This is a genomic window from Brevibacterium daeguense (assembly GCF_021729135.1).
Classification (GTDB): domain Bacteria; phylum Actinomycetota; class Actinomycetes; order Actinomycetales; family Brevibacteriaceae; genus Brevibacterium; species Brevibacterium daeguense.
Map to the genome: position 1 here is coordinate 1 of NZ_JAJTWW010000008.1, position 115,343 is coordinate 115,343.

Annotated in this window: 101 protein-coding genes, 2 tRNA genes and 1 pseudogene (1 of these 104 running past the window's edge); 40 read left to right on the forward strand and 64 right to left on the reverse strand. The window is 68.0% G+C overall.

Annotated features, from left to right (window positions below):
- Positions 1-122: 122 nt before the first annotated feature.
- Positions 123-428, reverse strand: coding sequence for an Rv1322 family protein (locus LXN01_RS07995; RefSeq protein ID WP_236864137.1), 306 nt, complete (start codon positions 426-428; stop codon positions 123-125).
- A 30-nt stretch (positions 429-458) separates the two neighbouring features.
- Here LXN01_RS07995 and nucS point away from each other — a divergent pair, with 30 nt between their 5' ends.
- The 4 genes from nucS to LXN01_RS08015 are packed head-to-tail and all read left to right on the forward strand — an operon-like array spanning position 459 to position 3,128.
- Complete coding sequence (gene nucS / locus LXN01_RS08000; RefSeq protein ID WP_236864300.1) at positions 459-1,154, forward strand: endonuclease NucS; 696 nt, start codon at positions 459-461, stop codon at positions 1,152-1,154.
- 56 nt (positions 1,155-1,210) lie between these two features.
- Positions 1,211-1,684: a carboxymuconolactone decarboxylase family protein gene (locus LXN01_RS08005; protein WP_236864138.1), complete on the forward strand. Its 474-nt coding sequence runs from the start codon at positions 1,211-1,213 to the stop codon at positions 1,682-1,684.
- The gene (locus tag LXN01_RS08010; RefSeq protein ID WP_236864139.1) at positions 1,681-2,802 is read left to right on the forward strand and encodes a pirin family protein; all 1,122 of its coding nucleotides are present in this window, start codon (positions 1,681-1,683) and stop codon (positions 2,800-2,802) included. The genes LXN01_RS08005 and LXN01_RS08010 overlap by 4 nt, the downstream gene beginning before the upstream one ends.
- Positions 2,799-3,128 (forward strand): GNAT family N-acetyltransferase, encoded by a 330-nt coding sequence (locus tag LXN01_RS08015; RefSeq protein ID WP_236864142.1) that lies wholly within the window; start codon positions 2,799-2,801, stop codon positions 3,126-3,128. The genes LXN01_RS08010 and LXN01_RS08015 overlap by 4 nt, the downstream gene beginning before the upstream one ends.
- A 105-nt stretch (positions 3,129-3,233) precedes the next feature.
- On the opposite strand, the gene murA is transcribed toward LXN01_RS08015, so the two are convergent.
- The 22 genes from murA to LXN01_RS08125 form a co-directional block, all read right to left on the reverse strand.
- Positions 3,234-4,592: a UDP-N-acetylglucosamine 1-carboxyvinyltransferase gene (gene murA / locus LXN01_RS08020; protein WP_236864143.1), complete on the reverse strand. Its 1,359-nt coding sequence runs from the start codon at positions 4,590-4,592 to the stop codon at positions 3,234-3,236.
- A complete protein-coding gene (locus tag LXN01_RS08025) occupies positions 4,592-5,056 on the reverse strand; it encodes a DUF2550 domain-containing protein (RefSeq protein WP_236864144.1) in 465 nt (154 codons plus the stop codon). The genes murA and LXN01_RS08025 overlap by 1 nt, the downstream gene beginning before the upstream one ends.
- Before the next feature lie 14 nt (positions 5,057-5,070).
- Positions 5,071-5,334 carry a F0F1 ATP synthase subunit epsilon gene (locus LXN01_RS08030; protein WP_236864145.1) on the reverse strand — a complete coding sequence of 88 codons (264 nt, stop codon included), beginning with the start codon at positions 5,332-5,334 and terminating at the stop codon, positions 5,071-5,073.
- Between the two features lie 5 nt (positions 5,335-5,339).
- Positions 5,340-6,794, reverse strand: coding sequence for a F0F1 ATP synthase subunit beta (gene atpD, locus LXN01_RS08035; protein ID WP_236864147.1), 1,455 nt, complete (start codon positions 6,792-6,794; stop codon positions 5,340-5,342).
- 37 nt (positions 6,795-6,831) lie between these two features.
- Positions 6,832-7,782, reverse strand: a complete 951-nt coding sequence (locus LXN01_RS08040) for a F0F1 ATP synthase subunit gamma (protein WP_236864148.1) — start codon at positions 7,780-7,782, stop codon at positions 6,832-6,834.
- A 36-nt stretch (positions 7,783-7,818) separates the two neighbouring features.
- Positions 7,819-9,474: a F0F1 ATP synthase subunit alpha gene (gene atpA / locus LXN01_RS08045; protein ID WP_236864149.1), complete on the reverse strand. Its 1,656-nt coding sequence runs from the start codon at positions 9,472-9,474 to the stop codon at positions 7,819-7,821.
- A 99-nt stretch (positions 9,475-9,573) separates the two neighbouring features.
- Entirely contained in the window at positions 9,574-10,380 is an 807-nt protein-coding gene (locus LXN01_RS08050; protein ID WP_236864150.1) for a F0F1 ATP synthase subunit delta, read from the reverse strand.
- Entirely contained in the window at positions 10,380-10,934 is a 555-nt protein-coding gene (locus LXN01_RS08055; RefSeq protein ID WP_236864151.1) for a F0F1 ATP synthase subunit B, read from the reverse strand. The genes LXN01_RS08050 and LXN01_RS08055 overlap by 1 nt, the downstream gene beginning before the upstream one ends.
- Before the next feature lie 18 nt (positions 10,935-10,952).
- The gene (atpE, locus tag LXN01_RS08060) at positions 10,953-11,183 is read right to left on the reverse strand and encodes an ATP synthase F0 subunit C (RefSeq protein ID WP_236864152.1); all 231 of its coding nucleotides are present in this window, start codon (positions 11,181-11,183) and stop codon (positions 10,953-10,955) included.
- A gap of 93 nt (positions 11,184-11,276) precedes the next feature.
- The gene (atpB, locus tag LXN01_RS08065) at positions 11,277-12,062 is read right to left on the reverse strand and encodes a F0F1 ATP synthase subunit A (protein WP_236864153.1); all 786 of its coding nucleotides are present in this window, start codon (positions 12,060-12,062) and stop codon (positions 11,277-11,279) included.
- Positions 12,063-12,338: 276 nt separating this feature from the next.
- Positions 12,339-12,752 carry a Cg1360 family ATP-synthase-associated protein gene (locus tag LXN01_RS08070; protein WP_236864154.1) on the reverse strand — a complete coding sequence of 138 codons (414 nt, stop codon included), beginning with the start codon at positions 12,750-12,752 and terminating at the stop codon, positions 12,339-12,341.
- On the reverse strand, positions 12,749-13,855 hold the full coding sequence (locus LXN01_RS08075) for an MraY family glycosyltransferase (RefSeq protein ID WP_236864155.1): 1,107 nt from the start codon (positions 13,853-13,855) through the stop codon (positions 12,749-12,751). The genes LXN01_RS08070 and LXN01_RS08075 overlap by 4 nt, the downstream gene beginning before the upstream one ends.
- The gene (locus tag LXN01_RS08080; RefSeq protein WP_236864156.1) at positions 13,856-14,506 is read right to left on the reverse strand and encodes an L-threonylcarbamoyladenylate synthase; all 651 of its coding nucleotides are present in this window, start codon (positions 14,504-14,506) and stop codon (positions 13,856-13,858) included. It lies immediately after the preceding gene.
- Positions 14,506-15,399: a peptide chain release factor N(5)-glutamine methyltransferase gene (gene prmC, locus LXN01_RS08085; protein ID WP_236864157.1), complete on the reverse strand. Its 894-nt coding sequence runs from the start codon at positions 15,397-15,399 to the stop codon at positions 14,506-14,508. The genes LXN01_RS08080 and prmC overlap by 1 nt, the downstream gene beginning before the upstream one ends.
- Before the next feature lie 3 nt (positions 15,400-15,402).
- Positions 15,403-16,497 carry a peptide chain release factor 1 gene (gene prfA, locus LXN01_RS08090; protein WP_236864158.1) on the reverse strand — a complete coding sequence of 365 codons (1,095 nt, stop codon included), beginning with the start codon at positions 16,495-16,497 and terminating at the stop codon, positions 15,403-15,405.
- A 19-nt stretch (positions 16,498-16,516) separates the two neighbouring features.
- Positions 16,517-18,577 (reverse strand): transcription termination factor Rho, encoded by a 2,061-nt coding sequence (gene rho / locus LXN01_RS08095; protein ID WP_336885253.1) that lies wholly within the window; start codon positions 18,575-18,577, stop codon positions 16,517-16,519.
- A gap of 297 nt (positions 18,578-18,874) precedes the next feature.
- Positions 18,875-19,810: a homoserine kinase gene (gene thrB / locus LXN01_RS08100; protein ID WP_236864159.1), complete on the reverse strand. Its 936-nt coding sequence runs from the start codon at positions 19,808-19,810 to the stop codon at positions 18,875-18,877.
- On the reverse strand, positions 19,810-20,898 hold the full coding sequence (gene thrC, locus LXN01_RS08105; RefSeq protein WP_236864160.1) for a threonine synthase: 1,089 nt from the start codon (positions 20,896-20,898) through the stop codon (positions 19,810-19,812). Before thrC ends, thrB begins: the two co-directional genes overlap by 1 nt.
- Before the next feature lie 14 nt (positions 20,899-20,912).
- Positions 20,913-22,223 carry a homoserine dehydrogenase gene (locus tag LXN01_RS08110; RefSeq protein ID WP_236864161.1) on the reverse strand — a complete coding sequence of 437 codons (1,311 nt, stop codon included), beginning with the start codon at positions 22,221-22,223 and terminating at the stop codon, positions 20,913-20,915.
- A 7-nt stretch (positions 22,224-22,230) separates the two neighbouring features.
- Positions 22,231-23,667: a diaminopimelate decarboxylase gene (gene lysA / locus LXN01_RS08115; RefSeq protein ID WP_236864162.1), complete on the reverse strand. Its 1,437-nt coding sequence runs from the start codon at positions 23,665-23,667 to the stop codon at positions 22,231-22,233.
- A gap of 2 nt (positions 23,668-23,669) precedes the next feature.
- Positions 23,670-25,307 (reverse strand): arginine--tRNA ligase, encoded by a 1,638-nt coding sequence (argS, locus tag LXN01_RS08120; RefSeq protein ID WP_236864163.1) that lies wholly within the window; start codon positions 25,305-25,307, stop codon positions 23,670-23,672.
- Positions 25,308-25,436: 129 nt separating this feature from the next.
- A complete protein-coding gene (locus LXN01_RS08125) occupies positions 25,437-26,207 on the reverse strand; it encodes a DUF4352 domain-containing protein (protein ID WP_236864164.1) in 771 nt (256 codons plus the stop codon).
- A gap of 164 nt (positions 26,208-26,371) precedes the next feature.
- Here LXN01_RS08125 and LXN01_RS08130 point away from each other — a divergent pair, with 164 nt between their 5' ends.
- Together LXN01_RS08130 and LXN01_RS08135 are read left to right on the forward strand one after the other, a co-directional pair.
- Complete coding sequence (locus tag LXN01_RS08130; RefSeq protein WP_236864165.1) at positions 26,372-27,700, forward strand: sensor histidine kinase; 1,329 nt, start codon at positions 26,372-26,374, stop codon at positions 27,698-27,700.
- The gene (locus LXN01_RS08135) at positions 27,697-28,383 is read left to right on the forward strand and encodes a response regulator (protein WP_236864166.1); all 687 of its coding nucleotides are present in this window, start codon (positions 27,697-27,699) and stop codon (positions 28,381-28,383) included. The genes LXN01_RS08130 and LXN01_RS08135 overlap by 4 nt, the downstream gene beginning before the upstream one ends.
- A 147-nt stretch (positions 28,384-28,530) precedes the next feature.
- On the opposite strand, the gene LXN01_RS08140 is transcribed toward LXN01_RS08135, so the two are convergent.
- From LXN01_RS08140 to guaB1, 5 genes are all read right to left on the reverse strand, one after another.
- A tRNA-Arg gene (locus LXN01_RS08140) sits at positions 28,531-28,603 on the reverse strand.
- Positions 28,604-28,671: 68 nt separating this feature from the next.
- On the reverse strand, positions 28,672-29,628 hold the full coding sequence (locus LXN01_RS08145; protein WP_236864167.1) for a M15 family metallopeptidase: 957 nt from the start codon (positions 29,626-29,628) through the stop codon (positions 28,672-28,674).
- A 194-nt stretch (positions 29,629-29,822) separates the two neighbouring features.
- Positions 29,823-30,896, reverse strand: coding sequence for a hemolysin family protein (locus tag LXN01_RS08150; RefSeq protein ID WP_236864168.1), 1,074 nt, complete (start codon positions 30,894-30,896; stop codon positions 29,823-29,825).
- The gene (locus LXN01_RS08155) at positions 30,893-32,212 is read right to left on the reverse strand and encodes a hemolysin family protein (RefSeq protein WP_236864169.1); all 1,320 of its coding nucleotides are present in this window, start codon (positions 32,210-32,212) and stop codon (positions 30,893-30,895) included. The genes LXN01_RS08150 and LXN01_RS08155 overlap by 4 nt, the downstream gene beginning before the upstream one ends.
- Positions 32,213-32,407: 195 nt before the next feature.
- Positions 32,408-33,862, reverse strand: coding sequence for a GMP reductase (gene guaB1 / locus LXN01_RS08160; protein ID WP_236864170.1), 1,455 nt, complete (start codon positions 33,860-33,862; stop codon positions 32,408-32,410).
- 139 nt (positions 33,863-34,001) lie between these two features.
- On the opposite strand from guaB1, the gene LXN01_RS08165 reads away from it, so the two are divergent.
- From LXN01_RS08165 to LXN01_RS16500, 3 genes are all read left to right on the forward strand, one after another.
- Complete coding sequence (locus tag LXN01_RS08165; RefSeq protein WP_236864171.1) at positions 34,002-37,784, forward strand: multifunctional oxoglutarate decarboxylase/oxoglutarate dehydrogenase thiamine pyrophosphate-binding subunit/dihydrolipoyllysine-residue succinyltransferase subunit; 3,783 nt, start codon at positions 34,002-34,004, stop codon at positions 37,782-37,784.
- Positions 37,781-38,401, forward strand: coding sequence for a GDSL-type esterase/lipase family protein (locus LXN01_RS08170; protein WP_236864172.1), 621 nt, complete (start codon positions 37,781-37,783; stop codon positions 38,399-38,401). Before LXN01_RS08165 ends, LXN01_RS08170 begins: the two co-directional genes overlap by 4 nt.
- Positions 38,402-38,516: 115 nt before the next feature.
- Positions 38,517-38,591: a 50S ribosomal protein bL37 gene (locus LXN01_RS16500; RefSeq protein WP_425547666.1), complete on the forward strand. Its 75-nt coding sequence runs from the start codon at positions 38,517-38,519 to the stop codon at positions 38,589-38,591.
- 91 nt (positions 38,592-38,682) lie between these two features.
- Here LXN01_RS16500 and rsrA read toward each other — a convergent pair whose 3' ends face one another.
- Both rsrA and LXN01_RS08180 read right to left on the reverse strand, forming a co-directional pair.
- Positions 38,683-38,997 (reverse strand): mycothiol system anti-sigma-R factor, encoded by a 315-nt coding sequence (gene rsrA / locus LXN01_RS08175; protein WP_236864173.1) that lies wholly within the window; start codon positions 38,995-38,997, stop codon positions 38,683-38,685.
- On the reverse strand, positions 38,994-39,605 hold the full coding sequence (locus LXN01_RS08180; protein WP_236864174.1) for a sigma-70 family RNA polymerase sigma factor: 612 nt from the start codon (positions 39,603-39,605) through the stop codon (positions 38,994-38,996). Before LXN01_RS08180 ends, rsrA begins: the two co-directional genes overlap by 4 nt.
- 183 nt (positions 39,606-39,788) lie before the next feature.
- On the opposite strand from LXN01_RS08180, the gene LXN01_RS08185 reads away from it, so the two are divergent.
- The 5 genes from LXN01_RS08185 to LXN01_RS08205 are packed head-to-tail and all read left to right on the forward strand — an operon-like array spanning position 39,789 to position 44,663.
- The gene (locus LXN01_RS08185; RefSeq protein WP_236864175.1) at positions 39,789-40,271 is read left to right on the forward strand and encodes a DoxX family protein; all 483 of its coding nucleotides are present in this window, start codon (positions 39,789-39,791) and stop codon (positions 40,269-40,271) included.
- 59 nt (positions 40,272-40,330) lie between these two features.
- On the forward strand, positions 40,331-41,572 hold the full coding sequence (gene aroA / locus LXN01_RS08190; RefSeq protein WP_236864176.1) for a 3-phosphoshikimate 1-carboxyvinyltransferase: 1,242 nt from the start codon (positions 40,331-40,333) through the stop codon (positions 41,570-41,572).
- 3 nt (positions 41,573-41,575) lie between these two features.
- Complete coding sequence (gene rsgA / locus LXN01_RS08195; RefSeq protein ID WP_236864177.1) at positions 41,576-42,607, forward strand: ribosome small subunit-dependent GTPase A; 1,032 nt, start codon at positions 41,576-41,578, stop codon at positions 42,605-42,607.
- A gap of 26 nt (positions 42,608-42,633) precedes the next feature.
- Complete coding sequence (gene hisN / locus LXN01_RS08200; RefSeq protein WP_236864178.1) at positions 42,634-43,395, forward strand: histidinol-phosphatase; 762 nt, start codon at positions 42,634-42,636, stop codon at positions 43,393-43,395.
- Positions 43,396-43,430: 35 nt separating this feature from the next.
- Positions 43,431-44,663 (forward strand): aminotransferase class I/II-fold pyridoxal phosphate-dependent enzyme, encoded by a 1,233-nt coding sequence (locus LXN01_RS08205; RefSeq protein WP_236864179.1) that lies wholly within the window; start codon positions 43,431-43,433, stop codon positions 44,661-44,663.
- A gap of 161 nt (positions 44,664-44,824) precedes the next feature.
- Here the strand turns inward: LXN01_RS08205 and LXN01_RS08210 are convergent.
- The 3 genes and pseudogenes from LXN01_RS08210 to LXN01_RS16330 form a co-directional block, all read right to left on the reverse strand.
- Positions 44,825-44,898 (reverse strand) — tRNA-Met (locus tag LXN01_RS08210).
- Between the two features lie 247 nt (positions 44,899-45,145).
- Positions 45,146-48,165: pseudogene (locus LXN01_RS08215) on the reverse strand (UPF0182 family membrane protein).
- Positions 48,166-48,190: 25 nt separating this feature from the next.
- Positions 48,191-49,300, reverse strand: a complete 1,110-nt coding sequence (locus tag LXN01_RS16330) for a YlbL family protein (RefSeq protein WP_236864180.1) — start codon at positions 49,298-49,300, stop codon at positions 48,191-48,193.
- Positions 49,301-49,516: 216 nt separating this feature from the next.
- Between LXN01_RS16330 and LXN01_RS08225 the strand changes: the two genes are divergently transcribed.
- Together LXN01_RS08225 and LXN01_RS08230 are read left to right on the forward strand one after the other, a co-directional pair.
- Complete coding sequence (locus LXN01_RS08225) at positions 49,517-50,983, forward strand: zinc-dependent metalloprotease (RefSeq protein ID WP_236864181.1); 1,467 nt, start codon at positions 49,517-49,519, stop codon at positions 50,981-50,983.
- Positions 50,980-51,567 (forward strand): NUDIX hydrolase, encoded by a 588-nt coding sequence (locus tag LXN01_RS08230; protein WP_236864182.1) that lies wholly within the window; start codon positions 50,980-50,982, stop codon positions 51,565-51,567. Before LXN01_RS08225 ends, LXN01_RS08230 begins: the two co-directional genes overlap by 4 nt.
- On the opposite strand, the gene LXN01_RS08235 is transcribed toward LXN01_RS08230, so the two are convergent.
- On the reverse strand, positions 51,476-52,063 hold the full coding sequence (locus LXN01_RS08235) for a M48 metallopeptidase family protein (RefSeq protein ID WP_236864183.1): 588 nt from the start codon (positions 52,061-52,063) through the stop codon (positions 51,476-51,478). The two genes, LXN01_RS08230 and LXN01_RS08235, sit on opposite strands and share 92 nt — an antisense overlap.
- Positions 52,064-52,554: 491 nt before the next feature.
- On the opposite strand from LXN01_RS08235, the gene LXN01_RS08240 reads away from it, so the two are divergent.
- Positions 52,555-53,448 carry a hypothetical protein gene (locus LXN01_RS08240; RefSeq protein WP_236864184.1) on the forward strand — a complete coding sequence of 298 codons (894 nt, stop codon included), beginning with the start codon at positions 52,555-52,557 and terminating at the stop codon, positions 53,446-53,448.
- On the opposite strand, the gene LXN01_RS08245 is transcribed toward LXN01_RS08240, so the two are convergent.
- Positions 53,440-55,584 (reverse strand): ATP-dependent DNA helicase UvrD2, encoded by a 2,145-nt coding sequence (locus tag LXN01_RS08245; RefSeq protein ID WP_236864185.1) that lies wholly within the window; start codon positions 55,582-55,584, stop codon positions 53,440-53,442. The two genes, LXN01_RS08240 and LXN01_RS08245, sit on opposite strands and share 9 nt — an antisense overlap.
- A complete protein-coding gene (gene nudC, locus LXN01_RS08250; RefSeq protein ID WP_236864186.1) occupies positions 55,581-56,561 on the reverse strand; it encodes an NAD(+) diphosphatase in 981 nt (326 codons plus the stop codon). Before nudC ends, LXN01_RS08245 begins: the two co-directional genes overlap by 4 nt.
- Positions 56,562-56,667: 106 nt before the next feature.
- On the opposite strand from nudC, the gene LXN01_RS08255 reads away from it, so the two are divergent.
- Positions 56,668-57,945: a protein kinase family protein gene (locus LXN01_RS08255; RefSeq protein WP_236864187.1), complete on the forward strand. Its 1,278-nt coding sequence runs from the start codon at positions 56,668-56,670 to the stop codon at positions 57,943-57,945.
- Here LXN01_RS08255 and LXN01_RS08260 read toward each other — a convergent pair whose 3' ends face one another.
- Together LXN01_RS08260 and LXN01_RS08265 are read right to left on the reverse strand one after the other, a co-directional pair.
- The gene (locus LXN01_RS08260) at positions 57,946-61,434 is read right to left on the reverse strand and encodes an ATP-dependent helicase (protein ID WP_236864188.1); all 3,489 of its coding nucleotides are present in this window, start codon (positions 61,432-61,434) and stop codon (positions 57,946-57,948) included.
- A complete protein-coding gene (locus tag LXN01_RS08265) occupies positions 61,431-64,652 on the reverse strand; it encodes a UrvD/REP family ATP-dependent DNA helicase (protein ID WP_236864189.1) in 3,222 nt (1,073 codons plus the stop codon). The genes LXN01_RS08260 and LXN01_RS08265 overlap by 4 nt, the downstream gene beginning before the upstream one ends.
- A 145-nt stretch (positions 64,653-64,797) precedes the next feature.
- Here LXN01_RS08265 and LXN01_RS08270 point away from each other — a divergent pair, with 145 nt between their 5' ends.
- A complete protein-coding gene (locus LXN01_RS08270) occupies positions 64,798-65,439 on the forward strand; it encodes a TetR/AcrR family transcriptional regulator (RefSeq protein ID WP_236864190.1) in 642 nt (213 codons plus the stop codon).
- A 53-nt stretch (positions 65,440-65,492) separates the two neighbouring features.
- The gene (locus LXN01_RS08275) at positions 65,493-65,717 is read left to right on the forward strand and encodes a DUF3107 domain-containing protein (protein ID WP_236864191.1); all 225 of its coding nucleotides are present in this window, start codon (positions 65,493-65,495) and stop codon (positions 65,715-65,717) included.
- Between the two features lie 66 nt (positions 65,718-65,783).
- On the opposite strand, the gene LXN01_RS08280 is transcribed toward LXN01_RS08275, so the two are convergent.
- Positions 65,784-66,416 carry a ferritin-like fold-containing protein gene (locus tag LXN01_RS08280; protein WP_236864192.1) on the reverse strand — a complete coding sequence of 211 codons (633 nt, stop codon included), beginning with the start codon at positions 66,414-66,416 and terminating at the stop codon, positions 65,784-65,786.
- A 66-nt stretch (positions 66,417-66,482) separates the two neighbouring features.
- Here LXN01_RS08280 and LXN01_RS08285 point away from each other — a divergent pair, with 66 nt between their 5' ends.
- Positions 66,483-67,937 carry a DEAD/DEAH box helicase gene (locus LXN01_RS08285; protein WP_236864193.1) on the forward strand — a complete coding sequence of 485 codons (1,455 nt, stop codon included), beginning with the start codon at positions 66,483-66,485 and terminating at the stop codon, positions 67,935-67,937.
- A 127-nt stretch (positions 67,938-68,064) separates the two neighbouring features.
- Here LXN01_RS08285 and LXN01_RS08290 read toward each other — a convergent pair whose 3' ends face one another.
- A complete protein-coding gene (locus tag LXN01_RS08290) occupies positions 68,065-68,925 on the reverse strand; it encodes a PHP domain-containing protein (RefSeq protein ID WP_236864194.1) in 861 nt (286 codons plus the stop codon).
- A 68-nt stretch (positions 68,926-68,993) separates the two neighbouring features.
- On the opposite strand from LXN01_RS08290, the gene LXN01_RS08295 reads away from it, so the two are divergent.
- From LXN01_RS08295 to LXN01_RS08315, 5 genes are all read left to right on the forward strand, one after another.
- Positions 68,994-70,520: an aminopeptidase P family protein gene (locus LXN01_RS08295; RefSeq protein ID WP_236864195.1), complete on the forward strand. Its 1,527-nt coding sequence runs from the start codon at positions 68,994-68,996 to the stop codon at positions 70,518-70,520.
- On the forward strand, positions 70,517-71,722 hold the full coding sequence (locus tag LXN01_RS08300) for a P1 family peptidase (RefSeq protein WP_236864196.1): 1,206 nt from the start codon (positions 70,517-70,519) through the stop codon (positions 71,720-71,722). The genes LXN01_RS08295 and LXN01_RS08300 overlap by 4 nt, the downstream gene beginning before the upstream one ends.
- Positions 71,723-71,820: 98 nt before the next feature.
- The gene (locus LXN01_RS08305) at positions 71,821-73,125 is read left to right on the forward strand and encodes a magnesium transporter MgtE N-terminal domain-containing protein (protein ID WP_236864197.1); all 1,305 of its coding nucleotides are present in this window, start codon (positions 71,821-71,823) and stop codon (positions 73,123-73,125) included.
- Entirely contained in the window at positions 73,118-73,765 is a 648-nt protein-coding gene (locus LXN01_RS08310; RefSeq protein ID WP_425547662.1) for a DUF1003 domain-containing protein, read from the forward strand. Before LXN01_RS08305 ends, LXN01_RS08310 begins: the two co-directional genes overlap by 8 nt.
- 6 nt (positions 73,766-73,771) lie before the next feature.
- Positions 73,772-74,899, forward strand: coding sequence for an Mrp/NBP35 family ATP-binding protein (locus LXN01_RS08315; RefSeq protein WP_236864198.1), 1,128 nt, complete (start codon positions 73,772-73,774; stop codon positions 74,897-74,899).
- A 98-nt stretch (positions 74,900-74,997) separates the two neighbouring features.
- On the opposite strand, the gene LXN01_RS08320 is transcribed toward LXN01_RS08315, so the two are convergent.
- The gene (locus tag LXN01_RS08320) at positions 74,998-75,486 is read right to left on the reverse strand and encodes a twin-arginine translocase TatA/TatE family subunit (protein ID WP_236864199.1); all 489 of its coding nucleotides are present in this window, start codon (positions 75,484-75,486) and stop codon (positions 74,998-75,000) included.
- A gap of 40 nt (positions 75,487-75,526) precedes the next feature.
- On the opposite strand from LXN01_RS08320, the gene LXN01_RS08325 reads away from it, so the two are divergent.
- Both LXN01_RS08325 and LXN01_RS08330 read left to right on the forward strand, forming a co-directional pair.
- Entirely contained in the window at positions 75,527-75,874 is a 348-nt protein-coding gene (locus LXN01_RS08325; RefSeq protein ID WP_236864200.1) for an MGMT family protein, read from the forward strand.
- A gap of 64 nt (positions 75,875-75,938) precedes the next feature.
- Entirely contained in the window at positions 75,939-76,571 is a 633-nt protein-coding gene (locus LXN01_RS08330; protein ID WP_236864201.1) for an O-methyltransferase, read from the forward strand.
- A gap of 81 nt (positions 76,572-76,652) precedes the next feature.
- On the opposite strand, the gene LXN01_RS08335 is transcribed toward LXN01_RS08330, so the two are convergent.
- The 4 genes from LXN01_RS08335 to dapE all read right to left on the reverse strand — a co-directional run bounded on the left by LXN01_RS08335 (position 76,653) and on the right by dapE (position 79,864).
- Positions 76,653-76,823: a DUF3117 domain-containing protein gene (locus LXN01_RS08335; RefSeq protein WP_236864202.1), complete on the reverse strand. Its 171-nt coding sequence runs from the start codon at positions 76,821-76,823 to the stop codon at positions 76,653-76,655.
- 233 nt (positions 76,824-77,056) lie between these two features.
- Positions 77,057-78,331 (reverse strand): putative hexosyltransferase, encoded by a 1,275-nt coding sequence (locus tag LXN01_RS08340; protein ID WP_236864203.1) that lies wholly within the window; start codon positions 78,329-78,331, stop codon positions 77,057-77,059.
- A complete protein-coding gene (locus tag LXN01_RS08345) occupies positions 78,321-78,656 on the reverse strand; it encodes a hypothetical protein (protein ID WP_236864204.1) in 336 nt (111 codons plus the stop codon). The genes LXN01_RS08340 and LXN01_RS08345 overlap by 11 nt, the downstream gene beginning before the upstream one ends.
- A 74-nt stretch (positions 78,657-78,730) precedes the next feature.
- Positions 78,731-79,864, reverse strand: coding sequence for a succinyl-diaminopimelate desuccinylase (gene dapE, locus LXN01_RS08350; protein ID WP_236864205.1), 1,134 nt, complete (start codon positions 79,862-79,864; stop codon positions 78,731-78,733).
- A 40-nt stretch (positions 79,865-79,904) separates the two neighbouring features.
- Here dapE and dapD point away from each other — a divergent pair, with 40 nt between their 5' ends.
- On the forward strand, positions 79,905-80,849 hold the full coding sequence (gene dapD / locus LXN01_RS08355; protein ID WP_236864206.1) for a 2,3,4,5-tetrahydropyridine-2,6-dicarboxylate N-succinyltransferase: 945 nt from the start codon (positions 79,905-79,907) through the stop codon (positions 80,847-80,849).
- Positions 80,850-81,047: 198 nt separating this feature from the next.
- Here dapD and LXN01_RS08360 read toward each other — a convergent pair whose 3' ends face one another.
- From LXN01_RS08360 to fdxA, 3 genes are all read right to left on the reverse strand, one after another.
- Complete coding sequence (locus LXN01_RS08360) at positions 81,048-82,334, reverse strand: citrate synthase (RefSeq protein WP_236864207.1); 1,287 nt, start codon at positions 82,332-82,334, stop codon at positions 81,048-81,050.
- Between the two features lie 150 nt (positions 82,335-82,484).
- Positions 82,485-83,600: a succinyldiaminopimelate transaminase gene (gene dapC / locus LXN01_RS08365; RefSeq protein ID WP_236864208.1), complete on the reverse strand. Its 1,116-nt coding sequence runs from the start codon at positions 83,598-83,600 to the stop codon at positions 82,485-82,487.
- Positions 83,600-83,917: a ferredoxin gene (gene fdxA / locus LXN01_RS08370; protein ID WP_236864209.1), complete on the reverse strand. Its 318-nt coding sequence runs from the start codon at positions 83,915-83,917 to the stop codon at positions 83,600-83,602. The genes dapC and fdxA overlap by 1 nt, the downstream gene beginning before the upstream one ends.
- A 98-nt stretch (positions 83,918-84,015) precedes the next feature.
- Between fdxA and LXN01_RS08375 the strand changes: the two genes are divergently transcribed.
- On the forward strand, positions 84,016-85,068 hold the full coding sequence (locus LXN01_RS08375; protein WP_236864210.1) for a GNAT family N-acetyltransferase: 1,053 nt from the start codon (positions 84,016-84,018) through the stop codon (positions 85,066-85,068).
- Here the strand turns inward: LXN01_RS08375 and LXN01_RS08380 are convergent.
- From LXN01_RS08380 to typA, 3 genes are all read right to left on the reverse strand, one after another.
- Positions 85,065-86,786, reverse strand: a complete 1,722-nt coding sequence (locus LXN01_RS08380; protein ID WP_236864211.1) for a VanW family protein — start codon at positions 86,784-86,786, stop codon at positions 85,065-85,067. The two genes, LXN01_RS08375 and LXN01_RS08380, sit on opposite strands and share 4 nt — an antisense overlap.
- A 107-nt stretch (positions 86,787-86,893) precedes the next feature.
- Complete coding sequence (locus tag LXN01_RS08385; RefSeq protein ID WP_236864212.1) at positions 86,894-88,390, reverse strand: PIG-L family deacetylase; 1,497 nt, start codon at positions 88,388-88,390, stop codon at positions 86,894-86,896.
- Positions 88,387-90,300 (reverse strand): translational GTPase TypA, encoded by a 1,914-nt coding sequence (gene typA, locus LXN01_RS08390; RefSeq protein ID WP_236864213.1) that lies wholly within the window; start codon positions 90,298-90,300, stop codon positions 88,387-88,389. The genes LXN01_RS08385 and typA overlap by 4 nt, the downstream gene beginning before the upstream one ends.
- Positions 90,301-90,543: 243 nt before the next feature.
- Here typA and LXN01_RS08395 point away from each other — a divergent pair, with 243 nt between their 5' ends.
- Positions 90,544-91,332 (forward strand): hypothetical protein, encoded by a 789-nt coding sequence (locus LXN01_RS08395; protein ID WP_236864214.1) that lies wholly within the window; start codon positions 90,544-90,546, stop codon positions 91,330-91,332.
- Between the two features lie 116 nt (positions 91,333-91,448).
- On the opposite strand, the gene LXN01_RS08400 is transcribed toward LXN01_RS08395, so the two are convergent.
- The 5 genes from LXN01_RS08400 to LXN01_RS08420 all read right to left on the reverse strand — a co-directional run bounded on the left by LXN01_RS08400 (position 91,449) and on the right by LXN01_RS08420 (position 96,805).
- Positions 91,449-92,105, reverse strand: coding sequence for an MBL fold metallo-hydrolase (locus LXN01_RS08400; RefSeq protein WP_236864215.1), 657 nt, complete (start codon positions 92,103-92,105; stop codon positions 91,449-91,451).
- Positions 92,106-92,226: 121 nt separating this feature from the next.
- On the reverse strand, positions 92,227-93,303 hold the full coding sequence (locus tag LXN01_RS08405; protein WP_236864216.1) for an NADH:flavin oxidoreductase/NADH oxidase: 1,077 nt from the start codon (positions 93,301-93,303) through the stop codon (positions 92,227-92,229).
- A gap of 143 nt (positions 93,304-93,446) precedes the next feature.
- On the reverse strand, positions 93,447-95,153 hold the full coding sequence (locus LXN01_RS08410; protein WP_236864217.1) for an SLC13 family permease: 1,707 nt from the start codon (positions 95,151-95,153) through the stop codon (positions 93,447-93,449).
- 65 nt (positions 95,154-95,218) lie between these two features.
- Positions 95,219-96,010 carry an alpha/beta fold hydrolase gene (locus LXN01_RS08415; protein WP_236864218.1) on the reverse strand — a complete coding sequence of 264 codons (792 nt, stop codon included), beginning with the start codon at positions 96,008-96,010 and terminating at the stop codon, positions 95,219-95,221.
- 153 nt (positions 96,011-96,163) lie between these two features.
- Positions 96,164-96,805, reverse strand: coding sequence for a thymidine kinase (locus LXN01_RS08420; protein ID WP_236864219.1), 642 nt, complete (start codon positions 96,803-96,805; stop codon positions 96,164-96,166).
- A 143-nt stretch (positions 96,806-96,948) separates the two neighbouring features.
- Between LXN01_RS08420 and LXN01_RS08425 the strand changes: the two genes are divergently transcribed.
- Together LXN01_RS08425 and LXN01_RS08430 are read left to right on the forward strand one after the other, a co-directional pair.
- Positions 96,949-99,174, forward strand: coding sequence for an NADP-dependent isocitrate dehydrogenase (locus LXN01_RS08425; RefSeq protein WP_236864220.1), 2,226 nt, complete (start codon positions 96,949-96,951; stop codon positions 99,172-99,174).
- Positions 99,175-99,366: 192 nt separating this feature from the next.
- The gene (locus LXN01_RS08430) at positions 99,367-99,690 is read left to right on the forward strand and encodes a putative quinol monooxygenase (protein ID WP_236864221.1); all 324 of its coding nucleotides are present in this window, start codon (positions 99,367-99,369) and stop codon (positions 99,688-99,690) included.
- Here the strand turns inward: LXN01_RS08430 and LXN01_RS08435 are convergent.
- Both LXN01_RS08435 and pdxR read right to left on the reverse strand, forming a co-directional pair.
- Entirely contained in the window at positions 99,677-100,171 is a 495-nt protein-coding gene (locus LXN01_RS08435; protein ID WP_236864222.1) for an OsmC family protein, read from the reverse strand. The genes LXN01_RS08430 and LXN01_RS08435 overlap by 14 nt on opposite strands.
- 72 nt (positions 100,172-100,243) lie before the next feature.
- Positions 100,244-101,647: a MocR-like pyridoxine biosynthesis transcription factor PdxR gene (gene pdxR / locus LXN01_RS08440; protein WP_236864223.1), complete on the reverse strand. Its 1,404-nt coding sequence runs from the start codon at positions 101,645-101,647 to the stop codon at positions 100,244-100,246.
- A 119-nt stretch (positions 101,648-101,766) separates the two neighbouring features.
- Between pdxR and pdxS the strand changes: the two genes are divergently transcribed.
- Entirely contained in the window at positions 101,767-102,648 is an 882-nt protein-coding gene (gene pdxS, locus LXN01_RS08445; RefSeq protein ID WP_425547663.1) for a pyridoxal 5'-phosphate synthase lyase subunit PdxS, read from the forward strand.
- Positions 102,649-102,655: 7 nt separating this feature from the next.
- Positions 102,656-103,345 (forward strand): pyridoxal 5'-phosphate synthase glutaminase subunit PdxT, encoded by a 690-nt coding sequence (pdxT, locus tag LXN01_RS08450; RefSeq protein WP_272902322.1) that lies wholly within the window; start codon positions 102,656-102,658, stop codon positions 103,343-103,345.
- A 46-nt stretch (positions 103,346-103,391) separates the two neighbouring features.
- On the opposite strand, the gene LXN01_RS08455 is transcribed toward pdxT, so the two are convergent.
- On the reverse strand, positions 103,392-104,342 hold the full coding sequence (locus LXN01_RS08455; RefSeq protein WP_236864224.1) for a slipin family protein: 951 nt from the start codon (positions 104,340-104,342) through the stop codon (positions 103,392-103,394).
- A gap of 565 nt (positions 104,343-104,907) precedes the next feature.
- On the opposite strand from LXN01_RS08455, the gene LXN01_RS08460 reads away from it, so the two are divergent.
- Positions 104,908-106,791 carry an HNH endonuclease signature motif containing protein gene (locus LXN01_RS08460; RefSeq protein WP_236864225.1) on the forward strand — a complete coding sequence of 628 codons (1,884 nt, stop codon included), beginning with the start codon at positions 104,908-104,910 and terminating at the stop codon, positions 106,789-106,791.
- Positions 106,792-106,951: 160 nt separating this feature from the next.
- On the opposite strand, the gene LXN01_RS08465 is transcribed toward LXN01_RS08460, so the two are convergent.
- Together LXN01_RS08465 and LXN01_RS16115 are read right to left on the reverse strand one after the other, a co-directional pair.
- Positions 106,952-108,142 carry a YeiH family protein gene (locus LXN01_RS08465; protein WP_236864226.1) on the reverse strand — a complete coding sequence of 397 codons (1,191 nt, stop codon included), beginning with the start codon at positions 108,140-108,142 and terminating at the stop codon, positions 106,952-106,954.
- A complete protein-coding gene (locus LXN01_RS16115) occupies positions 108,139-108,273 on the reverse strand; it encodes a hypothetical protein (RefSeq protein WP_272902323.1) in 135 nt (44 codons plus the stop codon). The genes LXN01_RS08465 and LXN01_RS16115 overlap by 4 nt, the downstream gene beginning before the upstream one ends.
- Positions 108,274-108,629: 356 nt before the next feature.
- On the opposite strand from LXN01_RS16115, the gene zupT reads away from it, so the two are divergent.
- Both zupT and LXN01_RS08475 read left to right on the forward strand, forming a co-directional pair.
- Positions 108,630-109,421 (forward strand): zinc transporter ZupT, encoded by a 792-nt coding sequence (gene zupT / locus LXN01_RS08470; protein WP_236864227.1) that lies wholly within the window; start codon positions 108,630-108,632, stop codon positions 109,419-109,421.
- 31 nt (positions 109,422-109,452) lie between these two features.
- The gene (locus tag LXN01_RS08475; RefSeq protein WP_236864228.1) at positions 109,453-111,099 is read left to right on the forward strand and encodes an FAD-binding dehydrogenase; all 1,647 of its coding nucleotides are present in this window, start codon (positions 109,453-109,455) and stop codon (positions 111,097-111,099) included.
- A 30-nt stretch (positions 111,100-111,129) separates the two neighbouring features.
- On the opposite strand, the gene LXN01_RS08480 is transcribed toward LXN01_RS08475, so the two are convergent.
- Together LXN01_RS08480 and LXN01_RS08485 are read right to left on the reverse strand one after the other, a co-directional pair.
- Positions 111,130-112,092, reverse strand: coding sequence for a diacylglycerol/lipid kinase family protein (locus LXN01_RS08480; protein ID WP_236864229.1), 963 nt, complete (start codon positions 112,090-112,092; stop codon positions 111,130-111,132).
- A gap of 13 nt (positions 112,093-112,105) precedes the next feature.
- Positions 112,106-113,191 (reverse strand): C40 family peptidase, encoded by a 1,086-nt coding sequence (locus LXN01_RS08485; RefSeq protein ID WP_236864230.1) that lies wholly within the window; start codon positions 113,189-113,191, stop codon positions 112,106-112,108.
- Positions 113,192-113,352: 161 nt separating this feature from the next.
- Between LXN01_RS08485 and LXN01_RS08490 the strand changes: the two genes are divergently transcribed.
- A complete protein-coding gene (locus LXN01_RS08490; RefSeq protein WP_236864231.1) occupies positions 113,353-114,261 on the forward strand; it encodes a patatin-like phospholipase family protein in 909 nt (302 codons plus the stop codon).
- A gap of 7 nt (positions 114,262-114,268) precedes the next feature.
- Here the strand turns inward: LXN01_RS08490 and LXN01_RS08495 are convergent, their stop codons facing one another.
- Positions 114,269-114,670 carry a YchJ family protein gene (locus LXN01_RS08495; RefSeq protein ID WP_236864232.1) on the reverse strand — a complete coding sequence of 134 codons (402 nt, stop codon included), beginning with the start codon at positions 114,668-114,670 and terminating at the stop codon, positions 114,269-114,271.
- A gap of 102 nt (positions 114,671-114,772) precedes the next feature.
- Between LXN01_RS08495 and LXN01_RS08500 the strand changes: the two genes are divergently transcribed.
- A protein-coding gene (locus LXN01_RS08500) for a DUF808 domain-containing protein (RefSeq protein ID WP_236864233.1) crosses the window boundary here: on the forward strand, positions 114,773-115,343 show its 5' portion. 476 nt of this gene lie beyond the right edge of the window; the window shows 571 of its 1,047 coding nt (coding positions 1-571); its start codon is at positions 114,773-114,775; the stop codon falls past the right edge of the window.

A 115,343-nucleotide genomic window follows, 5' to 3' on the forward strand; every position in this document is an offset into this window, starting at 1 on the left:
CCGTGGCGCCGCCATGCGCCGGTCTCGCATGAGCAGGTGCGCACCGCGGCGTGCGGAAGGGCCACGAGCACGAAGCTCGTGGCCCTTCCGCCGCCGCTGCTCAGCGGCTCTGCCGTCGGTGCTCAGCGACGCCGATGTCGGGCGTTGAAGCACGAGGTGTGCCAGTGGCGGCGGTGCTCCACCCCGGCTCCGATTGCGAACTCCTGATCGGAGCGCCATGCCACCGTGTGGGCAGTGGTCGCGGGGAGTTCCCGGTGACACCCGGGGCAGATGTAGACCTTGCCCGATCGGCTGCCCCGCACCTGCTGAACGACCCACGTGCCGTCGGGCTCCTCCTGGACACGCCGCAGATCAGCGATCGACGGGCTCAGCTCGCGCCGCTCACGAGCCCATTTGTTGGATCGACGAGACGATGAGGAACGTGGCATGGCCCCATGGTCTCACGTACAGTTGCTCAGGTGCGTGTGGTGATAGCGAAGTGCAGTGTCGACTATGCGGGACGGCTGACGGCTCATCTGCCGCTGGCAGCCCGCCTGCTCATGATCAAGGCCGACGGCAGCGTCCTGGTCCATTCGGACGGGGGCTCGTACAAGCCGCTGAACTGGATGTCTCCCCCATGCACGCTGCAGGTGCTCGATCCCGACGAGGACCAGTGCGCCGCCGGATTCACCGAGATCTGGACCGTCACCCAGGCGAAGACCGGTGACCGGCTCGTCATCTCGATCGCCGAGGTGATCTCCGATTCCAGCCACGACCTCGGCGTCGATCCCGGCCTGGTCAAGGACGGTGTCGAGGCGCATCTCCAGGAGCTGCTGGCCGAGCACATCGAGACACTCGGGGACGGATACTCGACCGTGCGCCGCGAGTTCATGACTGCAGTGGGGCCGGTCGACATTCTCGCCAAGGACTCCGAAGGAGTCTCCGTCGCCGTTGAGATCAAGCGTCGAGGCGGCATCGACGGCGTCGAACAGCTCACCCGCTACCTCGAGCTCATGAACCGGGACCCGCTTCTGGCACCCGTGAACGGTGTGTTCGCCGCGCAGGAGATCAAGCCCCAGGCCCGCGCGCTCGCGCAGGATCGCGGGATCCGCTGCGTGGTGCTCGATTACGATGCCCTGCGCGGGATGGATGACCCGGCCTCGCGCCTGTTCTGAGATCCGCGATCGCGCTCCCATGCCCGCTTCCGAGGAAGAGCAACTAGGCTGGGTGCATGGTTGCCGACGCTGACACCCCATTCCTCGACAAGTCCGATCCGTCCTCCTGGAAGGCTCTCAACGGGCTTTCGCTTGCGGTGGGGCGCGCCGCAGAATCCGCGGGCATCGAGCGCGAGACGCTCGAGCTCATGTACGTGCTCATCTCCCAGCTGAACAGGTGCGCCTACTGCCTGGACATGCACACGCGCAGAGCCCTGGAGTCCGGTGCCGACCCGCTCAAGCTCGCGCAGCTGCCCGCCTGGCACGAGTCAGCGGTCTTCACTGAGGTCGAGTGCGCAGCCCTTGCCATCGGAGAGGTCACCACGACCCTGCCCGCCGTCGAGGACCGGCAGGCAGCCCTGGCGATCGCCCGCGCCACCCTCGGGGATCAGGCCTTCACCGCGCTCGAATGGGCGGCTCTGACGATGAACGCCTACAATCGGGTGTCAATCCTCTCCGAGCATCCGGTCCGCCTTCGGAAGCAGCCATGACCAACCCCGAGATCGACCCAGCAGAGTACGAGTGCTCGCAAGTCACCTGCGCGCACGCAGTCGACATCATCACCGCCCGCGACGTGCCGCTGGGAGGTCCACGTGCGATGACCGTGCGGCGAACCCTTCCACAGCGCAAGCGCTCGCTGATCGGACCCTGGTGCTTCCTCGACCACTACGGCCCGGACGACGTGACCGCGACCGGAGGGATGCAGGTGCCGCGGCATCCGCACACCGGACTGGCGACGGTGACGCTGCTGTTCGAGGGGCGGGTCGAGCACATCGACTCCACGGGCTTCGCGAACATCGTGCGACCTTCGGAAGTCAATCTCATGATCGCCGGCTCGGGAATCTCCCATTCCGAGTTCTCGACCGCAGACACCGATAGCCTTCATGGCGTCCAGCTGTGGTACGTGCTTCCGGAGGATCGGCGCAATGGGGCGCCGGGATCGCAGCACCATGTCGCGCGGCCCACTGCCGTACCGGGTGGCACCGTGCTGACATACCTCGGTCAGCTGGCCGGCACCGCCTCACCGGTGGACACGCGGGTGGAGGCGATGGCGGGGCAGCTGATCGTCGACCCCGGACAGACGATGCTCCTCGATGTCGACCCGCGGTTCGAGCACGGCGCGCTCCTCGACAGCGGAACGCTCACGGTGCACGTCGACGGCCATGAGCAGTCAGTGGGCAAGGACGAACTCGCCTACCTCCCGCCCGGCCCCTCGCGCATCGGGTTCCAGGCCGGCAACGCGCCCACCCGGGTCGTCTTCTTCGGAGGAGCCCCGTTCGAGGAGCGGGTGGTGATGTGGTGGAACTTCGTCGGCCGCTCGCACGACGAGATCGTCGCCTATCGCGCCGCCTGGCAGGCGGAGATCGGCGCCGAGGCGCCCGCCGGCCCCGCTGATCAGCTCGCCGGCCCAGCCGGTGCCTCCCCAGCTGGGACTTCCGGAGCAGGAGAACCTGCCGGTGCGCCGTCGGCTGCCCGCGCCGCCGATGCCGGCGTGTACTTCGACGGTGTGCGGGCACCACGCTTCGGGGACTTCCCGGTCAACCAGCCCGCGCCGCTGCCGGCGCCCCGTCTGCCCAATGTCCGCATCAAACCGAGGATGAACCCATGAGTGATGAGATCACAGTGTCCGACAATCCCGACGAGAGCCGTTACGACATCTTCGTCGATGGGACGCACGCAGGCTTCTCCGCCTATCGGGACACCGATGTCGCGGACGCGCCGCAGCGGATCCTCCACCATACGGAGATCGACGATGAGTTCGGGGGGCGCGGGCTCGCCTCGACCCTTACCAGGAAGGCGATCTCCTCTGCTGTCGCAGACGGTCGCCGCGTGGTGCCCGTGTGTCCCTACGTCAAGAGCTGGGTCGAGAAGCACGACGACTTCGCCGACGACATCGACCCGGTGACGTCCGGACACCTCGCGCTGTTCAGCTGATCGCGCGCAGAGCGGCCGTCAGGACTCGTCACCGCCGTCAGGACTTCGCACCGCCGCGCGGCCTCGTCGCCCAGCACTCGTCACCGCCGCGATGCCTCGTCGACGTCAGGACTCGTCGAAGGTGAGCGTCTCGGGTTTCTCGCGTCGCTCGATCTCCGCGCCCAGCGCCCGGAGCTTGTCCTCGAAGTTCTCGTAGCCGCGATCGATGTGGTCCACGCCGTACACCTCGGTGGTGCCGTGCGCGACGAGTCCGGCGATCACCAGACCGGCTCCGGCGCGGATATCGGAGGCCTCGACCTCCGCTCCCGACAGCCGCTCGACTCCGGTGACGAGCGCGTGATTGCCGTCGATGGAGACCTCTGCGCCGAGCCGAACCAGCTCATTGACGAAGCGCCACCGAGCCTCGAACAGATTCTCAGTCAGCAGGCCCACTCCGTCAGCGACGGCGTTGAGCGCGATCACGAAAGGCTGCAGATCGGTGGGGAAGCCGGGGAACGGCAGAGTCGACACTCGAATGCTGCGGGGACGCTTGGGGCCGATCACCCGGAAGCCTCCCCCGTTCGATTCTGCGCCTCCCCCGGCGGACGTTCCCACTGTGCCTGCGGCGTCCGTTCGGGATCGCGGGTCCAGCTCTTCGACCTGGGCGCCCGCTGCCGTGAGCTTGTCGACCACGTTGGGCAGCAGATCCAGTGACACCCCGCGGACGGTGACGTCACCTCCGGTGATCACAGCTGCGAAGGCCCAGGTCCCGGCCACGATCCTGTCCCCCACGCAGCGGTGCTCGACAGCCCGGAGCGCACCCACGCCATCGATCGTGAGCGTGGTGGTGCCGATGCCGGAGATCCGGGCTCCCATCGCGACGAGCATCGTGCAGATGTCGACGATCTCCGGCTCACGCGCGGCGTTCTCGATCACAGTCCTGCCCGAGGCCAGCACCGCGGCCATGACGAGGTTCTCCGTGGCGCCGACCGAGGGGAACGCGAGGTGGATGTCGGCGCCCGTCAGCCCGTTCGGCGCCTCGGCGATGAAATACCCGTGATCGAGGTGAACGGTGGCCCCGAGTTCCTCGAGGCCGGCCTTGTGCAGGTCGAGACCGCGCGAGCCGATCGCGTCGCCGCCGGGCATCGCCACGTGTGCCGCGCGCATCCGGCCGGTCAGCGGTCCGAGGACGGAGATCGACGCCCGCATCGCCCGAACCAGCTCGTAGTCGGCTTGGATGCCCGGCTCCTCCGGAACGTCGATGCTGACTCTCCCCGCATCCGCGTCGTAGTCGATTCCGCATCCGAGGCGGCGCAGGAGCTCGCACATGATGGTGACGTCGAGGATGGCGGGGACATTGGTGATCACCGAACGCCCCGGAGCCAGCAGCGTCGCCGCCATCAGCTTGAGGACGCTGTTCTTCGCACCGCGGACCTCCACCTCCCCGCGGAGCACCGTGGGTCCCAGTACGGACAGAACCTCCATCAGGTGAACCGTCCCATCGTCAGGTTGTAGCCGGGCGGCGCGGATTCGAGCCACGACGAGAAGGCGGCCAGCGCCTCGGCGTCGAGCGCAAGCAGGATCGTCTTCCCCTCCGCCCGGTGGAAGTCGTAGCGGCAGGTGATGATCTGCGCCTGCGGCAGCACGGCATACTGCTCGGAGTCGTCCGGGTCGTGCCGGGCCGCGATCTCCACGTCCGAGCGCGGCAGCGCATAGGCCGGACGCCGCCCCAGACTGAATAGCGGATACCACTCGAGTGCGGTCACGGTGAAGACCGCGACCCCCAGACGCCAGCGTGGGCGACGGGATTCGTCGCCCACGCGGGTGGAACAGTCGAACGCGCCCGACAGCCTGGAGATCGACCGTCGCCGCACAGTGAACAGCACGACGATGATGACCGCCAGCCCTACCAACGAGAGCAGAATGATCAGCAGGGTCGAAGGGTTCACGTCAGACAGTGTAGCTAAGCGTCGACAAGCTCGGCCTGATCTGCAACGACCATCACGCGGTCGTTCTCCACAGACAGGAACCCGCCGTCGGCGCGTGCGGTGAGGTGCTCGCCGTCCGCCGTCACGATCCGAACCTCGCCGCCGGCCACGATGGCCAGCACCGGCTCGTGCCCCGGCAGGATTCCCATCTCGCCCTCGGTGGTCCTGGCGATCACGCGCCTGGCCTCGCCGGACCAGACCCCGCGATCAGCTGCCACCACGGTCACGTTGAGCGCCATTGCGGTCAGCTGCCCTTCTGGAGCTTGTCGTAGTTGCGCAGCACGTCCTCGATCGGTCCCACGTTGAAGAAGGCCTGCTCGGGGATGTGGTCGAACTCGCCGTCGCAGATGCCGCGGAAGCCCTCGATGGTGTCCTGGATGGACACGGTCGAACCCTCGACACCGGTGAACTGCAGAGCGGTGTAGGTGTTCTGCGACAGGAACTGCTCGAGGCGGCGGGCACGGTGCACGGTGAGCTTGTCCTCCTCGCCGAGCTCGTCGACGCCCAGGATCGCGATGATGTCCTGCAGCTCCTTGTTCTTCTGCAGGATCTGCTTCACCCGCGTGGCGACGTCGTAGTGATCCTGGCCCACGTAGAGCGGATCGAGGATGCGCGAGGACGACGCCAGCGGATCCACAGCCGGGTACAGACCGCGCGAAGCGATGTCACGGCTGAGCTCGGTGGTCGCGTCGAGGTGGGCGAAGGTCGTAGCCGGAGCCGGGTCGGTGTAGTCGTCGGCCGGAACGTAGATCGCCTGCATCGAGGTGATCGAGTTGCCGCGGGTCGAGGTGATCCGCTCCTGCAGCACGCCCATCTCGTCGGCCAGGGTCGGCTGGTAGCCCACCGCGGAGGGCATCCGGCCCAGCAGGGTCGACACCTCGGAGCCGGCCTGGGTGAAGCGGAAGATGTTGTCGATGAACAGCAGCACGTCCTGGTTCTGGACATCGCGGAAGTACTCCGCCATGGTCAGTCCGGTCAGCGCGACGCGCAGCCGGGTGCCCGGCGGCTCGTCCATCTGGCCGAAGACCAGCGCGGTCTTGTCGAGCACGCCGGACTCGTCCATCTCCATGATGAGGTCGTTGCCCTCACGGGTGCGCTCGCCGACCCCGGCGAACACCGACACACCGCCGTGGTCCTGGGCGACACGGGTGATCATCTCCTGGATGAGCACGGTCTTGCCCACGCCGGCGCCGCCGAACAGGCCGATCTTGCCGCCGAGCACGTACGGCGTCAGCAGGTCGATGACCTTGATGCCGGTCTCGAACATCTGGGTCTTCGACTCAAGCTGATCGAAGTTCGGCGCGGGCCGGTGGATGGGCCAGCGCTCAGTGATCTCGTAGGGCTCGTCGATCATCGCGTCGTTGAGCACATCACCGGTGACGTTGAAGACCTTGCCCTTGGTGACATCGCCGACCGGAACCGTGATCGGCGACCCGGAGTCGATGACTTCCTGGCCGCGGACGAGTCCGTCGGTGGGCTGCAGCGAGATGGCGCGGACGATGCCGTTGCCGAGCTGCAGCTCGACCTCCAGGGTCACCTTGCGGGTGCCTTCGGACAGCGTCACCTCGGTGGTGAGGGCGTTGTAAATGGCGGGCACGGAGTCGAGCGGGAACTCGACGTCCACGACGGGGCCGATGACGCGGGAGATCCGGCCAACGGTCCCCTGTGCCTGCGGGGTTTCCGTAACTGTGGCAGTCATGGTCTACTTTCTTCTCTGCTCTCGTTGGTGGCCGCGGTCAGTCACCGGCGCCGCTCGCCGCAAGGGCGTCAGCACCGCCGACGATCTCAGTGATCTCCTGAGTGATCTCGGCCTGGCGAGCCGTGTTGGCCAGCCGGGTGTAGGTCTTGATGAGCTCGTCGGCATTGTCCACCGCAGTATTCATCGCCTGCTGACGCGCGGACTGCTCGGCTGCCGATGCGTTGAGCAGCGCGGCGAGGATCCGCGAGTCGATGTAGCGGGGCAGGAGCGCGTCGAGCACTTCCGCCGCACCCGGCTCGAACTCGTACAGCGGAAACACCTGGTCCACATCGAAGCTCGGCTGCCGCAGCTCGGTCCGGGGCTGGGGGATGCTGGACCCGTCCTCGGCCTCGACGACCTCGAGCGGGATCAGACGCCGGTACTCGGGCTCACGGGACACCGCGGACTTGTAGCGGGTGTAGGCGAGGTAGATCTCGTCGACGCCGCCGTCCTCGTAGTCCCGGGAGAACGCCTCGAGCAGGGTCTCCCCGATCTCGCGGGCGTTCTCGATCGACGGCGCCTCCGAGAACCCGGTCCACGACCTCTCGATCTTGCGATCGCGGAAGGTGTAGTAGCTCTCCGCCTTGCCGCCGACGGTGTACAGCGCGACGTCCTTGCCGCTGTCGCGCAGCAGGCCCACCAGCTCTTCGGCCTCACGGATCACGTTGGCTGCATATGCTCCGGCGAACCCACGGTCCGGACCGAGCACGACCACGGCCGATCGGCGGATCTGCTCCGGCTCGGTGGTCAGCGTGTGCTCGACGTTGGACTGCGTCGCCACTGCGGAGACCGCTCGGGTCAGCGCAGTGGCGTACGGGCTCGCAGCCTTCACCCGGCTGACAGCCTTCTGGATCCGGGATGCCGCGATGAGCTCCATGGCCTTGAAGATCTTCCGCAAGGACTTCGTGGAGTTGATCTTCGCCTTGAAGACCCTCTGCTGGGCTCCCATCAGTACTTCCTTTCGCTAGCGGGCGTCATCGGGCAATCAGGCGTTCGCGGTCGAACCGCGTGACTGCTTGACGATCCGCTCCTGCTGCACCTCGTCCTCCGATGCCGAGTCGAACTCCTCGGTTCCGGGGTGGACGCCGTGTCCTTCGGACGTCTGGAAGCCTGCCTTGAAGTCGGTGACCGCAGCTTCGAGCTCGCTGATCATCTCCTTCGACAGCTTGTCGGTGTGGCCTGCGATCCGAGCGAGCAGATCGGACTTCCGCTCCAGGTGGTCGTGGAACTCGGCCTCGAACCTGAGCACGTCCTCGACCGGAACATCGTCCAGGTAGCCTTCCGAGCCGGCCCAGATCGAGACCGTCTGCTTCTCCGATGACATCGGCGAGAACTGACCCTGCTTGAGCAGCTCGGTCAGGCGGGCGCCGCGGTCGAGCTGCTGGCGGGTGGCCGGGTCGAGGTCCGAGGCGAACATCGCGAAGGCCTCGAGCGAGCGGTACTGCGCGAGCGAGATCTTCAGCGTGCCGGACACACCGCGCAGCGGCTTGGGCTGAGCCGAACCGCCGACGCGGGACACCGAGATGCCGACGTCCACCGCGGGCCGCTGGTTGGCGTTGAAGAGATCCGACTGCAGGAAGATCTGACCGTCGGTGATCGAGATCACGTTGGTCGGAATGAACGCACCCACGTCGTTGGCCTTGGTCTCGATGATCGGCAGGCCGGTCATCGAGCCGCCGCCCAGCTCGTCGGAGAGCTTGGCGCAGCGCTCGAGCAGGCGGGAGTGCAGGTAGAACACATCGCCCGGGTAGGCCTCGCGGCCCGGCGGGCGACGCAGCAGCAGGGAGATGGCGCGGTAGGCGTCGGCCTGCTTGGTCAGGTCGTCGAACACGATCAGGACGTGCTTGCCCTCGTACATCCAGTGCTGCCCGATGGCCGAACCGGAGAACGGCGCGAGGTACTTGAAGCCCGCGGGGTCCGAGGCCGGTGCGGCGACGATGGTGGTGTACTCGAGAGCGCCGAACTCTTCGAGGCTGCGGCGCACCGCGGCGATCGTCGAGCCCTTCTGGCCGCAGGCGACGTAGATGCAGCGGACCTGCTTCTTGGGGTCGCCGGACTCCCAGTTGGCCTTCTGGTTGATGATCGCGTCGAGCGCGATCGCGGTCTTGCCCGTCTTGCGGTCGCCGATGATGAGCTGCCGCTGGCCGCGGCCGATCGGGATCATCGCGTCGATCGCCTTGAGCCCGGTCTGCAGCGGCTCCTTGACCTCCTTGCGGTCCATCACGCTGGCCGCCTGGAGCTCGAGCTCGCGCCGGCCGACCGTTGCGATGTCGCCGAGGCCGTCGACGGGGTTGCCGAGCGGATCCACAACCCGCCCGAGGTAACCGTCGCCGACCGGGATCGAGAGCACCTCGCCGGTCCGGTAGACGTTCTGCTCCTCGGCGATGCCCTGGAAGTCTCCGAGCACCACGGCGCCGATCTCGCGCTCGTCGAGGTTCTGCGCGAGGCCGAGCGTGCCGTCCTCGAACCGGAGAAGCTCGTTCGCCATCACGTTGGGCAGACCCGAGACTGATGCAATTCCGTCACCTGCGGTGACGACCTTGCCGACCTCGGTCTTCTCTCCACCCTGCGGGTTGTACGATTCAACGAACTTCCCCAGGGCGTCCCGAATCTCATCCGGGCGAATTGTCAGTTCCGCCATCTGGTTTCCCTGCTTCCTTCAATCATTCTGGAGAGCGGACCCGAGGTCCTCGGGTGGACCGCTCAATAACGTGTAGTGTGCCGTGGTGCGCGGGCGCTGTCAGCCCGCCAGCTGTCGGCGGGCGTCAGCCAGCCGCTCCGCGATCGTCGAGTTGATGACCTCGTCGCCGACCTGCACGCGCACACCGCCGATCACGTCGGGGTCCACCTGCACGTTGAGTACGAGCTCCCTGCCGTACGAAGCCGAGAGCGCCCGAGCAAGACGCTCCTGCTGCTGCGGAGTCAGCGGCTGGGCGACCACCACATCGGCGACCGAACGCTGCTGACGCGCTGCGAGCACGGAGGAGTAGTTGTCGAGGGTCTCGGTGACCCGCAGTCCGCGGGGGTGTGCGGCTGCCTGCTGTGCCAGCTTCATGGTGAAGGCAGTGACCCTGCCGCCGAGCAGATCCGACACCAGCGAGCGCCTCGACTCGGGCCCGGCCACGGACCCGAAGGCCCACCCGAGCTCGTGGTCGGCCTCGATGAGGCGGGTGAACCGGAAAAGCTCCTCCTCGACCTGTCCGAGCTGACCGGCCGACTGCGCGTCAGCGGCCACAGCCGTCACGCCGGCCACCTCGATGGCGGTGACGAAGTCCTGGGCACGGGCCCAATGACGACCGGCGGCGCCGATGGTGATCTCCAGCGCGGCCGCGTCGACCCGACCCGACAGCAGAGCGGTCAGCAGACCCCTCTTCTGCTCATGGCTGGTCGCCGCGTCGGCTGCCACGCGGCGCAGCTGCGCGTTGTCGGCCAGCACTGAGACGATCCCCAGCAGGCTGTCGCCGATGGTCGACGCCTGGCCGGCGTCGATCGCCTCATTGACGTCCCGCAGGGTCTGCCCCAGCGAATTCCTGCTCGACTGAAGCATCAGGACTCCTTGATCGCGGGAGCCGGCGTCTGGGCCTCAAGGTCGGCGATGAACCGGTCGACGACGCCAGCCGCTCGGTGCTCGTCCCGCAGGCTCTCGCCGACGATCCGAGAAGCCAGGTCGGTGGCCAGGCCGCCGACCTCGCCGCGCAGCTCCAGCATCGCGCTCTGGCGCTCGGCCTCGATCTGCGCCTTGGCCTGGCTGATGATGCGCTCGGCCTCCTCATTGGCGCGCTGCTTCATGTCCGCGACGATCTGCGCGCCCTCTTCCTGAGCCTCGGCACGCAGTCGCGCGGCCTCGGCACGGCCGTCGGCCAGCTGCTTCTGGTACTCGGCAAGAGCCTTGTCGGCTTCGGCCTGGACCTTCTCAGCCTTCTCGATACCGCCTTCGATGGCCTGTGCACGCTCGTCGAGGATCTCCCTGAACTTGGGCAGCACGAGCTTCCAGAAGGCGAAGAAGATGATGACGAAGCAGACCGCCGACCAGACGATGTCATAGGTTGCCGGCAGCAGAGGGTTGGGTGTCTCTGCCGCAAGCACTGTAATCGGGGTCATGAGTTTGCTCGTTTCCTATCAGACGAAGATGAAGTGGGCAGCCACTCCGAGGAATGCCAGGAGCTCGACGAACGCGATGCCGAGGAACATGGTGGTGCGCAGCTGGCCGGAGACCTCCGGCTGACGGGCCATGCCCTCGACGGTCTTGCCGACGAGAATGCCGATGCCGATGCCCGGGCCGATTGCCGAGAGGCCGTAGCCGACAGTCGAGATGTTTCCGGAGACTTCGGCGAGAATGGTGGTGTCCACGTGGATATTCCTTCCGGTTGCTGGTCCGACCTGGTGATCGGTCCGTTCCTAGCCTTGAGTTGACAGGTCAGTGGTGGTGCGAGGCGCAGCCTCTCAGTGGTCCTGAGCGACGCTGAGCTGAATGTAGGCGGCGGTGAGCAGGGCGAAGACATACGCCTGAAGCACTGCCACCAGGATCTCGAAGAGAGTGAAGGCGAATCCGCCGACGAGGGTGAGTCCGCCGAAGACCGCGAGCGCGCCGCCGGCCTCGAAGAAGAAGAATTGGGTCGCAGCGAAGCACAGCACGAGCAGCAGGTGGCCGACGAGCATGTTGAACGTGAGACGAAGTGCGAGGCTGAGCGGCCGGGCGATGAAGGTGGAGATGAACTCGATCGGCGTGACGAGGATGTACATCGCGCCCGGGACTCCGGAGGGGAAGAGCTGGCTCTTGACGTACTGCCAGCCCCCCTGCGCCTGGATGCCGGCGCCGATCATCACGACGTAGGAGACCACCGCCATGAACAGCGGCATGCCGATGTTCGCGTTCGGGGAGATGTTGAGGAAGGGGATGATGCCGGTGATGTTCATCGCGAACACAGTCAGGAAGATGACGGCGATGAGCGGGAAGAACCGGTCCCCGTCCTTCTTGCCCAGCATGTCGTGCGCGATGCCCTTGCGGATGAACTCCAGGATCATCTCACCGACGGACTGCGCGCGGCTCGGCACGAGCTTGGGATTGCGCATCAGGAACATGAAGACGGCCACGAGCACGACCGCTACGAGGATCCGGATGAGCATGATCCGGTTGAGCTCGAAAGGTGTGCCCTCGAACAGAACTGCCGGTGGGTAGAACTCCTCGAGGCCAGGGGCGTGGAAGCCTCCCTCGGCTGCAAGAAGCATTGTCGGTGACAAGGCAGCTGGAGTGAACAGGGCTGTCTCCTGACGGCTCGGCGGGGCTGGCCGGAACTCGGCCCACCACCGTTGGCGAATACTGACGGGTGCGCGCACACCCCGGGCAGGGCCCGGAAAGTGGTCGGATTGCGCTTGAGAAACCACATCGCCGTGTGCTCACACACTACTCAGCGATTCCCCAGATACTCTACCAACCGTAGAGAGTCCCACCAAACCGGAGCGTGCGCATCCCCGCCCTGGCACTGTGATGTGCGGCTCATTCCGTCACTTCTCGTCGATGATCGGCAGCCGGGCCCGCTGCACGGTGAAGACGTCGACGATGAGCGACGCGAATGCAGCAACGGCGAGGGTGACGAACAGCACCCACGGATTGTAGAAGTCGAGGTTGCGCAGCCCGGCGGTGAGGGCGATGAGTCCGGCGACCTTGACGAGGAAGCCGCCGAGCACCGCTCCCGCCATGACGGTCGGCGAGGAGTCGGCCGTGAAGTACATCAGCACCGCGGTGATGGCGAAGAACACGAATGCGGTGGCAGCGCCGATGAGCGCTCCCCAGACACCGGCCATTCCGGCGGCGAAGACGCCGATGATCGACGCGACCACGGCGATCGCGGCCGTGATGAGCAGACCGCGCAGCACGATGCCCCGCATGATCGAGCGCACTGAGTCGTTGGCAGTCACATTTCCTCCTTGGCCCGGAGCCGGGCCCGCAGCGGGTAGAACGTCAGGACAAGAGTCAACGCCACGGCGATCGCGACGATGGTCAGCACCGGCCCCGGCCGGAAGATCAGCAGGCAGACAGTGCCGAACGCGAAGATCGCCGTCCACAAGTACATGATGAGCACGGCGCGGGCATGCGAGTGGCCGAGGCGCAGCATCCGGTGGTGCAGGTGCTTCGCGTCGGCCGAGAACGGCGACTTGCCGGCGAGCATTCGCCGGATCACGGCCAGCAGGAGGTCGAGCAGCGGCAGGAACATCACTGCGACCGGCAGAATGATCGGGAGGTAGGCGGCCAGCGCACGCTCGTTGCTCACCAGCGCCGGGTCGACCTGGCCTGTGACCCTGATCGTGGATGCCGCCAGCAGCAGCCCGATGAGCATCGAACCGGAATCGCCCATGAAGATCCGCGCGGGATTGAAGTTGTGAGGCAGGAAGCCGATGCAGGCACCCACCAGGACCGAGATGATCAGCGACGCGAGATTGGCGTAGCTGTCAGGGCTGGTGTCGACCGCAAGCTGATACGAGTAGACGAAGAACGCGACGCCTCCGATGGCGACCACACCGGCCGCCAGACCGTCGAGGCCGTCGACGAAGTTCACGGCGTTGATCGTCACGAGCACGACCAGGACGGTGAGCACCACCGACATGCGCGGAGACCCGACGATCACACCGTTGAAGGGGATGGTCAGCAGGGACACGCCGCTGAGCGCCATGAACCCGGCTGCGAAGGTCTGACCGGCGAGCTTCGACATCCAGTGGAGGTCCCAGATGTCGTCGATCACTCCCAGCAGGCACAGCATCGCCGCTGCTCCCGCAATCCCGATCACCGAACCCGGCTGGTAGAACAGCTCCTCCAGGAACGGCGTCTGGGAGGCGAAGACCAGCCCTATCATGACGCCGGCGAAGATCGCGACGCCGCCGAGCCGGGGAGTCGGCACGGAGTGGACGTCCCGCTCCCGCAGCGGCGAGAAGATCAGTCCCCGCTCAGCGATGCGGCGCACCATCGGCGTGACCAGGTAGGCGGTCAGCGCGGAGATGACGAGGATGAAGAGATAGGCGCGCACTCAGCCGACCGCATCCACCAGATCATCGACGACGGCGACGAGCTCGGCGTACCCGATCGGGCCCGAGCGCACGATCCGCGGGGGCACAGCCGTCATGTCGACGATCGTCGAGGCGCTGCCCCCGAGCGCCGGACCGCCGTCGAGGTAGATCTCGACCGCCTCGCCGAGCATCTCGCGGGCCTCGCCGACGGTCTGCGCCGCTGGTGCTCCGGAGGTATTGGCACTGGAGACCGCGAGCGGCCCCGTTCGCTCCAGCAGGGCGAGCGCATGTTCGTCGGCGGGCATCCGCACTGCAACGGTGCCGTGGGTGTCCCCGAGGTCCCAGTCGAGGAAGGGCTGGGCGCTGCAGATGATCGTCAGCGGTCCCGGCCAGAAGCGCTTCGTCAGGGTCAGAATCTGCTCGCTGACGGCATCGGCGATGCCGAGCAGTGTCTCCGGCCTGCCGACGAGCACCGGTGGCGGCATGTCACGCCCCCGCCCCTTCGCTGCGAGCAGCTTCTGCACACCCTGCTTCGAGAAGGCGTCGGCGGCGATCCCGTAGACGGTGTCGGTGGGGATCACGAGCAGACCTCCGCCACCGATGACGCGAGCGCATTCATCGAGGACCAGGTCACGGACTTCCTCATTGCGGACATCGAAGGTGCGTGGCATCAGGTGTCTTCAGCTTCCAGTTCGGCGGAGGTGAAACGATCCCTGCCAGTGTAATCGGCGTGTGTCACCGCACCGCCGAAGCCGCTTGCGGCCATGACCTGCCGGACCGGCTCCCCCTGCGACTCGGCATGCTCGATCACGACGAAGCCGCCATGGCGCAGCAGCCGTGCGGCCTGCCCGATCACGACGGAGGGCATCTCCATGCCGTCCTCTCCCCCGCCGTAGAGCGCGTCCGCGGGGTCGTACCCGGTGACCTCGGGGATGTCGGGCTGGGATGCGACCGGAACGTAGGGCGGGTTCGACACGACGATGTCGAAGACGCCGAGGTCGGGGAGGTCGCGCACGTCGGCGCTGACGAATTCGCAGGTGCTGCGCTCGGCCGCGATCGAGGGCTGCAGCGTCGCGAGATTGCGCTCGGCGTAGTCCAGAGCCGCCCGGGAGCGCTCGACGCCCACCACCGAACTGTGCTCGACCTCGGTGGCCAGGGACAGGGCAAGCGCCCCGGTGCCGGTGCACAGGTCGAGGATCCGAGGGCTGGGCACGCGCGTCCGGCGGAGCCACTCGAGCACGCAGCCGACGAGGAGTTCGGTCTCCGGCCGGGGGATGAACACGCCCGGGCCGACGGCGAGTTCGAGATAGCGGAACGGCGCGTGCCCGGTGATGTGCTGCAGCGGCTCCCGCCTCACGCGGCGAGCGACGAGCCGAGAGAACCGCTCGGACACCCCAGACGGCACCCTGGTCCCCCGCAGCGCGTGCAGCGCAACGTCGCTGAGCTGGCAGTCCCAGACGTGGGCCAGCAGCAGCCGCGCGTCGGTATTGGGCGCGGGCACCCCGGCCGCGCGGAGCCTGTCTGCGGCCGCGCGCAGCAGGACGTCGGTCTCCTCGGCGCTCACGGGCTACTGGATCTCGGCCAGCCGCTGTGCTCGATCGGCCGCTCGACAGGATTCGATGACGTCGTCGAGCGCACCGTCCAGGACCTGGTCGAGATTGTGCGACTTGAATCCGGTGCGGTGGTCGGCGATCCGGTTCTCCGGGTAGTTGTAGGTCCGGATGCGCTCCGAGCGGTCGACAGTGCGCACCTGAGACCGCCGGAGGTCGTTCGCCTCGGCGGCGGCCTGCTCGGCCTGGGCCGCGAGCAGGCGTGCCCGCAGCATCCTCATCGCCGCCTCGCGGTTCTGCAGCTGGGACTTCTCGTTCTGGCAGCTGGCCACGATGCCGGTCGGCAGGTGGGTGATGCGGACGGCCGAGTCGGTGGTGTTGACCGACTGGCCACCCGGACCGGATGAGCGGTACACGTCGATCCGGATGTCGGAGTCCGGGATCTCGAGTTCGCCGGGTTCGTCGACCTCGGGAAACACCAGGACACCGGCGGCCGAGGTGTGGATGCGGCCCTGCGACTCAGTGACCGGGACGCGCTGGACGCGGTGCACACCGCCCTCGAACTTGAGCCAGCCGTAGACGCCGCCGCTGCCGGCCTTGACGGCCATCGTGACGTTCTTGAAGCCGCCGAGGTCCGAGGCGGTCGAGTCCAGGATCTCAGTGGACCAGCCGCGGTTGTCGGCCCAGCGCTGATACATCCGGAGCAGATCACCGGCGAACAGAGCGGATTCCTCGCCGCCTTCGCCGGCCTTGATCTCGATGATCGCGTCGCGCGCGTCATCGGGATCCTTGGGGACGAGCAGGTCACGCAACCGCGCTGCCAGCAGCGAGCGGCGCTCGGCCAGCTCGACAGCCTCAGCTGCGAACGCCTCGTCCTCTTCACCCAGCTCCGAGGCGGTGGCGAGGTCCTCGTCCACCGCCCCGAGCTCGTTCCAGCACTGGACGATCAGGTCGAGCTCGGAATAGCGCCGAGTCAGCTTCCTGGCCTGCCCAGGATTCCCGTGCACCGCAGGATCCGCCAGCTCCTGCTCCAGCCGCGCGTGCTCATCGAGCAGCATGTGGACGGTCTGGCGGATCGACTCGATATCGGCTGCTGAGTTCCCTGTGCTCATGACGCGCGCCGTGCCCCGCTCACTCGTCGGAGGCGGATTTCGGCAGCGGGGTCGTCTTCTGCACCTGCATGAGGAACTCCGCGTTCGAGCCGGTCTCCTTGAGCTTCGACAGGAGGAGCTCCAGCGCCTGCTGCTGCTCGAGTCCGGACAGCACGCGGCGCAGCTTCCACATCACCTTCCGCTCCTCGGGGTGCATGAGGTTCTCCTCACGACGGGTTCCCGAGGCGTTGACATCGACGGCCGGGTAGATGCGCTTGTCCGCGAGGTGGCGGCTCAGGCGCAGCTCCATGTTGCCGGTGCCCTTGAACTCCTCGAAGATCACTTCGTCCATCTTGGACCCGGTCTCCACGAGCGCGGTGGCGAGGATGGTCAGCGAGCCGCCGCCCTCGATGTTGCGCGCCGCGCCGAAGAACCTCTTGGGCGGGTAGAGCGCATTGGCGTCGACGCCGCCGGACAGGATCCGTCCGGAGGCCGGCTGGGCGAGGTTGTAGGCCCGTCCCAGACGGGTGATGCTGTCGAGCAGCAGGACCACGTCCGTACCCAGTTCGACCAGACGCTTGGCACGCTCGATGGCGAGCTCGGCGATCGTGGTGTGGTCTTCGGCCGGCCGGTCGAAGGTCGAATGGATGACCTCGCCCTGGACAGCGCGCTGCATCTCGGTGACTTCCTCGGGGCGCTCGTCGACCAGCACCACCATGAGGTGGACCTCGGGATTGTTGGCCGTGATCGCATTCGAGATCTGCTGCATGATCGAGGTCTTGCCGGCCTTGGCCGGGGACACGATCAGGCCGCGCTGGCCCTTGCCGATCGGTGCCACGAGGTCGATGATGCGGGTCGAGATCTGCTTCGAGGTGGTCTCCATCCGCAGGCGCTCCTGCGGGTACAGCGGAGTGAGCTTGGAGAACTCGACACGGCGCTTGGCGTCTTCCACGGACAGGCCGCTGACGGAGTCGAGGCGCACCAGGGCATCGAACTTCTCCCGCTTGCTCGTGCGCTGCTCGCCGTCGCGGGACTGCCGGATGGCGCCGACGATCGCGTCGCCCTTGCGCAGTCCGTGCTTCTTGACCATGTTTGCCGAGACGTAGACATCGTCCGGGCCGGGCAGATAGCCGGAGGTGCGGAGGAACGCGTAGTTGTCGTGCACGTCGAGGATTCCGCCGACGGGAATCAGCACGTCATCCGGACGCAGCTCCGGCTCGTCGAACTCGCCCCGGCCGCGGCGCTTGCGGTCGCGACCGCGATTACGGCTGCGACGGTCGTTGTCCCGGCCACCGGCGCGGTTGTCGAATTGCCGGTTGTCGCCCTGCCGATTGTCGGCCTGCCGATTGTCGCCCTGGCGGTTGTCGGCCTGGCGGTTGTCGCCACCCCGATTCTGTCGGGTGTCACCCTGACGGCTGTCACCGCCGCGATCCTGACGATTGTCACCCTGACGGCTGTCACCGCCGCGTCCCTGTCGGTCGTCACGGCCGTTGCTGCTGTCTCGCGTGTCGCCTCCTCGGCCTTCGGCGCCGCGGGAGTCGCCACCGCGGGCTTCACCCTGCTGGCGCGCTGGCTGCCCGTCGGCCTGTGCCGGCGGGGTGGCAGCACCCGATGCGTCGTCGGACTGGGCGTCGTTGCCGCCGCGACGACGTGTCACCTGGCGCTGGCCGTCCGCCGAGGTGCGGGCGGCTGCCTGTGCGCCGGAATCGGCACCCTGGCCCTGGTCAGGGGCAGGAGCGGCGGTGCTGGGCGCAGAATCTGAGCCTGCCGGAGCGGAGGCAGCAGGAGCAGAGGCAGAGGCAACGCCTGCGGATCCGGCGGATGCCGAAGCACCGTCGGTCTGCGACGACCGGGCTTCCTCGGTGGGCTGGCCCGAGGCTGTGCGGCGGCTTCTGGTGCGAGGCTGCGCCGGAGCATCAGCGGTCGGGGCAATGCCGCCGCCCGTCCGGGCGGTCTGAATGGCGTCGATGAGCTCGCTCTTGCGAAGACGGCGGTATCCCTTGATACCCAGACCCGCTGCCATTTCCTGAAGCTGGGGCAGCCGCAGGGCGCTGAGGCTTCCCGAGCGGGCAGCGGAGTCATGTGTCGTGGTCTCGGTCACGAAGGTTCCTTCTCCCTCGTTTGGCTGCAGCGAAGAGAACGTGGATTCTGCAGCGATGGACTGCACGCCTGAAAATCACGTGCTTTCTCAAATGAAGTACCTGAACAGCCCACGATGTGGGGTGCGGTACGAAGAATGCTCCCGGCGAATCCGCGTCGAGCAGAGGGATCGAACCCGAGGATTCGAATACACCCGACTTCTCGGAGGGAACGCCTCAAGCCTACATCCCTCGCGGCTCAGACGCTAATCGAATGACCCGGAGTGTTCGAACGGACTCAGTTCGAACCGATCGGGCTCTCAGGCCATTTCGGTGACGGTGGTGGTGACTCCGGCGTCCGCGATCACGGTGTCGATGATCCGGACGTCATCGTCTCCGAGCACGGTCCTCACCCGCCGGACCAGGTCCGCTCCGGTCCCCAGCACCGCTATGGTCGGGCCGGCCCCGGAGACGACCGCGGCGAGGCCTGCCGCCCGAAGAGCGTCGACGCGCTCCAGCGAGTCGACCATCGCCGGTCGCCGGTAGTTCTGATGCAGGCGGTCCACGGTCGCCTCGAGCAGCAGACTGGGATCATGCGAGATCGCGTGGACGAAGAGGCCGGCGACCGCGGAGTTGGCTGCCGCCTCGGCGTGCGGGATAGTGTCCGGCAGCAGAGCCCGGGCAACTGCGGTGTCGAGGCGCGTTTCGGGCACGGCGAGGACCACTCGCAGCTCTGGGGCGACGGGCACGGACACGGACTGTGCCGCTCCCCCGATGTTGGTGAAGCTGATCGTCACGCCGCCGAACAGGGCCGGCGCGGCATTGTCCGGATGGCCCTCGTAGCGCGTAGCCCAGGCGAGCTTCGTGCCGGCACTGGCCTCGGGCATTCCGGCAGCGCAGCTGAGGGCGTCCGCGATCGCGATGCCCGCGACCACCGCCGACGCGGACGACCCCATTCCTCGCGACTGGGGGATCACATTTGTGCACGCCAGAGTCATCCGCCTGCCCACGTCGAGCCCGCGGGAGACGAGGATCTCCCGGGCGACCCGGTGGATCAGGTGGTCCGCTCCGGAGGGCAGTGCGTCGGCGCCCTCGCCAGTCACGGTCACGCAGGCCTCGGGGTCGACCGGTTCGGCGGAGATCCGCGCGTGCACCGAGTCGCGGAAGTCGAGCGCCATTCCGAAGCTGTCGTACCCTGCGCCCAGATTCGCCGAGGTGGCAGGCACCTCCACCTCGACCTCGAGGCCGGCGAGCATCACCCCTCCTCGAGCCCGAGCGCCCGGGCGGCGGAGACGGCATCGACGGACACGCGTGTCGGCTGCAGAGCCGAACCGTCGGCGGATTTGATCGCCCACTCGGGATCCTTGAGCCCGTGACCGGTGACGGTGCAGACGACGGTGGCACCGGCCGGGATCTTCCCGGCGCGGGCCTGCTTGAGCAGTCCCGCGATCGAAGCGGCCGAGCCGGGTTCGACGAAGATCCCCTCGGTCGACGACAGGAGACGGTGGGCTTCGAGGATCTGATCGTCGGTGACGGAGTCGATCAGACCGCCCGACTCGTCGCGGGCCGCGATGGCCTGGTTCCACGAAGCGGGGTTGCCGATGCGGATCGCGGTGGCGATGGTCTCCGGGCTGTCCACGGGATGACCGAGCACGAGCGGTGCAGCGCCGGCGGCCTGGAAACCCCACATCTGCGGTGTCGATTCCGCCAGACCCTGCTCCCGGTACTCCCGGTAGCCCTTCCAGTAGGCGGTGATGTTGCCGGCGTTGCCCACCGGCAGCACATGGATGTCCGGCGCCTTGCCGAGCGCGTCGACGACCTCGAAGGACGCCGTCTTCTGCCCCTCGATCCGGTCGGGATTGACGGAGTTGACCAGGTGCACCGGGTAGGCCTCGGCGAGCTTGCGGGACAGCGTCAGGCAGTCGTCGAAGTTGCCGTCGACCTCGAGGAGCTCGGCGCCGTGGGCGATGGCCTGGCTCATCTTCCCCACGGCGATCTTGCCCGCGGGCACCAGCACCGCGCAGGTCAGTCCGGCCTTGGTCGCGTATGCGGCAGCAGACGCGGACGTGTTGCCGGTGGAGGCGCAGATCACCGCTTCGGCTCCGTATTGCACCGCCTTGCTGATGGCCATCGTCATCCCCCGGTCCTTGAAGGAGCCGGTGGGGTTCATGCCCTCGTACTTGACCCATACCTCGGCGCCGGTCCGCTCGGACAGGCCCGCGGCGTGGATCAGGGGTGTTCCGCCCTCACCCAGGGTCACGGCCCTGGCGTCCGGGGCGATGTCGAGCAGGCTGCGGTACTCCTCGATGACTCCCTGCCACTGATGGCGGTGCTGTGCGGTCATGAAGTAGTCCTTTCTCAGTGGCCCTCGATGCGCAGCACCGAGCTCAGGGCGTTGACGGCTTCCAACTCAGCCAGCCGGTCGACGGTGCGGCGCAGTGCCGCATCGATACCGGCATGGGTGGCGATGACGAGCTTGGCCCGCTGCGGAGTCCCGGCCGGCTCGTCCTCGATCTGCGTCTGCTGGACGAGTTCGATCGACACTCCCTCCTCGGCGAACACCTCTGCGATCCGTGAGAGCACGCCGGGGCGGTCGAACACGTCGAGAGTGATCTGGTAGCGGGTGGTGATCGCCGAGATCGGCAGCACGGGCAGGCGCGTCGTCAGTCTGCGCTCGTACTGGCCGCGCCCTCCGAGCACCTTGCGCCGGGCCACGGAGACGACGTCACCGAGCACTGCCGAGGAGGTCGGAGCACCGCCGGCACCCTGCCCGTAGAACATCAGCTCGCCGGCGGCCTCCGCCTCGATGAAGACCGCGTTGAACGCGCCGCCAACGCTGGCGAGCACGTGCTCACGCGGCAGCAGCGCCGGGTACACCCGCGCGGACACACCGGGGCCCTCGGGTGAGTCGGAGAGCTCCTCGCAGATCGCGAGCAGTTTGATCGTGAAGCCCTGCGCCCTCGCCGTCTCCACCATGTCGGCGCTGACTTCGGTGATGCCCTCGACGGAGACGTCGTCGATCGTCACGGGCGTGTGGAAGGCGATCGAGGCGAGGATCGCCGCCTTGGCAGCCGCGTCGTGGCCCCCGAGATCGGCAGTCGGGTCCGCCTCGGCGTAGCCCAGCTCCTGCGCCGTGCGCAGCGCGGTGTCGAAGTCCCAACCCTCGCTGTCCATCTGGTCCAGGATGTAGTTCGTGGTGCCGTTGACGATACCCATGACCCGGGTGATCCGGTCGCCGGCGAGCGAATTGCCCACCGGGCGGATGATCGGGATGGCACCGGCGACAGCGGCCTCGTGCTCGAGCCTCACCTCGGCTGCGTCAGCGGCCTTCATCAGCTCGCCGTAATGCGACGCCAGCAGCGCCTTGTTCGCGGTCACCACGGAGGCGCCCGAGCGCAGCGCACTGAGGATGAGCTCCCGCGCCGGCTCGATGCCGCCGATCAGCTCGATGACGATGTCCGCTCCTTCGATCGCGGCGGCGGCATCGGTCGTCAGCAGCTCGGAGGGGACTCCGGGTCGGGCCTTGGAGGCGTCGCGGACCGCCACAGCGGCCAGCTCCAGCGGTGCTCCGATGCGCGCCGCCAGTTCCTCGCCGTGACCGAGGATCCGCGCTGCGACTTCGCTGCCGACGACGCCGCAGCCCAGCATGGCGACTCTCAGGGACTTCATTCGACGCTCATTCTCCGTTCCGATTGCCGGGAGCGAAGCCCGGATCCGATGCGAACATGTCCTGATAGCTCTCCGGGCGGATCACCCAGCGGACGTCCTCACCCTCGACGGCAAGCACCCCGGGCCGGGGGACGTGATTGTAGTTCGAGGCCAGCGGGCGGCAGTAGGCGCCGGTGCCGGGCACCGCGATGAGATCGCCGGCGCTCACGTCACCGGGAAGGTACTCGTCACGGACGACGATGTCACCGCTCTCGCAGTGCTTGCCGACCACGCGGACCACAGTCGGCTCGACCGAGGACTGCCGGTTGGCCAGGGTGCACGAGTAGTCGGCGTCATAGAGGGCGGTGCGCACATTGTCGCTCATGCCCCCGTCGACGCTGACGTAGCAGCGGTGACCGCTGCCGGTGTCGACCTGCTTGATGGTGCCGGCGCGATAGAGGGTGAACATCGCAGGGCCGGCGATCGCCCGGCCGGGTTCGAACGACACGAAGGGCACGGAGGTGTCGTGATCGGCACAGGTCCGGGCGACCACATCGGCGAGCAGCTCAGCGATCCGCTCGAACGACTTCGGGGTGTCCTGCGAGGTGTAGCGAATGCCGAAGCCGCCGCCGAGGTCGACCTCCGGCACGCTCACGCCGTGGTCGCGCTCGATCTCCGCGCGGAGCCCGATGATGCGCCCTGCCGCCACCTCGAACCCGTCCTTCTCGAAGATCTGGGACCCGATGTGGCTGTGCAGGCCGATCAGCTCGAGGTGGTCCGAGGCGAGGATCTGGTCCGCGGCACGGCGGGCATCGCCGGACTGAAGGGAGAGTCCGAACTTCTGGTCCTCGTGGGCAGTGGCGATGAAGTCGTGAGTATGCGCCTCGACGCCGACGGTGACGCGGATCATCACTCGAGCCCGGACCCCGCGCTCGGCAGCAGCCGCCGCCACCCGGGGGATCTCTGCCAGCGAGTCGACGACGAGGCGTCCGATCCCCCAGTCGAGGGCGAACGCGATCTCCTCGTCGGACTTGTTGTTGCCGTGCAGCCCCACCAGGCGCGGATCCAGGCCGGCCTGCCTGGCGACCATGAGCTCCCCCAGGGTGCAGGCATCGAGGCCGAGTCCCGCCTCGGCGACCCAGCCGGCGGCTGCGGTGCACAGGAATGCCTTGCCCGCGTAGTACGAGCGGGAACCGGGTCCGACCCGGTCGAACGCCCGGGAGAACGCCTCGGCGAACGACCGCGCACGATGCTTGAAGTCATCGACGTCGAGGACGAAGGTCGGAGTGCCGTATTCGTCGGCGAGGTCGGTGACCGAGTGGCCGGCGACCTGCAGCACGCCGTCATCGTCCTTGCGGACATTGCGCGCCCACAGGCTCGGCATGAGCGCGTTGACATCGTCGGGGTAGGGCAGCCAGACGGGAGACGGGATGGCGTGGAGGACGCCGGAGATATGGGCGGGCATCGTCACATCCTCTCAGGGGCGCTGACGCCGAGCATGTCCAGCCCGTTGGCGAGCACGATCGAGGTGGCCCGGACCAGCATCAGGCGCGAGGCGTGGGTCGGGGTGATCTCCTCGTCGGTCCGAGGGGTGACACGGCAGGCGTCGTACCACTTGTGGAACAGTCCCGCCATCCCCTCGAGGTACCGTGCGATCCGGTGCGGCTCGCGCAGCTCGGCAGCCTGGGCCACCACTCGCGGGAAGTCTGCCAGCGCCGCCAGCAGCACGGTCTCGGTCTCGTGGTCGAGAGTGCTCGGATCGAACTCGACCTCCTCGACTCCGGCGGCGACGGCGTTGCGCTCCACGCCCTTGGTGCGAGCGTGAGCGTACTGGACGTAGTACACGGGGTTGTCGTTGCTCGCCGAACGCAGCACCTCGGGATCCAGGGTGAGCGGCGAATCGGCGGGAGTGCGCGCCAGCGAGTAGCGCACTGCGTCCGTGCCGAGCCAGTCGATGAGATCGCGCAGCTCGATGATGTTCCCGGCGCGCTTCGACAGCTTGGCACCGTTGACCTTGATGAGCTGCCCGATCAGGATCTCGATGTTGTGCTCGGGATCGTCGCCGGCAGCCGCGGCGATGGCTTTGAGCCGGCCGACATAGCCGTGGTGATCAGCACCGAGCAGATAGATCTTCTCGGTGAATCCGCGGTCCTTCTTGTCCAGGTAGTACGCGGCATCGGCGGCGAAGTACGTCGGCTGGCCGTCGGCGCGGATGAGCACGCGATCCTTGTCGTCGCCGAAGTCCGTGGTCCGCAGCCAGACCGCGCCGTCCTTGTCATAGACATGGCCCTGCTCTCGCAGCCGATCGACGGCCTGCTCGATGGCACCGCTGGCGTGCAGCGTCGTCTCCGAGAACCAGACGTCGAAGTGGACCCCGAAGTCGTCGAGCGTGCTGCGGATGTCGGCCATCTGGAGCTCGTAGGCGCGGTGCCTGACCTCGTCCCTGACGGCATCCTCGCAGGCGTCGGCGAGCGCCGGCTGCCCCGCGCGGATCTCCTCGGCGATGTCTGCGATGTACTGGCCGGGATATCCGCCTTCGGGCACCTCCCGCTCATGCATGCGAGCGAGCACCGAGTCGGCGAAGGTGTCCATCTGGGAACCGGCGTCGTTGATGTAGTACTCGCTCGTCACCTCGGCCCCGGCTGCGCGCAGCACGCGCGCGATCGCGTCACCGAGGGCGGCCCAGCGCGTGTGTCCGAGGTGCAGCGGGCCGGTGGGGTTCGCCGAGACGAACTCCATGTTGACTGTGTGCCCGACAAGCGAGGTGCTGGTGCCGTAGGCCGCGCCCTGCTCGACGACGTCCGCGGCGAGCTTGCCCGCGGCGTCGGCGTCCAGGGTGATGTTGAGGAATCCAGGACCCGCGACATCGACCTCGGCGACGCCGTCCTGCGCTCGCAGGCCCTCGCCGATGCGCTCGGCCAGCTCACGCGGCTTGAGACCGGCCTGCTTGGCGGTCTGCAGCGCGATATTGGACGCCCAGTCGCCGTGCTCGCGGTTCTTCGGCCGTTCCACCACGATGGTTTCGGGGATCTCGATGGAGAGATCCTGCGAGTTGAGTTGGTCGATGGCAGCACGGATGGCCGTCTTGAGCTGTTCGGGAGTCACCGTACAAGATTATTACCCCGGGTGCTCGCTTAGCGACTCGGGGCCGCGAAGAAGGCCGCAGATGTGACTGGTGCGACATCCACGACCTCCTCCGGGCCGCCCTCGCGGGCCGGTCGGCTTCAGCACCACTCAGGACAGGGCGATCTCCACCGGGGAGCTGAACAGTCCGCCGGAGAACTCGAGGACCTGCGGCTCGATGCCCTCCGGAATGTCGAAGGCGATGATCCCCTCGACGGTGTTGCCGGGGTTGATCTCCTCGAGGAAGGCGTTCGAGTCCTCGATGTACATGGAGGCGGCGCCGTCAGCGCTGTGCTGCCTGCCCTCGGCGTCAAGCAGCGTGACGTCGCTGCTGGTGAACATGACAGCTGAATCGCCCGTGTTCGTGATGGTCATGCTCACGAGCACGAACTGGCCCTGCGGCTCCTCGTTGAGGAACTCGTCCCCGACCCGGGACACACCCGCCTCGACCTCGGTCACCGACACCTCGAAGTCGCCGGCGCTGACGGTGTCGCCGACTCCTGCCTGCTCGACCGCCTCCTCGGCTTCCGGTGCGGGCTCCTCGTCCGCACCGGCTTCCTGTGCCGCCTCGTCGGCGGGCTGCGCGCTGCCGGAGTCCGAGTCGGACTCTGTCCCCGACCCGCCGGCGCCGGCGCAGCTGCCGACGATGATCGCGAAGACGACGATCGCGACCCAGAACCACCAGCGCTTGTACACGGGCTTCTTCTTCTGCGCCGGCGGGGTCGGTGGGAATCCTCCCTGCGGATACCCGCCATTCGGGGTGCCGTACGGACCGGGCTGATCAGCAGGAGGAGTCTGGTGTCCGTACGGGGCGGGCGGCGGAGCCGACTGCCCGAGGGGGAACTGACCGGGGCTCTGGGGATTCGGGGGCTGCTGGGACATGCGGTTCCTTCGCTGGGGGCGGCGGCGTGATCGGGCCGGTCGCCGAGGGTTCTGACATTCCTCATGCTCCCGGCACCCGGGCCGTCCGACATCAGCCGATCGGCTCGATCCTGCGAGCCGATCGGCTGATGAGGCGCGTCCGTGCCCGGACATACCCTTCTCGTGTGAACACCTCGGCAATCGCCCCGACCACCCAGAGCCTCCCCGGCGGCAACTCCTCGCCGGCGCATCCGGAGCGCTCACCTGCGCTCAGAGCCCTCCGCTGCGCTCTGCGGACGCTGTGGGACATCGTCCTGTTCGTCCTCGGCAGCCTGTTCAGCATGCTCTGCGTCACGGGTGTGCCGGGGGCGGCGGATGAGACTCTGATGATCACGGACCTCGGGGTCGTGATGGTCCTGCTGAGCACCGCGCTCTGGCTGACGGTCTTCGTTCGGCGTCGGCTTCCGGCGCTGCCCCTGGCCGCCGGTGCGCTCATCACGCTCTTGGGCATGGACTACTGGCTGCTGCTCATCGGCGCCCACCACGCTCTCGTCCGGCTGCCCCGCAGGCCGGCGCTCATCCTCGCCGGCATCGCCGGCGCGCTGGTGGTCTGGGCGGTCGTCCGCGACATCGCGCTCGCCGATCGATCGGTTGCTGCCGCCTTCTTCGGCATCGCAGGCAGCCCCGATCTGCCGGGCAGCCACATCGCGGCCGCCCTCGTCATCGTCGTCGTGGCCCTGATCGCGCTCACGGCAGCAGGCGGCCTGGCGGCCCTGGCCCGCAGCAGGGCGGAGAACTCCCGGAGCCGCCGTCACATCGCCGCGGAGCAGAGGCGCAGCGACAGCCTCAGCGAAGAGCTCGCCCGGCAGACCGAACGCGATCGCCTCGCACGGGAGATCCATGACGCACTGGCGCACCGGCTATCGGTGATCTCCCTGCAGTCGGGCGCACTGGAGATGGCGGCCGGCTCCGAGCAGCCGGATGTCGCCCGTGCCGCCCAGATCCTGCGCGGGCAGGCGCACGCCTCCCTCGAAGACCTGCGCGGTCTGCTCGGCGAGCTGCGCACCGGAAGCCCACGGGCGGCCTCGGACGCAGGCGTTCCGCCATCGCAGGCCTCGCTCAGAGCGCTGCCGCAGCTGGTGCGCTCCGTCAGGGAAGGCGGCACGGCTGTTGACGCCGTCATTCTCATCGAGGGAGCAGACCATGCCCCGACCGTGTTGGACCGGAGTGTCTATCGGATCGTCCAGGAAGCGCTGACGAACGCGCTCAAGCACTCTCCGGGCGCACTGGTGTCACTGTACGTCGAGGGCTCAGCCGACACGGGCGTCCGAATCCGCGTGATGAATCCTCTCACCGCAACCGGGACCCCGGAGCTCGGAACCATCGGAACGCACTCGGGGCTTGCCGGAATCCGGGAGCGCGCGCGACTGCTCGGCGGTGACTCGTGGATCGGACCGCACGAGGGCAGCTTCCTGGTCGATGTCGCACTCCCCTGGTCCGCAGCACAGCGATGACGGGGCAGCTGATCCGCGTCCTGCTCGTCGACGACGACGCGATGGTCCGCACCGGACTCCGGGCGATCCTCGCCGCCGACCCCGGAATCGAGGTCGTCGCGGAGGCGGCCCACGGTGCCGAAGCCCTGGAGCGCGCCGCCGCCCACTTCCCGGACGCAGTGCTGATGGACATCCGGATGCCCGGCATGACCGGCATCGAGGCGACTCGGATCCTCGTCAACGGCGTGCGACCCCCCAAGGTGATAGCGCTGACGAGCTTCGACTCCGAGGACTACGTCTTCCGCGCCCTCGAAGCCGGTGCAGTCGGCTTCCTGCTCAAGGACACCTCTCCCCAGGAGCTCATCGCTGCACTCCACACCGTGATGAGCGGAAGCGCGATCATATCTCCCCGGAGCACGCTCCACCTCATCGCGCGCTTCGGACTGCGGGGAGAGCACACGCGCCGCCACGAGGCCCTGCAGCTGATCGAGACGCTCACCGAACGCGAGAGGGAGATCGCCGTGCTGGTCGCCGCCGGCGCGTCCAACCGGAACATCGCCGAGCAGCTGTTCGTCTCCGAGGCGACTGCCAAAGCGCACCTGGCCAAGGTGATGATCAAGCTCGGCGCCGACTCGCGCGTGGGAGTAGCCATCACGGTGGAGAGAGCGGGCCTGACGCACGCGAACCGCTCCGCCGCGGATTGAGCCCGGCGCGACCGGACAGCTGCCACAGACAGGTGGCGGGTCAGCACTGACAGCGCGGCAGGCCCCGCCTCGGCACCGGGTCCGAAAACCTGCGCCCCAACGACGAAGTCCCGGAACCGTGAACGGTTCCGGGACTTCGTGATGTCGTGCCCGCGACAGGATTCGAACCTACGACCTTCTGCTCCGGAGGCAGACGCTCTATCCACTGAGCTACGCGGGCTGGCAACTCGACAATCCTACCACCGATTCTGTGGGCGTCCTGCCGAAGTGCTCAGGATCACATCGGGATCAGTAGCCCCGGATGGACTCGCGCGCTGGGACGTACTCCCAGTGCCACGGCTCGTACTTGCTCGTCTTCGCCCACTCGGGATTCTCCCAGCCGTACTTGTGAGCGTTCTTCACCAGCCACTCGTACTGCTCCCCCGTGGCCGTCGCAGCTCCGCCGCCGAAGTCGATGGCGACCCCCCAGCCGTGGAGCGAGGTGCCGGGACGCGCTGCGAGCCCGGGCTTGCGGCCGGCCACCGAGATCTGGGACTCGAGTGAGCGGTAGGTGTCCGTGATGGCCATGTCCTTGCCGGTATCGGCCTTGAAGTCCGCATTCATCTCTGCGAAGGAGACAGCGGCGTCGGCGCGGAGCTTGTGCCCGCCGATTCCGATCTCACACAGCCAGCCCTCGGGCAACTGGCCATTCGAGGCCTGCCCACCCGGCGCCTCGCCGTCACATCCGGGCAGCACGGTGCGGGTCACCGACCGGGAGGCCGCCTCGGCCTGCCGGTCCTTGGTGCTGGGCACTCCGCCGGCGTAGTTGTCCGCAGTGCCTGCGGACTTGTCGCCCTGGCCGGCGGGGATCTGCGCGTCGACCGCTTCCGCGTCAACCGCCTTCACCGCGGCTGCATCGATCTGCTGCGACGCGGCGACCTGTGTGCTTCCGGTGTTCGCGCTGAGCAGGACGGCCGCGATCGCAGTCCCGGCGACGGAGACCGAGGCCATTGCTGAGACCGTGGTGACCCGGCGACGCTTGAGCGCCCTGAGCGCGCTCCCGTCCGAACCGCGGACCGCTACTGACCCAGCACCCACTGCGCCGTTGGCCCTGCGGTCGATCCGATGGTCCGACCGTGCCGCGACGACCGCGGCGGCCGGGCCCAGCAGGGCGCGCTTCCTCTCGGCGCGCCGTGCGGCCTCTTCCTGCCGACGCAGGTCGCGGCGGCGGACGGGCACCGGTGCGGTGGTGGCTTCTTGGCCCACTCCAATACTCCAAACTCAAGACTGCAGCGGCTCTCTGACGGCAGGGAGGAAGATCCATCCGGGAGCACGCATTGGTATGTCACAACACCATAACGGCAGAATCACAATTGACACAATTCTGTCACGTGAAAGTGAGACTCAGTTCACACCGATCGCAGCCTGAGCACGGAAACACGGGTCTGGTAACCGCTCTGTCACAATCTGCGATGCGCAGAGGGGCGGGAATGGGGCGTCCGCTGCATCGCGTCGTGGACTTCGCCGACGAGCTCTTCCAGGACGTCCTCGAGGAACAGAATACCGGCCGTCCGATTTTCGGCGTCCAGCACCCTGCCGACGTGATTCCCGGCTGCCTGCATGGCATCGAGCGATTCCTCGATCTCATCCGAGTCCCGCAGTGTGACCAGCGGTCGAAAGCGCTTTCCGGGGATCTCCGACTCGTGGTCCTCCGGCGCGTCGGCGAACAGCACGTCTTTGATGTGGATGTAGCTGACGGGGTCGCCCTCCGTGTCGAGCACCACGTAGCGCGAGAACCCGGTCCTGGCCACGAGTCGCTGGACGTCCGCGGGAGTCGCATGGGCTTGCAGCGAGACGACGCGGTCCATCGGCACCATGACATCGCCGACGGTCTTGTCCGAGAACTCGAGAGCGCCCTTGAGCAGCCCGGTGTCGTCGTTGAGCAGTCCTTCGCGCTGCGACTCAGCGACGATCGACTGGACCTCCTCCACCGTGTAGGCGGCGTTCACCTCCGCCTTGGGCTCGATCCCCATGATTCGCAGAATCCCATTGGCCAACCCGTTGAGCGGTCGGATGACGAAGCCGAAGACCTTGGCGAGGAACACCAGCGGCGGAGCCAGGAGCATCGCGGCCTGCTGGGAGGCCGACAGCGCGATGTTCTTGGGGATCATCTCGCCCACGACCACATGCAGGTAGGTCACCACAGCCAGAGCGAGGATGAAGGCGATCACGTCGGACAGCGCGCCGGGAATGCCGATGAACGCCATCGGACCGACCAGGAGATGATGGATCGCCGGCTCTGCGACGTTTCCGATGAGCAGAGAGCACACGGTGATTCCCAGCTGGCAGATCGCCAGCATCAGAGAGACGTGCTCCATCGCATAAAGCGTGGTCCGGGCTGCCTTCGACCCGCCTTCGGCGAGCGGCTCGATCTGGGAGCGCTTGGCGGAGACCACGCCGAACTCGGCGGCGACGAAGAACGCGTTCGCCAGCAGCAGGACGACCAGCCAGACCAATCCCATCCAGTCGCTCATGACGCCGCCTCCGGTCGGGAGGCGAGGTAGTCGGGGATGAGTCGCAGCCGTTCGATCCGCCGACCGTTCATCCGCTCGACGACGAGGCGGGCATCCGGCAGGCGCACGCTGTCACCGACCTCGGGAATCCGACCGAGCGACAGCAGCACGAAGCCGGCGACGGTCTCGTAGTCGGGATCTTCGGGGATGCCGATGCCGATCACAGATCCCACCTCATCGGGCCGCAGACGGCCCGGGATCAGCCAGGTGCCGTCGCGGGCGGGACGCACGCTGACGCGCAGGCGGTCGTGCTCGTCGGCCACCTCTCCCACCAGCTCTTCGACGACGTCCTCGAGGGTGACGACGCCGGCAGTGCCGCCGTACTCGTCGATCACGACGGCCATCTGGGTCCCTCGCAGGCGCAGCTCCATGAGCAGCGGATCGAGCGGCATCGTCTCCGGGATCTCGGCGACCTCCGTCATCAGACCTGCGGCGTAGGCGTCGTGCCGGTTGTCCAGCGGCACAGCGACCGCCTGCTTCACGTGGACCACGCCCGAGATGTCGTCGCGCGAGTCGGCAACGACCGGAAAGCGGGAGTACCCGGTGGATCGGGCCAGTTCGATGACGTCCGCCGCAGTGGCATCCCGCTTCACGGTGACCATGCTGGTGCGGGGCGTCATCACGTCCTCAGCGGTGCGCTTGGAGAAGCTCAGGGTGCGGGTGACCAGATCCGCGGTCTGCTCGGCCATCGTGCCCTCCTGCGCCGAATGCCGCACCAGCGCCGTGAGCTCGTCGGCCGACCGTCCTGCCGAGCCCTCCTCCTGCGGTTCGATCCCCATCGCCAGCAGCGCCTTGTTGGCAGTGCCGTTGAGGACTGCGATCACAGGCTTGAAGACGACGGCGAAGGCATACTGCAGCGGCACTGAGAGCTTGCCCGTGAGCAGCGGCGACGAGATCGCCATGTTCTTGGGCACGAGCTCGCCGATCACCATCGACAGCACTGTCGAGATCACCAGCGCGACCACCAGCGCGGCGGAGCCGGAGATCGATTCGCTGAGGCCCATCGACTCGAACACCGGAGACAGCAGCGCGCCCAGCGACGGCTCCATGAGATAGCCGGTCAGCAGAGTGGTGAGAGTGATGCCGACCTGCGCGGCCGACAGCTGCGTGGAGAGGTGGGTGATTCCGCGTCGGAGGAAGGAGGCGCCGCGCTCGCCGCGTTCGACGGCCTGGTCGACGGTGTGCTTGTCGAGCGTGAGCAGCGAGAACTCGGCGGCGACGAACACCCCGGTCCCGAGGATGAGCAGCAGTGCGAGGGCAAGAAGCAGCCACTCCATATCAGTGACGGTCCCCCTCGAAGGGCGGCGAATCGATCAGCTTCGAGTCGGTGGTGACGGAGACGATGTGTGCGGGGCAGCCGGCGCGAGGCCGGCCGGGACTGTCACTGGTCATGCTCGGAATGATATCCGGCGGGGCACGGACACACCAAGAGCGGGGGTCCCGAGGATCCCCGCTGCCGGTGCGGCTGACGATCACCAGCTCTTGTGCAGCGGCCTGCCCTCCTCGTATCCGGCGGCCGACTGCACTCCCACCCGGGCGCGAGCGAAGAACTCGGTCAGATCGCGAGCTCCTGCGTAGGTGCATGACGATCGCACTCCGGAGGTGATCTCGTCGAGCAGATCCTCGACGCCGGGACGTTCCGGATCGACGAACATCCGGCCGCTGGAGATTCCCTCTTCGAACAGCCCCTTGCGTGCCCGCTCGAACGCTGACTCCGTTCGGGTCCGCGCAGCCACCGCCCGGGCCGAGGCCATTCCGAAGCTCTCCTTGTACGGACGCCCCTCGGAGTCGATGAGCAGGTCACCGGGGCTCTCGTAGGTTCCCGCGAACCAGGAGCCGATCATCACCTGCGCGGCACCGGCCGCCAGTGCAAGGGCGACGTCACGCGGGTACCGGACTCCGCCGTCTGCCCAGACATGGGCCCCGAGCTCCTGGGCGGCCGCTGCGCACTCCGCGACCGCGGAGAACTGGGGCCGACCGACCGCGGTCATCATCCGCGTCGTGCACATCGCACCCGGACCGACGCCGACCTTGACGATGTCGGCGCCCGCGGCGACCAAGTCCTCGACGCCGGCGGCGGTCACGACATTGCCTGCGACGATCGGCACGCCGAGCTCGAGCGAGCGCACTGTCCGCAGAGCTTCGATCATCTTCTCCTGGTGCCCGTGCGCTGTGTCGATGACCAGCACGTTCGCACCGGCCGCGACCAGCGCCTGGGCATGCTCGCCCACTGCCGCGTTGACGCCGATCGCGGCAGCCACCCGCAGCCGGCCGCTGGGATCGAGCGCGGGGGTGTAGATCGAGGAGCGCAGCACCGACTCAGCAGTCACCGCGCCGACGAGCACTCCCCCGTCAACCACAGGCACGAAGTCCCGTCGCGCCTCGGTGATCCGCTCGTACACCTCGGCCAACCCCGAGCGTCCGACGTCGTCGAGCAGTCGGGACTCGACTGGCTCAAAGGTCTCGTCCATGATCGTGCCGACCGATGTGAACCGGTCGACCCCCTCCAGGGAGGCACGCGAGACCGTCCCGATCGCATTATTCCGGTCGTCGACGACCACCGCGTGGCCGTGGGCCCGCTTCGGAACGAGGTGCAGCGCGGACAGGACGGTGTCGTCCGGAGACACTCTCACCGGTGTCTCGTAGACGGGATGACGTTCCTTGATCCAGGCGATCGTGTCCGCCGCCACCTGCAGCGGCGTGTCCTGCGGCAGCACCGCGAGGCCTCCCCTGCGGGCCATCGTCTCCGCCATGCGACGGCCGGACACCGCGGTCATGTTGGCGGCGACCACGGGAATCGTGCTTCCCGTGCCGTCGGGGGCGCTGAGATCCACGTCGAATCGGGAGGACACCTCGGAGCGGCTCGGCACGAGGAACACGTCGGAGTACGTCAGGTCATGAGAAGGGCGCTCGGTGATGAAATGCATGCGCCCATTCTCCCACCCGTGCCCCCGGGCATTCGCGCGACATCTGCTCGGCCGCGCGACGCGCGAATCGGCGCGCGAGCCGCTAGGCTATGTTGACGACGTGTAACAGTCCAAGATGAGGAAGAGGGCGATTCTCGCCGTGTCCGTTAACACTCCCAACCGCAGCGTCGAGGACTTCGGGTCCAACGAGTGGCTGGTCGAGGAATTGTACGAGCAGTACAAGTCAGACAGGAACTCTGTCGACAAGTCCTGGTGGCCGTTCTTCGAGAAGTACGAGAAGAACTCTGCCGGAGGCGCTCAGACCTCGCAGCAGAAATCGACGAAGCCCGCGGACTCTCCCTCGAAGCCCTCCCAAGCAGAGACACGGACGAAGGCGACGGCCCCTGCCCGGAACGATCAGCCGGCGTCGAAGTCGGCCGGGGCCAGGGCCACCAGCGCAGAATCCGCAAAGGGCATCACGCCCCCTGTGCACGAGTCGGAGACCCCGAAGGCGGAGTCGAAGTCGCTCGACTCGAAGCGGCAGTCGAGCAGCGCTGCCGCCAAGTCCGCGCCCAAGGAGGACATCGAGGACGTCGTCACCAAACTGCGCGGACCCGCCAAGCTGATCGCAGCGAATATGGACGAGTCCCTGACGGTCCCCACCGCCACCTCGGTTCGCTCCCTGCCGGCCAAGGCGCTCATCGACAACCGCATCGTCATCAACTCCCACCTCAAGCGCAGCCGTGGCGGCAAGGTGTCCTTCACCCACATCATCGGCTTCGCAGTGGTCCGCGCGCTCAAGTCCGTCCCGAGCCAGAACGTCTACTACGACGTCCAGGATGACAAGCCGGTCATGGTCCAGCCAGGCCACGTCAACTTCGGGCTCGCGATCGACGTGCCGAAGAAGGACGGCTCCCGCACCCTCCTGGTGCCCAACATCAAGAAGGCCGAGACGCTGAGCTTCCGGGAGTTCGTGGACGCCTACGACGACCTCGTCGAGCGCGCTCGGATCGGCAAGCTCACGGCTGACGACTTCGCCGGCACCACCGTCTCGCTGACCAACCCGGGCGGCATCGGAACGGTGCACTCGGTTCCCCGGCTGACCAAGGGCCAGGGCTGCATCGTCGGAGTCGGCGCCCTCACCTACCCCGCGGAGTACCAGGGCGCCAGCCAGGAGACCATCAACCGGCTCGCGATCTCCAAGATCCTCCACCTGACCTCGACCTATGATCACCGCGTGATCCAGGGCGCCGGCTCCGGCGAGTTCCTGCGGCTGATCCACGAGTATCTGATCGGCGAGGACGGCTTCTACGACGAGATCTTCGAGTCCCTGCGCCTGCCCTACACCCCGGTGCGCTGGGTCCCCGACGTCGACACCGGCGATCAGACCGACGTCAACAAGACCGCCCGGGTCATCGAGCTCATCGAGGCGTACCGCAATCGCGGTCACCTCATGGCCAACATCGATCCGCTGGTCTACCGCCAGCGCAGCCACCCCGACCTCGACATCAACACTCACGGGCTGACCCTCTGGGATCTCGAACGGGAGTTCCCCACCGGTGGGTTCGGCAACGCTCCGCTGCTGCCGCTGCGCAAGATCCTCGGCATCCTGCGGGACTCGTACTGCCGCACGACCGGCATCGAGTACATGCACATCGCCGACCCCGAACAGCGGCGCTGGTTCCAGCGCAGGCTCGAGGTACCGCATGTCGAGCTCACGCGCGCCGAGCAGGGCCACGTGCTCGGCCGGCTCAATGCGGCCGAGGCGTTCGAGACCTTCCTGCAGACCAAGTACATCGGGCAGAAGCGGTTCAGCCTCGAGGGCGGAGAATCCGCCATCGTGTTCCTCGACGAAGTCCTCAACCAGGCCGCGGACTCCGGGATGGACGAGGTCACCATCGGCATGGCGCACCGCGGCCGGCTCAACGTGCTCACCAACATCGCAGGCAAGAGCTATGGGCAGGTGTTCAGCGAGTTCGAGGGCACTCAGGCTCCCGACAGCTTCCAGGGCTCCGGCGACGTCAAGTATCACCTCGGTCAGCAGGGGTCGTTCACCTCGCCCGACGGCAACACCACCAAGGTCTACGTCGCCGCAAACCCGAGCCACCTGGAGACGGTCGACCCGGTCCTCGAGGGCATTGCCCGCGCCAAGCAGGATGCCATCGATGCCGGCAGCGCCGGCTTCTCGGTGCTGCCTGTGCTGGTCCACGGTGACGCCGCGTTCGCGGGCCAGGGCGTCGTCGCGGAGACTCTCAACCTCTCGGAGCTTCGGGGATATCGCACCGGCGGCACCGTTCACCTGATCATCAACAATCAGGTCGGCTTCACCACCCCGCCGGCCGCAGCGCGGTCCTCGTACTACTGCACGGACATCGCCAAGACGATCAGCGCCCCGATCCTGCACGTCAACGGCGATGACCCGGAGGCGGTCTTCCGCGCCGCCCAGCTCGCCTTCGAGTACCGCCAGGAGTTCAACCGCGATATCGTCGTCGACCTGGTCTGCTACCGTCGTCGCGGTCACAACGAAGGCGACGACCCGTCGATGACTCAGCCGGTGATGTACTCCCTCATCGAGTCCAAGGGCTCGGTGCGCAAGCTGTACACGGAATCCCTCGTCGGGCGCAAGTGCATCACCGAGGACGAGGCGAAGGAGGCGCTCAAGGACTACCAGTCGCGCCTCGAAGCCGCGTTCGCGGAGACGAAGGAGGCGGAGAAGGCCGCTCAGCAGAAGGCTGAGCTGCCCAAGCGTCCCGAGCTGCCCGCGGATCTGGAGGCCGACGACCACGCGGAGACCGCGGTCTCCGGTAAGGTCATCGAGCGGATCGGCGATTCGCACGTTGACATTCCGGAGGGCTTCGCGGTGCACAAGAAGCTCCGGAGTCTGCTGGAGAAGCGGCAGGAGATGTCGCGCTCCGGTGGGATCGACTGGGGATTCGCCGAACTCCTGGCCTTCGGCTCGATCCTGATGGACGGGTATCCCATCAGGCTGGCCGGCCAGGACTCCCGTCGGGGCACCTTCACTCAGCGCCACTCTGTGCTCATCGATCACGAGAACGGCAACGAGTGGACCCCCCTGGCGAACCTCACGGAGGACCAGGCCAAGTTCTGGGTCTACGATTCCCTGCTGAGCGAGTACGCAGCGGTGGGCTTCGAGTACGGGTACTCGGTCGGCCGGAAGGATGCCCTCGTCCTCTGGGAGGCGCAGTTCGGTGACTTCGCGCAGGGTGCTCAGTCGATCATCGACGAGTTCATCTCCTCCTCGGAGCAGAAGTGGAATCAGACCTCCGGTGTCGTTCTGCTGCTCCCCCACGGCTACGAAGGTCAGGGACCGGATCACTCCTCGGCGCGCATCGAGCGCTTCCTCCAGCTCTGCGCCGAGGGCAACATGACGGTGGCCTATCCGTCCGACGGCGCCTCGCACTTCCACCTGCTGCGCCGGCACGCGCTCACGAAGAAGAAGCGTCCGCTGATCGTGTTCACCCCGAAGTCGATGCTTCGGCTCAAGGCCGCCGCGACCTCGGTCGAGCAGTTCACCTCCGGGAGGTTCGAGCCGGTGATCGCGGATCCGGCGATCGATGCCGGTCAGGTCGACCGAGTGGTGCTGGTCTCCGGCAAGCTCTACTGGGACCTCAAGGCCAAGCGCGAGAAGCTCGGAGACGAGAAGACCGCGCTGGTCCGTGTCGAACAGCTCTACCCGCTCGACGAGACCGCGATCGCTGACGTCCTCGGCTCCTACGGGGAGGACGTGGAGGTCGTGTGGGCCCAGGAGGAGCCCGAGAACCAGGGTGCCTGGCCGTTCATGGCCCTCAACCTGCCGCAGATGCTCGGCGGTCGAGAGCTGCGGGTGGTCTCGCGCACCGCCTCCGCCTCCCCGGCCACGGGGCTCAAGAAGGTCCATGACCTCGAGCAGGCCGATCTCGTCGAACGCGTCTTCGCCCGGTGAGTCACCACAGGCAGACGGTGATAGCCGTGCTCGGCGACGAACTCGTCGCCGGGCACGGTGACGCGCGGTGTCTGGGGTGGGTGGGGCGGGTTGCCGCCCGCACCCTTCCCACCGTCGCCGCGGCCCGCTTCTACCCGCTGGGCGTTCCGCAGGAGGACAGTGCTGCACTGGCGCGCCGAAGCATGACGGAGGCGGATCTGCGGTTCGTCCCCGAGGCGGACAATCGACTGGTGCTCGCGCCCGGCTCCTTCGACGTCGATGCCGGAATCTCCACGGCGCGATCGCGACTCAATCTTGCCAATGTGCTCGATGCCGCGCTCGCCGCCGAGGTCGCGACCTTCGTGGTCGGGCCTCCCCCGAGCCTGAACGCTGACCGCAATCGTCGCATCGGGGAGCTGAACGCGGGCTTCTCGGATGTCGCTCTGCGCCGCGGAATCGGGTATGTCGACACCTTCGCCCCGCTGCAGAATCACGCGGGCTGGATGCGAGATCTGGCTTCGTCAGCTGACGGCCTGCCAGGTCAGGAGGGCTATGGACTGCTCGCCTGGCTGGTTCTGCATCGAGGCTGGTTCGACTGGCTCGGCGTGCCCGCACCCGCCACCTCCGACAGCGTCTGAGCTGCCTGAGCCGCAGGCTCTAACGCGGCAGCCCGCACCCTCTGGACCCACGGCGGCTTTGCCCTCCCGTCCCCGCTGTGGAAAGATGATGAGGTTCCGACAAGAAGGAGTGACGATGAGCAAGCGAGGCCGCAAGCGCCGCGATCGCCGCAAGAAGGCCGCCAATCACGGCAAGCGCCCCAACGCCTGAGGCGCGGATCGCGAAGGGCGGGGGTCAAGGATTCGATCCTGACCCCCGCCCTTCTGTTGTCTGCGCTCAGAGCGTACGCTGTTGTCTGCGCTCAGAGCGTGCGGCGGAACGTGATGCTCGTCTGCTCCATCACGATGCGGGCGCGAATGCGCTCCTTGAGGCCCTCGGGTGCTGTGTCCTTGCCGCACGACCGACGGACGAGCTCCTTGAGAAGGGCCTCCACGGCGTACTCCTCGCGACAGTCACTACACGTCTCCAAGTGCTCGCGGATGATCTCGATCTCCGCGGCCGAGAGCTCGCCGTCCAGATAGTGATAGATCCGGTTGAGGCGATCCTGACGGCCGCCAGCGCAATCGGATTCCGTGGGTGCTCCGGTGCTCCGAGGCTGGAACTGCGGTTCGCTCATCGGGTTGCCTCCTCTCCGGTTCCGAAGCCGCGCTCGGCGGCGTAGTCGGACAGCATCTCCCGCAGCTGTCTGCGGCCGCGGTGCAGGCGCGACATCACTGTGCCGATCGGAGTGTCCATCACCTCGGCGATCTCCTTGTATGGGAGACCCTCGACGTCCGCGTAGTAGACGACCATCCGGAAGTCCTCGGGCAGCCGCCCGAGTGCCTCCTTCACATCGCTGTCGGGAAGCCGATCGAGCGCCTCGAGCTCGGCCGACCGTCCGCCGGACGACGAGTGCGAGGCAGCGCGGTGAATCTGCCAGTCCTGGATGTCCTCGTCGCTGGACTCCAGCGGCTGGCGCTGCTTCTTCCGGTAGTTGTTGATGAAGGTGTTCGTCAGGATCCGGTACAGCCAGGCCTTGAGATTGGTGCCGGGGGTGTACTGATGGAAGGCCGCATACGCCTTCGTGTACGCCTCCTGCACGAGGTCCTCGGCGTCCGCCGGGTTGCGCGTCATGCGCAGCGCGGCCGCATAGAGCTGATTGACGAATTCGAGGGCATCGCGCTCGAACCGCTCGGAGCGCTCGTCGGCGGTCTCCGCGATCTCTGGGGTAGTGGAATCAGACATTGCCCCCAATGATACTGCGGTCGGCTCGGCATTGGCAGTCACCGTCATCCGCATCACGTCCTCACCGTGTCGTTGTGCTGCTTCGTTACGGGGCCAACGCCGGGGCGGAGAATGTTATTCCACATCACGAGCGAGCGACTATGCTCGGAGGGACGAGTACGCCCCCTACGGAAGGAAGCCCCTGTGTCCCTGGTCCGGCTCATCGCCCGCCCCATGCTCGCATCCGCATACATCGGAAACGGCCTCGCCCGGGTCCGCGATCCTCGCGCCGCGGCCGGCTCGGTGGCACCACTGCTGAACGCCGTCAAGAAGAAGGTCGATCTGCCCGTCGATGCCGAAACCGTCGCTCGCGCCACTGGCGCCGCACAGATCGCGGCCGGTTCGCTGCTGGCGATCGGCAAGCTGCCCCGACTGTCGTCCGCCGTCCTCGTGTGCACCTACCTGATCGACGCAGTGGGCGAGCAGATGTCGAAGGAGGCCTCCGGCTCCCGGACGTCGCTGCTGACCAAGACCTCCCTGCTCGGCGGCGCACTGCTCGCCAGCGTGGACACCGCCGGCAAGCCTGGGCTCGCGTGGCGCGCCCAGCATGCGGCGGAGGACCTCTGGCGCAACGTGGAGCGCACCTCGGCGAAGGCGCTCGACACGGTCAGCCTGCCGTCCAAGTAAGGGCACCATTGACACACACCGATCAGCGGCCGTGGCCTGCTCCGAGCAGTGAGCACCCCGTGGACGCCACCGTCACCGTCCCCGGCTCCAAATCCCTGACCAACCGATTCCTCGTGCTCGCCGCGCTCGCCTCGGAGCCCTCGGTGATCACGAATTCACTGCTCAGTCGCGACACCAGGCTGATGATCCAGGCGCTCGAAGCGCTCGGCGCCCAGTTCTCGGCGGGCGACACCGGCACCCTGCGCGTGATTCCGATGCCTGCTGCACGCGCATCCGACCAGGCGGAGGTCCACTGCGGTCTGGCAGGGACGGTCATGCGCTTCGTTCCACCCGTCGCCGCCGCCATCGGAAGACCCGTCCGATTCGATGGGGATCCGCAGTCGTACTCACGCCCGATGGCACCTCTGCTGGGAGCGCTCCGAGCTCTCGGTGTCGAGGTCACCACCGAAGGCGGCGCCGACAGCCTGCCGTTCACCGTCCACGCACCGGATGGCATCACGGGCGGCCACCTCACGGTCGATGCCTCGGCGTCGAGCCAGTTCGTCTCCGGCCTGCTGCTTGCGGGTGCGCTGTTCGATCTCGGCCTCGAGCTCGAACATGTCGGGGAGCGCCTGCCGTCCCGTCCCCACATCGACATGACGGTGGAGACGATGGCCGACGCGGGAATCATCGTCAGCCAGCCGGAGCCGAACCGATGGGTGGTCGAGCCCGGCAGGCCGCGCGGACTCGAGGTCACGGTGGAACCGGACCTCTCGAATGCTGCGACCTTCATCGGAGCGGCCCTCGTCACCGGCGGGACGGTCAGGATTCCCCACTGGCCCGCCCATACGACGCAGGCGGGCGACGCCATCCGCGGCATCGCCGAGCAGTTCGGGGGCACGGTCCGGCGCGACCGCCGCACCCTCGAAGTGACCGGTCCCGAACAGCTCTCGCCCGTCGATCTCGACCTCGGCCAGGTCGGTGAGCTCACCCCGGTCGTCGCCGCGATCGCCGCCTGCGCCCCCGGGGGCTCCCGGCTTCGCAACATCGGGCATCTGCGCGGGCACGAGACGGATCGGCTCGCTGCCCTGGCAGCCGAGCTCAGCCGGATCGGAGCCGGGGTCACCGAGGACGCCGATGCCCTGACGATCACGGCACCGGCCACTCGCGCCGCACTCTGGCACTCCTACCATGACCATCGGATGGTGATGGCCGGAGCGATTCTCGGGCTGCGGGTTCCCGGTCTGGAGATCGAGAATGCGGCCACCGTCGGAAAGACCATGCCGGAGTTCACGGAGCTCTGGGAATCCATGCTCGGTTGACCGATGGACAGCCGCTACAGCGACTACACCGAGGATGACTACCGCCCGCGCCCGAGCCGACGCGGTTCGCGCCCCCGCACGAAGAGGCGACCGGACCACAGCGATGCTCCGATCGGGATGGTCGTCGGGGTGGACCGCGGGCGCTATCGTGTCGAGATGGGCGAACCCGCCGAGGCGGCCGCCGGTGAGCGCGCAATCGTCACCTGCGTGCGCGCCTCGGCGCTGCGCCGGACGGCGATCGTGCCCGGTGACCGGGTACGAGTCATCGGCGACACCTCCGGCGGCGAGGGAACGCTGGCTCGCCTGGTCGAGGTGCTCGAGCGGACCACTGTGCTGCGGCGCAGCGCCGATGACACCGATCCGTCCGAGAGGGTCATCGTGGCCAACGCAGATCAGCTCGTCGTCGTCACCGCGACAGCCGATCCCGAGCCGTCCTGGGGGCTCATCGATCGAGCGCTGACCGCAGCCATCGATGCCGGGATCACTCCCCTGCTCGCCGTGACGAAACTCGACCTGGCACCGCTCGACGACATCGCTGACAGGTTCTCCGCGACCGGAGTGGAGATCATTCCATGCGGCTTCGATGACACAGGAGCGCCGAGAGTCAGTGCTCTCAGCTCCGCAGTCGCCGGTCGGCTCAGCGTGCTTGTCGGGCCTTCCGGGGTCGGCAAATCGACGCTGATGAACGCCCTTGTGCCCGACGCCGCGCGGGCGATCGGCTCCGTCAACGAAACCACCGGTCAGGGTCGGCACACCTCGTCCTCCGCGGTCTGCCTGCCGCTGCCCGGTGGCGGGTGGATCATCGACACCCCGGGAGTGCGCAGCTTCGGCCTGGCTCATGTCGACCCGCAGAATGTCCTCGCCGCCTTTGCGGAGCTCGTCCCCGCAACAGCCGACTGCCCGCGCGGCTGCCGGCACCTGGCCGACTCTCCCGGCTGCGCGCTGGACGGCTGGGTCGCATCGGGACGGGCGGGCGACTCCGGACCGGCCCGGCTGGCTTCGCTGCGCCGCCTCCTGAGCAACCTCGCCTCCTGAGTCGGCCGACTCGCTAGAGTTGCACCATGGACGACTTGAACCTCGCTCTCGACCTGGCCGACAGGGCCGACGCCATCACTCTCCCCCGCTTCCGCGCCAGTGACTTCTCCGTCGCCACGAAACCGGATCTGACCCCGGTGACGGAGGTCGATCGGGCGGTCGAGGCGATGATCTCGGAGGTGCTCGCCGCGCATCGTCCGGACGACGCGATGGTCGGAGAGGAGTACGGCAGCAGGGGCTCAGCGAGTCGGCGCTGGATCGTCGACCCGATCGACGGCACCAAGAGCTTTGTGCGCGGCGTTCCGGTCTTCGCCACCCTCATCGCGCTCTACGACGGCGAGAGCCCACTGGTGGGCGTGGTCAGCGCTCCCGCGCTCGGCCGCCGCTGGTACGCGGCCAGCGGCCAGGGAGCCTGGCGGAGAGCCGGCGGCGAGCCGGAGCGCATCCGGGTGTCGGGCGTCGACACACTGTCGAATGCATCGCTGTCCTACGCGTCGCTGAGCGGCTGGCTGCAGCGCGGGACGCGCGATCGCTTCCTGGAGCTCTGTGACGCGGTCTGGCGGACCCGCGGGTACGGCGACTTCTGGTCGTACATGCTCGTCGCCGAAGGTGCGGTCGACATCGCATGCGAACCCGAGCTCGAGCTCTACGACATGGCTGCGCTCGCTCCAATTGTCACCGAGGCCGGCGGCCGCTTCACCGACCTGACGGGAGTCGACGGTCCGTTCGGACCGAACGCCCTCGTCACCAACGGCAGGCTGCACGACGCCGTCAGGGAGTACATGTGATGCCCGACCTGCAGCGTGCACCACTCTGGCATCACATGGCTGAAGCGGCCGGCCTGGTCCGCGCCGACGGCACGATCGGGGAGACGATCTTCGGTCAGATGACCCAGCTGGCGCTCCAGCACGGAGCGGTCAATCTGGGTCAGGGTGCTCCAGGCACTCCGGCGCCGGACTTCCTGCTCGAAGCAGCCGACGCGGCGATGCGCGCCGGCTTCAATCAGTACGCGCCCGGGCAGGGGTTCCCCGAGCTCATCGCAGCCGTCGCCGAGCAGCGCGAACGTGAGCACGGGCATCAGGTGGAGCCGGAGAACGTCCTGATCACAGTGGGAGCCACCGAGGCGCTCACCGCGGCGATCATGGCGCTGGTTCCGGCCGGCTCCGAGGTCATCGTCCTCGAGCCCTTCTACGATTCCTATGCTGCGGCGATCGCCGCAGCCGGTGCCCGAATGGTCACCGTCCCGCTCCTGCCGAACGACGCGGGGTCATTCGCTCCCGACTGGCAGGCTTTCGAGGCCGCGGTCTCACCCTCGACCACGGCGATCCTGGTGAACACGCCGCACAATCCCACGGGAGCCGTGCTGCCTCTCGAGCACCTGCAGCGGATCTTCACGGCAGCGCAGCGAGCGGACGCCTGGCTGATCACTGACGAGGTCTACGAATACCTCGTCTACGGAGCGTCCCATGAGTCGATCGCCGCACACGTCGACGAGCCGGAGCGGGTCGTGACGATCTCCTCCGCCGGCAAGACCTTCAACGTGACCGGATGGAAGATCGGATGGGCAGTCGCGGCACCGGCAGTGCGGGAGGCGATCCAGAGCGTCAAGCAGTTCCTGACGTTCACTGCCGGTTCGCCGTTCCAACCGGCGGTCGCCCAGGCGCTCAGAAGCCGACTCGACTTTCCGGTGGCGAACCGGGACTCGCTCGCAGATCGCCGCGACACCCTGCTCGCCGCGCTGCGACAGGTGCCGGGGCTGACGGTGCGAGAGCCGGCCGCCGGGTACTTCGCTCTCGTCGACTTCGCATCAATCACCTCGGAGGATGCCCTGACCCTGAACGAGCGGATCACCCGCGACTTCGGGTTCACGGGCATTCCGGTCGCGAGCCTGTGCCGCGCGGGCTCGGTGACCGCGGAGTACTACCGATCGACCATCCGCTATTCCTTCTGCAAGGCCCCCGCCGAAATCGAGGCAGCCGCGGAGCGGATCGCGAGTCTCGGGACTGCGATCGCTGCCGGAACCTTCACCCCGGAGCATCACCGACCCAAGCACTGAGCCCTCGCTCCTCGGGGCGGGACCGCAGAGGTCCTGGGGGCGACGCACCGCCGCTGGCGGTGAGGGCGCCGGCATCCGCAGTGGATGCCGGCGCCCTGTCCGGATGAGAACCATGAATGACGAAAGGCTCGGAACCAGACTGGTTCCGAGCCTTTCAGCAGTGGCGGGGGAGGGATTTGAACCCTCGACCTCCGGGTTATGAGCCCGGCGAGCTACCGAACTGCTCCACCCCGCGGCGACAGATATAACTATACGTGAACACTGGGTTGCGGCCAAATCGCCGGTGAGTGACCTTGCTAACACCGCCGGCGCTCCCCCGCCGGCCGCTGCCCGCGACCGCCCGCCCGACTGCTTCGAGCCCGCTTGCCCCGTCCCCGTCTGCCCCGTCCCCTTCGAACAGCGAAGAAGCACGATCCCGAGGTGGTGCCCCGCCTCGGGATCGTGCTTCTCGGACTGCTTCAGCGGTCAGCGGGCTGTTCGGATCACGGCTGCTGCTCCTCCGCGGGCTGCTCCTCGGCCGGCTGCTGACCTTCAGCGGGCGCTTCCGTCTCTGCCGGGGCCGCCCCACCGTCGGCGCCCTCGGCGCTCATCGCGTCCTCCAACGCCTGACGAAGCCTCTCCTGGGCCTCACCGTAAGCCGCGAAGTCCCCGTCGCGCAGTGCCTGATCGGCGTCCTCCATGGCTTGGCGAGCGGCGTCGAGCGCCTGCTGCAGGTCGCCGTCGGCAGTCGCCTCACCGTCTTCGCGTCTTCGGTGCTTCCAACGGCCCCCTCTTCGTCTGCCGGGCCGGCCTGCCCGGCATCTCCGGCCTCCACTCCGGAGTCTCCCCCGAAGACCTGGTCGAGCGCCTCGTCGAGGGTCGGTGCGAACCCGATGTCCTCGCCGAATGCGACGAGCACACGCTGGAGGACCGGGTAGGAGGTCTCTCCGGCAGACCGGACGTAGACCGGCTGCACGTACAGCAGGCCGCCGGCCACCGGCAGAGTCAGCAGGTTGCCGTTCTGCACCTCGGACTCGCCCTGACGCAGCAGGTTGAGGCTGGTCTGGATCTCCGGCTCGGTGTTGAAGTTGTTCTGCGCCTGACCCGGACCGGGGAAGGTCGTGTTTCGCGGCAGCTGCAGCAGCCGGAGCTTGCCGTACTCCTCGCTCGGCCCGCCTTCCTCTGATCCGGCATCGGCCGAAGCTGCCAGGAAGCCGGTGAGGTTGTTCCGCGTCTGCCCGTTCGTCGGCCGCGGAATGAAGGAGGAGGTCAGCGAGAACGAAGACTGCTCCTGCGTGGGCATCCTCAGCGTCAGGTAGTAGGGCGGCTGCGTCAGGTTGCGCTCGGAGCTGACGGTCGGATCCAGCGGCAGCGTCCAGAAGTCCTGGCCGGTGTAGAACGCGTTGGCGTCGCTGACGTGGTACTGGGTCAGCAGCGAGCGCTGCACCTTGAACAGATCCTCCGGGTACCGCACGTGGCTCATGAGATCGGCGCTCATGTTCTCCACGGGCTGGATGAGCCCCGGGAAGACCTTCATCCAGGTCTGGAGGACAGGGTCGTTCTGGTCCCACTCGTAGAGGTCGACGGAGCCGTCGAAGGCATCAACGGTCACCTTGACGGAGTTGCGGATGTAGTTGACCTGCTGGGGCGGCAGCGCCTGAGTGGTTCCGCCGAGCTCCGTATTCGAATCCTGGGTCGCCTCCTGGAGCACCTGCGGAGTCGAGTACGGGTACTCCGCGGAAGTGGTGTAGGCGTCGATGATCCACTTGATCTTGCCGTCGACGACGGCCGGGTAGGGATCGCCGTCGACCTCGAGGAACGGCGCGACCTTCTGCACACGATCGCGGGGGTTGCGATCGTAGAGGATCTGGGACTGCTCGTTGAGGGCGTCCGAGAGCACGATCTGCTCGTCCTGGAACTTGATCGCGAACAGCAGGCGGTTGAAGAAGCTGCCTACCGAAGGGCCGCCGTCACCCGCGAAGGTGTTGTACACCTGAGCGGAACCGTCCTCGCCGTCGGCGGGATAGTCGATCTCCCGGGGAGTCGAGCCCTCCGGGGCTCCGACGATCGAGTAGCGCGGCGACTGCTCTCCGAAGTAGATCCGAGGCTCGTACTCGCCCAGCTCGCCGGTCGGCGGGATGTTGGCCTCGAGGAACGCGGGCTGCCCGTCCGCGCCCTGCCGATTGCCGTACGCGGCCACCACTCCGAAGCCGTGGGTGTAGACGACAGCCTGGTTGATCCACGACGAATCCGCCTGCGAGCCGGGATTGAGCTCGCGCAGGGCGATCACGGTGTCCTCGACCTGACCGTCGATCGCGTAGCGGTCGACGTCCAGCTGCTCGGGGAAGCCGTAGAATGCACGCTGCTGCTGCAGCTGCCTGAAGGTATCGGAGACGAGAAGAGGATCGAGCAGACGGATGGACGCCGCCGTCTCCGCATCCTCTCGCAGCGCACCCGGTTCGCCCTCGGTAGACGGCTGATAGGGAATGATCTCGACGTCGTCGATCCCGTACGCCCGCTGCGTCCCGTCGATATTGCGCTGGATGTACTCGTTCTCCAGGTTCTGCTCGGACGGCTGCACCTGGAACTGCTGAACGGCGGCCGGCAGCCCGATGATCGAGATGGCGCCGAGGACGACGAGCATGATCACGGACACCACCGACAGCCGCCAGATGTCGACGAAGGCGTTGGCAGCGAACAGCACCGCCACGGCGACAGCGGCGAGCGAGACGACGAGCATCGCAGGCAATGTGATGTTCGCGCTGGTGTAGGTCGCGCCCGTGACGATTCCGCCGCTGTTGGTGAGGTTCTCGTAGCGGAGGATGAACAGCCGTGCGGCCTGGATCAGCAGCAGCACCGCCGCGGTGACGGCCAGCTGGATCTGCGCAGTGCGCGTCAGGTGGATTCCGCGCTCCTCACCGGGACGGATGCCGCCGAACAGGTAGTGCCCGACCAACGAGCCGAGGAAGGCCAGCAGCGACACCATGCCGAGGAAGTCCAGCGCGATGCGCAGCACCGGCAGGGTGAAGACGAAGAAGGAGACGTCGAACCCGAAGTGCGGATCGGTGACCCCGAACTGCGTGGAGTTGAAGAACTTGAGCACTTCCTGCCACGCCGCCGACAGCGCGATGCCGCCGAGCAGGCCGAGGACAGCCGGAAGCGCGATCGTGATCACCCGACGCAGCGGTTCGACCGCCTCGCGGTAACGGTCGAGATTCTCCTGCCGAGGAGTCACCGGAACGTAGATCGGCCGGTTCCTGTGCGCCAGCCACAGACAGAGCCAGACCGGCACTGCCATGACGAGGAATCCGATGACGAAGAGGACCGCCTTCGAGATCCATTCGGTTGTGAACACCGGCAGCATGCCCAGCTGATCGAACCACAGCAGCTCCGTGAAGACCTGCGCGAAGAGGACGAAGAGCACTAGAAGCACTGCGACCGCGATGATCGTCAGCACGAGGGGCGAGGGTTTCTTCGACTTCGGTTCTGTCGAGTGCCCTCCGGTAGAGGCCGCGAACGTCACACGTTTCCTTTCCTGGCGCCAGTGGTCATCGCTGCTCGTCCCCGCCTGTGCAGGAAGGCAGCTCATCGGTCCTGTCCGCGGCGATGTCCTGCACCGCGGCATGTGCGTCTGAGAGAGTGTCGATGCTCACGACGGTGAGCTCCGAGGAACCTTGGGCCTCGAGCACCTCTGCGCAGTTCCCCGCCGGGGACAGGAAGTACTCGGAGTCCGCGTCTGCGGCGGCGACGACCTTCTGCCGGGCACCGCCGATCGGCATCACTGCGCCTTCAGGGGTGATTGCGCCGGTGCCGGAGATCGCCTTGCCGCCGGTGAGGTTGCCGGGAGTCAGCTCGTCGATGATCGCCAAGGCGAAGATGGTGCCTGCCGACGGACCGCCGATTCCGTCGACGTTGAAGGTGACTTCGAAGGGGAAGTCGTAAGCCTGCGACATCGTCACACCGATCATCTGCTGCCCGTGGATATCCGCCGGCTCCAGCTCGACCTCCAGGTGCTCACCCTCCCGCTGGAGACCGAGGATCACGGTATCGGCACCGCGGACGGTGTCGGCCACTGTCTGCGCGGCGGCTTCGTCGCCCCCGATCGGCTCACCGTTCACGCTCACGATGTGATCGCGGGCCTGCACCTGTCCGTCCGCCGGAGAGCCGGCGACCACCTCGGACACGGCGATCACCGAGTCGTACTCGATGCCGAGCTCGCCGAGAGCGGCCGCGGTGGCGGTGGCCTGCGATGAGGCCATCTCGGCGGAGTTCTGGCCGGTGACGTCATCGCGGGTCGTAGTCAGCGGGTAATAGGCTTCCGTCGGCACGACGGTGTCGCTCGGCGCAACGACCGAGCGCAGCACCTGAGAGGCGTTGAGGCTGCGTTCGGGCCCTCCGGCCACGGCAACCGTGAGCAGGTTGAGTTCGCCGTCGGCCTCGTAGGTCTCCGTGCCGCTGATCGTGATGAGCTCTGTGCCGTCCACCTCGTCGAGGGTGTTCACGACCGGCCCCGGCATCTGGATGAGGTAGGGAACCGGGATGAGGGCGGCGACGATCACGAGAGCGTAGGTCAGGATTCCGGACACGACCGCACCGTCGTGCCGCCTCCGAGGCCTCTTCCCGGAGATCTCGGGACGGGACCCGGCAGACTCGCTCACGTGGTTCCTTTCGATTTGACTCTTTAGAAGTGTAGTCCACCCGTTTCCTCCCCCGCGAATTGCCGCCGATCGCGCCTCCGACCGGACGGGTGGCCGTGTGAGCCGGGCCCGATTCAGCCGACAGCGGATACCCGGATCACCGTGGCCCGTTCGGAAGGTTTGGACAGCTTGACTCGTTACGCTTCTGACAAAGCATCGATCGACTGAGGACTTGGCATGACCGATAAGAACCGCGATCCAAACCAGCCGGACGACAACAACGACCCGCTGGGCAACCTCTTCGGGATGTTCTTCGGCCCCGGAGGCCAGTTCGGCGGATCGTTCGGAGGAGGCTCCGGCTCCTCGGGCGGCGCGCAGGGCCTGCCGTTCGATCCCGCCATGCTCGGGGGGATCATGCAGCAGCTGCAGGGCATGCTGACCGGAGGATCACAGACCGGTGCGCTCCGAGCTGCCGAGCATCGTATTCCGAGTCCGGACCCGGCAGTCACCGATGACGTGTCGCGGGCCTCCGCCGACGCGTTCCGGCTGGCCGAGCTGTGGCTCGAGAACGTCACGGACCCGGCGGTCGGAATCGGGGAGGCGCAGGCCCTGACCCGCAGGCAGTGGGTCGAGCAGACCTATCCCGGATGGCGGCGCCTGCTGAGCCCCATCCAGTCGAATATGTCGAACGCGCTCTCCTCGAGCATCGCCGAGCAGGCCCCCGAGGAGCTCAAGCCGATGCTGTCCGGAGCCGGCCAGATGTTCACTGCGATGAGCGATTCGATGTTCAGCATGCAGCTGGGAGAGGCGCTCGGGACCCTCTCGGGAACGGTGCTCACCGGAACCGAGTTCGGATTGCCCCTGTTGGAGGACTTCCGACCCACACTCGTCGAGGCGAACATCAGCGGTGCCGCCGCCGAGTTCGGCGTCGAGCCGACGGAGCTGCGCATTTACCTGGCAGTCCGCGAGCTGGCACTCCTGTGGCTGTTCAAGCGCGCCCCGTGGCTGGTCGGTCATCTGGAGACGGCGCTGTCGAAGTACGCCGCCGGCATCGAACTCGACCTCGAGCGGATCCAGGGCCTGGCCGGATCGATCGATCCGAGCAACCTCGAGCAGCTCAGTGAGGACATCCGCCAGGGAATGTTCAATCCGCAGCCCACGGAGGCTCAGCGGCAGGCGCTCGAGAGCGTCCAGAACCTGCTGTCGGTGATCGCGGGCTGGGCCGATGTCATCTCCTATCAGGCATGCGCGCCCCTCGACGGCCGCGACACGATTCGCGAGGCGCTGCGCAGCCGCCAGGTGACGGAGGGGGCCGCAGATCGGACGTTCTCCGAGCTCGTCGGCCTGCAGCTCACCCCGGCCCGCATGCGGGATGCCGCATCCCTCTTCTCATTCCTCGAACAGTCGGAAGGCCCTGAAGCGCGGGATGCGGTGTTCACCCATCCGGATCTCCTGCCGACGACCCAGGATCTCGACGATCCGCTCGGCTACCGCGAACGCCGCCGGCAGGAGTGGAGCGCCGATTCCTCGATGGATGCAGCGCTCGCGCGCCTGCTGGCAGAGTCGGCTGAACAGGACGACGCCGCGGGCGATCCGGATGCCGCCGTCGACGAGACCGGCGAGCCGGGCGAGACCGGCGGGGACTCCGATTCCGACAATGATGACGACGCGGGGTCCGGGAGCGGCACCGACCCGTCCGCATGAGCAGGCTGGAAGCGTTCAGCGCCGATATCGCCGCTTGGCCCGCCCCCGGCGCTGATGGCATCGCGCTGCAGGCCGCCTCAGCCGGCTTTCTGGAGCGTAGCGGCCAAGCGGTTCTGAGCAGGGACGGAGGTCCCGAGCATTTCACCGCGAGCTGTGTGGTGTTCGATCCGGATTCCCGCCACGTGCTGCTCCATCATCATCGGAAGGCCGATGCGTGGGGACAGTTCGGCGGGCACGTCGAGGACCGGGATGCGTCGTTCCGCGACGCCGCCCACCGGGAGTGCCTGGAGGAGTCGGGTCTGAGCTCCCTCCTCTGGCTCTCCCCTGTCCCGGTCGACATCCATGTGCACGAATTGGCGGGGGCGTTCGGCAGCTGCGCGATTCACCGTGACGTCGTCTTCGCAGGCTTCGCATCGAGGACCGCGGCGACCGCGGCGTCGGCCGAATCTCACGAGGTTCGGTGGTTCCCGATGCACGCTCTGCCCGCGGAGGTCATGCCGGACCTGCCGGGGCGGCTCCCGTTCCTCCTGACTGCAGCCGTTGCCCGGCGAGAGCAGCGGCCTCCCCGTACCCGAAGCCGCTGAGGAAGTCCTCTGCTCGTGCGGCCTGCGGGTGCCGCTGAGCCAGGGCGTGGAACGCCCGCGAATGGTCCGGCACCCGCAGATGGGCCAGTTCATGGACCAACACCGTCTCGAGCACCCAGCGGGGAACTTCGCGGAGCCGGTCCGAGACCCGGATCATGCCGGTCACCGAGGTTGCCGAGGCGAAGCGCTGGTTCTGGTTCGACACCCACGTGACGGACGACGGGGCGATCCCGTCGTCGAAATATCGCTCATTGAGCTCAGCCGCGAGCGCCTCGAGCTCTGCGTCGCCGCGTGGCGCCATGTCCGCGCGCCGCTGCAGCCGCGCGATGAGGGCTCCGATATCCGCGGCGTTGCGGGTGACGTCGAACCGGGCGGGTACGGCGACGACGTATCCGCCATGGCTTCGGCTGACGGATATGGTCTTCTTCCTGCGCGCCGAATGCTTGACGGCGATCGTGCCGGCGGACACCGCGGCCAGGACCTGTTCGGAATTCATGTCTGAGAGCCTAGCGCCGAGCACGGACACGGACTTTCTGCCGGTATTTTTTCTGCCGGGCATTTCCACACACCGTTCGTGCGCCCCGCACCGATCTGACCGGGTCCGATCCTCATGCAGGGCTCCGAGCGCGCCGCCAGGTTGCACAGCTTCATCCACAGCCCCTTGCCCGTGGTTCGCCGACTTATCCACACTTCATCCACAGCATGGTCCGGGAAGCATGTTGACGGGCTCGGTCGCAGCCGCATAACTTGAGGAGTCAGACCCCCGGAAAACCCGGGTTTCATGGGCAAGGGGAAGGCCCATGAGACTCCGCGCGCGGCTGGGGGCGACGCACCGGGCGGGACCCGAGCGGGCGACGGATCGATCCATCGCCGATCGCTCGCGCTCCTGCCCGGTGTGTGTCTCCACAGCGTTTTCCACAGGACTGGATCGGCGCTGTCCTTCCCCTGGGCCCGACGGTAGCGTCCGGACCAGGAGGTGGATGGCAGATGTACCAGATCTTTCATTCCGTGCCCGTGGTGTGGCGCAGCGACCGCTGTGTGCAGTTCGGGGTGGACGAGCCCATCCTCATCGACGGATTGACGCCGCAGGATGCTGAGCTGATCTCCGTCCTGCGCATGGGAATCGGCATCGAGGATTTCTTCGATCGCGCAGAGCATCTGGGTGTTTCGGCCTCCCGCGCGTCCTCGCTCCTGGCGCTTCTCGACGAGGCGGGCGCACTCGTGCCGGTCAGCACCTCCTCCGCCGCCCGCCGTCCGACCGCCCATGTCGATGCCTTCGCCGCCGACCGCGGTGCTGCACCGGCTGTCATCGCCGAGAGCCTCGCCACCACCAGCGTGCTGACTGCCGGGCCCCTGGCCAGGGCGCTGCTCCCCCACCTTTCAGCGACAGGCTTCGAGGCGACGTCGATCGAACGGGCGGAAGACGCGCTGACCTTCGCCGCGCCTCTGGTGATGCTCACCGGCGTCTGGGTCGAAGACGCGGTCACGGCGGGCTTCCTCGTCGAACACGGACTGCCGCATCTGCAGCTTGTCGTCGGGCAGTCCCAGGCGTCGATCTCCCACGTCGTGGTTCCCGGGCTGACTCCGTGCACCAAGTGTGCGATCATCCACCGCACCGACGAGGACGCCGACTGGCTGCTGGCATGGAGGACACTGTGGCGCCAGGCGCCGGCCCCTGCCCGCACCGACCCGGTGCTCGGCAGCCTGGCCCTGGCACTGGCGACAGCGGTCGTGCGCAACCATGTGCTCGGCGTGCAGCCGGAGCCCATGGGCGTCACAGTGACGCTGCCGAGCGGAGCGGTCAGCGAATCAGCTGCGGAGTTCCACCCGGAATGCGATTGCAGGATCCCAGTGCCGGGAGAGCTTCACGCCTCAGCGTGAGTCTCGGTCAGCGGTGCGGCCGCCCGCATTCTGCCCGCTCCCGTCCCGCGTGCTCGGATCGGAGACCGCGCCGCGTGCCCGTGTCCTCACGAGCTCCACGATCTCGGCACCGAACTGCTCGAGCTTGACCGAGCCGATGCCAGGCACGCGCTGCAGCTGCTCGGCTGTCCGCGGGACCACCTCGGCGACTGCGTTGACGGTGGCAGTGGTGAGGACCATGTAGGGCGGCACGCTGAGCGCCTGCGCACGCTCCCGCCGCCACTCAAGCAGTGCGGTCAGCACCTGCTCATCGGCCTGACCGGGGCAGTCCCCGCAGCGTCGCAGCCGCAGCTCCGCCTCCTGCACCAGCACTCGACCGCAGCGCTCGCACCTGGGTGACTCCGCCGACCGTCGGGCGGCTCGCATCGGGGAAGTGACCCGCCTCGGGGCGGCACCGCGCATCTCGCTGACGAAGCGCGAGGGCGAACGCCGCGACTGCCGACCCTCCTGCCGGGCAGTCGACCAACTCAGCGAGAGCTCCGTCCGAGCGCGTGTGATGGCAACGTAGAACAGCCGCCGCTCCTCCGCGACTCCCGCCGGAGTGCGCGCATAGCTGATGGGGAACAGGCCCTCGGTCAGTCCCACAAGGTGGACGCTCTCCCATTCGAGGCCCTTGGCCGCGTGGACGGAGGCCAGAGTGACACCGTTGACCGGGGGCGCGAACTGGTGCTCCTGCCGGTCAGCCAACTCCGACAGGAAATCGGCCAGCGGCACCGGCAGCTCGGATCCCTCCTGCAGAGCGCGGGCCAGGTCGACGATCGCGTTGAGGGATTCCCACCGCTCGCGCACCGCGCCGGTTCCGGCGGGCGGCACCGGCGCCCACCCGATCGCGTCGAGGACGTCTCCGACGATCTCGTGCAGCGGCCCCACTCCCCTCGACGCCCCGGACGCCCGCAGCAGTGCGATCGCCTCCTTCACCTCGCGTCGGGCGAAGAATCGCTCACCGCCGCGGAGCACGTAGCTGATGCCGCGTCGTGCCAGCGCATTCTCGAACGCCTGGCTCTGACCGTTCGTGCGGAACAGCACGGCGATGTCAGCGGCCCGTCTGCCGGCAGAGATCTCCGCGGCGATCGCGGCGGCGACGGCCTCCGCTTCGGCCTGGTCGTCGACGTACTCGGTGCAGCGCGGCTCAGGCCCACTGCGTCCCGTGCTGCGGAGCACGAGCGGGTTGCGCCCGGTGTGGTTCAACACACTGTTGGCAGCGTCCACGATCTGCTCGGTCGACCGGTAGTTGCGCACCAGGGCGATGCGGGACGCGCCGGGCAGCCGCGACCCCAGTCGCAGGAGAAAGGAGTCGGTGGCTCCGGCGAAGGTGTAGATGGTCTGCGCCGGATCACCGACCACGCAGAGCGAATCGCGCCGGCCGAGCCACCGCATGAGCAGGTCGTACTGCAGCGGAGAGACATCCTGGAACTCGTCGACGACGAAGTGGCGGTACTGCTCGTGCACACGGGCCGCGATGTCCTCTCGGGTGGCGAGCGCTCCGGCGAGCACGAGGAGGATGTCCTCGAAGTCGAGCAGGCGCCTTCGCGTCTTGATATCGCCGTATGCCCTCATCACGCGGACCATGCCCTCGGCGTCGATGCCCTCCGGCAGCTCCCGTCCGACCGCCTGCCGGCCGTAATCGTCGATGCCCAGGAGCGACACCGCGGCGTACTCGATCTCGGCTGACACGTCACGGACCGTCTCGCGTTCGACGTCGTAGCCGACCTCTGCCATCGCCTGGGAGACCGCGCCTGCCTTGTGGCTGAGCAGTTCCGGGAACGGTCCCTCTGCGAACGAGCTCCAGAAATAGCGCAGCTGGCGGAGCGCAGCGGAGTGAAAGGTGCGTGCCTGCACCCCGGGCACCCCCAGCGTGCGCAGCCGTGATCGCATTTCGCCTGCGGCTTTGGAGGTGAAGGTCAGTGCCAGCACGTGGTTGACAGAGAAGGCGCCCGTCGCGACTCCGTAGGCGATGCGGTGAGTGAGAGCGCGGGTCTTGCCAGTGCCGGCGCCGGCCAGTACCACCAGCGGACCGGAGACGTGCTCGGCCACCTGCCGCTGCTCCGGGTCGAGCGACTCCAGCAGAGCGGTGGCCGACGCGGATTCAGCTGTCATGAACCGGCGGTCAGCCAGCTCGAGAGGATCTGCCCGGCGATCGAGACTTCACCGGGAACTGCGACCGACCCGGCCTCAATTTCCGCGAGCAGCTCCTGGCGGGTGAACCAGCGCGCGGCGAACAGCTCTGCGCCATCGGGGCGGAGGTCCAGAGAGGTTGCCTCCGCTGTGAACCCGAGCATCAGCGAGGACGGGAACGGCCACGGCTGCGAACCCATATAAGCGGGCGACTCGCACAGTACGCCGGCCTCTTCCCAGACCTCCCGGATCACCGCTGCCTCCAGGGTCTCCCCCGGCTCCACGAACCCGGCGAGCAGCGAGTACCGGCCTTCCGGCCACTGCGCATTGTTGCCGAGCAGGATTCGCTCCGTGCCGTCCGGGGACGTGTGCACGACTGCCATGATCACGGCCGGATCCGTGCGGGGGAAATGCTCGCTTCCCGTGCCCGGATCGCGTCGGACCCAGCCGCCGTTGACCACCTCGGTGGGTGAGCCGTTCCGAGGCGAGTGAGTGTGGGTCCGGTGCCAGTTGCCCACTGCGACGAGGGCGCAGGCCAAGCCCGCATCGACATCATTGAGCTCGGTGGCGATCTGCCGGAGGCCGAGCCACGTGGGTTCGGTGACATGGATGCCGGAGGGCGAGTCGAGGAAGTCCTCGGCATCACGGTCCCTGTCACGGGCAAGGCGCTGATCAACCGCGGTTCGGCCCTCGTCGTCGAGGTCGATGCCGATGTAGTCCCGGCCCTCGGGGTCGATGCCCAGGTAGATCTGGGTTCCGCCGGGCGGCACGTCTGCAGGACTCACGGTGAACAGGCGACCGGCGGCCACCAGCAGGTAGCCCCGGTGGGAGAGCACGCCGACGGTTCCGCTGCGAGCCCAGACGTCGGACAGATCGCCGTCAGTGCCCCGTGACAGATGGTTGCGCCGCACGGCGCTGCGGCTGAGGCTCGCGGGCGGCAGGAGTGGTAGAGGGATCATGCGTCCACGATAGCCAACCGGGCTGACACGGACCTGGCACCGGATTCAGCCCATCCGTTCCGTGTTCGTCCCCCATCCGACCCGTGAGTGCGGGTAGGTTGGAGCCGTGGAGACGCTGGACTTGAAGATCGTTGCCGCCACCGCCGGACTCGTCGAGGGCTTCGAACCCGCGTCATGGGTCCCGTTGCCGGGTCCCCGGGGTCGCTGTGTCCTGGTCTCCGACGGCGAGAGGTCGGTGATCGCAGCGCTGCTGACCGGACCGGCGATTGCCGAGGCAGAGTCGGAGAACCTCGGAGCCGCGGTGCTGCGCAGCCTGCTCCCGCAGTCACCGGTGTCGTTTCCCCATGTCATCGCCTCCTCGGCGGTGCCCGCAGAGCCGTTCGACCTCGACTCTGCCGGGCAGGTGCGCGTGACCCAGCTGCTCCCCGGCGCGCCCGTCTCAGGCGCGGCCTTCGCCGCGTCCGAGCGCCTGGTCGAATCGCTTGCACTGTTCATGGCTGAACTCCACGGCGCCGATCCCGAGGTGCTCGCCGATTCCGGGCTCCCGGTGCGGGACGTGGACGGGCTGCGCGAGAGCCTGCTCGCCGATCTCGATCGAGGCGCAGCCACCGGACGGGTTCCGGCGGTGCTGCTCCAGCGCTGGGAGTCCGCGCTGGAGAACGTGGCCATGTGGCGCTTCCTGCCCTGTCCGGTCCATGGTGCCCTCAGCGAGGACGCGATCCGCACCGATGGCGAGTCGATCAGCGCGATCTCCGAGCTCGGGCAGCTGCACGTAGGCGACCCGGCGGTCGACCTGGCTGCGATATCTGTCCTGCTGGACCCAGCTGTCTTCGAACAGCTCTTCAGCGAATACCAGGGCCGACGGGCCGCCGCTGACCCCGGTCTGCGCACCAGGACCGAGGTGCTGGCCGAGCTCTCGGCTCTCGACTGGCTGCTCGAAGCTCACCGCTCCGGTGACGAGGCAGAGCTCGCAGACGCCGCTGCTCTGCTGGAATCCCTTGCCGAGCTCGCCGGGGAGGACGTCTCGCCGCACCGCGGCGGTCCCTACCAGTCCGCGACGGCGGAGGATTCCGCCGCACAGTCCGAGGACTCTGCCAAGGAGCAGGACGCAGACGATCTCGGGACCGATCCGAGCGGGGCGGACATCGGCACCGTGCGAGCCCTCGCCGGGCCGGACACGGCCCGCGACGCCGACCGCTCGGACTTTCGTCCTGCAGCGCCGCTCATCGACGAGGAGGCAGCGGCCGCCGTTCCGACCGAGCGGATCGAGCGGCGACGGTTTCTCCCCGATGCGGACAGCGCGGATGCGCCGGACGAGCATGACCCGGGAGCCGTGTCCACGGCGGGCGAGGATCGTGCCGCGACCCACCGCGACTCCGAGTGATCAGCGCCCGCTGCTGAGTGCACCTGCTGTCGAATCAAGCCTCTCGAGCAGCTCGGGGGCAGACAGCAGGCGCGGCGGTCTCACGGTTGTATCGCTTCCCAGGAAATAGAACTCTGCGTCGAAAGTGCGTGCCGCGGCGAACCGTGACATTCGCGACAGTGCGAGGGCATACACCGAAAGCTGCAGCGACATGGTCTCGAGCTCTTCCTGCGCGGGCACCGAGCCGGTCTTCCAGTCAACGACTCTGATCCCGGATACGGTCCTGAAAACCGCATCCACCTTGCCGGGCACGTGCAGCTGGGTGCCATCGCGCCGAGCGAGCACGAGTTCGAAGGGAAGCTCGATGGCCAGCGGGTCGAGTCTTGCGAACTCGGATCTCTCGAAGGTCAAGCGAAGCTTCTCGAAGCGCTCTCGCGCGGGCGCCGACAAGGCGGATGCCGTTTCCGCGAGGTCGATGTCACCGAGGGTCGCCTGACCGAAGTAGTTCTCGATCCACGTGTGGAACGCTGTTCCCAGTCCGGCCGCTTCATCGGGCGGATACGGCATCGGCCGAAGGGTGCGGTCGGCGAACGACTGCGGATCCTTGACGAAGGACACGATGCCGGTGGTCGACAGCCGGTCGGGCAACGCGAAATCGTCGTTCCGGTCGGTCTCCGCGAGCAGATCGAGGATCCGCTCGGCGACCGCTCTGACTTCAGGGTCGCGGGCTTCGGAGGCGAGAGCGCGGAGATCGACCGGTGCCGCTGCCCTGGCGCGCAGATTCTGGATGATCGCCTGTCGGGCTTTCAGCAGCGAAAGATCCTGCACCGGCCACGGCACTTCTGCAAGGTTGACACCGTCAGCTTCCGGGATCTCGTCGTCCTGGGGCAGCGAGTCCTCGGGGACGCCCAGGACCGCCATCGCCTCCCGCAGAAAGGGAGAGAACTCATTGGCCTTGATGCGGGTCGTGCGCAGGGCAGCACCGAGCCACAGGAAGCTGCGTGCCCGGGTCACCGCAACGTAGGCCAGCCGTCTCTCCTCGGTCTCATGATGGGCTTCGAGCTCGGGCCGGACGACGTCGTCGAGATGCGAGTTGAGCTCCTTGCAGGTGCTGCAGCCGATCTGCCGGAAGTCCAGGGCGGGCAGCTTCGCGTGGTCGCCGCGCAGCGGGTAGGGCAGCTGCCCCACGCTGAGCCATCCGTGCTTGTCGCGCACAGTGCTGGGCAGGTCGCCGATCACGAGGTTCGGCACGGCGACGGCGTCGAACTCCAGACCTTTGGAGGCATGGATCGTCATCACGGTCACTGCCGTGGGATCCGGCTGCGGTTCGGGCGCCTCGAGCCCTTCCTTCCTCTCCAGCACCGAGAGCCAGTCCAGAAAGCTGCGTATCCCCGCTTGTGGGTGGTTCGCGGTGAACTCCAATGTCGTGGAGAGGAATGCGTCGACCGCATCACGGCGTGCGCGCGATGCGGCGTCCGACAGCGCGGCGATCTCGGTGTCGATGTCGAGTTCGCGGATGACATCGCGAACCAGTGCGGGAACGGTGGTGACGCCCCGTCGAAGGCTCCGGAGCCGTCGGGCGAGCCGCACGATGCGTCTGACGGCTTCGCCGCTCAGCCCCGACTCCGCCACGTCACGCGACACCGCCGAGGCGCCGGCCGGTCGGCCGGCACCTGGCCGGCTGCCGGTCGGGGCAGCCTGCTGCGAACCCGGCAGACCGAGCAGATCGTCGATGCCCTCCACCAGGCCGACTTCACCCAGACCGTCCGCGGCCTCGGGTGCGGCGGCAGGGCTCTGGTCGCGCTGCTGCTCGGCGACCGCGCGGAGCCGTCGCGTTCTGGCCCTGGTGAAGCGGTGCAGCGCGGCGATGTCGGAAGCCCCGAGCCCGCAGGTCGTACCGCTCAGCAGACGCATGAGGTGATCACCTGCGCCCGGGTCGATCAGCACGTGGAGCACGGAGTGGATGTCTGCGACGAATGGATCGTCGAGCACTCCGGACGAGCCGGCGATGTGCACTTTCAGTCCCGCGGCCGCCAGAGCAGCTGCCGCGGGAGCGAAATTCGCGCGCTTGCGGCACAGCACCGCCATGGTCGACTCCGGCGACCGGATCGACACCGATTGCATCCAGCGCGCAAGATCCGCCCACTGCTCCGTGCCGAACTGCTCGTCCGGTGCCCCGGGAGTCGTGGACACCGTGACCGATCCCTCCCCTGCTCCGGGGCGCGGCGACAGCTCCGTCCCCGGATCCGTGTCCGGCAGGGGCCGGGCCAGACGGTTGGCGACGGACAGGATCGCCTCGTCATTCCGCCAACTGGTGCTCAGACGTCGGGTCCGCGCTGGACTGCCGTCCGGGGACCGGAAATGCAGCGGGAACTCCCCGATATTGCGCGCGCTGGCTCCGCGCCAACCGTAGATCGACTGCCGCGGATCACCGACGGCCGTCACCGGCTTCCCCGCGAAGATCGTCTTGAGCAGCCGGAATTGGGAGTCGGACGTGTCCTGGTATTCGTCGAGCATGATGACACGCCAGCGTGCGCTCTCGATCTCACGGACTGCAGAGTCCGATGTCACGATGCGATGTGCGAACGCCACCTGGTCGGCGAACTCCATCGCGGAGCGCTGCCGCTTGAGCTGCAGGTAGCGGTCGACGAGCACCGCCACCTGACGCTTGTGGACCAGTTTTCCGAAGGCGGGCTTCGCAAGATCCCACTCGGCGAGCAGCGCGACCAGCTCCTGCCTGGCTGCACGATCCCGGGTGCGAGTGGGCACCTCGCCGAGCCCGGCCGCCGCGGCGAGAGTCGTGATCTGCTCGCACAGGTGGTCCTTCGCGGCGGCGTCGATCCGCTTGCGGCGGACGCTCGCGAGGATGTCGGCGAACAGCTCTCCGGTGAGGAAGATGTCGAGGGCAGCATCCACCTCTTCGATCACCTTCGCGGGGCTCTGCAGGTGTTCATTGATCTGAGAGCCGAGCGTCAGGATCTGATCGATGAGCGCGGAACGCGAGACGTTGAGCGGCACCTCGTGATTGCGGGCGGTATCGGTGACCTCACCCGCGAGCGCGGTGGCATCCGCGATGTCCAGCACCCTCGTGTCGGGTTCGATGCCGAGACTGATCCCGTGATCCGTGACGATCGAGGCGGCGTAGGAGTTGTAAGTCGACACGGTGGGCACGTCGAGGCCCCGCAGCTCGGAATCAGATGTGTGGGAGTCCGTCCTGGCGCGGAATCTGGCCAGCAGCGTGCGGATGCGGGAGTTCAGCTCGCCGACTGCCTTCCGTGTGAATGTGAGCCCGAGAATCGACTGCGCCGGCACGATGTCGTTCGCGACCAGGTAGACCACCCGCTGTGCGATCACGGTGGTCTTGCCGGAGCCCGCGCCAGCGATCACGACGGCGGTCTCCAGGTCACTCTCGATGATCTCCCGCTGTTCGGGGGTCGGCTGCGGGATCTCGAGGATGTCGGCGAGCTGCGTCGCCGAGTATCTGATTCGGGTGACTTCGGTGATCGTCATACGTCTTCTCCTGAGTTCGGGGCGGCCGCGAATGCCGGGCATGAGCTCCTGACCGGGCAGCTTCTGCACACGTCCGGGCTGGGGGTCGCGGCGAAGGTCGCACTTCGCATTCCGTCCGCGATCGCCCCGACAAGGCGGTCCGCCCACTGCACCTGGTCCGAGGGCTCGAGCGCGGGTTGGACGCGCAGGGACGGCTTCGCCTTCCGCAGGTAGACCAGCTCGCCTCCTCCCGGCCTGCCGGAGAGCCGCCTTCCGTCGCTGAGCACCGCGCCTCGCGCGCCCAGCGCGACCTGGTAGACGCCGAGCTGCGGATGCTCCAGCACTGCGTCGCGGGAGACCACCTGCCGGCCGGTCTTGAAGTCGACGACTCGGAGCTGCACCTGGGGAGCACCGTCCGCAGCTGAGCGCTCGTAGATCTCGAGACGGTCCACACGACCCGAGATCCGCCACGGAGCACCGGGACTGTCGGGTCTGCTCTCGGCGTCGATTCGAGCCTCGACAGCCACTTCGCTCAGGCCGTCGCGCGTGCGCGCATCCTTCAGATAGTCGTTGAGCACGGTCACCATGTGCCGGCCGAGCTCCCGGTCGCGTGCACGCTCCCAGTCCGCCGCGTACTCGATGTCGCCGAAGCCCTCTTCGAAGACCGCGAGCATCGCGGCCAGGCCCCCGTCCGGGCAGGTTTCCGCCACCTGGTGGACGAGTGTCCCCAGGCTTTGAGCCCGGGAGCTCGTCGAACGCCCTCCGTGGTGTGTCAGGAACCAGCGGAGCCGGCAGGCGGCGAAGGTCTCCGCTTCCGAAGGCGAGACCCGCGCCACGTCACCAGCATCGAGGAGGGGGACGGATGTCGTGACCCGCTGCCACGAGCTCCAGTTCTCCGGCCGGGCTTCCCGGACTCCGAGGCCGGCCAGGGCATTGAGGAGGTCGGCCCATTCGCCGCTGTCGGCCGCCGTCTCCGTCCCGGCCGCCGTCTCCGTTGCGCTGGTTGCGACGAGGCGGTTTCGGGCGAGCGCGGCGGCGCTGCGCAGGCTGACCGGCAGCGATGCAGCGGCACAGCCGGTCGGACGGTGCTGCTCCGGATCAGCCGCTTCGAGGATTCCGGTGACGGCGGGGTGGGCGGCGACAGTGTCGTAGAAGACGCTCGGGGATGTGTCCCCGTCGTCGAGCGCCATCACCACGAGGTGTCCACGTGCTCTCGAAGCGGCGCTCAGGAACAGCCGCGCCTCATCCACGAGGGTTGCACGTCGCCGCTGGGCGTAGGCCTGCGCGGGTTCCGCGGCGAGTTCAGCGCCGGTGAGAGCCAGCAGAAGATCGGTGGTGCGGAACAGGGAACCACGGACCTTCGGGTTGGGCCATGTGCCCTCGTCGAGATCCACCACGATGACTCGGGCGAAGCTGACGTGTGCCAGCGCGGTCGGTGAGTCCACTGCCACCAGGTCGAGGCTGCGCTGAGCAGCCAGCGAATCCTGGGCGAAGTCCTGCTCGAGCACCAGCGCGGCGAAGGACCGGGCGTCCAACGACTCCCGCTCGGCGAGCTTTTCGGCCATCGTGATGAGACGCAGCACCGCGTCCAGGCGATCATTGGCCGGGTCCGTCGCCCGATTGAGGCTGCGCCGGCGCCACGTCTGCGCGACTCCGAGAGTCTGCCAGAGCTGCCAGACGGCCGCGTGGGGATCCCGGTGCCGCGCCGCGGCTGCGGTCTCCACGAGCTGTGCCACAGTCCTCAGCGGCTCCGGGAGCTCGCCGGCGTCCAGGAGTGTGACGGCCCTCGACAGCGGCGTCGAACCGTCCGAGGCGCCTGGAACCCGACCGCCGACTTCTCGCTCCAGCCCGCGCAGCGAGATGGCGTCGACTTCGAAATACGGCCCCGCCAGCAGCTGGTGAACGAAGCCGGCGAACTCCTGAGGCGAGTCCGGCCCGACCGTCAGCGCCTGCAGCAGTGGGGCGGTGGCGGGATCAGAGCCCAGCGGCAGGCGGTCGGAGTCCACCGGGATCCCGAGGTAGCGCAGCTCCTGGCGCAGCGCCGCCGCGGTGCCGGAGGTCCTGCCGATCACCGCGCATTCGCTCCACGGTATCCCCTCGTCGTGATGCCATGCGCGCAGCAGACCTGCGATGGCGCGGGACTGCTCCGCGGACGAGACATGCACCGCTGTGCTGACCCTCGAGTCCCCGACCGGCGCATGCTCCGCGCTCCGGGGCACGTGACCCAGGACCAGGTCCGGCGAGACCCGGCGAGCGAAATCCTGGACGACCGCGGCGATGGCCCCCGCACCGCGCACCTCGGCCGTGGCCGGGTCGAGCGTGATGCGTCGGTGACCTGCCGGACCTGCCAGCGCAGGAGCGGAGTGGACCACAGCGGCGCTGACGACCGCGCCCGCGCCGCCGCGGAAGCCCTGGACAGCAGTGTCCGGGGAAGCGAACACCGCGATCCGCGATCCCAGATCGCGGAGTCGGGACAGCACCCCGAGAGCGGCATCGGGCAGATCCTGCGCAGCATCGACCAGCAGGTACCGGGGAACGGTCTCCGTCGAGAAGGTCCAGGATCCGCCCGCGACTGTTCCGGCGTCGAACTCGTCGTGCAGGACGTATCCCGCCTCTGCCAGGACTGCCGAGGTGTCGACACCGCCGAATACCGGAACCGCGAGCTGATCCTCATAGTCCTGGAGCACCTCCGCGACCGCGCTCCACTCGGGACGGCCTTGCGCACGGGCGGCCCGCTGGACATCCGCTGGGGTGAACCCCAGCTCCATCACCCGGTTGAGGACTTCGCGGAGCTGGTTCCGGAATCCGGCAGTGGACCGGACTTCCCGGTTCATCCGCTCCGGCCAGCGGGGTGGGCTGGCCCTGCCGGTCTCGTAGCCATCGAGCATCTCCGCCAGCAGCGCATCCTGGTCCGCTCCGGACACGAACTTCGTGCCGGCCCCGTCCCGCTGAGCGGCCTGGGCCGAGACCAGCCCGAAGGCCAGGGAGTGCAGACTTCGCGCGGCAGGTGAGGAGCGCACCTGTTCGCTGCTCTGCTCCAGGCGGTCACGCAGCGCGGTCGCCGATTCCCTGGAAGGCGTCAGCACCAGCACTTCGTCCGGTCCCACCGACGGATCCGTGACGAGGTGCCGATGGAGCTCCATGAGCAGCGCGGTCTTGCCGGTTCCAGGACCGCCGATGACCGTCAGAGCAGCTCCCGAACGCATGTCCCGGGCCAGCGATCCAGCAGAGAATTCCATAGCCGCCATTGGATCACGCGTCACGGACACGGCTCGAAGCACCGGTCCGCATGCGCCTGTCCGCGCCGCACCGGCGGGTCCCAGGACCTCCCTCGAACTCGTGCCTTCGAGTGGATTCGGCACTGTCACCGGCTAGAATGGGCAGATGAGCAGAGCGCAGCGCCTGCCGCAGGCACAACGTCGTAGCCAACTCGTGGCGGTGGCAACCGAGGTCTTTGCGGAGTCGGGATACCGCACCGCATCGATGGACGATGTCGCTGAGGCGGCAGGTGTGTCGAAGCCAGTCCTCTACCAGCACTTCGACTCCAAGCAGGCCCTGTACCTGGCGGTGATCGACGCAGCTGCAGAGGTCTTCGACGGGATCCTGACCCAAGCACTGCATTCGACGGAGGACAACGAGGAGCGCGTCGCAGCGACCTTCAGCGCGTACTTCTCCTTCGTCATCGAGCACCGCCCGCAATTCACCGTCGTGTTCCGCTCGGATTCCTACGAGCCCGCAGCGGAGCAGAAGGTCAACCAGGTGCGCAGGCTCAGTGCCGAACGGATTGCGCAGGTGATCTCGGAGAACACGATGACCACGCCGGCGGAGGCGTCACTGCTGGGCCAGTCGATCATCGGCATGGCCGAGCGCTCCGCGCTGCAGTTCGTCAGCGGCCCCGAACTCGACGCAGCCTCCACCGCACGCCTGATGACCTACTTCCTGTGGCGGGGAATCTCCTCCTTCCCGACCTCCGAGGATGAGTCGGAGCGCCATGGAGGAAGCACTCGGCCGTGGGAACTAGAGTAGAGCTCAGCACTGCAGGCCGCCTCCGCCGCGGCAGACATCAAGAAGGAGAATCGATGGAAATCAAGATCGGCGTCCGGCAGGCACCCCGTGAACTCGTGATCGAGACCGACGAGACCACGGCAGAGGTGAGCGCGAAGGTCACCGAGGCGCTGACAGCCGACGGCATCCTCACGCTGACGGACACCAAGGGCCGCCAGGTGATCGTGCCCGCATCCGCGGTCGCGTATGTCGAGACCGGAGACGAGCGCCAGCATCCCGTGGGCTTCGGAGTGGTGTGATCCCTCTCCGGCCTCGGAGCCGCTCGGGCCCCGCCGCGATTCTCGCGGTGGGGCCCGTTCGCGTTCTCAGGCCACGAGGCCGAGTGCAGACATCCGCAGCGAGTGGTTCGACATCACCTTCTGCGAAAGCGCTCCGATCGCGCCGTCGTCGCCTGCGAGATCGAATCTGCCGATGAGTCGCCGAGCGCGGTCGACTGCCTCAGCGACCAGGCGGCGACCCCAGAGCGCCAGCCGCGAAGCGAGGTCGGCCTCATCCGCGATCCCCGAGGCCAGACGAGCGCGCAGATACTCGGTCTGCCGTGTATCATCGAGTACGGCAGTGGCTACCCGCTCACTCGTCTCATCGAGGTTGACCAGGGCTGCGCGATAGAAGTCTCTGAGGATTCCATCGAAGACGTAGCCCTTCATCAGGCTCTCGTACCAGTCCCGCGGTCGCGTTCGTTCGCCGAAGGCCGTGAATTCCGGTGCGATGTCCTGCATGAGCTCCACGACGTCCCCGCCGAGCGCTTCGATGCGCTCGACAAGGGCCTGGTAGTGGTTCAGCGCGTGACCGGCGACGTCGACGAGGCCGACCTTGTCCCGCACCGACGGAGCGAACTGTGCATCCGTCGCTGTGCGCTCGAAGGTTGTCAGTTCGCCGAAGGCCATGATGACCAGGGTAGTCACCTGGGCGTCGGCAGGACGTGCAGCATCAGACATGCTGCAAGCCTACCGTCTGCCTCCATGGAACAGCGTGCTCCTCGGGAGCACCGTGAGGAGTAGAACGTGACCGAAACCGACAAGACCTTCGCCGACTTCGGAGTGGCAGAGCCGATCGTGGCCGCCCTCGCCGACGCCGGCATCACCATCCCATTCCCCATCCAGTCGATGACGCTGCCGGTCGCACTCCGCGGTGCCGACATCATCGGCCAGGCGAAGACCGGCACCGGCAAGACGCTGGGCTTCGGCATCCCCCTGCTGCAGCACATCATCGGCGCAGACGGCAGCTCGGCCGACACCAGTGAAGGGCGATCGCCGCAGGCCCTCGTCGTGGTGCCCACCCGAGAGCTGGCCCAGCAGGTCGCCGAGGACCTGCGCACCGCCTCCGCGAAGTCCGATCTGAAGATCATCACCATCTACGGCGGCAAGGACTTCCAGCCGCAGATCGATGCGCTGAAGGCCGGCGTCGACGTCGTGGTCGGCACGCCCGGGCGGCTGCTCGACCTGCACGGCCGCCGGGTGCTGCGCTTCGACTCGGTCCGCACCGCAGTCTTCGATGAGGCCGACGAGATGCTCGACCTCGGCTTCCTGCCCGACGTCGAGCGGATCGTGGCCGCCCTGCCCGCCCAGCGGCAGACCATGCTCTTCTCGGCCACCATGCCCGGTGCTGTGGTGTCCCTGGCTCGGCGCTATATGAACCGGCCGACCCATATCCGATCGCAGGATCCCGACGACACCACGAAGACGGCGAAGAACACCACGCAGTTCGTCTACCGCACCCATGCGATGGACAAGTCGGAGATGCTCGCCCGCCTGCTCCAGGCGGAGGGGCGCGGTCGCACTATCGTCTTCGCTCGCACCAAGCGCACCGCGGACCGCTTGGCCGAAGAGCTGAGCGACCGCGGGTTCATCGCGAAGCCGCTGCACGGCGACCTCAACCAGCAGATGCGCGAGCGGGCGCTCCGTTCGTTCCGTGAGGGAAAAGTGGACGTGCTGGTGGCCACCGATGTGGCTGCACGCGGCATCGACATCGACGACGTCACCCACGTGGTGAACTACCAGTGCCCCGAGGACGAGAAGACCTATGTCCACCGGATCGGCCGCACCGGCAGGGCCGGCCATTCGGGCATCGCCGTGACCTTCGTGGAGTGGGACGAGATTCCCCGCTGGAAGCTCATCAATCGAGCCCTCGAACTCGACTTCGACGACCCGCGGGAGACGTACTCCACGTCCGAGCACTTCTACGCCGATCTCGGCATTCCGAAGGGGACGAAGGGCCGGCTCAAGCGGCGGAAGCCCACTGCGGGCGAGGACGCCGAGGACGGGCCCACCCAGCGGCCGCCTCGGCAGCGCCGGCGACCGAGCTCGTCGGACCAGGGGCAGTCGTCCGGCCCCGCCTCCGAACGCGGTGCGGCGGACTCGGACGGTGCTGCCGGCCCGCGTCGCAGACGTCGCAGCCGGACGCGGGGCGGGAAGCCGGTGGGCCGCGCTTCCCGCGCGGAGACCGGCCACGAGGGCTGAGTCCGAGCACGAGGACTGAGACCGGCCACACCGGCTGAGTCCGAGCACGAGGCCGACTTCGCAGCCCGCACGACCGCCCCACCATCAGCGCGGCGGTCGTGCTCCAGCCGGTGACCGCCGCCCGATCTCAGAATCCGATGCGGTCGAAGCCGAGACATTCGATTCCCGAGGCGCGATCGAGCAGCCGTTCGAACACGTCCAGGGACGTCGAATGCTCGCCGAGCCGATTGGGCTTGCCCGTTCCGTGGTAGTCGCTCGAGCCGGTGACGAGCAGCCCGTGGTCGAGCGCCGTCCGACGCAGCTCCGCACGGTCGGGCAGCGGATTGTCCCTGTGGTCGACCTCGATCCCGTCGAGTCCGGCCGCGATCATCGCCTGCAGCCCGGAATCGGGAACCACTCGGCCCCGGGACGCCGCCCGCGGGTGGGCGAACACCGCCACCCCGCCCGCCTCGTGGATCAGTCTGATCGCACGCAGGGGCGAGATCGTCGGCAGCGAGACGTAGTACCTCGATCCGACTGACAGCAGGCTCTCGAAAGCCGCGCCGCGGTGCTCGACGATTCCGAGCGTCACCAGGGCGTCGGCGATGTGCGGACGGCCGATCGTGGCGTCCTCGCCGGTGCAGCTGAGCACGAAGTCCCAGGTGATGGGATAGTCCTCGGCGAGCCGCTCGACGATCGCGCGGGTGCGCACCATGCGGCCGTCGCGCGCGTCGGCCACGACGTCGGTGAGCTCGGCGCCGCGCGGGTCGTGCAGGTAGCTCAGGAGATGGACGCTGATGCCTTCGAACCGGCACGACACCTCCATCCCCCGCACCAGGCCGATTCCCGCATCGTGGGCCGCCTCGCCGGCCTCGTCCCATCCCGAGGTGGTGTCGTGGTCGGTCAGCCCGATCACCGCGATGCCGCGCGCCGCCGCCTCGGCGATGAGTTCCGCGGGACTCTGCGTTCCGTCGGAGAACCGCGAATGCGTATGCAGGTCGATGATCATGGCTCGATTCTAGGCGCCGGCATTCCGGGACGGGCGGACGCGTCCGCGCCTCAGCCTAGGATGGGGGCATGACGACTCAGGACTCAGCAGCCTCCGATCCGCAGAGCGACCAGCCGCTGGCCGAGCGCGTGAACAATCGGTCCCGCCGTCCGCAGTCGGCGGCCTTCCGTGAGTTCATCGCCTCCGGCTGGGACCGGACGAGTGCCGGCGAGGTGCAGCCGCTGGAATCAGCGGCGTGGACTCCCGCTCGCCGCGCCGCTCTGTCCGAGCGGTTCCCCGGCGAGCGGCTGGTGATCCCGGCCGGCAACCTCAAGGTGCGCACGAACGACACGGACTACGTGTTCCGAGCGCATTCGGCGTTCATCCATCTGACAGGCCTGGAGACGGACTCGGAGCCGGATTCCGTGCTGGTGCTCGAACCCACCGAGGACGGCCATGAGCAGACCTTCTATTTCCGTCCGCGTGCCGGGGCGGACACCGAGGAGTTCTTCTCCGATTCCCGCTACGGCGAGTACTGGGTGGGCCCGCGCGAGGATCTGAACACGATGGAGACCCGGACCGGGATCCGCTGCGCGAACATCGCCACGGCCGAGGACGCGATCACCAAGGATCTCGGCTCGGTGTCGGTGCGTCTGCTGCGCGGCGCGGACGTCGTCATCGAACAGCAGGTCGATACCGCGCGCGCCCAGGTGGCCGCCGACCTCGAGATCTCGCGCGCCGGCGACGATGAGCTCGCCCAGTTCCTCTCCGAGCTGCGACTGATCAAGGACGGCTACGAGATCGGGCAGATCCGGCGCGCGATCGACATCACCCGCGCCGGCTTCGACAACGTGGTCGCCAGCCTCCCGCAGGCAGTCGCGCACCAGCGCGGCGAGCGGGTCCTGGAGACCGCCTTCGCGCAGGCCGCCCGCTCGGACGGCAACGGCGTCGGCTACGACACCATCGCCGCTGCCGGGAACCACGCATGCACTCTGCACTGGATCAAGAACACCGGCACGGTCAACGAGGGCGAGCTCGTGCTCGTCGACGCCGGGGCGGAGGCCGATTCGCTCTACACCGCCGACATCACCCGCACGCTGCCGGTCAGCGGCACATTCTCCGACGTCCAGGCAAGAATCTACGACGCGGTTCTCGAGGCCGCCGACGCCGCATTCGCAGCCGCGGCCGAACATGTGAATCGCCCGGTGCGGTTCGGCGAGGTGCACGACGCCGCGATGCACGTCATCGCCCACCGCCTCGAAGAGTTCGGACTGCTGCCGGTGAGCGCTGCCGAATCCCTCTCCCCCACCGGGCAGCAGCACCGGCGCTGGATGGTCCACGGCACCAGTCACCACCTCGGCCTCGACGTGCACGACTGTGCGCAGGCCCGGGCGGAGATGTATCTCGGCGCGCGGCTGGAGCCCGGCATGGTGTTCACGATCGAGCCGGGACTGTACTTCAAGGCCGAGGATCTGCTCGTTCCCGAGGAATTCCGAGGCATCGGAATCCGCATCGAGGACGACGTGCTGGTCACTGAGACGGGAGTCGAGAACCTGTCGGCGGGATTCCCCCGGACTCGAGCGGAGGTCGAGGCGTGGGTCCAGGGGGCGCGATGACCACCCGGCCCTCGGCTCCGCGCCCCGTCCGGCAGCCGCTCGGAGTGCTGCGGCGCGGCAGGGGCGTCCTGGAGGTTCCGGGAGTGGCCGTGGGCCATTCCGATCGCACGGACGGCGGGAGTCTGACGGGAACCACTGTCGTCGTCCCCCCTGCCGGGACAATGGCCGGCGTCGATGTGCGCGGCGGCGGGCCTGCCGGGCATGAGACAGCCATCCTCGAACCGGGGACTCTCAACTACGGAGCCGACGCCATCGTCCTCACCGGCGGCAGCGCACTCGGACTGGTGAGCGCTCACGGCGTCAAGCAGGGCTTGCTGTCGGATGGCCGCGGTTTCCCCGCGCCGGGTCTGCCCGGCGTCACGGTGCCCATCGTGCCGGCGGCCGGGATCTTCGATCTGGGCCGCGGAGGTGAGCCTGCGGCCCCGCCGACGGCGGACGACGGACTGCGCGCCTACCGCGACGCCGACGTCGACCAGGCGCGGATGCGCGGCTCGGTGGGTGCGGGACAGGGCGCGTGGACGGGCCGCGGGCTGATCCGCGGTGGCCTCGGCTCGGCGGTCATCACCACCCCCTCCGGCTTCACGGTCGCGGCCATCGTCGTCGCCAATCCGATGGGAAGCGTGCTCGACCACGAAGGAAGCCTGTACAGCGATTCGGTGCTGGCCGGCTACGGCATCTTGCTGCCGAAGGCCGCGGCCATCGCCGGTCGGTGGGCGGACTCCGACCCCGACGGGGCGGACGGGCCGGTCCACGGCGGATCGGGAACCGCCGGTGAATCGGGAACGGCTGGTGAATCGGGAACGGCTGGTGAATCGGGAACCGCCGGCGCAGGTCAGCGCAACACGACCATCGCCTGCGTCGTCACGGACGCGCAGCTCGACTCCGCAATGACCACGCGCTTGGCGCAGTCTGCTCATGCGGGTCTGGCCAGGGCCGTCTACCCCTCCCACACGATGTTCGACGGCGACACGGTCTTCGCCCTGGCGACCGCCGACCGCCCGCTCGGCACAGACGTCGGCGCGCAGCTGGTCGAGCTCAACGTCGCTGCCTCCGACGTTCTCTCCGCCGCGATCGTCGACGCCGTCCTGACAGCGGAGCAGTATGACGATCCGAACCGGCTGACGTCCGGGGAGCAGCCGGTGCCGCCGCCGCTGTCGGCCATCGCCCCGGAGCTGACGTCCGCGTGGCGGGCGCACGGCTGAACGGCCCTGCGCCGGCCGCGGGACGATCTCCGGTTCTTCCCCCGTCCGCCCTGCGGCAGGCTGGGAACCGGGACTGCTGTGTCGAGTAGGCTTGTGGGGTGAGGGGTTCAGCTGATCGAGTCTTCGTCGCCCGTCTGGCGACCACGGCGGTCTTCGACCCACTGGGCGATCAGGTGGGGCGCGTCCGCGACGTCGTCGTCGTGTACCGTGCCACCATCCGCCAGCAGCCGAAGGCGATCGGTCTCGTCGTCGAGGTGCCCGGGCGGCGTCGGGTCTTCGTGCCGATGGGTCGGGTCACCAGCATCGCTCCGGGGGCGGTGATCACGACGGGCCTGGTGAACATGCGCCGCTTCAAGCAGCGCACGGCGGAGACCCTGGTGATGAATGATCTGCTCGACCGGAAGGTCCGCCTGCGGTCGGACGGCTCGACCGTGAAGATCGAGGATGTCGCCATCGAGCAGCAGCGCAACCGGGAGTGGGAGGTCACCCGGCTCTTCGTCCGACGGGCTGCCGAGAAGACCGGTGCGTTCGGCTTCCGCCGGCGCGGCGAGTCGATGCAGGTCGACTGGACTGACGTCGACCATCCGGTCGATTCAACGGTGGACCAGGAGGCCACGCAGCTGATCGCCGCGTACCAGGACACGAAGCCTGCAGACCTCGCCGATGTGCTCGTCGACATGACTCCCAAGCGGCGCAGTGAGGTCGCCCGCGAGCTCGACAACGACCGGCTGGCCGATGTGCTGCAGGAGCTCCCGACGGACATCAGCATCGAGATCATGTCCGCAATGCAGATGGACCGCGCCGTCGACGTGCTCGAGGAGATGGACCCCGATGACGCCGCAGACCTGCTCGGTGAGCTCTCCGACGAGCAGGCCGAGGTGCTGCTTGCGGCGATGGAGCCGGACGAGGCCAAGGACGTCCGCACCCTGCTGTCCTACGACGAGGACACCGCGGGCGGCCTGATGACGACCGAGCCGGTGATCCTGTCGCCGGAATCGACGGTGGCCGAGGCGCTGGCCCACGTCCGCCGCGAGGAGATCGACCCGGCGCTGGCGGCGGCGGTGTTCGTCTGCCGCCAACCGCTCGAACCGCCGACCGGCAAGTACCTGGGTCTGGTCCACCTGCAGGCGCTGCTGCGCGAACCGCCGCACGCTCCCGTGGGGGCAATCATCGACGACGAGGTCGAACCGCTGTCGCCGGACACCCCCTTGGGTGAGGTGACGAAGATCTTGGCGGCGTACAATCTTGTGTCGATCCCGATCACCGACGAGAACGACCACCTGGTCGGTGTGGTGACGGTTGACGACGTGCTCGACGAGCTGCTGCCGGACGACTGGCGCAGACCGTCGGACGACGAATTGCTCAAGGGCGACGAACTGCTGAAGGAGGGACCGCGTGGCTAAGGCCGACATCGATTCGCTCGACACTCCGCGCGCCCAACGACGTCGGCTGCCCACTCTGGGCATGTCCCCCGAGGCGTTCGGCAAGGCATCCGAAGCCTTCGCCCGGTTCATGGGGACACCGCAGTTCCTGCTGGGCATGACTGTGTTCTGCATCGCGTGGCTGGCGTGGAACACCCTCATGCCGGAGAGCCTGCAGTTCGACCCGAAAGCGCTGAACTTCACGCTGCTGACGCTCATCCTGTCGCTGCAGGCCTCCTACGCCGCTCCCCTGATCCTGCTGGCGGAGAACCGCAGCGCCGATCGGGACCGGGTCGAATTCGAGAACGACCGGCAGCGGGCCGAGCGGAACCTCGCCGACACCGAGTTCCTCACCCGCGAGGTCGCCAGCCTGCGGATCGCGATGCGCGAGATGGCCACCCGCGACTTCATCCGCTCCGAACTGCGCAACCTGCTCGAGGAGATGGATGAAACCCGCGAGGCCGGACGTCGCAGCGAACAGCGAGAAGACTTCAAGGCGATGCAGAGGGTCGCCGTCAAGAAGGCAGTGAAGAAGGCCGAGCGGACCGCACAGGCGGCCGTTGAACAGGCCGCACGCGACGCCGTGCATCACCCGCCGACAGAGAACAGAGAGGACGCGTAGAGCTTCATGCCTGCACCCACCCGTGAGGAGATCCGCTCCGCCCTGGAGACGGTGCTCGACCCGGAGATCCGCCGCAACATCGTCGAACTCGACATGGTCGACGAGGTCGACATCGACCCGTCCGGCCATGTCGCCGTGACGGTCCTCCTGACTGTCGCAGGCTGTCCTCTCAAGGACACCATCACCCGGGACACCGAGGCGGCGCTCGGCAAGGTCGCCGGCGTCACCGGGGTGAGCGTCAGGCTCGGCGTCATGACACCCGAGCAGCGCCAGGCCATGCGCGAGAAGCTCCAGGGAGCGGGCACCTCCCGGGAGATCCCATTCAACGCGCCCAGCTCACTCACTCGGATCTATGCGATCGCCTCAGGCAAGGGCGGGGTCGGCAAGTCCTCGATCGCCGCGAACCTGGCCGTGTCGCTGGCGGCCAACGGGCTGCGCGTCGGAGTCGTCGATGCCGACATCTACGGCTTCTCGATCCCGGGCATGCTCGGCATCAGCGGCAACCCGACCCGCGTCGACGACATGATCATCCCGCAGGTCGCACATAACGTGAAGGTGATGAGCATCGGGATGTTCGTCCCGCCGAGCCAGCCCGTCGTGTGGCGCGGGCCGATGCTCCACCGCGCGCTCCAGCAGTTCCTCACCGACGTGTTCTGGGGCGACCTCGACGTGCTCCTGCTCGACCTTCCGCCGGGCACCGGCGACATCGCGATCTCGGTCGCGCAGCTGCTTCCGGGCTCCGAGCTGCTGGTGGTCACCACCCCGCAGCAGGCTGCCGCGCAGGTGGCGGAGCGGGCCGGCTCCATTGCGGTGCAGACCAGGCAGCGCGTGGCAGGTGTGATCGAGAACATGTCCTGGCTGGAGCTGCCGGACGGCTCCCGGATGGATGTGTTCGGCAGCGGCGGCGGGGACACGGTCGCGGCGAACCTGAGCCGGACCGTCGGCGCGAAGGTCCCGCTCCTCGGACGGATCCCACTCGACACGGAAGTCCGCTCCGGTGCCGACGTGGGCGCCCCCGCCGTGCTGTCCGCCCCGGACTCCCCCGCCTCGGTGGCGCTGCGGTCGATCGCCTCGCAGCTGGGAACCCGCTCACGAGGACTCGCAGGCCGCTCACTGGGACTCTCACCCGCCTGAGGCGACCCGCACCTCCACGGCACGACCTGCAGACGTTCAGGGCCGGCTCGACATCGTCGAGCCGGCCCTGAACCGCTCACGCGCCCGGGTGTGTCCGCTCAGGTCGCCTCCGGATCGAAGGGCGCCGGCGCCGAGGCGTCACGCAGCTGCGCCTGCGTCCGGTAGCGCTCAAGCGGGCCGAGTGGCGGTGCCGCCGCGTCAGCGGCCGGAGGGCCCGCGGCGGCTTCGGAGGCGCTGACAGCCGACGGTCCTGCGCTCGGCGCACCCGTGGCGACTGCGGCCGCGCCTCCTGCTGCGGCTCCGCCGGCCGCACGACCGGGCCGGGACGCGTGCTCTTCCTCCATCAGCGCCTCGCGCACGATCCGACGCGGGTCGTACTGCCGGGGGTCGAGCTTGCGCCAGTCCACGTCGGCGAAGTCGTCGCCGAAATCGCGCTGCACCTCGGCCTTGGCCTCGTCGGCCTTCCGCTTGAGGGACCGGACCAGATCTCGCAGCTGCTGCGCGTACTCCGGCAGCCGCGTGGGACCGATGACGAGCAGAGCAACGACGATGAGAATGATCATCTCGGTGCCGTTGATGCCAAACATGGCCCCGATTCTACCAGCGCGGCTGTGGCACAATCCCAGCATGGACGAGCGACGAGTGGAGCTGGTGCTGCGCGCCGCCGAGTGCATCCCGCCCGGCTCCGTCGCTCCCTATTCGATGCTGGCTCGGATCACCGGCACCACAGCCCGCTACGTGGGGAAGGTGATGGCCGAGCACGGATCGTTCGTGCCGTGGTGGCGAGTGACCAATGTGCGCGGAGAGCTGCCTGCGGCGATCCGGTCCCGGGCAGCGGAGCACTGGCATGACGAGGGCATACCCCACCGCGACGGCCGTGTCGATCTCCCATCCGCAGCGGCCGACGAGCACGAGCTCCGCAGGTGCTGGCTGAAACGCAGTGCCGACCTCTGGGAACAGGGCGAACCGGGATAGACTGACCAGCGCCGCCGGCGTGCACCGTCGCTGCCGATCGGGAACTCGATGCGAGGAGGAGGGCATGTCACGCGACTGGGCGATCAACGCCCACTACGCTGATCGTTTCAACTCCTCGGATCCGGTTTCCGACGCCGCGCGCACGATCGCAGCCGAGTACTCCACGGTCCCGATCTCGACGACGACGGCGGGTACCCTGACGCTGCTGGCGCGCCTGGTCAATCCGGTCAGCGCGATCGAGGTCGGCACCGGCACCGGGGTGTCGACCCTGGCCCTCCTGCGGGGGATGCCCGCGTCGGGTGTGCTGACCAGCATCGACCTCGACGCGGACAAGCAGGCGGTGGCGCGGGAGCTGGTCGGAGTCGCACGCATCAAGGCTCATCGGGTCAGGATGATCCACGGCCGAGGCGAGGACGTGCTCGCGCGGCTCGCCGCCCGCAGCTACGAACTCGTCTTCCTCGACTCGGAACCGCTGTCGTACGACAGGCTCGTTCCGCTGGCGCTCGAGCGGGTCATGCGCGGTGGGCTGCTCGTGATCAATCACGCGCTGCTCGGCGGAGCCGTCGCCAAGCCGGCGAATCGGGCGCCGCGCACCCAGGTCGTCCGGCAGGTGCTGAGCGAGCTGGAGACCCGCGACGACGTCGCGCGGCTCATGCTCCCGATCGACGACGGACTCCTGGTGCTCACACGGCTGTAGTCCCCGGGCCGGGGATGCGCCAAGGGGAGGACCGCTCCTCCGAGCGGTCCTCCCCTTGGCTGTGACAGCGCCGAGCTCAGCTCACTTGGTGAGCGTCTCCGCCAGCGTGTCCCGGAGATTGGTGGCCTCTTCCTGGCTCACCTCGATGACGAGCCGACCGCCGCCTTCGACAGGGAGACGCACGACGTAGCCCCGACCTTCCTTGGTCACTTCGAGAGGGCCATCACCGGTGCGCGGTTTCTGAGCTGCCATGAAGAGTTCTTCCTTCCGATAGTTGCGTGTTCTGTGTCAATTATCCACCATTTCCCGCGGGAGCGTAAAACATTCCCCGATTTTCGGTTACGCTTCGCCGCGGCCCGCCGTCAACCGGTGCCGCCGGTCGTCGTTGACCGTGCCGCCGGCCCCTCCGATCGACCCGGGCCGTGGACCACCGATCACACCGTGCCGACCGGCCGTACACTGCTGTGCTGCGAACCTGCCCTCGATCACGGAGGGAGATCCGAGGGCGGCGTGAAATGCCACAGATAGGCGACCCAGATGACCTGGAACAGCGTGAACGCGGCCAGGAGCACCACCCGGTAGGCCCACGAACGGCTGAAGGCCAGCGCCAGGGCGATCGGGAACATCGGCAGCAGCAGTCGGAGGGTGGAGGTCTGCGGGTTGAAGAAGAGCAGGATGTAGATGCCGTACGCCAGGCAGAAGTGCTGCAGTGTCCGCCCCATCTGCCGTCCGGCCGGCGAGTAGATGAGTGCGAGCACGAGGGCGATGGTCCCGAACAGGAGCAGCGGCCCGAAGGGCCCGACCAGGTCCTCGGCGCGGGCGAACCACTGCACGATGATGCGCGTGTGTCCCCCGCTCCAGGCCGCCTCGGTGTCGGTGTAGGCCGTCAGAGTCCCGGTCCTGATCCAGGCCAGCAGCGGGTGCACGAGTGCGGCTGCACAGGACAGCACGCCCAGCGCCCAGGAACGGACGACCTCGCCGGCCGGGTAGGGAATCGTGCGGCGGCGCAGGAACCGGTCGATGAGGTGGATCAGCATGAAGAACGAGAACGCGACCCCGATCGGCCGCGACAGATCCATCAGGAAGACCACTGGGATCGCCAGCAGGTAGCGGCGCTCGATGACCAGCAGCAGCGCGAGGGCCTGCAGCAGCAGCGTCAGCGACTCCGCGTACCCGGTGCTGAAGATGGCCGAAGCGGGGAAGAAGAAGAGCACAGCCAGCCCGAACAGCGCCCTGCCCGGGGTGGTGTGGCGCCGGAACAGCACCAGCACGACGACTGCGGCCGCAGCCCCGCACAGGGTGGCGAAGATGGGTGAGATCACCTGGTAGTCGATGCCGGTGAGGTCGGAGATGTCCCGGACGATCCAGGGGTGCAGCGGATAGAACGCCCACTGGTTCTGCAGCACCTCGCCTTCGACCCCCCGCGGCAGCTCGGAGGGGTATCCCTCGTCCGCGATGCGCTGATACCAGGCGGCGTCCCAGAAATTGAGGAAGTCGTTGAGAGACGTCCGGGCGCCGGTGGTCCAGGGCGAGAGCTCCTGTCTGCGCACGACTGCGGCCATGATTCCGACGCTGACGAGCCGCGACACCAGGTACACGGCCAGGGCCTGCAGCCAGACGGGCAGGAACAGCAGCTCACGAAGCCACCGCCGCCAGCGCGCGGAGTCGAAGATCCCCGGCGCCGCCCGTGGGGCGAGATCGTACTCGGGCAGCAGCTCCGGGACGGTCTGCTGGGATCCGGAGCTCATGTCAGTGCTCACCCTCGGCCGCTCCTGTGGAACTGGTCGGGAATTCGAGCTCGCGAATTCGCGTCTCCTGCCTCCGGATGCGTTCGTCCTGCTCTCGGATGCGCTCCGACATCTCTGCGATCACCGCGTCGACCTCGTCCATCCGGTAGCCGCGCAGCGCGGGGCTGAGGGCGATCTCGTCGAGGTCGGCGACGTCGAAGCCCGGGGCCAGCAGCCGCCGGGGCCGGTGGTCGCGGCCTGCGGGCATGCCGCCGTCGAACAGATTGAATGAGCCGGCGATCGCCACGGCCATGACGAAGACCGCAGCACAGACTCCCAGCACGATCCATACAGGCATGGGCACATGCTCTCACATGCCGCCGGAGGGCTTCGCTCCCACCGCCTGCTCCCGCGGGCCGCCGATCGGACCGCTCAGACCTCGCCGGCAGCCTGCGTCGGCTCGAGGAAGCGCAGCAGGCTGCGGGTGGCCGACACCACCTGGCCGCACTCGACGTGCTCGTCGGCCCGGTGGGCGAACATCGCGTCGCCGGGGCCGAAGTTGACGGCGGGAATGCCCAGCTGCGAGAACCGTGACACGTCCGTCCAGCCCAGCTTGGCCTGAGGGGTGCCGCCGATCGCACGGACGAATTCCTGCGCCGCCGGCCGGTCCAGCCCGGGACGGGCGCCCTCGGCGCCATCGGTGACCCGGATCGGATGGGGAGCGAAGAACTCACGGAGGAACGCCTCGGCGGCGGCGAGCGACGTGCTCGGGGCGAAGCGGTAGTTGACCGTGACCACGCACTCATCGGGAATCACATTCCCGGCCACTCCCCCGCGGATGCCGACCGCCGACAGCGACTCCCGGTAGTCGAGGCCGTCGACGCGCACGGTCTCGGTGCGGTGGTCGGCCAGCCGATTCAGGATGTCGGCGGCTCTGTGGATCGCATTGACGCCCTTGAATGCGCGGGCGGAATGGGCGCGCACCCCGCTGGTGGTGACCTCGACCCGGATGGTGCCGTTGCAGCCGCCTTCGATCCCGGCCAGGCTCGGCTCGCCGAGGATCGCGAAATCCCCGGAGAGCCAGTCCGGATGGCGGCGGGCGACCCGGCCGAGCCCGTTGAGCGCGGCCTCGACCTCCTCGTGATCGTAGAAGATCCACGTCACGTCCCGGGAGGGCTCCCGGAGCGCGTGCGCGCAGCTCAGCTGCATGGCGACACCAGCCTTCATGTCGCAGGCGCCTCGGCCCCAGATGACCTCACGACCGTCGAGCACCCGCCGCTCGCTGGGCAGGTTCTCCTCGATCGGGACCGTGTCGAGGTGCCCGGCGACGATGACCCGCTCGCCGCGCCCGAGGCGGGTGCCGGCGACGATCGTGTCGCCGTCTCGGCGGACGTCGAGCTCGGGGCCGGGTCCCGCCGAGATGTGATGCAGCACCGCTTCGACCGCATCGGCCAGCCGGGTCTCGGAGCCGGACACCGAGGGGATGTCGCACAGCCGGGCCGTGAGCTCGACTGGATCGGACAGCGCTGCGATGAGGGCGGCGGGGTCGCGCGGATCACTGCTCATGAATCCCACCCTAGCGGCGCGGCACAGTAGGCTTGGGCGCATGACTCAACGATTCGCCTCTGCAAAGGGAGTGGCCACTCTTCACGGTGAGGACGTCCTCAGCGTGTGGTACCCCGCTCCCGCCGTGTACTCCGACCGGGACTTCGCCGACCAGCAGGCGGAGGACTCGATTGCCGACGACGTGCTGGCGCCTCTCACCGGCTCGGACGAGGCCCGCGGCACGCGCACCGAGATCGTCTCGGTGACGATCGACCTCGACGAGGCGCCCGGCTCGGCCGCCGATGGCTACCTGCGGCTGCACGCACTGTCCCACCGGCTGGTGGCCCCCAACGAGCTCAACCTCGAAGGGCTCTTCGGCCAGCTCACCAACGTCGTCTGGACCTCGCAGGGCGCGTGTGCGGTCGACGGCTTCGAGCTCACCCGCGCCAAGCTCGCCGCGCGCGGGCAGCTGAGCGTCTACGGGGTCGACAAGTTCCCGCGCATGACCGATTTCGTCGTGCCCAGCGGGGTCCGCATCGCCGACGCCGACCGCGTCCGCCTGGGTGCGCACCTCGCGGAAGGCACCGTCGTCATGCACGAGGGCTTCGTCAACTTCAATGCCGGCACGCTCGGGCAGGCGATGATCGAGGGCCGGATCTCCCAGGGCGTCGTGATCGGCGCCGGCTCGGACATCGGCGGCGGCGCCTCGACGATGGGGACCCTCTCCGGTGGCAACGAGCACCGGATCTCCGTGGGCTCCGGATCGCTGCTCGGGGCCAACTCCGGCATCGGCATCTCGATCGGCGATGACTGCGTCGTGGAGGCCGGGCTCTACCTCACCGCCGGCGCGCTGGTGACCCTGGTCGACGAGGGCGGTCGCGTCGTGAAGGCGCGCGAGCTCGACGGAGCCGACAACGTGCTGTTCCGACGCAACTCCAAGTCCGGTGCGGTCGAAGCGCTGGCGCGCACCGACAGGGGAATCGTCCTCAACCCCGACCTGCACTGAGGCGACCCGGACCTGCACTGAGAACCTCTCGCTGAGCCCGGCGCACCGAGCCGGGGTGCACCGGGCTCGCTGGTCCCAGGCGCCTCCCCGCTGCCCCCGAACACGACAGAACCCCCGCGGTGATCAAACCGCGGGGGTCCTGCTGCTCTTCGGCCGTCGATCAGGGTGCTGCGCGGCGAGCCGAGTCGCTCGCCCTGCTCAGCGCTCGTTCATCGGCGTGTAGCTGCGCGCGCTCTCACCGGTGTAGATCTGGCGCGGGCGGCCGATGCGGGTCTCCGGGTCCTTGATCATCTCGCGCCATTGGGCGATCCAGCCGGGCAGGCGCCCGACCGCGAACAGCACGGTGAACATGTTCGTCGGGAAGCCCATGGCCTTGTAGATCAGACCGGTGTAGAAGTCGACGTTGGGGTAGAGCCGACGTTCGACGAAGTAGTCGTCGGCGAGAGCGATCTCCTCGAGGCTCATCGCCAGGTCGAGCATCTCGTCGTTGCCGCCGAGCTTGTCGATGATGTCGTGCGCGGTCTGCTTGATGATCGCCGCGCGGGGATCGTAGTTCTTGTAGACACGGTGTCCGAAGCCCATGAGCCGGACACCCTCCTCCTTGTTCTTCACCCGGTCCATGAACTTCTGCGGACCGTCATCGGAGGCGGCGATCTCCTCGAGCATGTCGAGGACGGCCGAGTTCGCGCCGCCGTGCAAGGGCCCGGCCAGGGCGTTGATCCCCGCCGAGATCGACTGGAAGATGTTCGCCTGGGACGAGCCGACCAGCCGGACGGTCGAGGTCGAGCAGTTCTGCTCGTGGTCGGCGTGGAGGATGAACAGCTGGTCCATCGCCTTGGCGACCAGCGGGTCGACCTCGTAGGGCTCGGACGGGAATCCGAAGTTCACCCGCAGGAAGTTCTCCACCAGGTTGAGCGAGTTGTCCGGATGCACCACGGGCAGGCCGACCACCTTGCGGTGGGCCAGGGCTGCGATCGTCGGCATCTTGGCCAGCATCCGCACCGTCGACAGGTCGATCTGGTCGTCGTCGAACACCGACAGGTTGTCCTGGTAGAACGTCGACATCGCGTTGATCGCCGAGGCGACCATCGGCATCGGATGAGCATCGTACGGGAATGCCTGGAAGAAGCGGCGCAGGTCCTCGTGCACGATGGTGTGCCGGCGCAGCCGCTGATCGAAGGCGTCGAGCTGCTCCTGAGTCGGCAGCTCGCCGTAGATCAGGAGGTAGCTGACCTCGACGAAGGTCGACTTCTCCGTGAGCTCCTCGATCGAGTACCCGCGGTACCGGAGAACGCCCTCGTCACCGTCGATGAAGGTCACGGCCGAGGTGGTCGATGCAGTGTTCGCGAAGCCGGGGTCGTAGGTGACCCGCCCGGTCTCCTTCAGCAGCGAGCCGATCCGCAGGCCTTCCGTACCGTCAGCTGCAGCCACCGAGGGGAGGGAAAGTTCCTTGTCATCGACGCGCAGAACTGCATCCTCTGCCATAGCTTCTCCTCTGTTCGAACCTCAAGAGCATCCTGAGCGTTGTTTCACAGTCTCGTCAGAGACTACCGATTTGCCGGGCCAATCGAAAATCGCATCGGAGCACCCGGCTGACCGTCGCCGAGGCGCCCGGAACCTGGGAATTCAGCCGCCTCACGCGGCGGCGAGGAGGCGCTCGGCGGCCGCCCCGATCCGTTCGTCCGGCGCGGTGAGCGCGATCCGGACATGGCGGCGCGCCGCGTCACCGTAGAAGGCTCCGGGGCCGGCGACGATGCCGAGGTCGGCCAGCGCGCCGATGGTGGTCCAGCAGTCCTCGTCCCGGGTGGCCCAGAGGTACAGGCCCGCCGTCGAATGGTCGATCCGCAGTCCGAAGGCCGCGACGGCAGGCATCAGAACCTCGCGCCGTCGGCGGTACACCTCCTTCTGCGCGCGCACGTGCTCGACGTCGTGCAGGCCCGCGACCATCGCCGTCTGCACCGGGCCGGGCACGATCATCCCAGCGTGCTTGCGCGAATTCGTCAGACTGCCGATCAGCGCCGGGTCTCCGGCGGTGAATGCGGCCCGGTACCCGGCGAGGTTCGACTGCTTCGACATCGAGTACACCGCGAGCACACCGGAGTGGTCGCCGCCGGTGACCGCGGGGTCGAGGACCGACGGCGCCGGCGCATCAGCGGCCCAGTTGAGCAGTCCGTAGCACTCGTCGGAGGCCACCACGACCCCGGCTGCGCGGGCTCGCTCGACGACTTCGGCCACAGCTTCGCGGGGCAGCACCTCGCCGGTCGGGTTGCTGGGCGAGTTCAGCCACAGCAGTCCGATCCCCTCCAGCGAAGCGCCCGCGAGCACCTGGCCGGCGTCCAGTCGCACGCAGTCGACGCCCGCCAGTGTCGCGCCCATCTCATAGGTGGGATAGGCCGCTGCCGGGCAGGCCACGGACAATCCCGCCTGGCGGAGGCCGAGCAGCGTGGGCAGCCAGGCGACGAGCTCTTTGGAGCCGATCGTCGGCAGCACCTGAGTGGCGGGATCGAGCTCGATGCCGTGCCAGTGGGAGTACCAGAAGGCGATCGCCTCGCGCAGCTGGGGCGTGCCGGCGGTGGTCGGATACCCGTGCGAGTCGGCGCCGGCGGCCAAAGCCTCGCGGATGACGGACGGCGTCGGGTCGACCGGCGTGCCGATCGACAGGTCGCAGACGCCGCCGGCGTGATCCGCGGCGCGCAGGCGGTAGGGGGTCAGCGTGTCCCAGGGGTAGTCGGGAAGGGCCAGGCCGAGCATCACTGCTGCGGTGGCAGGGCTGCGACGATCGGATGGTCCGTGCCGATGTTGCCGAGCTTTGCGGCGCCGGCCGGCGAGCCGATGTCGTCGAAGAACTCGACATTGGCCTTGTAGTACTCCGCCCACTGCTCCGGCACGTCGTCCTCGTAGTAGATGGCCTCGACCGGGCAGACGGGCTCGCAGGCTCCGCAGTCCACGCACTCGTCGGGGTGGATGTACAGCATCCGCTCGCCCTCGTAGATGCAATCCACGGGACACTCGTCGATGCAGGCCTTGTCCTTGAGGTCCACGCAGGGCTGGGCGATGACGTAAGTCACTGGCTTCTCTCCTCGTGTGCGGGCATTGTTGCGCTCCCACAACCCTACTCCCTTATAGGGTGGGAGCCGATTGCCGAACTCCGTCGAAAAGGTCACACATGCTCACACCGCGTCCGGGAATGCGGGTCGTCATCCGCTTTCGTGTCGGCTCCGACGCCTCCGATGCGCTGGGCACCGTCCTCGAGGCCGGAGCGGATTCCGTGACCGTCGACACCAAGCGGGGCCCGGTCACCATCGATACCGAGGACATCATCCTGGTCCATGAGATCCCGCCCGCCCCGCAGCGCTCGGGCAGGCTCCATGAGATCGTCTCCGCCGCCGACGTCCGCAGGATCGCGGCCAATGTCTGGCTGCCGTCAGACGTGACGTGGCTCAACTCGGACAACCTGCGCGGAGAGCAGCAGGAGGACGCGGCCTTCGTGCAGACCGGGTGGCTGCTGCGCAGCGCGCGGGGGGCGTCGCTGCGAGCCGATTCCGTGCTGCCGCTGGCCGACCCCGGAATCAGTCCCCTGGATGCGCTGGGGCTGGCGGAGAAGTGGTACGCACAGCGCTCGCAGCCGACGGTGGTGCAGATCTACTCCGAGGCCGGAAGCACCGAGCTGGCGCCCATCTGCAGCGAGCTGGCATCGCATTTCCGGGCACAGGGCTACACGCCCAGCCGTCCCACCCTGGCGCTCACCGCCGCCACGCGCGAGGTGGCCGCCGGCCTGGCCCGTCCTGCCCAGGCGGGTCTGCCCGGGCTCGTGATCGTCGAATCGGAGGACGTCCACGACATCCACTTCGAGGCATGGGGACGCCCTTCCGACCATCCTCAGCACTCCGAGTTCGCCCAGCTGATCCGCAGCGCTCCGCAGCTGCGCTTCTTCTCCGCCGTCGCGGAGCACCCCGACGGTTCGCGCAGCCTGGTCGGGGCTGTCCGGCTGGCGGTGTCGAACAAGTGGGCAGTGATCTCCGAGCTCGTCGTCGCGCCGAGTGTCAGGCGCCGAGGCGCCGGCCGGGCTCTCGTGAGGGCTGCCGCCACGGCTGCCGCCGAGCGCGGCATCCGGAGCATGCTCGCCGAGGTCGAGGCCGACAACGAGCCGGCCCGGGAGCTCTTGACCTCGCTCGGGGCGACCGAGCACCACCGCTGCTGGTTCGCAGTCCGCAGCTAGCTGCAGACCACCCGATTGACCGGGCGGTAGACCGTGGTGAACTGGTCCCGATCGATGACTTCGCCCGTGTCGTGATCCTTGATCGTCCGGAAGATGGTGATCGACCATCCTTCCCGCGGAGACTGCGGCGAGCACCTGGGACCCGACTCCCGAATGGTGCTCGGCGAGGTGAACGCGAAGCGCTCCGAGGAGGAGGATTCGACGTCGACGGTCCTTTCGCCGAAGACGCGGGCATGGACTTCGCCGCCGGCCAGGTACATGTCGAGGACCACCGGGGTGTCGGTGCTGTTGGTGAAGCGCATATCGATCGACTGCCAGTCGAGGGTGGCCTCACGGCCTTCCGGGTAGCGGGAGATATAGCGGGAATGCGCCTGGTGCTCGTTGAGTTCGAAGCCGGCGAAGTAGGCGGCATTGAACAGTGTCGTGGAGACCTGGGAGACGCCGCCTCCGTAGTCCTCGGTCATCTGCCCCTCGTTGATCACCCCGGCCGGTCGGTAGCCGTTGGCAGCGGTGCGCCGGCCGATCGTCTCGTTGAGGCTGAACTCCTCACCGGGCAGCAGCACGGTTCCGGAGACACGCTCGGAGGCGACCCGGAGGTTGGTGTCGCGATTCGGCTCCGAGCTGTAGGCGGTCGAGAAGTCGGAGATCACCTCGTCGACGTCCGCGGCTTCGGCCTCTTCGGTGGTGAATTCCGGCTCGGCCTCCACGAGGGCGACCGTCGCGGTGCGCTCCTCGGCGGTCAGCGCCGGCAGCACCGCCTCGGCGAGCTCCTCGGAATCGACGGAGACTCCGGACTCGGCGGGCACCACCTCCGGTGTTCCGTCGACGATCCGGTAGCTTGCATCCTTGGCCTCGGAGCCGACCTCCGGGTTCGCGTCGAGAGTCGCGCTCTTGAGCTTCTTGGCGTCGAACACCGGCTTCAGCTCGCCGTCGCGCGGCTCGAAGGTCAGGGACCCGGCGATGATCTCCGGGGTGATGGTCAGCTCCGAGGACTCCCCCGTCGGCTTCCCCTCCTCGGTCTCCTCCGCGGCTTCGACGACAATGTCCTCGCTCACGGCCGGGTCGGCGATCTCCGTCTGCGCGGCGCGCGCCTCCTCGGTCGTGATGTCGGGCTCCGTCTCCGCCACCTCGACTGCGAGCGGGTTGTCGCTGCGGAGCCAGTGGTCCCGGATGGTCTGTCGGATCGCGTCCTGCTCGACCACAGTGCCGGGAATGCCCTCGGTGACCACGGAGTCCGCTCCCTCGAAGGTCAGAGCGGCGTCCTCCGGGGGCAGGGAGAAGTCCTCCGCCAGCCGATCCACGACCGGACCGAACTTCTCCTCGTCGATCGCGATCACCGGAGCGTATTCGTGGGTGCCGAACAGTCGATCCCACACCACGCGCGGGTCGAGTGAGAAGTCGACCGCTCGGGCCACGGTCGCCTGCGTGTCCACCGTGAGCCCGACATCCGCCGGTTCCAGCTCAGCCTGTTCACGCTTGGCGCTGAGCACGATGACCTCACTGGCACGGGGACGAAGTTCCGCGTCGAGCTTCGCGACCGCATCCTCCTCGCTCATCCCTCCGATGTCGACTCCGGCCGCCGAGGCCTCAGCGGGCAGCGCCCGCGCGGTGAGGACGGCGGTCAGAACGTAGAGGATGCCGAGCACCAGCACGACACCGATCGTCACCAGTGCGATGGTGCGGTGGCGGTGAGATGCGGCAGCGGATCGATCGGCCATGGGCGCTCACAGACAGGGAATGCGGACATGGATCCGCGCGGTCGGACAACGAGTTCTGGTCAATGTACTACAGGCCCCGGGATCACCCGGGTTGTGTTCGGTTGCGGTCAGCGGCCGGAGCCGCCGGAGTTCGCTCCGTCGGCCGAGCGCGGGGCACCGGCCGAGGAGTCATCCGTGCCGGGTGCCGGACGCTTGAGGGCGGGCAGCGTGAAGGCCATGATCGCGGCCATGATCATCGGTCCGAACAGCCATGCAAGACTGCGCAGCGACCCCGTCACGACGAGATCCGAACCGGGCAGGATCCCGGGCTGGCCGAGCATGAAGCCGATGAGCGAGATGACGACAGCAGTCAGGACCATAAGCCTTGTCGAGCGGTACAGGGTCGCGATGTGCCACAGTCCGGCCAGTGTCAGGGCCAGGGAGATGGTCGCGCCCCACGGCAGCACCACATCCTGTCCGGCGAGGTCGACCGCCGTGGCGTTGAGGTGCTGGAAGGAGCCGAGCGCGCCGATCAGAAGGCCCAGGAGCACCGCGTGGATGACCGCGCCGATCCCGCCTCGCCCGCCGGCTCGCCCCGGCCGTGCCCCCGCCCGCGAGGCGACCCCTGCCGGCGAGGCTGCAGGTGCGTCGGCGGCCGCCTCGCCGGGGCGCGGAACGACGTCGAGCACGTTCCCGTGGGGTGTGCCGGCAGCGAGCTCGGAGCCACTGTGCTGCAGGTCGGGATCGGAGTAGTACTCGACGTCAGCGATGTGCTGGCCGATTCCGTTGGACAGCGTGAAGAACTCGCCGGCGACGGTGACCTGAGTGTGGTGGGCGGCCATCGCCATCGCCTTGGCCCCGTAGACCTCGGTGACGTCCTGGGCGACGGCGATGGGCGCCTCGGCCGCGATCGTCGGGATCTGCTCGGCAGGTGCGAAGCCGGTGAGTTCGAATCCGGGCCGCTGCGGGTCGAAGGCGGCGGCAGCGGCCTCGGCCGGGGTGTCGGCGAACAGCAGCTTCGGTCGCTGCGGCTGCGGGACTGACTCGACCGCGAGGACGGTTGCCCGGTGGACGTGCCGGTGGTCCGGGTGTCCGTATCCGCCGCCGTCTGCATAGGTGATGACCAGCTGCGGTCGGACGTCGGCGATCACCGAGGCGACGTAGGCCGCCACCTCGGAGGCAGGCACCCGGCACAGCGCGGCGGCCGGCATGTCTGCCGGTTCGGTCGCGTGGCCGTCGGGCCCCCACTCCATGCCGGAGTCCTCGAAGCGCCGACTGGGCCGGCCGTCGGCTGCCCCACCGGCGGGCCCGTCCCCGAGGAATCGGAAGTCGGCGACCCCGAGCACCGCCATCGCCGCAGCCAGCTCGGTCTCCCGGTGCGCGGCCAGTGAGGCGCGGTCGCCTGCCAGGTGCGCGTACTCGGCTCCGATCACCTCGCCGCCCTCGCCGCGGGTGGCCGTCAGCAGGACCACCTGCGCCCCGGCGGCGACAAGCGACGCCATGGTGCCGCCGGTGAGGATCGACTCGTCATCGGGGTGGGCGTGAACGAAGAGGACACGCGCCTCGGCGGCGGGAATGCTCTGCGGGCCGGGCTGAGGAGCTGGGGCGAGCGGGGGCTGGGTCATGCGTTCTGTCGGCGCCGGGCGTTGAACAGCTTGTGTCGCTCCTTCTGGTCGAGCACGACCTTGCGGATGCGGACCGCGGAGGGGGTGACCTCCACGCATTCGTCGTCGTTCGCGAACTCGAGGCTCTCCTCGAGGGTCAGGCGGCGCGGCGGTGTCAGGTTCTCGAAGGAGTCCGCGGTCGCCGAGCGCATGTTGGTGAGCTTCTTCTCCTTGGTGATGTTGACGTCCATGTCGTCGGCGCGCGAGTTCTCGCCCACGATCTGGCCCTCGTACACCTCGGAGGTGGGCTCGACGAAGAAGGTGCCGCGCTCCTGCAGGTTGATCATCGCGAACGGGGTCACGGTGCCGGGGCGGTCGGCGACCAGCGAGCCGTTGGTGCGGAACTCGATGGCGCCCGCCCACGGCGTGTAGCCCGCCGAGATCGAGTTGGCGATGCCGGTGCCGCGGGTCTCGGTGAGGAAGCGCGTGCGGAAGCCGATGAGTCCGCGTGCGGGAACCTTGAACTCCATCCGGACCCAGCCGCTGCCGTGGTTCGACATCGTCTCCATCGTGCCCTTCCGGGCGGCCATGAGCTGCGTGATCGCGCCGAGGTGCTCCTCCGGCACGTCGATCGTCATGTGCTCCAGCGGCTCGTGCACGACGCCGTCGATCGTCTTGGTCACCACCTGCGGCTTGCCGACCGTGAGCTCGAAGCCCTCGCGGCGCATCTGCTCGACCAGGATGGCCAGGGCGAGCTCGCCGCGACCCTGCACCTCCCAGGAGTCCGGCCGCTCGGTGGGCAGCACGTTGAGGGACACGTTGCCGACGAGCTCGGCGTCGAGGCGGTCCTTGACCATCCGAGCCGTGACCTTCGTGCCCTTCTCCCGACCGGCGAGCGGCGAGGTGTTGATGCCGATCGTCATCGAGATCGCGGGGTCGTCGATCGTGATCGGCGGCATCGGGCGCGGGTCGTCGGGATCGGTGATGGTGTCGCCGATCATGATGTCGCTGACGCCGGCGATCGCGACGATGTCACCGGCCGACGCGGATTCGGCGGGAACGCGCTTGAGGCCCTGGGTCTCCAGGAGCTCGGTGATCTTCATGGTCTTCAACGCGCCGTCGCCGGTGATCCAGGCGACCTGCTGTCCCTTGTGGAGGGTGCCGCCGTAGATTCGCAGCAGCGCCAGGCGGCCGAGGAACGGCGACGCGTCGAGGTTGGTGACGTGCGCCTGCAGGACGCCGTCATCGTTGTACGCGGGAGCCGGGATGTGCTCGAGGATGGCGGCGAACAGCGGCTCGAGGTCCGGGTTGTCCGGCAGCTCGCCGTCGGCGGGCTGATGCGTCGATGCGCGACCCGCCTTGCCGGAGGTGTAGACGGTGGGGACGTCGAGCAGCGCGTCGACGTCGATGTCGGGCACCTCGTCGACCAGATCGCTGGCCAGGCCGAGCAGCAGGTCCTGGGACTCCTCGACCACCGCGTCGATGCGGGCGTCCGGGCGGTCGGTCTTGTTGATCGCGAGGATCACGGGCTTCTTGGCGGCCAGCGCCTTGCGCAGCACGAACCGGGTCTGGGGCAACGGCCCCTCAGAGGCGTCGACGAGCAGCACGACACCGTCGACCATGGACAGGCCGCGCTCGACCTCGCCGCCGAAGTCGGCGTGACCGGGGGTGTCGATGACGTTGATGACGACGCGTTCGCCGCCGGCGGCAGGGCCGCTGTAGCTGACGGAGGTGTTCTTCGCCAGGATGGTGATGCCCTTCTCACGCTCCAGGTCACCGGAGTCCATGACGCGGTCCTGCACCTCACCATGGTCGCCGAAGGCTCCGGCGTGTCTGAGCATGGCGTCGACGAGCGTCGTCTTGCCGTGGTCGACGTGCGCCACGATCGCGACATTGCGGCGGTCGGCCCGGCGTGAGGTGTGTTCGGTCATCGAGTCCCTTTGCGAAGTATTGCGGAAGTCCAACACTCCATTGTACGGTCTCGCGCGCCGAACCCCTGCACTCAGCACAGGGCGGGGAGAACCACCCAGGGCAGGCCGCCGGGCCGCTGAGGAAGGGCGAGGCGGACGCGGCGGCAGCACTCACCGGTGAAGCTCCTGGTCAGCGACCGTTCGACAGTTGTTCATCCGACGTCTGCTCAGATTTCTCTCATAATCCACCCATACTTTCGGCCTATGACGCCGACCCGACTGCTGACCGCTCCAAACCGGCACCTCGGCGCCACGGCTCGGGTGTGGTGGGCCGCGCTGGTAGTCTGCGCCGCCGTCCTGGTCGTGGTTCTCGTCGTCGATGCCCTGAATCGGCTGGCGGGGACCCGCGGGATCTTCCCGGCATTCGCGCACCCAGTGTTCGACAGCGATCGCGATCGGGGGCTCGCCGAGACGGTCGGCTACCTGCAGCTGCTGGTCGCGGCCGGAGCTCTCGTCTACACGGCGCTGAGCATGGGCCGGGCGTCGATCCACTACGTCTTCGCGGCTGCCTTCGTGGTCGTCATCGCCGACGACGGCCTCGAGCTGCACGAGAACTGGGGCGGGGCGGTGTCCGACACGCTTGGATTCCGGTCCGCGATCGGATTGCGGGGGCAGGACTTCGGCGAGCTCGTGGTGTGGGGGCTCCTCAGCCTCCCGATCGTCGTCGCCCTCCTCATCACCTGGTTCCGCAGCTCGATCCGAGCCCGGCGCCAGGCGGTGGTGATCACCGGCGGGATCGTGCTCCTGGTCTTCTTCGCGGCGGTGCTCGACGGCCTTGGCCCGGCTTCCGGTCTCCTCGGCTGGTCGGATCGCGCCCGCTACCTGGTCAAGCTCGTCGAATCCGCGGGCGAGCTGGGCTCGATGAGCGTGATCATGCTCAGCGCCCTGTTCTTCGCCCTGCGGCAGCGCCTTCGATCCGCTCACCCCGAACACGCAGCCGGCGAAGCGCTCGACGGAGAGCAGTTCAGCGGCGAGCGGGGCGATCCGGCGTAGTCAGCAGCAATCCGCGGATGTCGCCGCACTGCGTGAGCGGACTCAACCGCCGGACCGGGCCACCCGGACCAACGGACTGCGGACCAACCGACGGCGGAGGATCACCAGCCCGGGCATCACCAGCCGCGGGCCGACCACTCCGGGATCTGGGGGCGCTCCGCGCCCAGCGTGGTCGACGCGCCGTGGCCGGGCAGCACCAGCGTCTCATCCCCGAACTCGTCGAAGACTCGCTCCTGCAGATCCGACATCAGCGACTGGAAGTCCTCCGAGCTCCAGGTCTTGCCGGGGCCACCCGGGAACAGACTGTCGCCGGAGAAGATCACCGTGGTGCCGGAGGCATCGCGCAGCACGTAGGCGATGGAGCCGGGGGTGTGTCCGCGCAGGTGGACGCACTCGAGCACGAAGCCGTCGAAGTAGAGGAAGTCGCCGTGCTCGACCGGACGGGTGATCGGGGCCCCGCCCTCCTGCTCGGGAATCGCGGGCGCGTCGATGCTCCCCGCCACCGTTGCAGCCGCGTGACGGCCCGACACCTCAGCCAGCGCGCGCACATGATCCCAGTGCTGGTGCGTGGTCAGCACGTGGGTGAGCTTCGTCGGGGCATCCGTGTCGGCCGCGCCCGCGCGAAGGAGCTCCTCGATCGCCGCGGCGTCATCGGCGGCATCGATGAGAACCTGGTCGCCCGAGGTCCGGGACGTCAGCAGATAGACGTTGTTCGCCATCTCGGACACGCTGATCGAACGGACGACGACGGTGTCGAGGACAAGCGGTTCCATGTGTCTCCCCTGCAGATCGGTGCGCGGCACCGGCGTGGTCCGGCGCCCGGGCCTCCAGCCTAACGCCGAAGCGGCCCTGGGCTGAAGGCCGACGACGCCGGGCGATGCGGACCGACCGGCTTCACCACTTGCCCCGGGTGTACTGCGGTGGATAGGGCGCCTCGCGCCAGTCGAGACCGAGTTCGTGCGCGGCCCGCAGCGGCCAGTTCGGCTCCCGCAGCGCGGCCCGGGCCAGCAGCACGACGTCGGCGTCGCCGGTCGCGAGGATTCCCTCGGCCTGCGCCGGCTCCGTGATCAGACCGACGGCACCCGTGGTCACCCCGGCTCCGGCGATCTCCCCGGCGAGCGGGACCTGATAGGACGGCCCGATCGGAATGTCGGCGAGGACGTTCCCGCCGCTGGAGACATCGATGAGATCGACGCCGGCGTGCTGCAGCTGCACGGCCACCTCGGTGGCCTCCGCGATGTCGAAGCCTCCCTCGGTCCACTCCGAGGCGGACATCCGGACGAGCACCGGCTTCGATTCGGAGAAGTTGGCGCGCACCGCCTCGTACACCTCGAACAGCAGGCGAGCACGGTTCTCCAGTGTGCCGCCGTAGGCGTCTGTTCGAGTGTTCGACAGCGGTGACAGGAATTCGTGGATGAGGTAGCCGTGAGCAGCGTGGATCTCGACGACATCGATCCCAGCGGCGTCGGCCCGGGCCGCTGCAGCTCCGAAGGCGGCGACCACCTCGGCGATCTCCTGCTGCGACAGCCCGCGCGGAGCGGCCAGACCGGGGAAGGCCAGATCGGACGGACCCACGGAGGCCCAGCCTCCCTCGTCGACCGGAACAGAGCCCTTGGGCTCACCGACGAACGGGCGGAACGTGCTGGCCTTCCTGCCGGCATGGGCCAGCTGGACGCCGAAGGCAGCGTGCTGGGAATGGACGAACTCGGCCACCTGCGCCCACGCGTGCGCTTGGTCGTCGTTCCAGATGCCGGCATCCTGCGGCGAGATCCTGCCCTCGGGGACGACCGCGGCCGCCTCGGACATCACGAGGCCGAATCCGCCCTGCGCCCGCGCGCCCAGGTGAACGAGGTGCCAGGCCCCCGGCACCCCGTCACGGTTCTCGCAGGAGTACTGGCACATCGGGGCCAGCCAGATCCGGTTGCGGACGGTGAGCTCGCGCAGGGTGATCGGTTCGAAGAGTCGGGGCAAGGTTCGGTCTCCTGAATGGTTGCGGTTGGCCGGACCGGGGCGGTCCGCTGGGTTCACTGAGGTGATGAGTGGGTCATGGTGGGTGCTTCGGGTGCGAAGAGCCGGGCTCTCAGACGCTCGACTATCAGTTGACGATGCCACTATCAGTAGACGATGCCGAACACCCAGGTGGCCAGGGTCATGGTGGTCAGGGTGATGAGGACCAACCCGGCCAGGTTGAGCCACACGCCACCCTTCACCATCTGACCGATGGTGACATAGCCCGAGCCATAGGCCACCGCGTTCGGCGGAGTCGCCACCGGAAGCATGAAGGCGCAGGTGGCGGCCAGGGCCACAGGGATCGTCAGCAGCAGCGGATCCACGTCGAGCCCGAGCGCGATTCCGCCGACGACGGGCAGGAAGGTGGCGGCGGTCGCCGTGTTCGAGGTGATCTCCGTCAGCGCGAGGATGCCGCCGGCGGTGACCATCACCAGGAGCAGAACGGGCAGTCCCTGCAGAGCCTGGGCGCTCCGGCCGATCCACTCGGTCAGCCCCGAGGAGGAGAACTGTCCGGACAATGCCAGACCGCCGCCGAAGAGCAGCAGCACTCCCCACGGGAGCTGGACGGCGGTGTCCCAGTCGAGCAGGCGGACGCCGCGCTGCGCACCGGCAGGGATCAGGAAGAGCAGCAGCCCGGCGACCATGGCGATGCCGGCGTCGGAGATCGGCGGGTTCTCGAAGACGGTCGGGATGATGATCCAGGCCAGTGCCGCGCTGATGAAGACGCACAGCACAAGGATCTCCCCGGTCGACATCCTCCCGAGCTTGGCCATCTCTGACCTGATGAGCTCGCGGCCGCCCGGAATGCGCTCGGTCTCCGGCTTGAACAGCACCTTGACGAGCAGGAACCACGCGATGACCATCATCACGACAGCCAGCGGCACGCCGACGAGCATCCACTGGCCGAAGCCGATCGTGATGTCGTGATTCTCCTTGAGGTAGCCGACGAGCAGGGTGTTCGGCGGGGTTCCGATGATGGTTCCCAGCGACCCGATCGACGCGGAATAGGCGATGCCGAGCATGAGCGCGGTGCCGAACTTCGACTTGAGCACCGCCGACTTCGTCGACTGCTCTGCAGCGTCGCCGTCCTCGCCGTCCGAGGTGCCGTCCGCGTCGCCCGCCGAGGCGCGAGCGACAGCCGAGCTGCCCGATCCGGTTGCATGATCCCGACCGGCCAATCCCATGGTGCTGGGGTCCTTCTCCATCGCCTCGTTGACGAGGAGCAGGACCGATAGCCCGATCGGCAGCATGAGGACGGCAGTCGCGGTGTTGGACACCCACATCGACAGGAAGCCGGTGGCGATCATGAAGCCGCCGATCATCGCGCCGGTGCGCTCGCCCATGAGCGAGAGCACGACGAGCGCGATCCGCCTGTGCAGGTTCCAGCGCTGCATGGCCAGGGCGATGAGGAAGCCGCCCATGAAGAGGAAGATCGTGTCCGCCCCGTAGCTCGCACCGATCGTGCTGACGGTGACCGGCTCGTCCTCGGTGCCGCCGAAGATCGGGAAGATGATGAGCGGCAGGAGCGCGGTGGCCGGGATCGGGATCGCCTCGGTCATCCACCACACCGCCATGAGGCCTGCGGTCGCGGCCGTCAGCCGAGCCGGCTGCGGCACGTCCTCGGGCATGATCACCCACAGCAGGACGGCGAGGAACAGACCGCCGAGAATGCCGGCCCAGCGCAGGCGATTGGAGCCGATCGTCAGCCCGGGGGCGCGCAACCCCGGGGCGATGATCTGCTTGGAGGCGGGCCGTGTCGCACGCTGGTGCGCAGCGCTGCCCTGCTCCTCGGCGGGTCGTGGTGAAGACATCGGATTGCGTCCTCTCGGTGGTGCGGTGACGCCGGTGGCTCCGCGGTGGGCGCAACTCGCCGCGGTCAGCCGGCTGAGGGTTCGGTGACCAGCTGCTCTTCGAAGAAGCTGGTGAGTCGGTCGGCGACGAGTTCGGGGTGCTCAGCCACCGGCAGGTGTCCGGAGTCCGGGATCACCGCGAACTCCGAGCCCTCGACGCGCTCGTGGAGCGCGCGCATGGCCTCCGGCGGATTGGACGGGTCCTGAGCTCCGGCCAGGAACATCGCAGGGACGCTGATCGCCTCGACCGAGCCGTCGATATCGAACCGCTCGAGCGCGCGACAGCAGTCGATGTAGCTCTCGTCGTCGGTGCCCGCGAGCATCTCCAGGACGATCGGGCCCGCGGCATTGTCCTCGTCGAGGAATCCCGCGGCGAACCAGCGGTCGGCGGTGTCCGGGATCAGGCTGCGAGTGCCACCTGCTCGGACTCTGGCAATGCGCTGCTCCCACGTGCTGCTGTCACCGAATTTCGGCCCGCAGCACAGAGCGCCGATCGCGCGCACGCGCTCGGGGGCCTTGAGCGCGAGCGCCAGGGCCAGTCCACCCGAGATCGAGATGCCGGCGTAGCCGAACGTCGCGGCGTTGAGCTCGTCGGCGATCTCCAGCACGCAGTCGGCGATGCGGTCGATCGTGACCTCAGGGATCCGGGGACTCCGGCCGTGACCGGGGAGATCGAACGCCACCACCCGGAAGTCGTCGGCCAGGCGGTAGGCCACTCCCGCCCACAGTGCCTGGGTGGTGCCGAGCGAAGGTCCGAGGATGAGCACTGGGGCTGCGGGATCCGCATCGTTGATGATCGAGTAGGCGAGCTTCGACATGGGCAGGCACCTTCCGACAGGGGCTGATGTGCGGACCAACCGCAGCGATTCACTCGCTGCGCTGCTCCAGCCGCGGTGGTTCTGCATTCACTGTATCGGAGGGCGGGGACGCGGAGGCAGCTGACGAGGCGGACCGAGGGAGCACCTTGGCGATCACTCCACGACGTCGGCGAGTACGCCCTGAGACTCCTGGAGATAGCAGTGAGCGCACAGGGATTCGTAGGCCACCTCTCCCCCGTCGATGGCGACCTGGTCTCCGTCGAACACGAAGCGGTCGTCGACCTGGCGCCCGTTGAACAGCGCCTTGCGGCCGCAGCGGCAGATCGTCTTGAGCTCTTCCAGGGTGTGCGCGATCTCCAGCAGCCGGGCCGAGCCGGGGAAGGCACGGGTGCGGAAGTCGGTGCGAATGCCGTAGGCCATCACCGGCACCTCGTGCCCGGCCGCGATCCGCAGCAGCCCGTCGACCTGAGCGGCGGACAGGAACTGCGCCTCGTCGATGAGCAGACAGGCCACCGGCGCGACCGGCATGTCGAGGGTGGTGAGCAGCGCCTCAGGATCCACATACCCGGCGACGTCCGCGAACAGCGCCTCCACATCGTCGCCGGCGCCGATCAGGAAGTCGACCTTGCGGGTCACCCCGAGCCGCGAGACGATCTCGTCATCGCCTTTGGTGTCGAGGCTGGGCTTGGCCAGCAGCACCCGCTGTCCGCGCTCCTCGTAGTTGAATGCCGCCTGCAGCAGCGCCGTTGACTTCCCGGAATTCATCGCCCCGTACCGGAAGTAGAGCTTGGCCACCTGATGCACTCCCGTCCCATGCGCTGATCGCTGCCTGTCCGCCGCTGCGGCACCTCAAGCATCGTACCGACCACAGCGCTCCCTCCGTCATCAGTAGACTTGACCCCGAAAACCCCCTACACGATCTGGAGTGGTCCATCACTATGGCGAAGATCATCTACACCCGCACCGACGAAGCGCCTCTCCTGGCGACCTATTCGCTCAAGCCCATCGTGGAGGCGTTCGCGACGACCGCCGGCGTGGAGGTCGAGACCCGGGACATCTCCCTGGCCGGTCGCATCATCGCGCTGTTCAGCGACTACCTCACCGACGAGCAGAAGCAGGACGATGCCCTCGCCGAACTCGGCGCGATGACCAAGCAGCCCGACGCCAACATCATCAAGCTGCCGAACATCTCCGCCTCGGTCCCACAGCTCAAGGCGGCGGTGAAGGAACTCCAGTCCCAGGGCTATGCGCTGCCGGACTACCCCGAGGAGCCGTCCACCGACGAGGAGAAGGACGTCCGCGCCCGCTACGACAAGGTCAAGGGCTCGGCCGTCAACCCGGTGCTGCGCGAGGGCAATTCCGATCGCCGCGCGCCGAAGGCAGTGAAGAACTTCGCCAAGGCCCACCCCCACTCGATGGGCGAATGGTCGTCCGACTCCAGGACCGAGGTCGCGACCATGGACGCCGACGACTTCCGCTCCAATGAGCAGTCGGTCGTCTTCCCCGCCGATGACACCGCCACCATCCGCCTGCGCACGGCTGACGGCACCACTGATCTCAAGTCCTTCGACGTCCTCGCCGGCGAGATCGTCGACGGCACGTTCATGAAGGCCTCCGCGCTCGACGCCTTCCTGCGCGAGCAGGTCAAGCGCGCCAAGGAGAACGGTGTCCTGTTCTCCGTCCACCTCAAGGCCACCATGATGAAGGTCTCCGACCCGATCATCTTCGGCCACGCCATCGAGGCGTTCTTCCCCGAGGTCTTCGAACAGTACGGCGAGCAGCTCGCCGAGGCGGGGCTGACTCCCGACAACGGTCTCGGCGCGATCCTCGACGGATTGGATGCGCTTCCGTCCGACGTCGCCGAGGGAGTCCGCGCCGGCGTCGACAAGGGCCTTGCCGAGGGCCCGGAGATGGCGATGGTCAACTCCGACAAGGGCATCACCAACCTGCATGTGCCCAGCGACGTCATCGTCGACGCATCGATGCCGGCGATGATCCGCATCGGCGGCAAGATGTGGGGTCCGGACGACGACACCCATGACGCTCTGGCCGTCATCCCGGACTCGTCCTATGCCGGGGTCTACCAGACCGTGATCGACGACTGCAAGGCCAACGGCGCCTACGATCCGGCGACCATGGGCTCGGTGGCCAACGTCGGGCTGATGGCGCAGAAGGCCGAGGAGTACGGCAGCCACGACAAGACCTTCGAGATCTCCCAGGCCGGCACCGTCGAGGTCGTCAACGCCGCCGGTGAGGTTCTCATGAGCCACGACGTGGAGCCCGGTGACATCTGGCGCGCCTGCCAGACCAAGGATGTGCCACTCCGCGACTGGGTCAAGCTGGCCGTGACCCGTGCCCGCCTGTCGGAGACTCCCGCGGTGTTCTGGCTGGACGACGGCCGCGCCCACGACCGCAACCTCATCGCCAAGGTCGAGGAATACCTGGGGGAGCACGACACGTCCGGGCTGGACATCCGAATCATGTCGCCGGATGAGGCCACGCAGTTCTCGCTCGACCGGATCCGCAAGGGTGAGGACACCATCTCCGTGACCGGCAACGTGCTGCGCGACTACAACACCGACCTCTTCCCGATCCTCGAGCTGGGGACCTCGGCGAAGATGCTGTCGGTGGTGCCGCTGATCGCGGGCGGCGGCCTCTTCGAGACCGGCGCCGGCGGTTCGGCGCCCAAGCACGTCCAGCAGCTCGTCGAGGAGAACCACCTGCGCTGGGACTCGCTCGGTGAGTTCTTCGCGATCGCCGAGAGCTTCCGCCACCTGTTCAACTCGGAGGACAACGCCCGTGCCGGCGCGCTCGCCGAGACCCTCGACAACGCCACCGAGACCTTCCTCCACGAGAACAGGTCGCCCTCGCGCAAGGCGGGCGAACTCGACAACCGCGGCAGCCACTTCTACCTGGCGCTGTACTGGGCCGAGGAGCTGGCGAAGCAGACCTCCGATTCCGAGCTCGCGGCGGCGTTCGCCCAGGTCGCGAAGGACCTGCGGGAGAACGAGGCGAAGATCACCGAGGAGCTGCTCGCCGTGCAGGGCTCGTCGGTCGACCTCGGCGGCTACTACAACCCTGACGAGGAGAAGACCGCCGCCGTGATGCGGCCGTCGCAGACCTTCAACGACATCATCTCCTCCCTGGAGAAGAAGCTGGTCTGATCCCACTTCCCACCCGAGGGCTCCGCACGCGACCGGCGTGCGGAGCCCTCGCTCGTTCTCCCTGCGGGACCGATGCCTGGGCGAGCTCGTCCGAGCCGACTCAGCGGGACGCCTCGGCGGGCGAGGCGCTAGTGTTCAGACTGTCGGCTGCCGCACCCCTGCCGGCTGCCCCGATCGCGTGAAGGAGAGCACATGTACTTCATCGTTGTGAAGTTTTCCGTCAAGGACGAGTACGTGGACCAGTGGCCCGAGCTGTCACGGGAGTTCACCGAGACCACCCGCCAGGAGCCGGGCAACCTCTGGTTCGACTGGTCCAAGAGCCTGGAGGTCCCGAACGAGTACGTGCTCGTCGAGGCATTCGCCGACGACGAGGCCGCCGGTGCTCATGTCAACAGCGACCACTTCAAGAAGATGCAGCAGGAATTCCCGCAGTACCTCGTCTCGACCCCGAAGATCATCTCCCGCAAGGTCGAGGGCAGCGGCTGGGACGAGATGGGCGAGATCAGCGTCGGCTGACGTTCTCGACCCGTGAGTTGATCTGCACGGGTGTCGCGTGCTCCACCGTGCGCGACACCGTGCAGTGCTTGTCGTGCGAGAGCTGCACGAGGCGCTCGACCATCCCGGCTGCGGCCCGCCCCGCCTCGTCATCGGGGAACGCGAGATCGAAGTCAAGGGAGATGTCCGTGAGCCGGGTGGCGCCGTCCTCACTGATGAGGTTCGATGAGGCGCCCACCGAGAATCGCTCGGGCTCGGTGCGTCGCGAGGTGACGGTGTCGACGTCGATCGCCGAGCAGCCCGCCAGCGCCGCCAGCAGCAGCTCCACGGGAGTCAGCAACCCCTCGCCGCGGCCGAATTCCAGAGTGGCGCCGTTGGCGCCGACCGCGCGGTAGTGGTTCTCCCCCACTCGGGTGATCTCGATGCTGCGCTCGGTGTCCGGCGCTGCCGGGTTGACCGACTCCGGACCGTGGTCCGCCTGTGATGCGCTGTCGTCATTCATCACATCATCCTTCCACAGCAGGGTGCTCCACCACACGCCTATTCTAGCTCAGCCCGTTCCGCGATCCGTCGGTCAGACGGATCGCAGACCCGCCGCGACTGCGTCGAGGGTCTCGCGCAGCTGCTCAGGAGTCGCGTTCGCGTAGGCGATGACAAGACCGTGCCGCCGAGCCCGGCCGTGCCATCCCGAGGCCAGGTCGCCCACCAGCGTCCCGCGGCTCTCCAGCCGCCGCCGGATCTCCTCCGAGGCGCCCGCCGACATCTCGATGACCAGGCTGGGGCCGCTGTGGACCAGACCGGGGAGGTCCCGGTAGTCCTCGACGACCGCCTCGGCGGCCCGCATCCTCCTGCGGCCGCGAGTGATCCGGCTGCGCAGCCCGCCGGTGCTCAGATACTCTGCGATCGCGTGCTGCAGCAGCGGTGAGACGGCCGGCCCGAGTCGCTCCCGGGCAGCGCGGACCTGCGCTCCCACTGCTCCGGTGGCCACCACGTACCCTGTGCCGACCGTGCGTGTGAGCACGGTCGAGAAGGTGCCGATGTGGACCGCGGTGCCCACCGGAGCGCTGTCGTAGAGCGGCGGGATCGCCGGCCGGAGGTAGCGCGCCTCGCTGTCGTAGTCGTCCTCCAGCAGGAGCACCTCGCTCCCCGCCGCCCAGGCGGTGAGCTCTGCGCGGCGCTTCACCGGCATCGCAGTGCCGTAGGGGAACTGATGATTGGGGGTGACGAGGACGGCGCCGGGCCGTGGCGGGGCATTCGGCGGCGTCTCTCCCGTCGACCCGCCGAGGAGGGCGGCCAGCCCGGCCACCGAGATGCCGTGCTCGTCGACCTCCACGGGCAGCGCGGCCACCGAGCCGAGCGCCCGGCGAAGTCCCGGAAACCCTGGATCCTCCACTGCTATCGCAGCAGCGCCGGTCGCTGCCAGCACAGTCCGCAGACCGTCCCGTGAACCGCCGGTCACGATGATGTCGGCCGGGTCGACGACCATTCCCCGCATGATGCGCAGATGCTCGGCCACTGCTGTGCGCAGGCGCTCCTGCCCAAGGGGGTCTTCGCGGTCGACCGCGATGTCGAGGGCTCGGCGCCAGGCGGCGCGGAACTGTGGCTCCTGCTGAGGCGAGGCGCCCCCCTGGCCGGGCCGGAGGTCGATCCTCACCCTCCCGCGGTGCTGTCTGTGCGGCACGTGGACGGCCGCCGGTCCGGGCCTGAGTGCGGCAGCCGGCAGCTCCGGATCGATGAAGGTTCCGCTGCGGGGCCTCAGCGTCACGTATCCCTCCGCAGCAAGCTGCTCGTACGCAAGGTCCACTGTCCCGCGAGAGACGCCCAGGGACCGGGCGAGCGTCCGGGCCGAGGGCAGCCGATCCCCGGGGACCAGGCTGCCGAGCACGACTCTGCGGCGGATCTCGCGGACGATCTGCTCCGGCAGAGCCACTTCCGACGCGCGATCGAGGTCGAGGTAGAGCTGGCGTTCCACTGTCATGGAACCATGGAATCACATCTGGCCTATCAAACTCACCTTATTCTGGCTCTTCTTCCGGTCCAGATTGCTTTGTAGCGTAAGTTCCACACTTTCCGTTCCGATCACAGGGAGTTCTTGACGTGACTGAAACCCAGCCTCTGCTCAACGCCGGCCTCGCGCAGATGTTGAAGGGCGGCGTCATCATGGACGTCGTGACGCCGGACCAGGCGAGGATCGCCGAGCAGGCGGGCGCGGTGGCGGTGATGGCGCTCGAGCGGGTGCCGGCCGACATCCGCGCGCAGGGCGGCGTGGCCCGGATGAGCGACCCGGATCTCATCGACGGGATCATCGAGGCGGTGTCGATTCCCGTGATGGCGAAGGCTCGGATCGGCCACTTCGTCGAGGCGCAGGTGCTGCAGTCGCTGGGTGTCGACTACATCGACGAGTCCGAGGTGCTCTCGCCGGCCGACTTCGTCAACCACATCGACAAGACAGGATTCGACGTGCCGTTCGTCTGCGGCGCCACGAACCTGGGCGAAGCGCTGCGTCGGATCACCGAGGGCGCTTCCATGATCCGCTCCAAGGGCGAGGCGGGAACCGGCGACGTGTCCGAGGCGATGCGTCACATCAGGCAGATCCTCGGAGAGATCCGCGCGCTCGGCGCAAAGTCGCACGATGAGCTCTTCGTCGCGGCCAAGGAGCTGCAGGCGCCGCACGATCTTGTCGAGAAGGTCGCGCGCGAGGGCCGCCTGCCGGTCACCCTGTTCGTCGCCGGCGGCATCGCCACCCCCGCGGACGCGGCGATGATGATGCAGCTGGGAGCCGACGGAGTGTTCGTCGGCTCGGGGATCTTCAAGTCGGGGAACCCGGAGCAGCGCGCCCGCGCTATCGTCCAGGCGACGACCCACTACGACGACCCCGACACGATCGCCCGCGTCTCCCGCGGCCTCGGTGATGCGATGGTCGGCATCAGCGTCGCGGATCTGCCGGCCCCGCACCGTCTCGCCGAGCGCGGATGGTGACGCTCCGATGATGCTCGGCGGTTCGGGCGTCGCCGCGCCTCTGATCGGCGTCGTCGCACTGCAGGGAGGCGTGCGCGAGCACCGGGAGGCGCTCGAATCCCTCGGCGCCCGCACCCGGCGAGTCACACTGCCCTCCCATCTGGACGGGCTCGACGGTGTCGTGCTGCCGGGCGGCGAAAGCACGTCGATGGTCCGCCTGGCGGCCGCTTCGGGCCTGTTCCCGGCGCTCGAGCAGCGGATCCGGGACGGCCTGCCGGTGTTCGGCACATGCGCCGGACTCATCCTCCTGACGCGCACGGTGCTCGATGCCGAGGCGCTCGCGGAGCACCCTCGGGTGCCCGTTCTCGACATGGCGGTGCGGCGCAACGCCTACGGCGGCCAGCTTGCGTCCTTCGTCGCTCCGATCGTGGTGACGGGTGAGAGCACCCCCGTCGAGGCGGTGTTCATCCGCGCCCCACAGGTCGAACAGGTCGGGCACGCTGTCGAGGTGCTCGCCGAGCACGGCGGCAGGCCGGTGCTGATCCGTCAGGGCATTGTGATGGCGGCAACCTTCCACCCCGAGCTCACGCCCGACACCCGGGTGCACGCGATGTTCCTCGCCCTGGTCGGGCTGAGAGACGACGGGCTGAGAGACGTCGGGCTGACCAACGCAGTCGAGCCCGGACGCGAGGCGAGGCGGGCCGGGAGCCCCGGCTGATCGTCCAGGGCTCAGGGCCCTGCGGTCGCCGAGGCACCTCGGCCGGTCAACCGGAGACCTCGGCCCTGGGCGCGGATTCGGGTCCGGCGAGATACTGGCGGACGGCCTCCGGGTCCAGCGCCGCTGCTGCCACCGGGTCCGGCAGGGACTCCTTCGCGCGTTCTTCGACGGGCGCAGCTGCTTGCGGCGCACCACCATCCCGCGCACCATCTTCCCGCGCACCGTCATGCGCCTGACCCTCGGGCGGAGTGTTCCGCTCCAGGAACCGGAGCAGCTCGACCGGGAACGGGAGCACCAGCGTTGAGTTCTTCTCGGCGGCGACCGCGGTCACGGTCTGCAGCAGCCGGAGCTGCAGGGCGGCTGGGGTCTCCGCCATGATCCCCGCGGCCCGGGACAGCTTGTCGGCCGCCCTCAGCTCGGCGTCGGCGTTGATGATTCGAGCCCGACGCTCACGCTCGGCTTCGGCCTGACGGGACATCGAGCGCTTCATCGACTCCGGGAGAGCAACGTCCTTGATCTCGACCCGGTCGATGTGCACCCCCCAGTCGACTGCCGGGCTGTCGATCATGACCTCCAGCCCTTCATTCAGCCGCTCGCGGTTGGTGAGCAGGTCGTCCAGCTCGCTCTTGCCGATGATGGAGCGCAGCGACGTCTGCGCCACCTGGCCGACGGCCAGGGTGTAGTCCTCGACATCGACCGCCGCCTTGAACGGGTCGACGACCTTGAAGTAGATGACCGCGTCGACGCGAACGGTCACGTTGTCGCGGGTGATGCCTTCCTGAGCAGGAATGGGCATTGTGATGATCTGCAGGTTGACCTTCTGCATCCTGTCGATGAACGGGATGATGAATGCCAGGCCTGGGCGGCGAGGCGGGCTGTTCACGCGCCCGAATCGGAATACGATTCCGCGCTCGTACTGTTTGATGATTCGCACGCTGTTGCCGAGCAGAATCGAAGCCAGAATCAGCACTCCGAGCCCGGCGTAGAGGATGAACATCACGGCCTCCCTGACCCTGGGACTTGCGAACCGAGGGCCTACATGATATCACCCAGCGCGGGAAAAGGGCATGGCAGGAGGAATACTGCGGGGGTGCGGTCGGAGGAGTGCTGCGGTCGGAGGAGTGCTGCGACTGCCGTTGCAGGAGTTGTAGTGCGACGGCATTGCAGGAGGACAGTGCGGCGGCCGCGGCAGCGCGCTTCCGGGACCCGGCGGCGCACGTGATTCAGTCGCGCGCCGGCGCAGTTCGCGATGAAGCCGAAGTCTGCTTCTACGGCCCAGCCAACCTCTGTTTCCTGTGTTCGGTTTGTTATCGAACAGTGATCTTTTAACGTCGCTTTCACCCCTGTTTGGGGTGGGGTCGTGTCCGTGGCTCCTCGTAGGGTGGGTGCAACGGGTCAAGGGGGACCCCGGTTCCCGCCCGGCCTGGAGGACCACACGGTCCGGCCCGCCAGCCGAGCTGACGGTGCCGGGGTTGACTGCGATGAGGCAGGAACGGGGGTGAACGCAGGTGACGGGCACGGACGAGCGGACCCGCCATGGGAGGTCGGATAACGGGCCCGCGGTGACTGCGTTGCAGGCGTTCATGCCGGGGCATGATGTGGTGGCGGTGCAGCGGCTGCGGTTCCTGGCCGAGGCGGTGATCGAGGAATGCTTCGCCCGCCACTTCGACGACCTCACCCCACCCAAAGACGAAGCGCTCTCCGACTGGGTGGCCGAACGGTTGGACGGCACCCACGTCACCGTGATCGCAGCCGTCCTCGACACCACGATCGTGAAAGCCTACGGACACGCCCGGGTGGCGACCGTTGCCTGCTACGGCCTGCCGAAACTCTTCGCCGCGGCGCTGAAGGGCGAGATCACGTATGTCCGGTTGGAGTACGCGGCCCGGCGGGCGCTGCATCTGACGGCGAAGCAGCTCAAGGAGCTCGACGACGTCCTGGTGAAGCTGCGGGCGGGGATGCAGTGGCAGGGATTCTGCCGCAAGGTCAACGACACCATCCGCCTCCTCGACCCACCCACCGTCCGGGAAGCCGAAACGCACAAGCGGCGGCGGGTGGAGGTGTGGGCCACCGACGACTGCGAGGGCCGACTCCTGCTCACCGGGCCCCTGCTGCCGCTCAAGGCGCTGCACGCCCGGCTGGAGGCCACCGCCCGCGCCATCCGAACACACCAGACGTCGACCTTCGGAGAGCAACTGGAACCGGGTGATGAGATCGTCGACGAGCGGACCATGGACCAGCTGATGTTCGACATGCTCACCACCATGACCCCGACCACCCGAATCAGAATCCAGCGCGGCACCGGAACCGGAGACGCCGCGGGCGGGGCCGGCGGGGCGGGCGTTGCTGCCGGCGGCCCGAGCTGGGCCACTGCGGGAGCCGACGGCGCCGGCGCTTCAGATCCGGCCGACGCTGCTGCCGGTGGTGAGTGGGTGGAGGTGGCCTGTCCCAGCAACGGCGAATGGCTCCGCAAACAAGCAAGCGTCGTCGTCACCGTGCCCGCGCTCACCCTGACAAGGCATGCCGACCTGCCCGGGCTGTTCGCCGACGGGTCGCCGATCCCAGCGGAGATGGCCCGGGAGTTCGTCTCCCATACCAACGTCATGTACCGGGTGCTCACCGACCCGGCCGGCGGACGGATCGTCGACGAGGTCGCCCGCTCCTACACCATCCCCAACGCCCTGAGAATGACGCTGGTGCAGAAGCGACCCTGGTGCCCCGCACCCGGCTGCACCCGCCGGGCAGCCACCTGCGACCAGGACCACGCCATCCCCTACCCCCACCACAACCCGAAAGCCGGTGGTCGGACCGATCTGCACAACCTCCATCCGCTGTGCAAACGGCATCACCAGCTCAAGACGCGCGGGAAGCTGCGGCTGGAACACGGACCCGACGGAATCATCCGCTGGCTCCTACCCCACGGCATCATCCACGACGACCATCCGCCCGACCGGCCCATTGATCAGGCGCACGCAGACTACTTCACCGGAAAGCGACCCCACGGCGTACCGCCGGACCGCGGATCACCACCTGACGGTCGACGACCCGACGGCGGACCACCGGATAATTCCGGGCCGCCGAGCCCTGCCGAACCTCCTGATGACGGCGAACCTCCCGATGATGCCGTGCCTTCCGAACGTGGAGCATCATCCGGAAGTACCAGGCCTCCGGACAATACCGGGCCTCCCGGAACGCAATCCCCGGGCTTGCCCAGCTGGGTGTCCTCAGGTGTTGGCTGGGGTTCCCCCGTGAACCCGGACGGGGACGACCTTCCGAATCGGGCAGATGCCGACAGTCGACCGGCAGGCTCACGATCGGCAGGTTGGAAGCCGGAATCGACGTACGAGGAGTCACCCGATGTCGAGCTGCCCTTCGAAGAACCCGGACCCTTCGGCACGGACGACCGGCGACTCCGGCCCGACCACGGCCAACCGCCGCCCTTCTGAACCAGCGACGGGCCGAGGTCAGCTCGACATGCCGACCTCAGATTGATTCACTGGACACCCAAGATCGACGACCCAAGACCCATGAACCTTGCGAAGACTCCGCTCCGCTCCTCCCTCGAGGCGAAGCAGAATGAGAAGCCTGCCGGAAACACCAGAAAGATCAGAACTGGAATGAGCTGAAGAGCAACAGTGCCAGGCCGAGACCTGCGAGAAGGTTGACTCCTGTCGCCGCCGCGAAGACGGCTACGGGCTTCCAGCCGGCTTCCTTGATCGATCCGACCTTGAATTCGAGGCCGATCGACACGAACGCCAGGATCAGCGCCCAGGTCTGCAGCTCCTTGGCGGCGTCGAGGCGAGGCTCGAGCACCGCTGGATCCATCGTCGAGCCCAGAATCGTCGCCACGATCGAGGCGAGCAGGAAGCCGAGCACGAACTTCGGGAAGCGGTCCCAGATCATCTTCCATGCCTTCGGCTTGCTTCCGTCCGGCTGCACCTCGCCCGCGGGCTTCTCGATCTTGAGGGTGAAGTACATCGTCAACAGCACAGCGACGAAGCCGAGCAAGGCGTTCTGCGTGACCTTGACGATCGAGGCGATCTGCAGCGGCTGCTCTCCAGCCACAGCACCGGCGGCCGTGACCGCGGCAGTCGTGTCGATGTTGCCGCCGATCCACGCACCGGTCACAGCAGCGGGCAGGCCCATCAGATTCGCCAGCCATGGCAACAGGAAGATCGACGGCACCGCGAACACGACGACGAGCGTCGCAGTGTAGGCGAGCTGCTCCTTCTTCGCTCGCACAGCGCCCGCCGCCGCCACAGCGGCACTGACGCCGCAGATCGACAGTGCGGATGCGAGCAGCGCACGCAGCCGATCGTCGAGGCCGAGCTTCCCTGCGAACCACCAGGTGAAGAGGAAGACGATCGCGATCAGGCAGAGGGCCTGGATGATTGCCGGACCGGCGGCCTTGACGAAGATCGCGAAGTTGATGGTCGCTCCGAGCAGCACCAAACCGATCTTGATGAACAGTTCGGTGCGGAAGGCCGCGTACATGCGGTCACGCACATGAAGCAGCGACAGCACTGCGTTGGCGAGGAAACCCAGCGCAATAGCGTAGATCGGGTACTCGATCGACTTCGCGATACCGCCGAACCATGTTCCATCGGTCGCCTCCGGAACGAAGTCGGTGAGGAAGCGCACCAGGTACGCCAACCCGACGACGACGATGACCCCGGCGAGAGTCCACAGCACATGGCGGGTCCGTGTCGCCTCGGCGACGGCTTCCTCCGGGGCGACGGAAGCACCCGAGCCGGAGGGGCGCGTGCTCAGCTTCTTGTCGAGATCGGGGCGATTCACGGAATGATCTCCGGGTTCACCAGGCCGAGCAGGCAGACGGTCAGAAGGATGAGGCCGATCCCGGTCGCAATCCAGTCCTCGCTCAGGGAGAACTTGCCGTGGTCATCCGGTGATCCCTTGTCCTCGTTCACGATGGGTCCTCTCGATCTCAGCTGCGTCTGAACGTCCTTCATCCTAGAAGCGAAGGACTCCGAACAGATGCCGGTACCGCTTCACTGGGGCGGAAGTCACTGCAGAATTCATCGCTGGGCCACCCCGCGGTCTCCCGACATTCCCTCACGGCCGCCTCTCGAACTCCCTCCCGGCATTCCCTCACGGCCGCGCGCGGTCCGCCCGGCATGCCCTCCCCTCCGCCACCCCGCCGCTCTGCCGCAATTCGGTGTTCGGACCGGTGATACTTGCTCACCTGCGCACATGAGGAGTTGTGGACGCAGTCGGCTGTTGACTAGAACTTGAATGGGACCGGAACTGAGCAGGAGGGCAGCACGTGGAGAGCATTCTCATCGCGTTCTCCTTCACAGTCCTGGCCGGTCTTGCGACTGGAGTCGGCGGACTGCTGGCGATCTTCGGCGGCACCTCGCGCCAGGTGCTCTCGGCGGCACTCGGGTTCTCGGCCGGGGTGATGGTCTACGTCTCGATGATCGAGATCCTGCCCAAGGCGGTGGGTTCCCTCCTCGAGGAGCGCAGCGAGTCCACATCCCACTGGCTCGCCGCTGCCGGGTTCTTCGCCGGAATCGCCCTCATCGCGATCATCGATCGATTCGTTCCCGAGTCCGTGAATCCGCACGAGCCCACCAGCACCGTCGACGAGGAGAAGCGCCGCGAGCACGCTCTGCTGCGAATGGGGACATTCACTGCGCTGGCGCTGGCCCTGCACAACTTCCCGGAGGGGTTCGCGACCTTCCTCGCCGCCCTCGACGACCCGCGGGTGGCGATCCCCATCGTGGTGGCCATCGCGATCCACAACGTCCCGGAGGGCATCGCCGTCGCCGTTCCGGTCTACCATGCGACCGGCTCACGGATGAAAGCCCTCGGCTACTCGACCCTCTCCGGCCTGGCCGAACCGGCCGGCGCGCTCATCGGCTTCGCCATCCTGCAGCCCTTCATCACCCCGACCCTGTTCGGAATCGTCTTCGCCGCGGTCGCCGGAATCATGGTGTTCATCTCCTTCGACGAGCTGCTGCCGACGGCGGAGAAGTACGGCTACCACCACCATTCGGTCTACGGTCTCGTCGCGGGCATGGCGGTGATGGCCGTCAGCCTCCTCATCATGATGTGATCTCACCCAGCCCACGACCAGGGAGAAGCAGATGGACACCGACGTCCTCGTCATCGGAACCGGACTCTCCGGCCTCGTCACCGCCACCGAGGCGGCCGACGCCGGCGCCCGAGTACTCCTCCTCGACCAGGAGGGAGAGCAGGACCTCGGCGGGCAGGCGTACTGGTCCTTCGGCGGCCTCTTCCTCATCGACTCCCCCGAACAGCGCCGGATGGGTGTGCGCGACTCGTTCGAACTCGCACGTGCCGACTGGTTCGGCTCGGCCGCATTCGAGGAGCACGACGTGTGGCCCCGCCGTTGGGCCGAGGCGTACCTCCGGTTCGCGCACGAGGAGAAGCGGGCGTGGCTGCGCTCGCTGGGCCACCGCTTCTTCCCGGTCGTCGGGTGGGCCGAGCGCGGCGACGGCACCGCGACCGGCCACGGCAACTCCGTGCCCCGCTTCCACATCACCTGGGGCACGGGACCCGGCGTCGTCGCCCCGTTCGTCGGCCGTCTGCGCCGCCTCATCGACGCCGGCAGGATCCGGGTGCTCTTCCGGCACCGCGTCGACGAGTTCCTCACTCTCGGCGATGCGGTCGTCGGAGCCCGAGGCGCACGCCTGGCTCCCGACAGCAGTCCGCGTGGCGCCGCCTCGACTCGCGAGGTGGTCGGCGAGTTCGAGTTCCGCGCGAGCACCGTGGTCATCGCCAGCGGCGGGATCGGCGCCGACCACGACAAGGTTCGAGCCAATTGGCCGGCGGACCTCGGCAGTCCCCCGCAGTCGATGGTCTCCGGGGTCCCCGAGTACGTCGACGGCCGGCTGCTTCCGATCGCCGAGTCGGTCGGAGGTCGGCTGATCAACACGACCCGGATGTGGCACTACACCGAGGGCATCCGCAACTGGGATCCGGTCTGGCGCGGCCACGGCATCCGGATCCTGCCGGGACCGTCGTCCCTGTGGCTGGACGCCAACGGAAACCGGCTGCCGGTGCCGCTGTTCCCGGGCTTCGACACGCGGGCCACGCTCAAGCATCTGCGATCGACCGGCGCGGACCACTCCTGGTTCATCCTCAACCAGCGGATCATCGAGAAGGAGTTCGCGCTGTCCGGATCGGAGCAGAATCCCGACCTCACCGGCAGGAGCATCAGGGCCACGCTCGGCCGCGTGCGAAAGGGTGCGACCGCCCCGGTCGAGGCGTTCAAGACGCACGGCGAGGACTTCGTCGTCGCCGACTCCCTCGAGGATCTCGTCGCCGGCATGAACTCCCTGACCGACACGCCTCGACTGTCGCCGGCGGCAGTGCGCGATCTGATCGAGGCGCGTGACGCTCAAGTGGCCAACGAGTTCGGGAAGGACGCGCAGCTGCACGCGATCCGGCAGGCGCGGAATTTCCTCGGCGACAAGCTCATCCGGGTGGCCCCTGTCCACCCGATCCTCGAACCGGCGGCCGGGCCGCTCATCGCGGTGCGGCTGCATATCCTCACCCGCAAGACGCTCGGCGGACTCCACACGGACCTCGACGCCCGAGTGCTCGATTCTGCAGGGCAGCCGGTGCCGGGTCTCTATGCGGCAGGAGAGGCGGCCGGTTTCGGCGGGGGCGGTATGCACGGCTTCAACTCGCTCGAAGGCACGTTTCTGGGCGGCTGTCTGTTCTCCGGCCGAGTGGCCGGCCGCGCCGCCGCAGCGGCAGCGCGGTGAGAGGAACGGCAGCGCGATGGGACGACAGCCTCAGACGACCACCGACAGCGCGTGCGGCAGGAGGGTGACCTCCATCCGGACGACATCCGGGATCACGTCACCGTCGAGCTGAACGGGAGCGGGCGCCTCGGGCTCGATCACAACCGCTTCGACCTGCCGGTAGGCCAGTGGTGCCGGGTCCCTGCGCAGCATTCCGAATCCCCGCAGTCCGACCTGCACCCAGTCCAGCGGAGTGCGTGCCGTGCAGATGAGCAGCTCCAGGTCACCCGAGGTCAGGTGGGCGCGGCGGAATACGCGGATCCCGGCCGGGATGCGGCCGGCGTTGCCGACGAGCGCGCTCCACACCCGGCCGTCGAACCGCCCGCTTGCCGCGGCGTCCCGAGGCGCCCCCGCCTGGTCCTGCTGCTCCTCGCCGACGGAAGTCGGCCGTCCCGTCCACGAGGCGCTCAGTCGATTCCCGGAGCTGCCGAGGCGGGGAATCCCGGCCACGGGGTACGACAGCCAGCCGGCCACGCGCTTGAGGCGGGGTGACATGGCCATCGCCGTGCGCGCGTCCTCCCCCATCCCGGCTGCGATCAGGAAGACGTCGTCGATGACGTGGCCGCGACGGTTCGTGAGCCGGACCCGGCCGACGTCGACTGCGCGGGTCGTGGATGCCAGGAGGCGGCGAGCACTCACAGATCCGGGCTGCAGCCCGAGATTGAGCGCCAACAGGTTCGCCGTCCCCGCCGGGACGACGACCACGGGAACCGGCCGAACCCCGGCCAGCAGCCCGGCGGCGACCGCGCGGACAGTGCCGTCCCCGCCGATCACGACGAGGCGGGCCGCCCCGCCCGCCGATGCCCCCGCCGCCTGCGGACCGCCTTCGCGGACAGCGGTGGTGGGCTGGAGCGACCAGGCGACTCCCGCGCGCTCGAGGACAGCGGTCACCTCGGCGACGCGCAGCGCCGAATCCCGATGGACGGGATTGACGATGATCACCCAGTGCTCCACCGCGCCTCCCGGCTCAGAGGTAACGCTGCGCCCCGGCGAACTGCTTGCCGCGGTCCCACTTCTTCCAGTCGACGATCTCGACGGACTTCGAGGCGTTGGGCGCGTGGATCATCTTCCCGTGTCCGATGTACATGCCTACGTGGTGGACCGTGCCCCGGCCGCCGGTGCCCGCGAAGAAGATCAGGTCGCCGACCGCAAGGTCCTCGGCCGCGACAGACGCGCCGCCCTGCGACTGCGGGCCGGAATCCCGCGGGATCTCGATGCCGTGGGCGCGGAACACGGTGTAGGTGAAGCCCGAGCAGTCGAAGCCGTAGGCGGAGGTGCCGGCCCACAGGTATCGCAGATCGAGGAACTGCTCGGCAGTGGCGACGAGCTGGGAGGGTTTGGGAGCAGCGGGACCTTCGCCGGGTGCGTGGACGGCGACGTCCTCGGCGACTGCCCACGCCTTGGAGCCGTCGGGCAGAGCCACCCGAACCTCGTCACCGGCCTCCGCGAGCATCGGCAGCTCGGTGTTCATCGTCACCTGCTCGACCGCCTCGCCGCCGGGGTGGGCAGACAGCTCGGTGGTCTTCGCGGTCACGACGGCCGTTGGGCGCGAGTCCCTCGCCGTGTCGAAGCCCGGGTTCTCGACGAGCTGACGCGTGGGCACCCAGCCCGGGTAGCCGTGCTTCTCTCCCGGTGCGGACTGGCCGGCGACCGCGACCCGCGCCCAGTCGCCGTCGACGTCGAGAATGCGCACTTCGTCGGCGAAGAGCGCCTGGGTCTGCGTCTTCCCGGTGAGGCCGCGGCGCACCTCGGTGCCGGCCAGGTTCGAGTTCCACGAGCCGAGGTGGACCGGGTTCCCGAGAGCAGGTTCGTCGACCGACCGCGGCGAACTCGGCTTCGTCCACAGCGTCGCGACGGCGACGTCGACGAAAGCGGTGTCGCCTGCCTCCAGCCCTTCGCCGGGCTTGGCGGTGGGGATCGCTGTGGGTGTCCTGTCGGCCGCTCCCCCGGTGAGCCCCGGGACCGCGTGGGCCGACACGGAGGCTCCGGCGAGCAGTCCGACGCCGAGAACGGCCGATGAGATGCCGCGGAGAATGGGCGTGCGTGCAGACATATCTTGTCCTTCCAGTGACCTGGTGGGAAGTGGGACAACAGGACACAGTGTAGCCGCGGAAGGACAGTGCAGCCGCCGGAAGGACTGTGCAGCAGTGGAAGGACAGCGCAGCCGCGGACGCGACGCGGGGTGAGAAGGTGGCCCCGTGCAGAATGGACGTCATGACGTCAACCGCGAAGACCGAGGCTCCCGTCCAGCGCGTGACCGACACCGCTCTGATCTTCGAGGGCGGCGGCATGCGCGCTTCCCTGACCTCCGCAGTCGTGGTGGCCCTGCTCAAGGCGGGCATCCACTTCGACTACGTCGTCGGGATCTCGGCCGGCGCCTCGAACCTCGCCAACTACCTCTCGTGCGACCCGGTTCGGGCCCAGCGTTCCTTCGTGCACTTCGCCGCAGACCCGAAGTTCGGTGACATGCGCACCTTCCTCCGCGGGGACGGACTGTTCAATGCGCGCTACATCTATCAGGAGACCGGGCTGCCCGATCAGGCGCTTCCCTTCGACTGGGAGACGTTCCGCGCGAATCCGGCGGAGTTCCGGATCGGCGCGTTCGCGGCAGAAACGGGTCGCGAGGTGTTCTTCAGCCGCGAGGACGTCCCGGAGATGGCCGATCTGATGATCCGGGTGCGCGCCTCGTCGACGATGCCCGTGCTGATGCCGCCCGTGCGGATCGGCGACGAGACCTTCGTCGACGGGGCGCTCGGGGCGGACGGCGGAATCGCACTCTCGCAGGCTGAAAAGGACGGCTGCGAGAAGTTCTTCGTCGTGCTGAGCCAGGAGCGCTCTTACATCAAGCAGCCGCAGCGCTTCCCCGGGTTCTACCGGCAGTACTTCCGCAGGCATCCCGCCATCGCCGACGCTCTCACCACTCGGTGGAAGCGCTACAACGACACCCGTGAACGGCTGTTCGAACTCGAGCGCGCAGGACGCGCCCACCTGTTCGTCCCGGAGGTCATGCCGGTGGGCAACGGCGAGCGGAGCCTGTCCAGGCTCGCGGCCAGTCACCGGCTGGGCCTGTCGCAGTCCCGCCGGGAGCTGCCCGCCTGGCGCGAGTTCCTCGGGCTGGCCTGAGCCGGGCTCAGTCGTCCGCGGCTTCGAGGTACATCCAGCGTCCCGCCCGGCGGACGAAGACCGACCGCTCGCTGAGCCGGCCCGTTCCCGAGGCGTCCCGCCAGTCGGCCGTGAATGTCACGGTCCCCTCGGTGTCGTCCGGCCCTCCCCCGGAGGCGTCCTCGACGGTGAGGCCCAGCCATCTCGTCGTCGGATCCGACAGCCTCCCGCGCGGCCGGGTCCGCGGATGCCAGGTGCGGAACAGATGGTCGTCGTGGTGCAGGACGAAGGCGGTGTATCGGGAGCGCATGAGCGCCTCGGCCGTCTCCGGCCAGACAGTGCCGTCCAGCGCAGGTCCGCAGCAGTCGGCGAGGACGGCACCGGCGGGCAGCCCGCCGCAGGGACACGTGCCCGAGTGATCGGCGATCATCGTCCTCCTCGTTTCGGTCGTCTACGCTGACCCTATGTCGACAACGCTCCGCAGCACGACCTGTCCCGAACCTCTCGGCACCCCTGCCGCTGGAGCCGTCCGATGAGCGGCGGTCTGGTCGCTCTGCTCGACGACGTCGCCGCCCTGGCACGGTTGGCGGCGGCGAGTGCGGATGATGTCGCAGCCGGCGCCGCCAAGGCCAGCGCGAAGGCAGCCGGAGTGGTGATCGACGATGCCGCGGTGACTCCGCAGTACGTCCAGGGGGTCACTCCCAACCGGGAGCTGCCGATCATCAAGCGGATCGCGTTCGGCTCGGCGCGCAACAAACTCCTCATCATCCTGCCGGTGCTGCTGATCCTCAGCCAGTTCGTGCCCTGGATCCTGACGCCGATCCTGATGCTCGGCGGCACCTACCTGTGCTTCGAGGGCGCGGAGAAGGTCTGGGAGAAGCTGCGCGGCCATCACGCCGAGAAGGGCGAACCGGCTGTCGTCCGGGGCAAGACGGCCGAGGACGCGGTGGTCAAGGGCGCGATCACCACCGACTTCATCCTCAGCTGCGAGATCATGGTGATCTCCCTCAACGAGGTCGCCGACCAGGCGCTGCTCAGCCGCGCGATCATCCTCGTGGTGGTGGCGATCGGCATCACGGTGCTCGTCTACGGCGCAGTCGCCC

Coding starts and splice junctions, on each gene's coding strand:
- LXN01_RS07995 (WP_236864137.1), bottom strand. CDS start 428: ATGCCACGTTCCTCATCGTCTCGTCGATCCAACAAATGGGCTCGTGAG.
- LXN01_RS08005 (WP_236864138.1), top strand. CDS start 1,211: ATGGTTGCCGACGCTGACACCCCATTCCTCGACAAGTCCGATCCGTCC.
- LXN01_RS08010 (WP_236864139.1), top strand. CDS start 1,681: ATGACCAACCCCGAGATCGACCCAGCAGAGTACGAGTGCTCGCAAGTC.
- LXN01_RS08015 (WP_236864142.1), top strand. CDS start 2,799: ATGAGTGATGAGATCACAGTGTCCGACAATCCCGACGAGAGCCGTTAC.
- murA (WP_236864143.1), bottom strand. CDS start 4,592: ATGGAGGTTCTGTCCGTACTGGGACCCACGGTGCTCCGCGGGGAGGTG.
- LXN01_RS08030 (WP_236864145.1), bottom strand. CDS start 5,334: ATGGCGCTCAACGTGACCGTGGTGGCAGCTGATCGCGGGGTCTGGTCC.
- atpD (WP_236864147.1), bottom strand. CDS start 6,794: ATGACTGCCACAGTTACGGAAACCCCGCAGGCACAGGGGACCGTTGGC.
- LXN01_RS08040 (WP_236864148.1), bottom strand. CDS start 7,782: ATGGGAGCCCAGCAGAGGGTCTTCAAGGCGAAGATCAACTCCACGAAG.
- atpA (WP_236864149.1), bottom strand. CDS start 9,474: ATGGCGGAACTGACAATTCGCCCGGATGAGATTCGGGACGCCCTGGGG.
- LXN01_RS08050 (WP_236864150.1), bottom strand. CDS start 10,380: ATGCTTCAGTCGAGCAGGAATTCGCTGGGGCAGACCCTGCGGGACGTC.
- LXN01_RS08055 (WP_236864151.1), bottom strand. CDS start 10,934: ATGACCCCGATTACAGTGCTTGCGGCAGAGACACCCAACCCTCTGCTG.
- atpB (WP_236864153.1), bottom strand. CDS start 12,062: ATGCTTCTTGCAGCCGAGGGAGGCTTCCACGCCCCTGGCCTCGAGGAG.
- LXN01_RS08080 (WP_236864156.1), bottom strand. CDS start 14,506: ATGCCACGCACCTTCGATGTCCGCAATGAGGAAGTCCGTGACCTGGTC.
- prfA (WP_236864158.1), bottom strand. CDS start 16,497: ATGAGCACAGGGAACTCAGCAGCCGATATCGAGTCGATCCGCCAGACC.
- thrB (WP_236864159.1), bottom strand. CDS start 19,810: ATGCTCGCCGGCCTCGAGGTCGAGGTGGAGGTGCCTGCCACCTCGGCG.
- thrC (WP_236864160.1), bottom strand. CDS start 20,898: ATGACCGCACAGCACCGCCATCAGTGGCAGGGAGTCATCGAGGAGTAC.
- LXN01_RS08110 (WP_236864161.1), bottom strand. CDS start 22,223: ATGAAGTCCCTGAGAGTCGCCATGCTGGGCTGCGGCGTCGTCGGCAGC.
- lysA (WP_236864162.1), bottom strand. CDS start 23,667: ATGCCCGCCCATATCTCCGGCGTCCTCCACGCCATCCCGTCTCCCGTC.
- LXN01_RS08125 (WP_236864164.1), bottom strand. CDS start 26,207: ATGTCCCAGCAGCCCCCGAATCCCCAGAGCCCCGGTCAGTTCCCCCTC.
- LXN01_RS08135 (WP_236864166.1), top strand. CDS start 27,697: ATGACGGGGCAGCTGATCCGCGTCCTGCTCGTCGACGACGACGCGATG.
- LXN01_RS08150 (WP_236864168.1), bottom strand. CDS start 30,896: ATGAGCGACTGGATGGGATTGGTCTGGCTGGTCGTCCTGCTGCTGGCG.
- LXN01_RS08155 (WP_236864169.1), bottom strand. CDS start 32,212: ATGGAGTGGCTGCTTCTTGCCCTCGCACTGCTGCTCATCCTCGGGACC.
- guaB1 (WP_236864170.1), bottom strand. CDS start 33,862: ATGCATTTCATCACCGAGCGCCCTTCTCATGACCTGACGTACTCCGAC.
- rsrA (WP_236864173.1), bottom strand. CDS start 38,997: ATGAGCGAACCGCAGTTCCAGCCTCGGAGCACCGGAGCACCCACGGAA.
- LXN01_RS08180 (WP_236864174.1), bottom strand. CDS start 39,605: ATGTCTGATTCCACTACCCCAGAGATCGCGGAGACCGCCGACGAGCGC.
- rsgA (WP_236864177.1), top strand. CDS start 41,576: ATGGACAGCCGCTACAGCGACTACACCGAGGATGACTACCGCCCGCGC.
- hisN (WP_236864178.1), top strand. CDS start 42,634: ATGGACGACTTGAACCTCGCTCTCGACCTGGCCGACAGGGCCGACGCC.
- LXN01_RS08205 (WP_236864179.1), top strand. CDS start 43,431: ATGGCTGAAGCGGCCGGCCTGGTCCGCGCCGACGGCACGATCGGGGAG.
- LXN01_RS08225 (WP_236864181.1), top strand. CDS start 49,517: ATGACCGATAAGAACCGCGATCCAAACCAGCCGGACGACAACAACGAC.
- LXN01_RS08230 (WP_236864182.1), top strand. CDS start 50,980: ATGAGCAGGCTGGAAGCGTTCAGCGCCGATATCGCCGCTTGGCCCGCC.
- LXN01_RS08235 (WP_236864183.1), bottom strand. CDS start 52,063: ATGAATTCCGAACAGGTCCTGGCCGCGGTGTCCGCCGGCACGATCGCC.
- LXN01_RS08240 (WP_236864184.1), top strand. CDS start 52,555: ATGTACCAGATCTTTCATTCCGTGCCCGTGGTGTGGCGCAGCGACCGC.
- LXN01_RS08245 (WP_236864185.1), bottom strand. CDS start 55,584: ATGACAGCTGAATCCGCGTCGGCCACCGCTCTGCTGGAGTCGCTCGAC.
- nudC (WP_236864186.1), bottom strand. CDS start 56,561: ATGATCCCTCTACCACTCCTGCCGCCCGCGAGCCTCAGCCGCAGCGCC.
- LXN01_RS08260 (WP_236864188.1), bottom strand. CDS start 61,434: ATGACGATCACCGAAGTCACCCGAATCAGATACTCGGCGACGCAGCTC.
- LXN01_RS08265 (WP_236864189.1), bottom strand. CDS start 64,652: ATGGAATTCTCTGCTGGATCGCTGGCCCGGGACATGCGTTCGGGAGCT.
- LXN01_RS08270 (WP_236864190.1), top strand. CDS start 64,798: ATGAGCAGAGCGCAGCGCCTGCCGCAGGCACAACGTCGTAGCCAACTC.
- LXN01_RS08275 (WP_236864191.1), top strand. CDS start 65,493: ATGGAAATCAAGATCGGCGTCCGGCAGGCACCCCGTGAACTCGTGATC.
- LXN01_RS08280 (WP_236864192.1), bottom strand. CDS start 66,416: ATGTCTGATGCTGCACGTCCTGCCGACGCCCAGGTGACTACCCTGGTC.
- LXN01_RS08290 (WP_236864194.1), bottom strand. CDS start 68,925: ATGATCATCGACCTGCATACGCATTCGCGGTTCTCCGACGGAACGCAG.
- LXN01_RS08295 (WP_236864195.1), top strand. CDS start 68,994: ATGACGACTCAGGACTCAGCAGCCTCCGATCCGCAGAGCGACCAGCCG.
- LXN01_RS08300 (WP_236864196.1), top strand. CDS start 70,517: ATGACCACCCGGCCCTCGGCTCCGCGCCCCGTCCGGCAGCCGCTCGGA.
- LXN01_RS08315 (WP_236864198.1), top strand. CDS start 73,772: ATGCCTGCACCCACCCGTGAGGAGATCCGCTCCGCCCTGGAGACGGTG.
- LXN01_RS08320 (WP_236864199.1), bottom strand. CDS start 75,486: ATGTTTGGCATCAACGGCACCGAGATGATCATTCTCATCGTCGTTGCT.
- LXN01_RS08325 (WP_236864200.1), top strand. CDS start 75,527: ATGGACGAGCGACGAGTGGAGCTGGTGCTGCGCGCCGCCGAGTGCATC.
- LXN01_RS08330 (WP_236864201.1), top strand. CDS start 75,939: ATGTCACGCGACTGGGCGATCAACGCCCACTACGCTGATCGTTTCAAC.
- LXN01_RS08335 (WP_236864202.1), bottom strand. CDS start 76,823: ATGGCAGCTCAGAAACCGCGCACCGGTGATGGCCCTCTCGAAGTGACC.
- LXN01_RS08345 (WP_236864204.1), bottom strand. CDS start 78,656: ATGCCTGTATGGATCGTGCTGGGAGTCTGTGCTGCGGTCTTCGTCATG.
- dapE (WP_236864205.1), bottom strand. CDS start 79,864: ATGAGCAGTGATCCGCGCGACCCCGCCGCCCTCATCGCAGCGCTGTCC.
- dapD (WP_236864206.1), top strand. CDS start 79,905: ATGACTCAACGATTCGCCTCTGCAAAGGGAGTGGCCACTCTTCACGGT.
- LXN01_RS08360 (WP_236864207.1), bottom strand. CDS start 82,334: ATGGCAGAGGATGCAGTTCTGCGCGTCGATGACAAGGAACTTTCCCTC.
- dapC (WP_236864208.1), bottom strand. CDS start 83,600: ATGCTCGGCCTGGCCCTTCCCGACTACCCCTGGGACACGCTGACCCCC.
- LXN01_RS08375 (WP_236864210.1), top strand. CDS start 84,016: ATGCTCACACCGCGTCCGGGAATGCGGGTCGTCATCCGCTTTCGTGTC.
- LXN01_RS08380 (WP_236864211.1), bottom strand. CDS start 86,786: ATGGCCGATCGATCCGCTGCCGCATCTCACCGCCACCGCACCATCGCA.
- LXN01_RS08385 (WP_236864212.1), bottom strand. CDS start 88,390: ATGACCCAGCCCCCGCTCGCCCCAGCTCCTCAGCCCGGCCCGCAGAGC.
- typA (WP_236864213.1), bottom strand. CDS start 90,300: ATGACCGAACACACCTCACGCCGGGCCGACCGCCGCAATGTCGCGATC.
- LXN01_RS08395 (WP_236864214.1), top strand. CDS start 90,544: ATGACGCCGACCCGACTGCTGACCGCTCCAAACCGGCACCTCGGCGCC.
- LXN01_RS08400 (WP_236864215.1), bottom strand. CDS start 92,105: ATGGAACCGCTTGTCCTCGACACCGTCGTCGTCCGTTCGATCAGCGTG.
- LXN01_RS08410 (WP_236864217.1), bottom strand. CDS start 95,153: ATGTCTTCACCACGACCCGCCGAGGAGCAGGGCAGCGCTGCGCACCAG.
- LXN01_RS08415 (WP_236864218.1), bottom strand. CDS start 96,010: ATGTCGAAGCTCGCCTACTCGATCATCAACGATGCGGATCCCGCAGCC.
- LXN01_RS08425 (WP_236864220.1), top strand. CDS start 96,949: ATGGCGAAGATCATCTACACCCGCACCGACGAAGCGCCTCTCCTGGCG.
- LXN01_RS08430 (WP_236864221.1), top strand. CDS start 99,367: ATGTACTTCATCGTTGTGAAGTTTTCCGTCAAGGACGAGTACGTGGAC.
- LXN01_RS08435 (WP_236864222.1), bottom strand. CDS start 100,171: ATGAATGACGACAGCGCATCACAGGCGGACCACGGTCCGGAGTCGGTC.
- pdxR (WP_236864223.1), bottom strand. CDS start 101,647: ATGACAGTGGAACGCCAGCTCTACCTCGACCTCGATCGCGCGTCGGAA.
- pdxT (WP_272902322.1), top strand. CDS start 102,656: ATGATGCTCGGCGGTTCGGGCGTCGCCGCGCCTCTGATCGGCGTCGTC.
- LXN01_RS08455 (WP_236864224.1), bottom strand. CDS start 104,342: ATGTTCATCCTCTACGCCGGGCTCGGAGTGCTGATTCTGGCTTCGATT.
- LXN01_RS08475 (WP_236864228.1), top strand. CDS start 109,453: ATGGACACCGACGTCCTCGTCATCGGAACCGGACTCTCCGGCCTCGTC.
- LXN01_RS08485 (WP_236864230.1), bottom strand. CDS start 113,191: ATGTCTGCACGCACGCCCATTCTCCGCGGCATCTCATCGGCCGTTCTC.
- LXN01_RS08490 (WP_236864231.1), top strand. CDS start 113,353: ATGACGTCAACCGCGAAGACCGAGGCTCCCGTCCAGCGCGTGACCGAC.
- LXN01_RS08495 (WP_236864232.1), bottom strand. CDS start 114,670: ATGATCGCCGATCACTCGGGCACGTGTCCCTGCGGCGGGCTGCCCGCC.